The following is a 113,883-nucleotide window of genomic DNA, read 5'->3' as shown; positions in this document are numbered from 1 at the left end:
AGCGGATGAAGAGTTCAGCACTCATTCATCCGCTTTGCAAAAACAGACTATTTTAAGTCCACTTTTTCAGTGCCCTCGAAATTTCGAAGCCTTTTTTGTTATGAAGGTAAGAGTTGACAACTTTAATAGCATTTAGGTTAGAAAGTTGTCAACTCTTTTTGTTAGGATAGCTTTTAAGATTGTAAGAATTGAAAATGTTTATAGGTTGTCTGTGGTGGCTTCAATTGCATTCTGTATAGCTGTAGGTATATTTGATAGTACATCATAACCCGTTGCAGATTCTACTGCATTAACGGTAGTACGGTATGTTCTCCAGTTGGTATTTAAACCATTGGTATTAGGCATATTAACAGTAATTACACGGGTAGAAGAGGTAACGCGGCTTAAATCGTTATTTCCGTTAGATAATACTACAATTACTTTCCATGTACTGGCAGGTACGTTAATCCGGCCATTATCAATGGTGTAAGTGACGCCGCCATTACTTCCGGTGCCACCAGATCCATAAGAACCACAAATTACATAAACTTCATTGCCCGCTGTTACCAGAGAACGGGTATAATTTTCTAAATCAGCCCATGGCCCCTGGTTATTGTTAGGTGCCTGTGGCATCATATTACTCATTAAGAATGTAGATGAATTTGATGCAACTGATAAAGTTCTATCACCCGATGGGCAGTTATGGCCACGATCGAAACCTGAACCGGAATAACTGCTGCTTGATACCTGATACCAACCAGTGGGTAAAGTATTGTCTGCTCTGAAATTATCCTGACGAGATGTAGAACCTAGATCAGAAGATCCGATGTGCCAGCTTACCCAATTTGGTGTAGCCCTGGTTTTGCTATAAGAGCTGCAGTAATAGGTACCTTGCATCAGGTAATTTTCAGGATTAGAAGTGCTGGTCACTGCATTGCTGGGATTTCCCATTAAAAGATGGCTGTTATCACCAGGTGTTGTAGTTGGTGGAGTAGTGGTGCCGCCATCACCAGTTGAGATACTGAAATCATCAATATTAATACGGGCAGTACCTCCACTAATTTTACGGATCTGAAAACGTACATTTCCGGTAATCGCGGTGTTAAAAGTAACTGTTGATAATGTGGCTGCACTACTGGTCATGGTGTTGCCCAATTGTATCCAGCTAGAACCGCCGTTGGTAGAATACCACAACTGCCAGGTACTATTTGCATCTGTACCATATTTGGCATGGGCAATACTCACCACACTAGCTCCGTTTACATCGAAATTCATGCTTAACATACCGGTATTGCGAATGCGAACAGATTGACTACCATTTTTAGCATCTGCTGCTAAATTTCCAATCAGGGCATCATTAAGGCTCCAGCTGCCACTGGTCAAAGTTACATTTGCAGTAGTATAACTTCCTTTGGTACCAGATTCAAAATTTTCTGGAAAACCGGCTACAATTGCCTGTGCACTGGCTGTAGCAGCCTTGCTGTTTAATTTTTGTTCAAAAATGTCTGTTTGAGGTTCAATTTGGTTTTCTTTTTTACAGGCAGCGAGGCCAAGGCACAGAACGGCCATTAAGCTTAATTTTTTTAATGCTTTCATGTTTAATAGGGATTATTAGTGGATGATATGAATTTGCTAGGTTTCTACAGCAAAAGTCTCGAGCGCTAGACAGGTACCATCTGGCAAATAGCCAGTAATCAGCACAGGGATTCTGCTTGCACCTTCTACTCGTGTAATCTGAATGTTGGATAGGTTTTGCGCTAAAAAGGCATGAATTGCCTTTATCTTGCGTGCATTTTCAACCATTGGTACGTCTGCTGCATCAACCCTGGAAGTCAGGTGATTGAAAAAAGCAACATGATCTAATTGTTTTAAGTTTTCGGGCGCAGCATGATATTGTGTTGCTATCTTCTGCAATAATTCGGCAGGAGGAATTTTGCCCCAGTCGGCCGCTTCGAAAGGGCTTTCTGATTCGGTAAAATACAATACGCCCAATAATAGCTTGGTAATTGTAGCCAGGATGTTGTTATTCATGTAAATAGGGGTAGATGTTTACTTGGTTTAACGCCCCTAATCTATCAAAAAAGAATTTAACCAGTGCTATGCCAGGGTTAATGTTAAGTTAACATTTCTACATAGCGCATAAGCACTACCCTTGGCCTTGGTTTAGGCTTGTTTAAAGTGTTCCAGTAAAGTCATTATCTGTTTTTTGTTCAGCAATTCTGCCAGTTCTTTTTCGCTGGCTTCCTTAATCTTTTTAACCGATTTAAAATGCATCAGCAACTTATCGGCAGTTGTTTTGCCAATTCCTTCAATTTGTTCAAGCTCTGTTTTAAGTGTACCCTGATCTCTTTTCTTCCGGTGAAAGGTAATGCCAAACCTATGTGCTTCATCACGGAGTTGTTGAATAATTTTTAAGGTCTCTGATTTTTTATCCAGATAAAGCGGGTAGGAGTCTCCAGGATAGAATAACTCTTCCAATCTTTTTGCAATACCTATAACGGTAACTTTATTCTCAATCCCCAATGATTTTAAGCTCTTCATTGCTGATGAAAGCTGGCCTTTACCGCCATCAATAATAATCAGCTGAGGCAATGGCTGATCTTCCTCTAACATTCTTCTATAGCGACGGAAAACAGCCTCCTCCATAGTTGCAAAATCATTCGGGCCTTCTACAGTTTTCACGTTAAAATGTCTGTAATCTTTTTTAGATGGTTTGGCATCTTTAAATACCACAATCGCAGAAACCGGATACTTACCCTGGAAGTTGGAGTTATCAAAACACTCAATATGTTTTGGCAACTGCGTTAAACGGAGATCGTTTTGCATGGTTGTTAAAATCCTGTCTGTTCTCAAATCGGGATTTAACTTTTCATATTGGTTGAGCTTTTCCTTTTTAAAGAACAATACATTCTTTTGAGAAAGTTCAAGCAATTTCTTTTTCTCACCAAGCTTAGGCACGGTAAATTTTAAGCTTTCATCTTGCAGCGACAGTTCAAACGGAACAATAATCTCTTTAGAAGTACTGGTAAATTTCGTTCTGAATTCCAGCATCGCGGTAATTAATAATTCATCATCACTCTCATCCAGTTGCTTTTTAATTTCTATGGTTTGCGTCTGAATAATCGATCCATTCATTACTTTAAGGTAATTGATGAATGCATAACGCTCATCCGAAGCAATGCTCACCACATCTACGTTGGTAATGGCACTATTTACTACTGTAGATTTACTTTGATATTTCTCTAAAACCTGGAGTTTTCTGGAGTACTGATGCGCCAGTTCAAAGTTTAGATCTTCTGATGCTGATTTGATAATCCCTTTAACATCGCGAATAACATTGCCTATTTTTCCGTTTAGTATTTCCTTGATCTCCCCAATATTTTTATCATAATCACTTTCGGTTTGGTAAGCCTGGCATGGGCCTTTACAGTTTCCGATTTGATATTCCAAACAAACCTTAAATTTTCCTTGGGCAATATTTTGCTCGTTTAAGGGTAAGCTACAAGTCCGAAGGGTGTAAGTTTCCTTAATCAAATCCAGGATGGTGTGCATCATGCCAATCGATCCATAAGGGCCAAAATAGGTAGACCCGTCTTTAATTACTTTTCTGGTCCAGTAAATTCTTGGAAAGTGTTCGTTTTTAACAATGATCCAGGGATAGGTTTTATCATCTTTTAAGTTGATGTTAAACTTCGGCTGGTGTTTTTTAATTAAGCTGTTTTCAAGCAACCAGGCGTCAATTTCAGTATCTACAATGGTAAAGGTAATTTTCCTGATTTTGGAAACCAGTACCCGGGTTTTACCATTAAATTGTTGCTTATCGGTATTGAAATACGAACCCACCCGATTGCGTAAATCTTTCGCTTTACCAATATACATCAACTTTCCGTCTGCATCCCAATATTGGTATACACCTGGTTTATGCGGAATCGCTGTTAATGCTGTTTTATGGTCGAAACTGCTCATTATTGCAATAATAGGGTTAATTTGAGATAACAGCTGAAAAGGCTTAGGGTTTTTCTTTTAATTTGGGCGTGCCCTAAGCTGCGCAAAGGTCAGGCTATCCGTTACAAGTCCTCCTCCCGATAGAAAAATCGGTCATCCGGGCTTTTCACTACTATCCTTCACGCAAAACCTAAAGCCTAAAAACCTAATTTTTCATCAAGTTCCGGGTTGGTTTCTTCCTGTTGTTGCTGGTATTGGTTACAATCGTAAGTAATGGAAACACCAGATTTCGGTGCTTCAAAATCAGCATGACTAATCTTTAATGATGGATTCGCATAAACACGTTTTATAAAACCCGCAAAAATAGGCAAGGCAGTGTTCGCACCCTCACCCTGGCTGGTACTGATAAAATGGAATGCCCTGTCCTCACAACCTGTCCAAACTCCTGTTACTAACTGAGGTGTTATGGCCATAAACCAACCATCAGAGTTATTTTGTGTGGTACCCGTTTTTCCGCCGATTGGCGCATTAACTTTATACTTGTAGTTTAATCTCGAACCCGTTCCCCCCGAAACCACACCTTTAAGCATCCTGGTCATTACATACGCCACTTCTTCGCTCATAATCGGTTTTGGTATTTCTTTTTGCGAGAATAAGACTACCCCATTTTTATCTTCCACTCTAAGCAAATAAATCGGCTTGATATAGACGCCTTTGTTGGCAAAAGCGCCATAGGCACCAACCATATTGTAAATGGAAGAATCGAATGACCCTAAACAAATAGAAGGATATGCAGGCACATGTGGGATTCCCATTTTAGCCGCTAGATTTGCGACAGCAACTGGCCCAACCTGTTTCATTAAATAAGCCGTAACATAATTTTGGGAGTAAGCTAAAGCTTTTTGTAAGGTTATGTTTCCTGGCAATGGCTTTCCTGAAGAGCCAGGGATATAAGGCTTTCCATATCCCTCAATGGTTACAGGAACATTTGGTACAGTATAACAAGGAGAATATCCGTTTTCAATGGCTACTGCATAAGTAAAAGGTTTAGCCGTTGAGCCTACTTGTCTCGTTCCCATCTTCACCTGATCATATTTGAAATGTTCGTAATTAATTCCGCCAACCCAGGCTTTAACATGGCCGTTTGTTGGATCCATTGTCATCATGGCATTTCGAAGCAACATTTTATAATAGCGTACAGAATCGATCGGTTTCATTACCGTATCTACGTTGCCTTTCCAGGTAAAAATGGTCATCTCTGTTTTGGTATTAAAATCTTCCTTAATCTCATCGTCAGATTTACCTTCCAGTTTCAGCGATTTATAACGATCAGACCTTTTAATTCCCTGCTGAATTTGCAAATCTTTCCCTTTAAAAGGATTTCTACCTTTCCAGCTTGCCAAAAATTGCGCCTGCAGAACCTTCATATATTCCTTTTGCGCTTCTTCAGCATATTTTTGCATATCGTAATTAATCGTGGTATAAATCTTCAATCCATCACGGTCCAAATCATAAGCAGAACCATCAGGTTTGGTAATTCCTTGTTCCTGGAAAATATTTTTAATATCATTTTTTAAAACAGATCTGAAATAAGGTGCAATACCATCATTAACTGTTGCCGCATTAAATTTCAGACCTAAAGGTTTTTCCTGTTCTTCAGCAAACTCCTGCTGACTTAACAACTCTGATTTTACCATCATGGCCATTACAGTATTTCTACGGTCTCTTGATCTTTCCGGATGGCGGGTAGGCGAGTACATCGTAATACCTTTCTGCATCCCCACTAAAGTAGCCGCCTGCGTTAGCGTCAATTTGTCTGGAGTGGTGTTAAAGTAAACCCTTGCGGCAGATTTTATTCCATAGGCCTGGTTGCCAAAATCTACCGTGTTTAAATACATGGTAATAATTTCTTCTTTAGTATAATTTCTTTCCAGTTTAACGGCAACAATCCACTCTTTAAACTTGGTGAGCACCAGTGAAAAGAAATTGAGGTTAGATTCTCTTGGGAAAAGGTTTTTAGCCAATTGTTGTGTAATGGTACTGGCACCTTGTTTTTTTCCAATCAGGTTGTAACCAATAATCGTAAAAGTACGTTTAAAGTCGATTCCGGAATGTTCTTTAAAGCGGGTATCTTCTGTGGCAATTAAACCGTTGATTACATTCTCCGAAATATCTTTATAGGTAACATTCGATCGGTTTTGTACAAAATAGGTTCCTAGCGGGCGACCATCTTCAGCAATAATTTCTGATGCCTGGTTACTTTTTGGATGTTCAATATCACGAAAAGATGGTAAAGCACCGAAAAGGCCTAGGCCAATCATTGATATAAAAATAGCAAAAAGCGCTATTCCGGCAATAAGTACTTTCCAGATGACTAAACTATATTTTTTTGTTTCTTGTGCAGAAAGGGATTTATTCATTTTGTGTTGTAATTAGTTCAAAAGAGGATCGTTGCTGAGCCAATTTCAAGCTGCAAATTTATTAATTTTTAAAGAAAAGGAACATTTTGCTTTCTATCGAACGTCCTCTTCTATTTATAACTGTCTTTTAAAAACTCCAGATATTCATTTATACGTTGCCTATTGGTAAGCTTTTGGAAGTTTTCTTTGCTGATAATGAATCCTTTATAAAGGTTTGCAGGCACTTTCATAATATTCTTCAATTGGCCTGAAATGCCCGATTCATATAATTTCGCATCTTCCAAATCAATAAAGCTGGTTATGTAGATTAACTGGTCGTTATCCAACTCAATCAATTTATGCGCCAAATCATTATCCGGGTAATTGCCACGATTAAATTGACCGATTCCAAAACGCGAAGAACTCAATGTTAACGTAACATCTGCAATATCAATCACATAATAATATTCATCTGAAGTGGCTGCACTGAAAATACTTACTGGCTTAGTTGGGTCAACTGGTTTTACTTCAGCTGGTTTTTTTACTTCATCAATCTTTTCTGGCTTTTCTAGTTCAGTAACATCTGTATTTAAAGGCTTCGCCGGCACTGCAATTGGTTTCGCCTGGCTAACAAAACGTGGCTCCTTGGAATCAAAATCGATCAGTGCTACAGGCCTTTGTTTAAATTCTTCAATATTGGCTTCAATATATTTTAAGTGGTCACGAACCAGTGGCGTAATAATCATATCGTTGGCGTACTTCGTATTAATGGAATTGAACTCCGTTAATAAGGCATCCAACTTTGAGGTACGGCCAACAGCAATGGCTTTTAAATAAGCATATTGTGGTGCTAAACCATTATCCGGCGATGCCGAAATGTTAATATTTGCCTGGTTAATTACCGCTGGATAATCTTTTCTTGCATATGCATCAAACGTAACATTGTAATTGTTAATGGCAATGTTTTCAAGGTCACTTTGTTTTGCCGAATAGGATGGATCTACAATAATTTTAGCAAAATTGCTTTCCGGGTATTTTGTTAATACGAGCTGCCTGTATTCGTTAGATTTATTTTCATCAACCCCTTTAGCATTAAGGTACAAACTATAATAAATGGCAGCAAGGTGATTGTTTTCAGGAAATCTTCGCAAAAGCTCCTGGTAGATTTTATCTGCTTCGGCCTTATCATTTAATTCCTGCTGATAAAAACTGGCTATTTCAAAATAAGCATCAATTATTTTTTGGTTCGATGTGGTAAGTAATTCCGGAGTAATTGGTAAAGCATCCAGATATTGTTTCTCTAGTGAAGTTTGATCCTGAGTGTTTTGGGCAAGCCCTTCGTTGGCAGGTACAATTTCATTCGCTACTTTACCACCAGACATTACCTGGTTGTTCTCCTGGGCAGATGATCGGGTACTTTGCCGCCAGTTGTCTTCTAACGGTCTGTTGCCCCATCGTTTCTTAAAATCCGCAAAGCCAGTGCTGATCGCAGTATTATTATTAAAGTAAAAGGTGTTTCCAGCAATATTGCCACCCGGGTTTAATGCCTGATTAGGGAAGTCAGGATCATTTATCATCTGGTTGGGAGTGGAGGTTACAGGAGTCACCTCCACTTTAGGGGTTAAATATTGCTTTACCTTAGCCTCACGTTCCGCTGATGGAAGTTTTGCGAAAACCTGAGCAGTATCTTCCCTGGCAATTATGGTAAAACGATCTGTCAGATAAGTAAGGTTTTCCGCTTTTTTAGCAATGCTTGTATAGTCTGGAAAAGTCTTCGGTAAGATCATTACCGTACTGTCGTAATAAAGTTTAGCTTTAATATAATTGTTAAATTCTTTAAAGTTTAAATCTGCCACCCGCAGGTACGACAATGCTTTTTGAGTTTGATTTTTACTGCTTTTCTGTATCGATTTTAAGTAGTTTTCTTCTGCCTTTTCAAACTTTCCTTCGGTCGAAAACATTTCGCCAACCTGATAGTAAATCTGGTCAGTGTAATCAAAGTTTTTATCGTCTTTTAACAAGGCAAGAAGTGCTTTGTCTTCATCAACTTTATATCCGTTAATCAATCCCTTCAGCTTTATGCGCTGCAGGTTGGCATGAAAATACATTTCAAAAGGTGCATTGCTGTTTTCTACTTTAGTGAAATTGATGAAAGCATTCTGGAAATCTTTTTCCTTTTCCTGAAGCTGTGCCAGGATATACCTCCAGCGAATGCGTAATTGTTTATCACCAGCAAGGCGTACTGCATTTTCCAGCAACAAAATAGCCTCTTTATTCCTATTCTGATAAATACGCATTTGAGCCGTTGTTGCAAGCGGCTCAGCCAAATCTTTCTTCAATTGATCTTCCGCTCGCAGCATGGTATCAAGAATTTTGTCTGCAAATACCATATTGTTTAACTCCATCTGGCTACGTGCTTTCCAGTTCATGGCCATGATGAAAGTTTTCAGGTCACTGCTATAAGTTTTTGCTGTATAATCGAAATATTCTGAGGCGATAAAATAATTGCCTTTTAAGTAGTTTGCTTTCCCCAAAAGCATATAGGCATCGTCAATGTAATTGCTAAAACTTTTATCGTTTATAATCGTTTGACCTTTTGTAATGATCTCATCTAACTCCTTATTGGGAGCGCCGGGTGTTAAAACCAAATTGATCTGCGGCTCCGGATCAAGGTAAACAGGAAGTATTTTTTCGTAATTATCGATGTAACTTTGCAGCAAATTATCGCGATGCGCTGTTAATAGCACATTTGAATTGTATATGTAGTTGTACCTCGCCGTTAAGTTTTGAAATTTGCGGTCGATGTTGGTATCTTTATTGGCTACACAACCATAAATACATAATGAGCCGATAAGAGCGAAAAAGCAGTGTAAGCTTTTGATGATGCGTGGTTTCAAGTATGATAATTCTCTAAAGTATGATACAATATACACATGTTTGCAGAATTACATTATTCAGCTATCAAATTTTATATTCAAAGTTAATTTAATTATTGCATTAAAAATGGAAAATCCTAAAGAAGAAAACCCGGGGAAAAAGATAAATGCGGCGGCAAAATATTCTGCAATAGGCTTCCAGATGATTGCAACAATTGGCTTATTAACTTTTATAGGTTATAAAATAGATGAACACCGAAACAGTAAGAGCAAGATTATAACCGCCGCATTCGCACTTGCCGGCGTGGGCATTGCGCTCTACCAGGCCATCAGGCAGGCTACGCGTTAATTTTATAGTGTAAGTTCAGTGTCTGTAGTTTTAATCCGTTTTGCAAGCTATTCAGTTGTTTCTCTAATAATTTAGTTATTCTCTACCAGTGAGTTGTTTAAAAAACTTATCTTTGCCGAAGTTTTTATTTGCAAAGAATTTATTCCATTGACGCTAGCCAAATTTACAAGCATCTATTTCATTTTCGTAGGGATATTAATTGCGGTTATCGCAGTTTTGCCAGTCGCTTTTCCTGAGAAACAACTTTTTGTTAAAAATTTCTGGGTAGTTTTCGGTTTCATGGCTGGCATCACTTATATCGCCTATGTGCTTGTGGATATTGGAATAAAAAGAGATCCGGAAGTGGGGATAATGGCGATAATGGGATCAATTGCGGTGAAAATGATTTTTTGTATGGCTTTTGTGCTGGTTTACAGTATAAAAGCAAAGGGAAACGGGCTGCTTTTTGCACTAAATTTTTTTTCTGTGTATTTCTTGTTTACTGCCTTTGAAATATACTGTTTGTTACGTAACTTGCGCCACCAAAATTTAAAGTAAAAAACTGCCAATAAATGGATTGTAACCAAGTTTTTGTGATGAAAGTTAAGAAGGTAATGTTTGTTTTTACGCTTTTAATCGCGTTTTTATCTTTCAGAAATGATGCTTTCGCTCAAGTTGATAGCGCAATTGCGTCGCCTGATAGTGTTCTGGCTGAATCTGCTCATGCAGTTTCCGGAGAACCTGGTGCTACAGCGCATGGCGAAGAGAAATTTGAGCCTACGAAAGTAATCATGGAACACATTGCTGATTCACATGTCTGGCATTTATGGGGACATACTTCTATTCCGCTTCCGGTAATTTTATATACTTCCGGAGGTTTAGAAATTTTCTCTTCTGCAAATTTTCATAACGGAGAACACGATTACCAGGGTAAATACAATAAATATCGTTTGGTAACTGGTTTAAAGCAAAGTATGACTAAAGATATGTTCAATAAGAACATTAAGGTTGTTGGTGCTGATGGACAGCTAGATGAGACTGCATCTGATACGGTGATCGATTTCTCCATTACTAAAAACGTAGCGGCAATGTTTATCGCTATTGCGTTAATAGTTATTGTTTTCTCTGCAGTTGCAGCGGGTTACAGAAAAAGAGTTGGTAAGGCGCCTAAAGGCTTACAATCTTTCTTAGAGCCGGTAATTATATTCGTTAGGGATGATATCGCTAAACCAAACATTGGTCATAAATACGCGAAGTTCATGCCTTATTTATTAACGATCTTCTTCTTCATCTTATTTAATAACCTATTGGGTTTAGTGCCAATTTTTCCTGGTAGCGCAAACGTAACAGGTAACATTGCTTTAACATTTGTAATGGCTACAGCTACCATGTTGGTGGTAAACTTAAACGGTAATAAATATTATTGGAAACACATTTTAACGCCTGATGTACCTTGGTGGTTATATCCAATCATGATTCCTGTAGAGTTAATAGGTATTGTTTCCAAGCCATTCGCTTTGATGGTTCGTTTGTTCGCAAACATTACTGCAGGTCACATTATTGTATTGAGTTTAATCTCACTAATCTTTATTTTTAAAACTTTGGCTATCGCGCCGGTTTCAGTGGCATTTGTTTTATTTATGGATGTGTTGGAATTGTTGGTGGCATTTTTACAAGCTTTTATTTTTACATTATTATCTGCTCTATTTATCGGAATGGCGGTAGAAGAGCATCATTAACGGAAAACTATTTTTTACAAATTATATAATTAAATTAGTTATGGTAGGTTCAATCGCGGCAATTGGTGCCGGTTTAGCAGTAATTGGTGCAGGTATCGGTATCGGTCATGTAGGTGGTAAAGCAATGGAAGGTATTGCTCGTCAGCCAGAGGCTGCATCAAAAATTCAAACTGCAATGATTATCGCTGCTGCCCTTATTGAGGGTGCTGCTTTATTCGGTGTAGTAGTTGCTTTATTAGGCTTACAAGTTTAATAGCAAACTGGAATTTATAAACCGGGAATTCAACGATTGGTTGCTTTCCCGGTTTTAATAAGAAATTAAGTAAAAAAATATATAAAATGGAATTAGTAACCCCAAGCATTGGACTGGTTTTTTGGACGGCACTTGCATTTATCTGCTTATTAATATTACTTAGAAAGCTAGCATGGAAACCTATTTTAGGGGCTATCCACGAGCGTGAGCAAAGCATTGATGAGGCGTTGAATAAAGCTGAATTGGCTAAACAGGAAATGACTCGTTTAACTGCCCAGAATCAGGATTTAATGCAACAGGCACGTGCAGAACGTGATGAAATTTTGAAGGAAGCTAAAACGCTGAAAGATGGCATTTTAAATGAGGCTAAAAAACAAGCTCAGCTGGAAGGTGCTAAATTGATCGAAAAAGCTAAAATCGAAATCGAAAATCAAAAGAAAGTAGCTTTAGCAGAAGTTAAAGGTCAGGTTTCTACCTTATCCTTAGAAATTGCTGAGCGTGTTTTGCGTAATCAATTAGATGACAAAGCGAAACAAGAAGCATTAGTGGCTAATTTGTTAAAAGACGTTGAATTAAATTAAGTTAAAGTGTAAAGTTTAAGGTATAAAGTTGATTGCTAAGTCTTTTCAACTTTCAACTTTTAACTTTCAACTCAAATATATATGTCAGAAATTAAAGTTGCAGGCAGGTACGCTAAATCATTAATAGATCTATCCGTTGAAAATAACGTGTTAGCTGAATCTTATAATGATATGATTTTGTTTGAGAAAGTAGTAAACGATACCCCTGAACTGGAAGCGATACTTAAAAACCCGATTGTACCTCTTGATAAAAAAACAGGTATTTTAAGTGGTATTTTTGCTGGTAAAGTAAGCAAACTAACCCTTAGCTTTTTTACAATCGTGGTAAAAAAAGGCCGTTCATCAATACTATTTGCCACGGCGAAGCAGTTTGTAAAACAATACAATCAAATTAAGGGCATTGTTACTGCAGATGTTATCAGTGCTACGGCATTAGGTGCAGAAGCAAAAGCGGAAATTGTTGCAATAGTAAAAAGAGAACTTGGAGCTAAAGAAGTTATTTTTAACGAAAAAGTTGATGATAAATTAATTGGTGGTTTTATATTAAAGGTTGGCGATAAGCAATTTGATGCGAGTATCGCCAACAGTTTAAGTAAGCTGAAAAAAGAATTAGCGCATTAGCGCAAGGCATCTGCACAAGGCGTTAAGCGCTTTAGGCAAACTGCCAAAACCGGAAAAATAAAAACATTATGCACGAGGTAAAAGTATTAATTGCTTATTGCCAAGTCTACAATAAAAGGATGCGCTAAGCGTGTGGCATTGAACGCCAACCGCCATGCGCCGAGCACTAAACATTTACAAAAAGATATAAATAGATTATGGTAGAGGTAAGACCAGACGAAGTATCGGCAATTATCAGACAGCAATTGGCGGGCTTCAAATCAGAAACCGAACTGGAAGAAGTTGGTACCGTGTTGCAAGTGGGCGACGGTATTGCCCGTGTTTACGGTTTAACTAAAGTTCAATCGGGTGAGTTGGTTGAATTTGCAAACGGCCTGCAAGGCATTGTATTAAACCTTGAAGAAGATAACGTTGGTGTGGTACTTTTAGGTGCTTCTGACGAAATCAAAGAAGGTGATACAATTAAACGTACTAAAAAAATTGCCTCTATTAAAGTTGGTGAAGGTATGCTTGGCCGTGTAGTTAACACATTAGGAGAACCTTTAGATGGTAAAGGTCCAATCTTAGGTGAAACTTACGAAATGCCTTTAGAGCGTAAAGCACCAGGTGTAATTTATCGTCAGCCGGTAAATGAGCCCTTACAAACTGGTATTAAAGCAATTGATGCGATGATTCCAATTGGCCGTGGTCAGCGTGAGTTGGTTATTGGCGATCGCCAGATTGGTAAAACTGCTGTTTGTATTGATACCATCATTAACCAAAAAGAATTTTATGAAGCAGGCCAGCCGGTGTTCTGTATCTATGTTGCTATTGGTCAGAAAAATTCTACCGTTGCAAACATTGTACGTACACTAGAGGAAAATGGTGCTTTACCATATACAGTTGTAGTTGCTGCTTCGGCTGCTGATCCTGCTCCAATGCAGTTTTATGCTCCGTTTGCCGGTGCTGCAATTGGTGAATTTTTCCGTGATACAGGTAGACCGGCTTTAATTGTTTATGATGATTTATCTAAACAAGCTGTAGCTTACCGTGAAGTATCTTTACTACTTCGTCGTCCACCGGGCCGTGAGGCATATCCAGGTGACGTTTTCTACTTACACAGTCGTTTGTTAGAAAGAGCTGCAAAAATCAATGCTAACGATGATATCGCTAAAGCAATGAATGATTTACCAGAATCGATAAGACATATCGTTAAAGGTGGTGGTTCATTAACAGCTTTACCAATTATCGAAACACAAGCTGGTGATGTTTCTGCTTATATTCCAACTAACGTAATTTCAATTACTGATGGTCAGATTTTCTTAGAATCGAACTTATTTAACGCAGGTATTCGTCCGGCTATTAACGTAGGTATTTCGGTATCACGTGTAGGTGGTAATGCTCAGATTAAATCAATGAAAAAAGTTGCCGGTACGTTAAAATTAGACCAGGCTCAGTACCGTGAATTAGAGGCTTTCTCTAAATTCGGTTCTGACTTAGATGCGGCAACCAAATCAGTTTTAGATAAAGGTGCACGTAACGTACAAATGTTAAAGCAAGCACAGTTTACGCCGTTTACGGTAGAAAAACAAGTGGCTATCGTTTATGCAGGTACTAAAAACCTAATGCGTAATGTACCGGTTGATAAAGTAAAAGAATTTGAAACTGAATATTTAACGCAATTAGAAATGCGTCATCCGGAAACTTTAGCGGCCTTAAAAGCTGGTAAATTTGATGATACCATTACTGGCGTTTTAGATACAGTTGCAAAAGAGATTTCAAGTAAATACTAAATTTAGTCAACAGTCTTAAGTCTGTAGTCGCTTGCCGACTCTAGACTTGAGACTCTAGACTGAAGACTATTATAAAGAATGGCTAATTTAAAAGAAGTAAGAAACCGGATTGCATCGGTACAATCAACGCAACAGATTACCAAAGCTATGAAAATGGTTTCGGCTGCTAAGTTGAAGCGTGCCACCAATGCAATTATCGCTTTACGTCCTTATGCAACTAAACTGAAAGAGATTTTAGAAAATCTTTCGGCAAGTTTAGAGGGGTCTTCATCACCTTTTATTCAGGAACGTGAGCCCAATAAGGTTCTGATTGTTGCAGTATCATCAAACCGTGGTTTGGCTGGTGCTTTTAACATGAACGTAATTAAAGCGGCCAATAATTTAATTGCTGGGAAATATAGCGAACAGCTGAAAAACGGTAATGTGAGCATTATTTCTATTGGTAAGAAAACACAGGATTTTTACGAGAAACGTAACTATAACGTGATAGGGAATAATAATGAAGTGTATGCTGCTTTAACTTTCGAAAACGTAACTAAAATTACCGATGCTATTATGGCTGGTTTTATTAAAGGCGACTTTGATAAAGTAGAGGTAGTTTATAATCGTTTTAAAAATGCGGCAGTACAGTTTATCACTACTGAACAACTATTACCATTGCCAAAAGCCAAAGAGGCACCCAAAGTAAATACAAAGGCTTCTAACGTTGATTATATTCTTGAGCCTTCTCAAGAAGAGATCGTTGAACAATTGATTCCAAAATCTATTAAAATTCAGTTATACAAAGCAGTATTAGATTCTCACGCATCTGAGCATGGCGCCCGTATGACATCAATGGACAAAGCAACTGAAAATGCAGGTGAGTTATTAAAAGCCTTAAAACTTTCATACAACCAGGCTCGTCAGGCGGCTATTACAACTGAGTTAACAGAGATTGTAAGTGGTGCGGCAGCATTGAACGGATAGGATTAGTTTGGAGTCTTGAGTTGAAAGTCTTGAGTCTTTATAAAAATAATAAAACCCCCATTTCTTAGTTGAAAAGGGGGTTTTTGATAAGGCTTAAATTATATTTAATTTTAACCTTAAGTAACCATTTTCTACCTTTTTAGGTTTTTCATTTTCATCAAAGATGGTCGCACTAAATTTAGCTTCTAACATATAGCTGCCAGTTTTTAGTTTAGTCAACTTAATAACTTCAAATTTTGAATCTTTTTGAGCATCTTTTGTAATAGTAGTTGCTGATCCAAAATAATCTTGGCCACTAGTTTTAAAAAATTGCTTTTCATTACGAACAAAAATTGCAATCCCATTTTGTGTGTTCTCTTTGTAAAGGTCTACAGCATACGGATAATTACCGGTATAAAACATTTCTAGATAATTTTTAGGTGTGTTGGACCAAATACCATTATTACTGTTCATGTTTTTTTTGTTGAATTTCTTTGCGAAAACAACACTAATATCATTATGATAATCTACATCATGGATATCGTAACGCTGACCAAACATAATAGAGTCCTTATCTCCAGAAATGTAGTGTGTATACTTAACAATTGAATCTACTTTTGAATTCGGTTGTAAATTAAAACCGCCAAACGAATTTACCTTATTAACTGTAATTAACTTGCCATTAATAGTGTAGGAGGCAGAATCGCCCAATAGCGCTAATGGGTCGGGCTTATCAATAGGTGGTTCAATGATTGCATCATCCTTTTTGCAGGCAGCAAAGCACAGCAAGACCATGCCGAGGCTTAGTAAATTTTTGATTTTCATATTTTGATTTTATTTGTGTGTTTCCAAAGCTATAAAAATAGATGAATCAATAAAATGTTAATGTCTATAAATCTGGATTCTAACAAATTATTCAGATGTTTAGTTGTCAAATCCAAAATTATTATGTTTTTTTAGGATTGTAATCCAAAATTATTATGTTTTTTTTAGGATTGTAATCCAGAATTATTATGTTTGTCTTCTAGTTTATTTCTTATGATTGTTAGAAAACAGTTAGATTATGCCCTTGCAAGGTTATTTAAAGGGAAAGCTTTCATCATCTTTGGTCCGCGCCAAACCGGTAAAACTACTTTTGTAGAACAGTTACTGGCTAAAGTAAATAAGAAGACACTATACCTCAACGGCGATGATGCAGATGTGAGAGAAACGCTTGCGAAACCAAACGCAGCAAAGATTACGCAAATGTTAAGCACTTACGAAGTTCTTTTTATAGATGAGGCGCAACGTATAAATGATGTCGGGGTGCTCATTAAAATTATAGTAGATCGCTTTAAAGGCGTGCAGGTAATTGCCACCGGATCTTCGGCTTTTGAATTATCTGGCAAAATTAATGAACCGCTAACAGGTAGGAAATATGAAATGATGCTCCTGCCGTTTTCATATGCTGAACTGGTAAATGATACTGATTTCCTTGCTGAGGAAAGATCTCTGGAGCAAAGATTGATTTTTGGTTCTTACCCTGAAATTATTAATGATCCGCAAAATGCGGAGGAGCATTTAAAATTACTTGCTGATAGCTATTTATATAAAGACCTGTTTGCACTGGAAGATGTTAAAAAACCCTTATTATTCGAAAAAATTGTAAAGGCATTAGCTTTACAAATAGGAAGTGAAGTTAATTTTTCAGAATTGGCCCAATTGGTTAAGGCAGATCAAAAAACGGTAGATAAGTACGTGAGCTTGTTAGAAAAGTCTTTTGTTGTCTTTACTCTTCCGGCTTTTTCTGGTAATGTGCGTAATGAAATTAAGAAGAATAAAAAAATCTATTTTTATGATACCGGGATCGTAAATGCAATTACCCGGAATTTTAATTCGTTAAGTAATAGAAATGATGTTGGCGCCTTGTTTGAAAATTATATGATCGCCGAGCGGATGAAGTTTTTACACCAAAACCAAATAGAAGCTGACTGCTTTTTCTGGCGAACTACGCAGCAACAGGAAATCGACTATGTAGAAAAAACGAAATCAAAATTTCTGGCGGTTGAGTTTAAATGGAGTGAAAGAGGTAGAAATAAAATTCCTACTACTTTTACACAAGCCTATCCCGGTGCGGAAGCCTTGATTTTGTCGAAAGAGGATAGGGGTTCCTTTTTAAAACAGTAAAATATATTCTTAAAAACGAATGCTTATGCAATGATGTAAGTAATGTATGCTTTAAACATAATGGGCTGAGAACGAATTCATTTAAATCAGAATAAATTCATTGCGCTTAAAAAGGAGTTAATACCTTTGTTCTTCAATTGAAAAAATGAAAAAATACATATTTACATTACTCGCATTAATTCCGTTTTTTGCAAACGCACAATCGCCTGCTAGAGATTATACCAATGCGGTACTTTGGCAGCAAACCTCAGGCGAGTACAGGGCTTTATGTTTTCAGGCTTACAACTTCGCCCGCTTATCATTAAAAGAATCTTTATGGGCAGATACCAGTAAAAAGCCGAACTGTGTAGTTGTAGATATTGATGAAACGGTTTTGGATAATGCTGCATTTCAAGGTCATGAAATCAAAAAAGGCTTAAGCTATAATCCTGCTGATTGGACGGAATGGACCGGCCTTGCGAAAGCAGATACCATTCCCGGAGCGCTGGCTTTTCTAAAATTTGCGGCTTCTAAAAATATAGAAACCTTTTACATCAGTAACCGGGATGAAAAAGATTACGCGGCAACATTGAAGAATTTACAGGCTTTTGGTTTTCCATTTGCTGATGATGCACACCTAATTGTTTCCAAGGGTACTTCTAACAAAGAGCCACGCAGACAAAAGGTTGCCGAAACCCATAATATCTTGATGTTTTGTGGCGATAACTTAAGTGATTTCTCAAATGTCTTCTATCGTGAAAATAAGAATACAACAGCGCAGGTGAATAGAATTCAGGCACTTTTTGGAAGTAAGTATATCGTGTTGCCAAATCCTATGTATGGCGATTGGGAAAAACCCTTATATCAAGGTGAAAAACTAAACGATAAGGATAAAGCAAAACAGCGTTTAGAACGATTAAAAAGTTACTAAGTATTTGTAATTATTCAGCAATAAGTATTACTTTTGCAGCATCATAAAAATAAACATTATGGAGAACAACGGATTAAAGCACAATACAGAAAGTATGAAAACAGCTAACCAGGCTGGAATTTATAAATTAATAATTTTTGGTGTACTGGTTTGCATGGTTGGTACTTATTTACGTTTTGCCTTCGATTCATCTATGTTATCCTTAGTTTCATGGATTATTTTGTTTATCGGTGCATTTATCTGCATTAAAGGTGTATTTAAAATTTTAGACGCGTAGATATTTCTTTCTAAATAATGAAGCCGATTATGTACCGTCATAATCGGCTTTTTTGTTTCTAAGATTTTTTAAATGTGCCTCTTAAGCTAATTAGAAGTATAAAATATTCTGATTGGGTTACCTAAATCACTTTTAAGTATAAAGGAGAAACGCGGTTATCTAAATATAAAAATACCGCAACTTCACTGGCCAGGGAAGATAATATTACAATGATTAAAAGACAGAACCACAAAATCATGAAAAGAAATATTATTGCTATAGCCATAGTGCTGAGCATCTTCGGCTGCCAGAATGCTGAAAAAAAACAAGGCGATGTTGCTTCAACAGAAACATTGGAAAATGTACAATCGCCGGATAGCATAGCTGCCACAAAGATTATCAAAACAGCCGATATGCGGTTTCGCGTAAAGGATGTTCAGAATACCAAAGAAAAACTTAGTGAGACCATCAAAGCCCAGGGTGGTACCATTGCCGAATTTGCAATCGAAAGTGTCATCCAGGAAACGCAAAAAGTAAAGCAATCTGTAGACTCTCTTAAAGAAATTACGGCATACCGGACTGAGGGATATGTGGTAGCTAAAGTGCCATCAGAAAAACTGGATAACTTTACCAATACCATTGCTAAAATGGCGGTGTTTGTAGATAATCAATCTTTGAAAATGGATGACCAAAGTATTGTCTATTTATCAAACAAATTAAAGGCTGGAAATAGGGTAGAAGCTGTTGATAAAATTAATAAACTGGCCAGCAAGAAAAGTTCGAATGTAGAAACGTCAATGATCATTAAAGATGATTATGTGGATAAGAAAATCCAAAATCAGTTAATTGATAGCAAAGTAAAATACAGCACAATCACCCTTAATTTTTATCAGGATAATACCATTAAAACGATGATAATCGCTAATGATGATGTAAGTGACTATAAACCGAATTTTGGAAACCGTTTATGGATGGGGATAGTTAACGGATGGTCAATTTTTAAAGAGATTATCCTGATACTATCCAATCTGTGGTTGATCATTCTTGCAGGCATTGGCACTTTTCTGATAATCAGGTATTTTATCAGAAAAAATAAGCTGGAATTGGCAACGAAAAATATAAACCGGAATAATCCTGCTTAACTGATCAGGTCGCCATGGTGAAGCACAGGCAAATTCATCGCATTTCTTTGTGCTCCGCTATGACGATTAACCAATTATTTCTTAACCTTAACGGCCAAACCTTTAACTTTTGTTTTGTTATCGGTTACAAAAGATTCCCAACCCGAATATGTTTTAGATTTTCCTCCGGAAGTAATTTTTTGAAATGAATGACAAACGGCAACTGCCAGTCCATCCGTGGCATCTAAAAACTCCGGGGTTTCTTTAAAATTCAGCAAACGTTGCAACATCGCAGCCACCTGTTCTTTGGATGCATTTCCGCTGCCTGTAATTGATTGTTTTATTTTACGTGGAGAGTATTCTGTTACTGAAATGTTCCTGGAAAGGGCTGCTGCAATGGCTGTTCCCTGCGCCCGGCCAAGTTTCAGAAGTACCTGAATGTTTTTACCATAAAAAGGGGCCTCTATCGCCAGTACATCTGGTTTATACTGATCTATAAGTACCACTGTTTTTTCAAAAATGCGTTGAAGTTTAAGAAATGGATCGTCAAGGTGAGTCATTTTTACTACCCCCATGCTGATCAATTCCGTTTTACTTCCTTTTTCTAAGATAATGCCGTAACCCATCACCGCCGTGCCGGGGTCTATACCTAAAATTACCCGTTCCTTTTTTTCGTTCAACATTACAGCAATATTAAGCATATTTGCAAACTAAAAAGATAATCTTGACAGACAAGAATAAAAAAACATTATCCTTACTGATTAAAGCCGCCATTGTAGTATTTGCTTTTTGGTTTATTTACCATAAGCTGGTGGCGAATGAAAACCTGCGTAATTTTAAATTACTGTTAAGCAACATTCCTCAAATAGAGATTATTGTGGTGATTGGTTCTGTATTGGTACTCATGCTGGTAAATTGGTTTTTAGAAGCGGCCAAGTGGAAAAGGTTGATGACCCATATCGAACGCATTACTTTCTATCGTGCAATAGAATCGGTTTTTTGTGGTTTAACACTTGCTATTTTTACGCCTAATCGTCTGGGCGAATATGGTGGGCGGGTATTTTTCCTCTCCCCAAAAAGACGGATTGTGGGGATTGTAGCCATGACCGTTGGAAATATCGGACAGCTGGTACTTACCAATGTGTTTGGTGCCATTGCAGCATGCTTTTTTGTTTACCAGTTTATACCTATAGATAATTTGGTTTTTACTGCGCTTGTGATTTTAGCGTCTGTATTTTGTTTATTTTTTATTGTATTCTATTTTAATATCCAGTGGCTGAATGGAATTTTGTTATCCTTTAAGTTTACCAGGAGATATAAAAAATTTTATAGCATTTTAGGTGGATACAGAAAAGCTGAATTGTTCAAAATTATACTTTTTTGCCTGGCCCGCTATGTGGTTTTCAGCTCACAATACTTTATTCTTTTTGCATGGCTGATTCCTGGTTTAAATTATCTTGATATCGTAATGATGACTTGCTTATTGTTTTTCATTCAATCTGCTTTACCATCTTTAGATCTATTCGATGTGGGCATCAGAAGCATTACGGCAGTAGAATTATTTAAGCATATAACCGATCAACATGTTGCCGTAATTGCTTGTACAGCGAGCATCTGGCTGATAAATATTATTATTCCTGCTATATTAGGCACATATTTCGTTTTTAAACTCAATTTTTTTGGAATTTCTAAGTCTAACTAGTTTATTATCTGCTGCGCTAACCCTCGTTTATGGTTTTCTTGTGTTCACTTTTATAAGAGGTTGGCACAAACTTATCAATTTTTCTCCAAGCAAAAGTGTACCTGAAACCAGAGTTTCAATCATTGTAGCTGCCCGCGATGAAGAGTTAAATATCACCAGAACAATTGAAGATTTGGTGGCTCAAAACTATCCAAAACACTTGACAGAAATTATTTTTATTGATGACCATTCAACAGATCGGACAGCAGAAATTGTTTTAAGTTATGCAAATCAAGGGGTAAAATTAATTAGGTTGAACGAAGACCTGGCACTTAATTCTTATAAAAAGAAGGCCATCCAGACTGCAATAGGAACTTGTTCAGGGGATTTAATTATTACTACTGATGCTGATTGCAGAATGGGGAACCAATGGCTTTCCACTATTGTAAATTATTATGAAAAGGGGGATTATAAAATGATTTCTTCTCCGGTAGCTTATTTTGAAGAGAAGAGCTTTTTTGAACGGTTACAGTCGCTGGAGTTTCTTTATTTAATTGGCCTGGGCGCATCTACTATTGGCAATAGGCAACCCTCAACTTGTAATGGTGCAAATTTAGCGTACGAAAAAAAGACTTTTTATGAGGTTGGCGGTTTTCAGGGAATTGATGATCTGGCCTCTGGTGATGATGAGTTATTACTTCATAAAATTGCGGCAAAGTATCCGGACAAGATTGGGTTTCTTAAAAACGGTGCTGCTATAGTATACACGCACGCCAAAGAAAATCTCCAGTCTTTTTTACAACAACGAAAACGGTGGGCTTCTAAAAGTACCCGCTATAAAAATAAAGCCATTATCGTTTTAGGCGTTTTTGTTTGGGTTTTTAATGTCAGTATCCTGGCTAACTTTATTGCTGGCCTGTTTTTCCCAGGGTTTTTAATGGTTACATTTTATCAATTGTTAGTTAAAATGATTTTAGAAAGCTTATTTTTATGGGACGTTACCGGCTTTGCAAAACGACGAAGCTTACTCATATTAATCCCTGTTTTAACTGTTTTACACATTCTTTACATGGTATATATCGGCATTGCCGGAAATAGCGGCAAATACAACTGGAAAGGTAGAATGGTTAGGTAATGGATAACAGCCCGTCGAGAAAAGTTTGGTTAAAATTTAAGCGAAATAGATTGGCATTCGCTGGTCTCATTTTCATTTTGCTGTTAATGGCGATGGGAATTTTGGGATATACTATTGTTCCGGTTGATTCTCCAGATGCCAATACCCAAATGGTTCAGATTAGTAAGGAACCAATGGGATCGAGGTTTAAATTTGTGATTGTTCAAAGATACCCGAATGTAGAAAAGGTGAGTTTTTTAGAAAGAATGCTTTATGGACAAAAGCCAAGATTCAAAAGTATCCCCATTACATCTTACAAAATCAATGGCAATCAGGTTCTGGTTCATGAATATATCGGGAAAGAAGAAACCAGTAAAGAATCAATTTATAGTCTTAAAGCGCTTTGCCCTGATTGCGCTTTGCTAAAAAAATCAGAAACACCTGAACAGCGTTTTGAAAAATACAATACTTATGAGCAAACCTATTTACTTGGAACAGATATATACGGACGTGATTTGTTGAGCCGTTTAATTTTAGGTATTCGCGTTTCTTTATCAGTAGGATTAATGGCAGTGTTAATCTCCCTTTTTATCGGCGTAAGCTTAGGTGCCATTGCAGGTTATTTCGGAGGAAGAATTGATGCTTCAATCAGCTGGTTTATGAACGTGGTCTGGTCTTTACCTTCTTTGCTACTGGTGATTGCCATTTCCTTCGCCCTGGGTAAAGGCTTTTGGCAAATTTTTATTGCGGTAGGTTTGTCAACCTGGGTCGATGTTGCCAGACTGGTGCGTGGGCAGGTAATGGCCCTGAAAGAAGTAGAATTTGTTGAAGCTGCGAGGGCGCTGGGTTTTAGTACAACAAGAACGATTGTTAAACATATTTTGCCAAATATTGCCGGGCCGATTTTAGTGGTGGCTTCATCAAATTTTGCATCAGCAATTCTGTTAGAAACCGGTTTAAGTTTTTTAGGTTTCGGAGCCCAACCGCCAATGCCAAGCTGGGGGAGTATGATTAAGGAGCATTATGGTTATATCATTATGGATGCTGCATACCTAGCAATTTTGCCAGGATTAGCCATCATGCTTACGGTTTATGCTTTTAACGTTTTGGCAATTGGCCTTCGCGATGCATTTGATGTGAAAGGACAGAACATTAGCGTTTAATCTGTAAAAGCTAAAATTTTTCGAATCTAATTTCGTTTGACAATATTTAAGCATTAATAATTTAAATTTGCATCATGTTGTTAAATTGTTATCAGGAAGAATTTTTAGAGGCAGGTTGTGATGAAGCGGGGAGAGGTTGCTTAGCCGGGCCGGTATTTGCAGCAGCGGTAATTCTACCAAGAGGTTTTTATCTGGAGGGATTAAATGATTCCAAGCAATTGAATCACGGCCAACGCGATTTATTACGCCCGATTATTGAAAAGGAAGCTTTAGCCTGGGCCGTTGCTTCCTGCGATCATGAAGAAATTGATCAGATTAATATTTTAAATGCATCTTTTTTAGCGATGCATCGTGCCATAGAGAAGTTGCACACTCAACCCCAATATCTTGTGATCGATGGAAACCGATTTAAAGCCTATCCACAAATTCCGCATTGTTGTATTATAAAAGGTGATGGCAAATACCTGAATATTGCTGCAGCTTCGATTCTTGCTAAAACCCATCGCGATGAATTTATGGCTAATTTACATATCGACTATCCTCATTATAACTGGCAACAGAATAAGGGCTATCCTACAATTGCCCACCGGAGAGCGGTGATGGAAATAGGTCTTTCTCCTTTTCATAGAAAAACATTTAATGTTCGCGATCCACAGTTGGATTTGTTTTCAAAAACCGTTTAAAATTTAGTATTTTCACAGCATTGTGAAGATTCTATTAATAACTAAGCGGGTTCCCTTTCCGCCAAATAGTGGTTATCCCATTGTGGTTTATAATACCATGAAGGGTTTGCTTCAACTTGGTGCAGATATTACTTTATTTAGTTTAAATCCCTCCAAGGGAAAGATAGATATAGAGGAGATTTCTGATCCTGTGTTCGAAAAGATAAAATATCACAGTGTTGATTTAGACACCGATGTGAATGTCTGGTCTGCATTTTTCAATATCTTCACTAACCAGTCTTATAATATTTCGAGATTTTACAGTGATGAGGCTGCCAGTCAGTTGGAAAATATCCTTAGGGAAAATGTTTTTGATATCATCCAGTTTGAAGGACTTTTTGTAGTTCCTTATCTGGATGTTGTTAAGGCGAATAGCAATGCCAAGCTGATCTACCGGGCGCATAATATTGAGTTTACCATGTGGGAAAGGCTTTCTCATTCTGAAAGTTTTTTGCTTCGAAGGAAATATCTGGCGTTCCTGGCACAACGTTTAAAGGCCTATGAAACTGAACAGATCAATCGTTTTCATCAAATTTTTGCGATTAGTGAGCCCGACAGGCAAAGCATTCTCCGGTTTGGCTGTGAAGTACCGATGACGGTTTTTCCGGTAGCTATAGATTTAGAAAGATATCAGGTTGATAAAACAAAGACTAGTTTTCCTACCCTGTTTCATTTGGGCGCTATGGATTGGAGGCCAAATCGGGAAGGCTTAGAATGGTTTTTGGATGATATCTGGCCGGATATTGAAAAGCTGAATAAAGATCTTCGTTTTTACATTGCGGGCAAGAATATGCAGAAACATTTCTTTGAATATGATTCTGATAACCTGATTGTAGAGGGTGAAGTTTTCGATGCGGTAGATTTCATGAATTCTAAAGCGATTATGATCGTTCCGCTGATTTCAGGCACCGGTATGCGGGTAAAAATTATTGAGGGCATGGCCATGAAAAAATGTATCATCGCTACCACCACGGCGGCCGAAGGTATTAATTGCAAGCATGGTTATGATATCCTCATCGCAGATTCTGCTGATGAATTTTACCGTTCTATTCTACAATGTATTATCAACCCAAAACGTTGGATGGAGATTGGGGAGAATGCCCGTAAAACTGTCGAAACCGATCATGGCATTTATTTAATTTCTTCCAAAATGCTTAAAATTTACGAGCAATTGATTAGTGCTTAGAATCAAATTTACCTGTCAAAAAGAAATACTGATCTAGATATTTAGCAATCCGCGGAAAGCCCTGGCTGCATAATAAGATTGTGCACCATTATGATATACGAAAACAGTATCGTAGCGAAAATCAGCAAAAAGTGCACCGCCAAGCGCCTTGATGTTATCAGGTGTTTTGATCCAGCTGGATGTTTTCTCATCAAACTTACCCAGTTGTTGTAAATCCCGGTACTGTTCCTCCGTTAAGAGTTCGATTCCTATTTCCGCAGCCAGATCGATCACACTATTTACTGGTTTATTATCCTTTCTGGCATCCAGTGCCTCACGATCGTAACATAAACTTCTTCGGCCTTTCGGACTCTCTGCCGAGCAATCGATAAACTGATATTCGCCAGTTTCTTTGTTTAAGGAAACTACATCTGGCTCACCACCAGTTTCTTCCATTTCATTGAGCGACCATAATTTATGTTGATTCGCTCTTAATCTGGTTTCTACATCCGGCCATTTTAGCGCCTGATGTCGTTTCATGTTCTTATCAAAACGGCTTTTTAAAAGATTAATCAATTCTTCCGTTCTTTCAGCTGATAGTTCTCCGTTAATGCTCATAATTATAATTTAAGAAAGCATTTGTTTTAATTCAACTTCTAATTTGTCGAAGTTTTCTTCATTTTTATCTGTAACGAAGGGCCTTAGCTTATTGCATTCATTTTCAGTATCAAACAGCATTTTAAATACAATTTTAGTTTGATCTTTAGTAATGTTCTCAAATTTTACCACTACCTGGAATAGTGGTTTTGAATATCGCTTCCAGGCAATCAGTGTTGGTTCTTCGATTTTAATAAACTCACATTCATTGGGGTAATTCCCTTGATCAGGTCCATGCATCATAAATTTCCATTTACCGCCAACGCTAAAATCGAACTCATTAAAGGTATTGGTAAAACCTGCAGGTCCCCACCAGTTCCTTAAATGTTCAGGCCTGCTCCATGCGGAAAATGCGGTTTCAATTGGCGCATTAAAAATTCTGGAGGTTACAATTTCCGATTCAGGAGTTGTTGCGATAATTTTTGTTGTCATTTGGTTATCTTTCTATGGAACTAATTAAAAATCAGCTCCATTTATAAAGTAAAAATAACAAATTGATCTTAAACTATCCTGGTAATATTAAGATTTGAATTACTGTATCTAAACCTCACAGGTTTGAAACTTGCAAAGTTTGATCCGTCAAGCTAAATCCGGTAAAATTAGGCCATAAACATTGCTGTTTTCTTAGTACTTTTGCGGCAAATAAAGATTAGGTATGAACAATACGGCATTAACAGAAAAACACATCGCTTTAGGCGCTAAAATGGTTCCATTTGCAGGTTATAATATGCCTGTTACTTACGAAGGTATCAATGCAGAACATGCAACTGTTCGTAACGGAGTAGGTGTTTTTGATGTCAGCCACATGGGCGAGTTTATTCTGAAAGGTGAAAATGCGTTGGATTTAATTCAACGGGTTACCAGTAATGATGCGTCTAAGTTGTACAATGGCAAAGTTCAGTATTCTTGTCTGCCGAATAATGATGGTGGAATTGTAGATGATCTTTTGGTTTATCGCATTGATGAGCAGACCTATATGTTAGTGGTGAATGCATCTAATATTGAGAAAGACTGGAACTGGATTCAGCAGTTTAATACCAAAGATGTAGAAATGCACAATATTTCTGATAAAACATCTTTATTAGCCATCCAGGGTCCAAAAGCTGCAGATGCTTTGCAAACTTTAACCGATGTGGATTTAGCCTCTATGGAGTATTATACTTTTGTTAAAGGAATATTTGCTGGCGTAGATAACGTAGTAATCTCAGCAACTGGCTACACAGGTGCGGGTGGCTTTGAAATTTATTTTGAAAATGAACATGCTGATCAAATTTGGAATGCCATTTTTGAAGCTGGCAAAGCCCAGAACATTAAACCAATTGGTTTGGGTGCACGCGATACCTTACGTTTAGAGATGGGTTTCTGTTTATATGGAAATGATATTGATGATACCACTTCTCCAATTGAAGCGGGTTTAGGCTGGATTACGAAATTCTCTAAACCATTTACAAATTCTGAAGCTTTACAAGCTCAGAAGGAAGCGGGGATTCAAAAGAAATTAGTTGGGTTCGAAATGATTGATCGCGGTATTCCCCGTCATGATTACGAAATTGCAGATGCAGAAGGGAATATTATAGGTAAAGTAACTTCAGGAACACAGGCACCATCACTGCAAAAAGCAATTGGTATGGGTTATGTAACTAAAGATTTCTCGAAAGAAGGAACAGAAATTTTTATCAATATCCGCAATACGCCAATTAAAGCGAAAGTAGTTAAGTTTCCTTTTTATAAATAAGGTTTAGGGCTTAAGGTATGAGGCTAAGGGGTAAAATCCAAACCTTTTACCTTTAGCCTTACGCCTTTTATCTTTTTTATAGTGTCTAAAAAAATAGAAGTTTGTTTAACCCCTGCATTGATTGATTTATACGATATTGAAGAAAGTATCGTAGTGGTGATTGACATTTTAAGGGCAACAACATCGATTACTTACGGTATTGAAAATGGCGCCGAAGCAATTATTCCGGTAGCAAATGTTGAAGACTGTTTAAATTATGCAGACAAAGGTTATTTACTTGCCGCAGAACGAAACGGAGAGGTAGTGGCCGGTTATGATTTCGGAAATTCTCCGTTTTCTTATACCAAAGAGAAAGTTGGTGGTAAAACAGTTGTTTTAACGACTACTAACGGAACGAAAGCATTACATCTTGCTCAAAAAAGAGCACACCAGGTGGTTATCGGCTCATTTTTGAATCTTGATTCACTTTGCGCCTATTTAAAAAATCAGAATAAAAATGTGTTGTTGTTATGTGCTGGTTGGAAAGATCAGTTCAATTTAGAAGATACTTTGTTTGCAGGTGCCGTGGTTAATCAGCTTCGTCAGAAGTTCGAGCATTTTGATGATTCCAGTGTAGCTGCTGAAGATTTATACCTGCTTGCAAAAGATGACTTAAGAAAATATTTACATAAATCATCACATAGCCACCGCCTGGCACAATTAAATATAGAGGAAGACGTGGTTTTTTGTCTGCAATTAAATATTTGCGAAGCCATTCCGGTTTTAGTAGGTGAACGTTTAGTTAAGCTGGCGTAGCAGATCAAAGCTATTACATGCGTTAGATGAAAAATGCCCTTCAATTGCTTGTTAGTCAGTGTTATAGTGCTATATGAATGAAATTGAATATTATTTCGTAATTAGTTGAGAAATGGTCGGGCTGTTTTTAATGGTAATCAAAGCCTCTTCATGTGCCAGCCAGTAAATATCTTCAGCGCGTTTCATATCAAATGTGCTGATGGCACCTAAACCTTTTGGCTCAATGAGTACGTTGCAAAACTTCGCTTTCCTTTCCATATCATGGTTGATGGACATGATTCCTGCGCGGCCCATTAAATTAGTAATTCCAGTAATTTTATCTACCGGTTTAAGGTGATTACAGGAAGAACCAATAATAAAGTCACAATCTTCCATTAAGGGTTCTATCGGAAAGTTATTTAAAATTCCACCATCAACATACATTTGGCCATCTATCATAATGGGCTTAAAAATACCTGGAATACAGCTTGATGCTTGTATAGCTCTTATTAATGGTCCTTTAGTAAAATAAACCAACCGCCCTTCGCTAAAATTTACGGCAGCAATGGTAAGAGGAATTTTAAGTGTTTCAATGGTATTTTCGGGGAAATATTCCTTTAGAATTAAGGAGGTGTTTTCAATATTAATCAAGCCTAATGACCCAACAGCAGGACGAACAAATCGCCATAATTTCGTTTTTAAAAAAATATTTAATCCTTCTTCCGGATCAATTCCGGCGGCAAAGAAAGCACCGGCAATTGCGCCCGCACTTGTTCCGCTAATGTGGCTAAAAGTAATGCCTAAATTACTAAAGGCTTTTAAAACACCTAAATGTGCTATTCCCCGTATTCCTCCGCCTGATAAAACGATGCCAACTTTCATATATAGATTTCCGGTATTAATAATTGACAAGACGTGTTACAAATTGTCTGCCAGTACTACATGTAATCTTTATAAAGCTAACATTATTTTTGTTTTGGTTTATACTTCGATTGGCTCAGAATTTTTTGCGCATCATTTTCTGCCATGAGTTGTTGGAGCGTTATTTTTGGATTTTCATCCATGTATTTTCTCACAATCTGCCAGCCCGTCCATGTACCTAACTTTGGTGCCGAGTCCCTATTTTCACCCAAACCCGGGGTAAAAGGTCCTTCAGATAGAAATACCTGGATCTTTTGATAGTCAGTTTCATAAAGAAAATTATTTTCCAGGAAGTATGCCCAGATGTCAGCTTCAAAACGTTGGGCCCATTCGAGTTGTTCTTTACTGTAGCCAATTTTAGTAGAATCAGTGATGTTTTCTGGCAAAACCTGATCAAGGAAATAAAGAATTTTTCCCTGGAAAATCATTTTTGAAAGCAGCGTCCGGTTTTCATCGGGTTCCGGGAAAAGTTCTTCATGCGCATAGGTTTCTGCCACCCTTGGCACAATATATTCAGGGGTAAATCTTCGGGATAGATATAAAGGCACACTTTGAACAATCGCCTTATAAAATTTACTGTCTTTGCCTAAAAACATATCTAAACCGATCCCTAAATAATTATCGCCAACTGGCATTTGATAAGCAAAGCCTGATACAAACGAAACGAATTTTGGAATTTTTGCCTCTGGATAATAGTATTTGATGTATTTAAATGTTTCCGTTAACCCTTGTTCCTGGGCATTCAGATCAGGGAAAATGCTGTCTACCTCTTTAGTAAGGTCGGTATAAGCCTGATCTTTATATAATGTGTTCAAAACTTCATCATTATTATATTCCGGCGAACCGATCATTCTATGGATATAATCATCATAAAACACACCATACTTTTTTGCCAGCATCTGATCAACTTCGCCAACATTTTTCGCCTTGGCCACGTAAAGTGCTTTATCGAATCTATCGATTTGAATATCTAAATTTATATTGCTCACATCAGGCCGGTTATCGCGCTTGCAAGAAATAAATGCAAGGGCAAAGAGAAAAATTAGATAAATTTGTCTGTGTTTTACGTTATAAATCATGTTCAACAAATATAAACACATCAGTATGAAAAAAATATCGACTATTTTAATTTTATCATTTCTAAGTCTCAGTGCTTTTTCCCAAATTCCAACATTAACAAATTATGGTTTCAGGTTAGGTTTAACTGCCTCGCCAACTATTGGATGGGTAAAACCTGAACAAGGTAAAACCGACGGTGTAGCTTTGGGGTTCTCTTATGGATTAATAGGAGATTTTAACTTTGCACCTAATTATAGTTTTTCGACAGGTTTAACAATTACTACTATGAACGGGAAAAGTACGGAAGTAGACCCTACATATATTAAAAGTCTGGATCCAGGTGCCAATAAAAGCATCCCGGTTGCTTACGATTTAAAATATAAAGTTCAATATCTGGAACTGCCGTTAACCGTTAAACTTAAAACCGAAAAGGATAATGGCAGACGTTTCTATGGCCAGTTTGGTTTGTCGAACGCCATTTTATTAAGTGCTAAACAAGATGCGGTGAGCAGTACTGTGAAACTAAACGACGTAAAGATTGGTGATAACACTAAATTTTACCGTGCCGGGCTATTGATTGGAGGCGGCGGTGAATTTGATATTTCGGGGAATACCAGTATCGTAGCCGGATTAACATTCAATAATGGTTTTACGAATATCACTACGGAGAAAAACAGGGATGTGAGAAATCATTATATCGCGCTTAATTTCGGCGTATTCTTTTAAAAAAATTGTTCTGTAAATATGAAAATAGCATTAGCACAACTTAATTATCACATTGGAAATTTTGAAGCAAATACCAAAAAAATAATCGATCACATTGAACTGGCCAGAGATAAAGGTGCTGATTTAGTGGTATTCGCTGAGCTTGCCATTTGCGGTTACCCACCGAGGGATTTTCTGGAATTTGATGAGTTTATTTCTTTGTGTGAAGAAGCAGCCCAGGAGATTGCCCGACATTGCCGGGAGATTGCTTGTATCGTTGGTTTGCCCATCAAGAATGATATCCTTCAAGGTAAAGATTTGTATAATGCTGCGTATTTTATAGAAAACGGAAACGTGAAAGCGATTGCTAAAAAAGCTTTACTTCCGACTTATGATGTTTTTGATGAATACCGCTATTTTGAACCGGCAACTGAGTTCGGTTGCATCGAATTTAAGGGAAAGAAAATTGCTTTAACCATTTGTGAAGATCTCTGGAACATCAATGATAATCCATTATATGTCTCTAATCCGATGGATGAGTTGATTAAGGAGGAGCCAGATGTGATGATTAATATTGCAGCATCGCCATTTTCTTATACCCATGATGATGCACGGATTAAAGTGTTATCAGACAATGCTAAAAAATACCATTTACCGGTTTTCTATGTTAATCAGGTAGGTGCACAAACTGAAATTATCTTTGATGGTGGTTCTTTGGTTTTTGATGCCGATGGCGAGATGAAAGCGGAGATGAAATATTTTGAAGAAGATCTTCAGGTTTTTGATTTATCTGAAATTGAAAATGTTCGCAATAAATATCCCAAATCTGAGCGTTTAACCGATATTGAGCAAATTCATGATGCGTTGGTTTTGGGAATTAAGGATTATTTTAGAAAATCTGGATTTAGTAAAGCAGTTTTGGGCTTATCTGGCGGGATTGATTCTGCTGTGGTTTGTGCTTTAGCCTGTAGCGCTTTAGGAGCAGAAAATGTGATGGCGGTATTAATGCCTTCAAAATTTTCTTCTGATCACTCTGTACAGGATGCCATAGATTTGGTGAATAACTTTGGCTGTATGCAAGAAATTATTCCAATTAAAGAAGTAGCGCAGGCATTTGATGCGGTGCTGGCTCCTGCATTTAAGGGCTTGCCGTTCAATTTAACAGAAGAAAATATTCAAGCCAGAACACGGGGTACCATTGTGATGGCTATGAGTAACAAATTCGGCTATATTCTACTTAATACTTCCAATAAAAGCGAATGTGCCGTAGGTTATGGTACATTATATGGAGATATGTGTGGTGCCATTGGCGTAATTGGCGATGTTTACAAAACGCAGGTTTTTGAACTGGCAAAATACATTAATAAGGATCGCGAGTTAATCCCGGTTAATACCATTGTTAAACCTCCATCTGCAGAACTCAGACCAGATCAAAAAGATTCTGATTCGTTGCCGGATTACGAGGTTTTAGATAAAATTCTCTATCACCATATTGAAGAAAAGCAAGGTTCAAAATCTATCATCGCTAAAGGTTTTGATGAAGCTTTGGTGCAACGGGTATTAAAACTGGTAAATATTGCCGAGTTTAAACGCTATCAAACGCCACCAATTTTAAGGGTTTCTCCAAAAGCTTTTGGTATGGGAAGAAGAATGCCTATTGTAGGTAAATACCTGATTTAATTCGGGATGTTGCCGATGGATTAATGGTAATATAGGGGAAGGAAGTTAGAAGATCATGCATATTAAGGTTTACTTAATATGCATGATCTTTATGTTTAGGCTAATGTTGCGCTTACTGTAATGGACGTATTAAGCAATTTAGAAATCGGGCAGTTTTTTTCTGCATCAGCTACCAATTCATCGAATTTCTCCTGAGATAAACCGGGTACTGTTGCGGTTAAGGTTAAATGTGATTCTACAATTTCTCCTTTTGAAGGATCTAAATTGATCTCACATTTTGTTTCTAGCTTATCGGCTGTAAAACCCGCTTCTGTAAGATTTGCAGATAGTTTCATCGTAAAACAACCTGCGTGCGCTGCAGCAATTAATTCTTCTGGATTTGTACCAACACCTTCAGCAAATCTGGAATTAAATGAATATTGCGTATTGTTTAAAGTTGTACTTTGTGTGGTAATGTTGCCAGCACCTTCTTTGATAGAACCTTGCCAAACGGCTGTTGCATTTCTTTTCATGGTTTGAATTTTTGTTTAATTTACAATAAAGATAATTTAATGTTTTTTACAACGACTAAAATCCATATGATAATTAGATCATTTTATTGTTCAGTTTTATGCCGATTCTTCAATTTTATGTTCTGAGGAGCGTGCTTTATTATAGAACGACTGAATAAACAGCATTCCAATGCCAATCATGATAGAAATATCGGCAAAGTTAAATACACCGGTCTGAAAAATATACAAGTCCATATGCATAAAGTCGGTTACCGAACCATGCAGAATTCTATCATATAAATTGCCAACACCTCCACCAATTAAAAAGCACAGTGCAATTTGCATACTTAAGGCGAGGTCGGGTTTGCTGAAAAGATAATATAAGCCATAGCCTAGAAATAGTGCCGGTAGCGCATTTAAGATCAGCAGCCTGAAAATATAAGGCATTTGATCACCGAGGCTTAGAAAGGCACCGCTGTTTTCTACTTTAGTAAGTGTGAATCTATCTTTAATAATGCTGATGTGCTCATAATCGCTGATTTTACTGCGAACAATGTTTTTCGAGATCTGATCACAACCAAAGTTAAGTGTGAGCAAGAAAATCAATACAGACCAGCGAAGGTTTTTAATTTGTTGCATTCGGTTTGCGTTTATTGATCCACTTTTTGTAGGGTATAATCAAAGCCATTAAAATGGCTGATAAGCTCAACAGCTTTGCGATAATGTCGCCACTTTTCACATAAAATGTAATTTCATCATTGAGATTTATATCACCTTTAAGCGCTGTTCGGGTCCACCATTTGGTGCTTTGCGTTACATCTCCACGTTGATTAATGAAACAAGAAATACCTGTATTGGCCGATCTTGCAATATCCCTGCGGGTTTCTATTGCCCTCAGTTTGGCATACATCTGATGTTGATCCTTGCCAGATGTGTTGCCCCACCAGCCATCGTTGGTGATAATGGCAATAAATTGCGCACCCTCTTTAACCTGCTGGCCAACCCAATCTCCCCACAAACTTTCGTAACATACTACTGGCGCTACGCCAATTCCGCTTTGTGCATAAAGTACACTGGGCTTATCTTGCCAGCCCCAGCCACCAACAGTTCCGCCTAATTGCGCAAAAACACCATCCAGAAAGGAAAACACTTTAGGAAAAGGCATTTTTTCTACACCCGGTACCAATTTCGATTTATGGTAAAACTGAACATTCGGCGAGTTTTCTACCTGCATGGCAGAATTAAAATTATCATAGTAAAAGCCCTGTTGTTCATTATACTTGCTGGTGATGGTTTTTTTGTCTGCATACATCTTTACACTTTCTATCCCGGTAATTAAGGTGCCGTTTTTGTATTTGCTTAAGAAATTTTGAAGGGTAATGAAATCCGGACTATTGCGAATTTGTGCTTCATCAGCATAGTTTGGAATTGCTGTTTCGGGCCAAATAATATATTCTGTGTTGGGTTGCGCAATAGAATCTGATAAATGAGTCAGGATATTAATTTGCTGAGCTGGCGTAATCTCTGTTAACTTTAAATAAGGATTGATATTAGGTTGTACCACCACTACATTACTTGGCGTTCCTTTTTGAGTTGCAGTAAAATATTTTGTTAATGAAATTATAATCGGAATGATCACGACTAAAGCCCAGGTGCCTGCTGTTCTAAATTTTAAATATCCTGTTTGCGATTTGTATTTTTTATACGCTTCGAAAGCAAGAATGTTACTGACTAAGATCCAAAGTGAACCGCCGTAGATTCCGGTATAGTCATACCATTGCGCCAACTGGTGCATTCCTGCTAATCCATTTCCAAGCGTCATCCAGGGGAAAGCCAGGTCCCAGGTTTGTTGCAGGTATTCCAATGCAATGTAGAAAGAGAGGAGTCCGAGATAGGCCATCTTTTTGTTTACATATTTTCCCAGGCGATAATATAACCAAAAGGCAAAAGTCATTAATAAAGCACCTAAGCCAAATGGAATAAGGGAAACCGGGATGGCTACGATTGGGCCATTGTAAGCGCTAATGGCATTATATACCCAATAGATAGATGCCGAATTCCAGATTAGAAAAGTTAAACCAGCGGTTAGGAAAATCCGTTTGCCTTGCTTCTTAAGGTCGCTGTTAGAAATCTTCTCTAATGCTATAAATAGCGGAACCAGGGCAACAAGTAATAATGGGGTAGTGAAAGGGATGGGCGGCCAGGCCAGCCAAAGTAGAAACGCACTCGCTAAGGCGAGCAGGTAAGTTTGTTTATTGTTCATAGTATGGCCAGGTTCGGCATAATGTGATCCTGAGCTTGTTGAATGCCTTTATGTGGTAAATACGTTCGACAAGATCAAGATCACAGCGTGGAGACTTAGTTTATAAGCTATCTAAAATATTTGCTTTTTTAGCTTCGTACTCTTCCTGTGTAATCAGGTGTTTATCATACAAAGTTTTTAGTTTGCGCAATTTTAAAGTGGTTTCATCTTCTGGTTCTTCTATTACTTCGGCAATCTGAATAGGTTCTGGTTCCTTAATTTCAGGAGTTTCTACAGGCTCCATTTCGGCAAAAGATTGCGGTGCAACATAACTTGCTGCTGCGGCAGCTTTATTTTCTTCATCTTGCTTTTCTTTTAATAATGCTTTATGCGTTTCTAGTTGTTCATTTGCAGCCTGATAGAGTTTCCTGGCTTGTGTTTTTGGAATGAACTCAGTAACGATATTTTCCCCGGTTTGTGGAACGCAAATAAATTTAGAACCAAACAACTCCTCTTTAAATGAAACCTCTTTAATGTTCTTTAAGGAAATATCTTTAAAATTCATGGTTAAGCCTAAATTACCGGGCTCGCAATAAAAAATACGTTTATTGGTTACAGCAATACTATCCGGAAGTAAGTTTACTGCAGGTTTTTTCTGTACCGCCAGGTAAAGAATTTCTTCTCCAGTGGTTAAAAGGTCATTTAATTTACCAATTACCTTTTCTACTGCTTTTGGATCTTGTTCATCACTAAGAAATCTATCTATGCTAATCATAATGCTTTTAAAATTGATTGTTGTTAATTTAAATGTTAATCTTCATCACTGTATTTGTTTTTACTCTTTGTTGCCGGTTTTCCCGCTATGCAAATTACAAATTCTCCCTTTAAGGTATTGTTTTCAAAGTGTGATTTTATTTCCACCAATGTTCCGCGAACAGTTTCTTCGAACATCTTGGTTAACTCCCTGCTTACCGATGCTTGCCTGTCTTCGCCTAAATATTGTGCAAATTCTTCGAGCGTTTTTAATAAACGGTGCGGACTCTCATATAGGATGATGGTTCGTTCTTCTTCGGCCAGTTTTTTAAACTTTGTTTGGCGGCCTTTTTTTACCGGAAGAAAACCTTCAAAAGTAAAAGCATCGGCTGGTAAGCCAGAGTTCACCAGCGCAGGTACAAAAGCGGTTGCGCCAGGTAAACATTCTACGGCGATATCATTTTTAATTGCCTCTCTTACTAAGAAAAAACCGGGATCAGATATTGCAGGGGTTCCGGCATCAGATATTAAAGCAATTTTTTGCCCTTCATGTAAGAATTTAATAATCTCCGAAGTGGCCTTATGTTCATTGTGCTGGTGATGGGAAAAAACGCGTTTATCAATCCCGAAGTGCTTCAGCATGGGCGCACTGGTTCGGGTATCTTCCGCCAGAATCAAATCACATTCTTTTAAAATCCGAATGGCCCTAAAGGTCATGTCTTCTAAATTCCCGATCGGTGTGGGTACGAGGAAAAGTTTGCCGCTCATAGTCAAGTATCAAGTATCAAGTATCAAGATTGAAAACTACAAACTGAAAACTGAAAACTCTTTCTATCTTTGTGAAAAAATTAAATAATGCTGCAAGTTAACTATATCCGCGAAAATAGAGAGAAAGTTTTAGAACGTTTAAGTGTACGTAACTTTAAACAACCAGAGTTGGTAGATCAAATCATTAAAATTGATGAAGAGCGTCGTTCCACTCAAACTTCTTTAGATGCAATTTCGGCGGAGGCAAATGCAGCAGCCAAGCAAATTGGCGATTTGATGCGTACGGGCAGGAAAGAAGAAGCCGAGGCGATTAAGGCTCAAAGTGCCTCTCATAAAGAGAATATTAAAAACATGGGCGAGCAGTTAACTGAACTGGAAACCGCTCAGTTTAATTTACTGGTTCAGTTACCTAACTTACCGCATGATCAGGTTCCGGTTGGTGCCACACCAGAAGAAAACTTGACAGTTTATACGCATGGATCGCCTGCGGAGTTGATTCCTAATGCTTTACCACATTGGGAACTGGCTGCAAAATATGATATCATCGATTTCGAATTAGGTGTAAAGATAACCGGTGCAGGTTTTCCGGTTTATAAAGGAAAAGGTGCAAGGTTGCAAAGAGCTTTGATTAATTTCTTTCTGGATCAGGCGATTGAAGCCGGGTATAATGAGGTGCAAGTGCCGCATTTGGTGAATGCTGCATCCGGATTTGGAACAGGCCAGTTACCAGATAAAGAAGGACAGATGTACCACTCAACAGTAGATGATTTGTACCTGATTCCTACGGCTGAAGTTCCGGTTACCAATTTGTACCGCGATGTGATGCTTAAAGAAGAAGATTTGCCAATTAAAAATACGGCATATACCCCTTGTTTCCGTAGAGAAGCAGGTTCATATGGTGCGCACGTTCGTGGGTTAAATCGGTTACACCAATTTGATAAGGTAGAATTGGTACAAATCACACATCCTGATCAATCTTATCAAACACTTGAGGAGATGAGTGCTTATGTTCAATCTTTGTTGCAAAAGCTTGGGTTACATTACCGTGTGTTGTTATTATGTGGTGGCGACATGGGCTTTACTTCTGCCATGACTTATGATATGGAAGTTTGGAGTGGCGCACAGGGAAGATGGTTAGAGGTATCATCTGTATCTAATTTTGAAACGTATCAAGCCAATCGTTTAAAATTACGGTTTAAAGGTAAGGAAGGTAAGTCTCAATTTGCCCATTCCCTGAATGGAAGTGCTTTAGCTTTACCGCGGATTGTAGCTTCAATCTTAGAGAATTATCAAACAGAGAACGGAATTAAAATACCGGAAGCATTAGTGAAATATACTGGTTTTGATACCATTGATTAACCATTTGCGTTAGCAGGCCGAAGCGTTTAATGGCTTCGTATCCGCAATGCCGAAAAAAATATAGCGCATAAAAAAAGCTTTGCAGTGATGCAAAGCTTTTTGTTTTTATAGATAGATGTATTTTTTGATTTCGATTATAAAATCAAAATCAATAATAAGATGATGATGATAATTGCTCCAACTGAAAGATAAACACCACCAGAAACGGCACGTGCCTGACCTTTCAATTCTCTTAATTCGCTACGTAAAGCTTTGCGCTCTGTTCTAGTCAGATTAGATTTATCCATGTCTCTGATTTCTTCCACACGGGTTTTGATTTTCTCTAACTGAAGCGTCTGCTCAGTAGTTAATTCAGTAGGGTTTTTTGCCGGTTTATCAGCAGCTTGTACTGAATTGAAACTAATACCTAAAGAGAAAATAAGGGCTAAGGTGTAAATAAATTTTTTCATAATTTTAATTTTTTTAGTGTTCGATGTCTACCTAACAAAAAACCTACCAAAATGTTCTGGTAGGTTTAAAATGCTGTTATTAAAATTTAAAACCGGCTATTTAATTTCGAAAATCACATTGACAGTGAAGTTTAACTTAATTTTTTTGAAATCTATTTCTGGTGCAACATCTGCAGATTCTGACATTGCAGATTTCATCATAAGATTTCTATAAACAGGTTGTATAATATTGTCGCCACCATCCTGAATTTCTAATACGGAACTTAATTTTCCATTTAGCGCTTCTACCATGTAGTTTGCTTTTTCTTTTGCAGATAATAATGCCTTAATCTTTAAGTCTTTTTTTAAGCTTTCAATCTTTGAATAGTCATAGCTTTCGATATTGGTATTAGCAATACCTTTAGCATCCAAATCTTCCAGAATGGAATTGAATTTATTTAAATCACTTACTTTTAACCTATATTGCTTGCTCGCCAGGAAATCAGGATTTTTCTTTTTTGATGTCTGGTCGTTCCAGCTGCTTAAATTGCTGATGGTTAAATTCTCTTTTAAAATTCCTGCTTTCTGTACAGCTGCATAGAGTTGTTTTTCAAGTTCGGTAATCTCAACTTTTTTCTTGCCGTTTAAATACTCTTTAAGTGAAATGCCGATGTAGATAATGTCTGGAGTAACTTCCGTTTCTGCCGTACCACTAACACTAATTTTTCTACGTAAATCTGTTTGTTGAGCCATGGCTGTAGATAAGCCTAAAAATGCAACGAGTGCAACTGCAATTAACTTTTTCATATGCTGTTTTTCTTTGTGTGTGCTGTAATGATGTAAGTTCAAAGCAAATTCCACACCGCGATTAAGATATATTTTAAAAAACTGGGGCGATTATTACGCTTGCAGCATCAAACATCATTCGAAATGCTATGCTATTGAAATGCATTACTCTAGCTTACAAGCGTTTGGAAAGCCTTCAAAATACAAGGTTTAATAATAGAAGACTTTGAAAAAAATAGAGCAATATTATTTCCAAAAAGCAATTTGCAAAGAAATAAACTTCGTTTTAACAGATTATAAATCGAGATGCTTTACGAAAAGAAAAAATGCGCTAGGTTTTATGCTTAAATAGACGGAAATATAAATGTTTATAAAACCTGGCGCAGCAGAACTTTTCTGCAGATTTTTATGCTATTGCTGTTTTAGAGAACAGCAATTTAAGAGCTGAACAGCGATTAAACTTTTGATACTTTAACAGCCGTTGGACCTTTTTGACCCATTTCTACTTCGAAAGAAACTTTATCACCCTCTTTAATTTGAGTAACTAAGCCATTTGCGTGTACGAAAATACTGTCTTGAGTTTCGGTGTTTTTAATGAAACCGTAACCTTTACTCTCGTTAAAGAAAGTTACTGTTCCTTTTTTAACCGGGTTTTCATCAATAATGTCTTCTTGTCTTGTTATACCAATTTGTACATCCTCAATGTTGAATACTTTCTTCTTTTTAGGATCTGGTGGAGTAGACGAAATGTTACCATTCTCATCAACGTATGCAAACATTTCTTCAAGCGCTAAACCTTTTTTTGCATTAGATTGACGCTCTTCTTTTTTTTCTTGTTTGTCTTTTTGTTTTTTTAATCGTTTTTTTTCGTTCTCTTTTTTACTGTATGTTGCCTGAGATTTAGCCATATATATATAATTGTTTTTGTTTTTAGAAAGGTGAGTGGAATCGAGATTTATACAAATATAAGAATACTAAATCAGAAATACGATTTTATTCGGATAAGCTGTAAACAGATAACTATTTGCTATTCAATATTTGGTATTGGCAATTCATCCCCCACTTAGAAGACAAGTTACCAATTTTTCCAGGTATTTTTATCTATCTGGTAAACGAAGTTCCATTTTTCCGGTTCGCCGTAATAGGCAACTTCAATCTCTGCTATTTTTACTGCACCTAGTTTTTCTATTGCCCTTTGGGAGCGAAAATTTGTCGCACCAATGTGCAGAATTACTTGGTCTACAAACCGGAAGGCATAATCAACCATCAGTTTTTTCATTGTGCCATTAAAGCCCTTACCCCAAAATCGCCTGGCAATGAAAGTATAACCAATTGCAATTGAATTGGCTTCTTCATCCCATTCATAATATCTTGAACTCCCAACCACATCGCCTGTAGCCTGATCATAAACAATAAAAGCTCCTCCTGATGCTATCGCTCCCTGAAAAAAGGTTTGAAATACCTCCTGCTTATAACGGTCTGGATTTGGATGTTGTTCCCAAATTAAGGGATCAGAAGCTACGGCATAGAGGTTTTCAAAATCACTTTCCTTTAATGGAACAATTTTAATTAAATCGCTTTTAAACGAAGGTTGAAGGTCAAAACTCATCTAATGTGTTATTAAAAACGGCTGGTTTTAAGGCCAGCCGTTAATTTTGTTTATGCTATATTTTTTTTGTTGTTATTTCATCCGTTGTAACCACATTTCTCTGGTACAGGGTTGAAACAAAACAACAATAAAAAAGATGTTTAGTTTGCCAATCCTTCGATTTCAACTACTTCGTTCGTATCTTTTTGATAATCAACCTGATCAACTTCAAAGCCAAAAAGGCTTAAGAAATCTGCACGGTAACCTGGTAAGTCTCCAATAGCCGGTAAAGTTTCAGTTGTAGCCTCTTCCCAAAGTTTAGCTACTTTTGCCTGAACGTCTTCACGCATTTCCCAATCATCAATTCTGATTCTTCCTTTCTCATCAACAGGGATTTCGCCACCTGTATACAACCTATCCGCATACAAACGTTGAATTTGCTCAATCGTTCCTTCGTGAATGCCTTCTTCTTTCATAATTTTATACAGTAATGAAATGTAAAGCGGAATCACCGGAATTGCTGAACTGGCCTGGGTTACTAAAGCTTTATTTACAGAAACAAAAGCTCTTCCATTAATGTCTTTCAGCTTATCACCAATTTTGAACGCTGTAGCTTCCAGATCATCTTTAGCTCTTCCTATTGTTCCTTTACGGTAAACCGGTTCTGTTAAGGCAGGGCCTATGTAAGAATAAGCAACGGTTGTTGCGCCTTCAGCCAATAGGTTTTCTGCTTTTAAGGCATCAATCCACATGGTCCAGTCTTCGCCACCCATTACTGCAACGGTATTTTCGATATCTTCATCAGTTGCAGGCTCAATAGAAATATCGGTTACGTTTCCGGTATGGAAATCTACTGTTTTGTTGGTATACGTGCCGCCTATTGGTTTTAAAGTAGAACGATGCAAAACTTCAGTATCAGGATGTTTTCTTACCGGAGATGCCAGGCTATAGATCACTAAATCAACCTGACCTAAATCTGCTTTGATTAAATCTAGCGTAATTTGTTTAATTTCTTTTGAGAATGCATCACCATTAATACTCTTTGCATATAAGCCAGCTGCATGTGCTTCTTTTTCGAATGCTGCCGTATTGTACCAGCCTGGAGATGCTGTTTTGCCTGCAGAAGGTGCTTTTTCAAAGAACACACCAATAGTTGATGCGTCAGAACCAAAAGCGGCGGTAATGCGTGATGCCAGGCCAAAACCGGTAGATGCACCAATTACCAATACTTTTTTAGGGCCGTTAATTGCACCTTTAGATTTTACATATTCAATTTGATTCTTTACGTTTTGTGCGCATCCATCTGGATGTGCAGTTAAACAAATAAAGCCCCTCATTCTCGGTTCAATAATCATTTTGTTCTTATTTTACGTTTTGTAATGCTTAGCGTATGGACAAATTTCAGAAAATAATATAATTCTGAAGTCCAAATCTTCAACGAAGATAAATTTTTAATTGCGTAACGTTAAATGAAATTCAAATAAAGCAATATCATCAATCTTAATGCGGTTAAAAATTTGCTAAAATTAATTTAATGTAAACTACTTAGCTTTACACAATTTATCCAGTTTAATCGTTACGTAGGTAGAAACACACATTTGATAGCTTTATGAAAAACATTTTCTTAACTTTTCTTTTGCTTTCCTTTTTGCCGGGGAAGCTATATGCACAAACACAACACCAAAATTCTGGTTGGTTTATGTTTTTAAATAATACAAAATTTAACGCGAAGTGGGGATTGCAATTCGATTTGCAGGTGCGTTCTGCTGATGATTGGGGCCATGTAAGAAATACATTGGTTCGCCCGGCGCTTCAATATTTTATAAATAATAAAAGCAATGTTGCCCTGGGGTATTTGTGGCAAACTACACAAAATCAGCTGGTAGATGCGCCTGATACGTTTTTACATGAACACCGTATTTTTGAGCAATATATCTTCAATCATAAACTGAAATCGATTTTTGTCAGTCATCGGGTTAGGGTAGAACAGCGTTTTATCGGAAGAGCGAATGAAGATGTATTTGCCCAGCGGTTTCGCTATTTTTTTAGGTTGATTCAGCCTTTAAAGAAAATAGAATCATCTTTTACAAAGGGTACTTTCGTGGCTTTACAAAATGAAGTATTTTTGAATTTCCAAAACAAAGACCAGTTAAATAATAGCGTTTTTGATCAAAACAGACTTTATGTGGCTGCCGGATATCGCTTTTCTAAAAAAGTGGATATTGAGGCAGGTTATATGAATCAGGCGATAAAAAATGTTAGCAATCATACCAATAATAATATCGTACAACTGGCACTTTACACTCGTTTTTAATCAGGTTTTAATGTCTTAAAGTCATTTTTCAGTTAGTGGGTTGGTTGATCATCCGAAATTATTGTATTTCACAATGGTTTTCACTCAATTTGCGGCGTGAAGAAATACTTAATATTGGTTTTGTCCCTCTTATTTGCGAAGCGGATGCAGGCACAAGAGCATCAAAACTCAACAAATTCAAATACTCCTACTTCAAAAAGCATTTTTAATCCTGAACATAAAAGAAATTTTTCCCGTAAGGGCGATTTCTACTTTCATTGGGGATATAACCATTCCTGGTATGGAAAGAGCGACATCAGGTTTACCGGGCCTAATTATGATTTTAAGTTACACGATGTGGTGGCTCACGACAGGCAATCGAAATTAAGCTGGGATTATTTAAATCCAGGTTTAATTACCGTTCCGCAATACAATATTCGTGTAGGTTATTTTATAAAAGATAATTATAGCATTTCCATTGGCTGGGATCATATGAAATATGTGATGGATATTCCGCAAACGGTAGCCATTACAGGTACAATTGGCGCCAATATTACGCCAGAAAATGCGCCCACAGGTTCTTTAGCCGGAACTTATAACGGCGAAAGTATTAATGTGAAAGAAAGTATGTTAACGTTTGAACATACAGATGGCTTTAATTATGCCAATGTTGAATTGGAACGTTACGACGATATTTGGGTGGCACCAGGAGGAAATACATCCCTTACTTTAGAAACCGGATTAGGTGGAGGGCTGGTTGTTCCCCGTTCTGATGTTCGTTTATTTGGCCTTGGCAGAAACAACCATTGGAATGTTGCAGGCTATGGCGTATCTGCTAAAGTGGGCTTGAAATTTTATGTCTGGAAAAATGTTTATCTTCAAAATACAACGAAAGTTGGTACAACAAATTTGAAAACCATTCATACCACCGGCTGGGATGAATATGATAAAGCCAGTCAGAAAATTAATTACATTGAAAACCTGACGGTTGTTGGTGTTCAGTTTTAAAAATATATAAAATGAGGCTTAAGCCTCATTTTTTGTTTTAGGGGTAATTGGTTCTTCTTTCTTTTCCTGAATTACCGCTGCAATTTCTTTGATTTGTTTTAAAGGAATATCGGTAATGAGGTTTTGGATACTTTGTTGTGTTTCGTGTTTTCTAAGTTTCGTTATGGGTTGTGATGCCGGAAGGTTTTCATTTTGATCTGGCTGCCAGGTAAAAAGATCGCTGGGCTCGCAGATGAGTAGCTTGCATAGGCTTTCGATATGATCTAATCTGATGGAGCGGGTTTTGCCATGTAAAATATAATGCGCTGAATGTGCACTGAAGCCTGATTTAATAAGATAGGTGGAGGGCCTTTCAATACCCCTGGCATTAAAAATAAATTGTACGTTTAGAAATAACATATTGTTAACCGTTTAAGTGATAAAAAAGGATGTTCAATTATCAGGGATGATTTGACAATATGTATTGTGGGTTATAAAACCGCAATGCAGGATTGGATATGATAAATATATCTTAAAAGAAGTACAATAGCAAAAGGAAAAACTATAAATACTTTTTAAATTAGTACAAACACTCTTATTAAAATATAAACTGCAGTTTGAAGAATATTAAACTAACTGCCAATAAGTATAAATTAACTCGCTAAAAGGTAAAACAGGGTAGTTAAAAGTTCAAAGTATTTTTAAATAAATACAAATAAAGCAGCTAAAAAATAAAAGAGTGCTGATAAAAATAAGGGAGGGGTAAAGATTATTGAAGTGGGGGATATTGTTGTGAAGATTTTTGGTTTATCCGTCCTGCTGAACTTGATTCAGCATCTTCAAAATGGGCCCTGAAATAAATTCAGGGTGACGCTAAACTCAGGACGACCCCTTAAATTAGCGTTGTCAACTTTCATATTAATAGGCTATCAAAGTTGACAACGCTGCATCTGTAGTACAAATTGCTAATGCTCCGTGCTTCGAATCATAGCCTTATGCATGATCTAACAATCTTCGGTGGTAATTAATCTGACCTAAATGGTAAGCAAGATGCGTGGTCAGGTGAATGAGAAAAAACGCTGTTGAAGTTTTTTCTGCTAAAACCAATACTGGATATTCGGCTTCAATTTCTTCCTGCGTTATGCTGCTTAATGTTTCGTTAACCACAGTTATTGTCTCTTCAATTTGTTTAATAAGCTCTTTTTGCGGAATATTTTTTAAAGAAAATTCAAGTTCGCGGTTTCTGACATAATTGGTGCGGCCTAATGTTGCGCCGATATACGTATTGAGGTTTCCGATTAAGTGAAGGCAAAGGTTACCTGCAGCATTCGAAATGTTTGGCTCAACCAGCCAAATTTTAGATTCATCCTTATAGGTTTCAATTTCGGTTTTAAGTTTGTTAAGGTCTCGGCTGAAAAGTGATTTTAGTATTTCTGTGAGCATATCGTTAAGCTTTTAGGGTAAGTATAAATCTAATTTAGTGGCGTTGAACTCATCTTGATAATTTAATGCAAAAAATTGGTCGATTATCGTAAAACGAGCCTTTTGATTGGCACTTTTACTGATTTATTTGCCCACTATGCATCGATTTATCAAAACAAGAATTTTTTATGCCATATTCAGAAAACCTCATTCCTGGGATTTCATTTAATATAGTTGTCCAATGATTAAGCTTTTATTTTTTAAGTATGATTAGGTGCTATAGTACGTAAAAAGGTCAGTATTTGATAAACTCGAAAAGCCTGACTGACGTAATTGAGTTACCAGTTGCCCCCGATGGTATGTAGAATGATTAATCATATGTGGAAATGTTTTTCTAAATACCATTTTGCTCATTTCTCCATTTGGTTTCTTTACATTTATCTCATTTGCATAATTCTCTAAAGGATAATTTTCGATGAAAGATCTGAGCTCAGCAGAAATTGTCTTCCAAATGTCTATCAGATCTTCTCTGGTCCCCTTAAATTCTGACGAAAGGTATGCGGGATCCTGAACATCTGTCCAGAAGTCTATCCATATTTTTTTTGCGCTGACAATATGTACAGCGGTGTCCCTGATGCTTCCAAAACTGCTGATAGAAGCTTGGGTCCATTGTTCATCAGTGATTTGAGTAAGCCAGTCAATAGCACGATTGTCTGCCCAGTTGGTAAAATCGGCTAATTCTACAAAATAGCCTTTAAGGCCCTCATTACTGTTTTCTGTGCGTGTTAATAATGTTGTCATGTTCTTTTGAATTTAACTCAAAGTTAGGAGTTACGAAAGGCCACACGGGAGGGCTTAACGTTCAAAAAGTTTAGCTAAACGTTCAACTTATTAAGTTGATATTGCTTGGGGGTCGTTCCGTAAATCTGCTTAAATGATTGAATGAAACTAGACAAATTTTCATAACCAAGTTCCAGGTATATCTCGCTTGAATGGAGGTCACTTTTTCTAAGCATTTGGGCTGCTTTTTGCATTCGTTTCTCTAAAAACCATTTTTTTGGTGATGTACCATAAAGTTCAGCAAAGTTCCGTTTAAATGTCGACAGCGTCATGGAACATAGAAATGCCAACTCTTCCACAGTCATAACATTATAAATATTGGCTGTAATCACCTGGCGGATTAAAAAAACCTTATCAGAACTATAATTATAGTCATTAAACCCTCTAAGAAGTTCTGGATAGCAACCGGAAATATAAATAAGCAATTCTTCAAGTTTCACACTTTCCAGTTCTTTAGATAATGATTGACCAGAGGCCAATATTAGGCCTAAAGAGTCTACAAAGTTGGTAAGAAAGGCGTCTTTCTCAAACACAACGAAAGGCTCCTCTTTAGGTTTGCTCTTCAGTGGGTTGGTTTGCACAGGATGACGCATAAAAAAGTCTGTCAATAATTCATTGTCGAAAAAAAATAAAAGACTTCTGTATTGGCCGCCGGGGGTAGCGATTTTTTCACTCATTAAGCAATTGCCAGCAGAAAGAAGGAAAAATTGATTGGTGTTTATCGTTACCTTTGTTCCTGCATATTGTACACTCTTATTGCCCTCGAGTAAAAAACTAAATAAGTTTTGCGCTAATTTAATTTTAGAATTACTCGTGGCTACGTCCGAATTATACCGGATGATATTTACCTTACTTTTCGTGTTTTGCAATGAGAGGGTTTGTCTATCTTTAGGTGGCATAAACTTCTGGATCAAGTATCTTAATGGAGTTAAAGATCAATAATCAAATTTAACTTTTTAAGATTAGTGAGTCGATAAAGGGCGAATTTACACTTCACATATTAATTACCAAACCCTCTCAATTACTGAGAATTTAAATCGACACCATCACGAAGTTCTGGATTAGAGTGATATAAGCTCCCAAGATTAATTCACTGTATTTTGCTCATTATCATAAACCTATTCCATTAATCAAAAATGATTTTTGAGTTTTTGATAATGAATTTTAGATTATTCAATTTAATGAAGTGACACATTACGGATGCATTACTATGATCATGACCAACAAAAATACCCGCAATTTCCTGCAGGTGTCTTTATTTTCAAAAAAAAAGATTTTAATGTGTGTGAAGACACACCTTTATGGCTTTAAATTAGATTTTTCTCACTCTTCCTGAACCGATGATGGTTTTATCAACGGTTGCGTTACCAGAATAGTTAACGCTTCCGGAACCGCTAATTACAGCTTTAATAGATTGATCCGTTTTAATGTTAACCGTTCCTGATCCACTGATCGTAGTGGATAAGGTATTTGAAGAGAAACTTTTTCCTTCGAAAGAGCCGGAACTGCTGACTACAATTTTTGCTCTGTCTGTACTTCCGGTGATGTTTAATGATCCGGAACCACTAATTACACCACTATAATTATCTACATCGGCATTTGCTTTAATACTGCCTGAGCCGCTTAAAGTTGTAGTTAAATCACCGGTGCTGATCTTACCATTTACAGTCATATTTCCAGATCCACTCATGGTTAAACTGGCAAGCTCATGAGCAGAAACATAGGCTGTAATTTGTTTTCCTTCGTATTTTTTAGACCAGCTTGTGATACTATTTTTAGGACGTATAATAAGAATATTTCCTTTTACTTCTGTAACGATAGATGCAATGGCTTCTGCATCTCCTTCTAAACGACAACTTTCTTTATTTCCCAGGGTCACCACAACATTGATCGGGCCAGCGGCGGCAATGCCATTAAAGTTGCTTACGTCTCTGTCATCGTTATATTTTGATGATGTAATGTTTATCTGATCTTTTGCAATGGCATTAATGCTTGTTGTTAGCGTAAGCGTTGCAAATAAAACGGCGAATAATTTTTTCATAGTATGAATTTTTAGTTTGTTAATGCTTTGCCCGGGAATGATTTGAATGAGCTTTTGTTATAAGACGATTAAAATATTAAAAAGTTGCACAAGTAATCAGATTTCTTCATTCAACAAAAAAACCATTGCAATAGCGGTGCAATGGGTTTCTTTACTATTTTAGTTCTAAAAGATGATCATCCGGCAATTATTCTTTTTTGGTTTTGATATAAAATTGAGGGTCATTTTTAAAATTATCTGCTGTTACGCTCTGATCAATTTTTATTGTTTTCCACTCATTTTTAGGTTGGATTAAGGTGTAACCGCCAGCTTTTAAGGTTACCCTAACTGGCATGTCAAAGTTTTTTACATCTGTGATCCAACGGTAAGATAAAACGCCATTATTGATTTTGTAGGCCAAAACGGGGATGCTGGCATGGCGGAGATATTGATCAAAAACCTTATCAAGTTTTAAGCCGCTTTGTTTGGAGATATAGTTTTCAATTTCTGCCGTAGTAACTGTTTTATGGTAAAAAGTTTTGTTAAGTCCCCTAAGAATTTGCCTGAACTTTTCGTCATTATTGATTAACTGGCGGATGGTGTGGATCAGGTTTGCTCCTTTCGGATACATATCTCCGCTGCCTTCTTTATTTACGCCATACGGTCCGATAATCGGGATATCGTTCTCTATTCCTTGTCTGATTCCGATCACATATTCGCTTCCTGATTGCTTACTATCGGTACATTCTGTAAATAAGGTTTCAGAATAATTGGTAAATCCTTCGTGAATCCACATGTCTGCAATATCTTTCGAGGTAATGTTGTTGCCAAACCATTCATGCCCGCTTTCATGGATGGTGATAAAATCCCATTTCAGGCCGTGGCCGGTTCCACTTAGGTCTCTGCCCAGATAGCCTTTCATAAATTTATTGCCATAAGCTACTGCACTTTGATGCTCCATGCCCAAATGCGGCGCCTGAACCAGCTTATAGCCATCTTTGTACCATGGATAGGGGCCAAACCAGTATTCAAAACATTTTAACATGGGTTTAACATCAGCATTCCAATGTGGTCGTGCTTTTGCGCTATCTACCTGTAAGGCCCAATAATCGATACTTAAATTTCCATTCTCGCCGGCGTAGCTGTCTTGCCAATGTGCATATTTTCCAATATAAAAAGTTACATCATAGTTATTAATGGGGTTACTTACAAACCAGTTGTATTGTTTGTATCCATTTGGTTTGGTAACGGTATTTCTGAGTCTGCCGTTTGAAATTTCCTGCAAAGTTTCAGGTACGCTAATGCTGATTAACATACTGTCTACCTCATCGCTTTGATGGTCTTTATTGGGCCACCAAACACTGGCACCAAGCCCCTGGCAGGCTACAGAAACGAAAGGGTTCCCGGCAGAATCTTTCTTGAATATAAAACCTCCGTCCCATGGTGCATTCTTCGCTACCACCGGATTGCCAGCATAAAAAACAGTGAACTTATCTTTGCTTCCTTTTTTTATTGCTTTTGGAAAGGTCACGAAAACAGCATTGTATTCTCTTGTAAATGGCAGGTTTTGGCCCTGGTACACTACCTTTTCTATTTTTAGGTTATCAAATAAATCGAACTGAAGTTTAGTGAAATCTTGTATAGCGGTAAAGGCAAATTCATTACTGCCTGCAACTGATTGCTGATCTAAATCTATTTTAACATCTAAATGGTAATAATTAATGTCGTAGCAGGTACGTAAAGGGGTAAGGGTGCCTCTTAAACTATCGGCACTGGCATTTATTTGATTTTTTCCAAGCATTTGGGCATTTGCAGTGGAGATGCCAAGCGCGAGGGCAAAAAGAATAATTATTTTTTTCATTTTGTTGTGGTTAACCACCCCCTTCCCCCTCCTAAATTAGGAGGGGAGCTGGACAGTGTTTTAAATTTACTATTTCTTTATGAACGGTTCCGTTTTATCTTTTCCTTTTAGGGCTTTAGAACGATGCTCCCCTCGTTATCTTCAGGGAAGGGAGGCGTTACTTTTTATGATCATTTATTTTTCCAGTGGTTTTCCTCCTAAATTGGAAGGGAACTGGATAGTGCTATTAAATTTATTGTTCTATATGAACGGGTTTTTAAGGCTTTGGAACGGCGCTCCCCTCCTTATTTTCAAGGAGGGGGTGGGGGTGGTTCTGTTACTTATAATAACTGAAGTTCTTATTTAGGTTTCTGATTTACAGTTCTCGCTAATTATAGTTTACATCGCTTTGTACAAATGCAGTTACTTTAAAACGGAGATGGTTAAATATGAACTGTTCTTAACGTCGTGATAAATTTTGTGGGTTGCTTTTTGAAAATCAGCAGGTTCTGCCTGATAAATATCCATGAACTTTTGCGGGTTACGATCGGCCAGTGGAAACCATGAATTTTGAATTTGAATCATCATTTTATGTCCTTTTTTAAAGGTATGTGCCACATCCGGCAGGGGATAATTCACTTTGGTAATGGTACCAGGCGTAAATGCTTCTGGTTTTTCAAAACTGTTGCGGTATTTGCCACGCATAATTTCACCACGAACTAACATTTGATAGCCGCCCATGATCAGGTTTTTAGGATTTGGTGTTGGATTTGGTGCATCCTCGGGATAAACATCGATCAGTTTAACTACATAATCTGCATCTGTACCAGTAGTTGAAACCACAAGATTGGCCAGCACAGGGCCGGTAAGGGTAATATCTTCTGTTAAAACATCAGTTTGATAAACTTTAACATCTGGCCTGCGGGAAGCAAAACGCTGATCATCGATCATGTATTCTCTGGTCCGTTTCGCCTGGATTCCGTCCTGATAAGGGACAGGGTTATCGGGATCACTTACATATTCGTCCCAGCTATCTGTTCTGCCCACTTTTTCGAAGCTAAGTTTTCCGTTAGGCTGCAAATAAAGATTTTTAGTTTCCACATCTTTTGGCGGCCAGCTCTGGAATTTTTTCCATTCGTTTGAACCCGTTACAAAGATGTTGGCTTCGGCAGCATTAAAATCACCCTCGCCTTTTAAATAGTGTTTAAAGAATGGCAATTCATATTGTTGCTGGTAGTCGATGCTGGTTTTTTTTCCGAATGGAATATCCCCGAATGAAGAGCCGTCACTACGTACCCAGCCCCCGTGAAACCATGGACCTGCGACTAAAATATTGTTTGCGCCCGGATTTTGTTTTTCAATTGCTTTATAGGTATCAAATGTGCCGTAGGCATCTTCCGCATCGAAAAAGCCGCCAACCACCATTACGGCAGGTTTTATATTTTTTAAGTGAGGCGTAATTAATCTGGCTTTCCAGAAAGTATCCAGATTTGGATGCTTGGAAAGATCATTCCAGAATTTAATACTGTCTGTGAAATATTTATCCTTCAGGTTTTTTACTGAGCCTGCTTCAAGGTAAAAACGGTAGTTATCTTCGATTGGAAATTTAAATCCTTTCGGACCCTGATCAGGCGTGATGGGTTTTGGGCGTGGCACACCAAAGCTACCCATAAAAGAAAATGCATCCATTAAAAATAAGACGCCACGATGGTGAAAATCATCACCCATATACCAATCGGTAACTGGCGCCTGCGGCGAAACAGCCTTTAGTGCCGGGTGTGCATTTGGTAAGGAGGCGGTAGAATAAAAGCCTGGATATGAAATGCCAGATATTCCGACGTTTCCATTGTTGCCTTTCACATTTTTTACCAGCCAATCAATAGTATCATAAGTGTCGGTGCTTTCATCAATATCCTTTTTGCCCTTTTTGGTGGTTTGCGGGCGGATGTCTTCGAAAGTCCCTTCGCTCATCCATTTTCCGCGAACATCCTGATAAACAAAAATAAAGCCTTCGCGCATCAGGGCTGGGAAACTCCCCAGGCTTAATTTATATTTATCCTCTCCGTAAGGCGCCACGGTATAAGGAGTTCTGTTGAGTAAAAAAGGGAATTTTTTAGTTTGGTTTTTGGGAATGTAGATGGAAGTAAAAAGTTTGATTCCATCGCGCATCGGAATCTGGCGCTCTATTTTAGTGTAATTTTGCCTCACGTAAGCAGAATCGCTTTCCTGAGCCAATACGCTATTCGTGATAAACAGACAAAATAGGAGGCTGAAAAATCTTAAAAAGTTCATTTGAAGTTAGTTTTTGGAATAAAATTTAAAGATAAGCGAATGAGCGATCATTTTGATAAACATATGGTAAAAGGTTTGTTAGTGATTGCGTTATAAATAGTCATTATTATATCAAAATTTAGTTAAATCTTTCTGACCGACAATCTTTTAAAGCTTTTTATCGTCATATGGTTAACTAAAAACACACAAAATGAAAAGGTTATTCAATAAGGGTCTGGTTCTCTTTGCTGCAACAGCATTGATAGCTACTTTAAATGTAGAAATTGTTTCTGCTCAAAGACCCGGCAGAGGTGGTAGTTATTCCGGGGGCGGTGGCAGATCGGGTTCAGTTGCCTCAAGGGGTGGCTCAAGTTATCGTTCGCCTTCAAACAACAGGGTTTTTCAATCGCCGAACCGGGGCGGATATTCACAAGGGATAGTCCGGTCAGGGATCAGATCGGAGCGACCTGGATATCATTACAACCGTCAGGGTTATAGGGGCGGAAGTTATTATAGATCTGGTTTTGGCTACCGTTCAGGCTTCGGACGTCCATATTATAGCTATCATAATTTCTACAGGCCATTTCTGGGGATTAGAATAGGGGTTTTGCCTTATGGGTATTATCCGTTTTATTATGGCGCAAATCAATTTTATTACTCTGGAGGCTTATTTTATCAACAAAATAATAATCAATATGAAGTAGTTGTTCCGCCGGTTGGTGCAGAGGTGCCAAGTATTCCGCAGGAGGCAAATTTAGTGACTATTAACGGGGTAGATTATTATGAATACAAAGGCGTTTATTATACTCAGGGACAAAATAAAAACGGTGAAACTGTTTATTTAGTGGCTGGAAAAGATGGGGTATTAAATACAGCAGACGGACCGGTAAATGCACACCAGATTGGCGAAATTGTGACTCAATTACCTGAAGGTTGCCGGGAAGTAACCATTAAAGATGAAAAATATTTCGTTTCGCCTGATGATGTTTACTATGAAGAAGTAGTAGATGGGACTACTATATCTTATCGCGTAATTGGTAAGTTGTTTTAGACCTTATTTAAGTGATCAGGGCATGAAGAATGAGTGATCAGCTTCATGCCTTGATGCTTCAGCAGGTGTTCGGTTAATTTTCTAAAATCTCATTCAATTTGATTACTTACAGACATCATATCTCTATGCATATTTTTGACTATTGTCATTGCAATTTCTATACTTTTGTGTCATAAAATATCCGGTTTGAAAAAAGTATCATCCAAAGTAATTCTTTCCTGTTTTTCGTTTATTATTCTTTTTTCTTCTTGCATTGCAACCAAAAATGTTGCCGTCCAGTCGAAGGAAACTACCATATCATCAATTAAGTTTTTGAGCGAATACATTATGCCGTTAAATGACACCTTCCAGAATACATTGGTAGGTGGTTTATCGGGAATAGATTATGATGCTGGAAATGATCAATATTATCTGATCAGTGATGATCCTTCGCAGTTTAGTCCGGCGAGAATTTATACTGCTAAAATAGTGGTTAAAGAAAATAAGATAGATACGATCAACCTGAAGGATGTTATCTTCATTTCGCAAGAAGATGGCAGGCAATATCCAAAATATCAGTACGGTAAAAATTCAAAAGCCGATGGTGAATCGGTTCGTTATAATCCAGCTGGAAAAACGTTAGTGTGGAGTAACGAAGGTGAGCGTTTATATCGCCCAACTGATACAACTATCGTTCAGCCAGCATTAACGTTGATTTCTTTAGCCGGGAAATATATTGATACTGTACCACTCCCGGCAGGTTTTCATATTACAAAGCAAGAATATGGGATAAGAAAAAATGCTTTTTTTGAAGGTTTAGCGTATGCTGATCAATACAAAACGTTATATGCAAGTTTAGAAGAGCCACTTTATCAGGATGGAGCGCCAGCAGCATTCCAGTTCGACCAGGCGCTTACCCGAATTTTGAAATTCGATGTGGATGCAAAAAGGAATACCGCACAATATGCTTACCGTCTTGATGCTTTGCCGATTAAACCTACCGTAGAAAGTGACTGGAATTTAAACGGGGTTTCTGAAATATTGGCCGTTAATAGTCACATACTTTTGGTCATGGAAAGGGCCTGGGCGAGGGGACGGGATGATCATTCTTTTGTTAAGCTCTATCTGGTTGATTTACAAGGTGCTGAAAATGTTATTGATAATCCTTCTTTTATCAAAAACCCTCCAAAGCCACTTCAAAAGAAATTGCTTTTTGATTTTGATAGTTTGAACATGCACATTGATAACATCGAAGGCATTACCTTTGGTCCAAAACTGCCAAATGGAAACCATACACTTGTGTGCTGTGTGGATAATAATTTTGGAAAAACCCAGGTGCAGCAGTTCTTTTTATTCGAGGTGATGCCGTGAAGGAAGTCTTGAGTCTTGAGTCCGGAGTCTTTAGTCTGGACTTAATACTTCTATAATAAAAAATATAATGAGTAAAATAAAAGCGTTATTATTTGATTTGGATGGAACATTAATTGATTCTGAGAAGTTTCATTTTGATTGCTGGAATGAGTTTTTACATGAATTCGGCGTTAAATTGGACTTTAAAGACTGGATAGCCAATTATGCCGGAATCCCTTTACCCCAAAATGCCAAAACCATTACTGATAAATATAAAATTAATGCAGATTTAGATAATTTTATTATCAGAAGGGAGCAATTAACACGCTACGGATTTGAGCATAATGACATTGAATTAATGCCCCATGCTTTAGATTTTGTTCGCTATTTTTATGAAAAAGGACTTACACTGGCAGTGGTAACCGCTAGTCCGAGGGCAGATGTAGAAGCAGTATTCAACAGAAATGGTTTAGCCAAATACTTTACTTTATTCGTGACCAGAACAGATGTAAGTAAAAGTAAGCCAGATCCGGAAAGTTATAATATTTGTGTAGAAAAACTGGGTTTTAGAAAGGAGGAATGTCTTGTTTTCGAAGATACGATTAATGGTGTAAAATCTGCTATGGCTGCGGGTATTACCTGTTATGCCATTCAAAGTAATGTAAGGGCGCATCTGAAATTAAAGATCGCAGATGAATTGTTTCTGAGTTTTGCAAATGCCAAAGAATTTATGTTGAACAAACAATTGATCTGAGTTTAATCATTTCCATTATTATTCGTTTTTCAAATTTTGTTTTGTGATTTTTTTACAATCGCCATTAATCTCGCTATCGAAAAATATTATCTCCGTATAGGGCCGTACAAAACCAATTTTCTACTTAAAAACAAGGATAAAAAAATCGCTTTTATTGGGGATTGTGAATCAAAACCTCCGTTCGTTTATTTGTGATTCAATATTTCTGTGCTTGTAAATCTAAAATGATGGCAAGGCAGGCAAGATGAAACAACTTTAAAAAACGATTATACCCATGGAAAACAGAAGGATTAAAACAACATTACTATCTTTTTTTGCTTTACTATTATTTACTGGTTTAATGTCTTGTAAAAAAGATGAAGACGTAGACAGTCCACCTAACAAAACCTCGCATAAAGTGGTTTTCAAACTTGAAGCATCTGCTGGCAGTAACCTTAGTGTAGTTGCTTATGGTTATGATGGCCAGGTAACCACTGCCTCTTCACTTAGCGGCACAGCATGGACAAGCCCTGAGGTTATCGTTCCTGCAGGTACGGTTGTTGCAACTATGTCTGGTAGTGCAACAGGTGCAAATGGAACATCATCACTGAAGGCACAGATTTATGTAGATGGTCAACTAAAAAAAGAAGGTACTTCTACGGGACAAGCTTTAATCGCGAATACCTCGTATAGCTTTTAATATTAACAAATTATTGCCTCAGCTATTTGGTGAAAATCAAATGTTTAAAACAGGTTTCGGTATTGCCGAAGCCTGTTTTGTTTTTTAAAGATCAGCTGGAGCTTTTTAATTGGCTGGTTGTATTAGAAACGAATTAGAAATAAGTAATTACAATCCATTTTCAGTGTAAAATTGTCATTTTACCTCGTGTCTTTAAGCTTTTGAGGCTTCACCTTTCCGCCTTTTTTCGTTACATTTGAACAATCAAATTTTAAAGAAATTATGCAATACGATGTCATTGTTATCGGTTCAGGGCCGGGCGGTTATGTAGGCGCAATCCGTTGTGCACAGTTAGGTCTAAAAACTGCAGTTGTTGAAAAATATAAAACCTTTGGAGGCACTTGCTTGAACGTGGGTTGTATTCCATCAAAAGCGCTATTAGATTCGTCTGAGCATTACCACAATGCTGCTCAGTCATTTCCCATTCATGGTATCAATTTAAAAGATTTATCAGTTGATATGAACCAAATGATCGCCCGTAAAGACGACGTTGTGGCTCAAAATACTGCCGGTATCACATATTTGTTTAAGAAAAATAAAATCGATTCTTATGAAGGTGTTGGCTCGTTTGTAGACAAAAACACAATTTTGGTTACTAAGGCTGATGGTTCTACAGAAACATTATCTGCTAAAAATGTGATCATTGCTACGGGTTCAAAACCGACCACATTGCCATTTTTACCAATCGATAAAAAACGGATCATTACCTCAACTGAAGCTTTAAATATTAAAGAAGTTCCAAAATCGATGGTGGTTATTGGTGGTGGCGTAATCGGTTTAGAGTTAGGTTCAGTGTATGCACGTTTAGGTACGAAAGTTTCTGTTGTAGAATTTTTACCATCAATCATTGCAACAATGGATGCTAGTTTAGGTAAAGAACTTCAACGTGTTTTAAAGAAACACCTGAACATGGAATTTTACATGGGCCATAAAGTTACTGGCGCAACCAATAACGGTGAAACGGTAACGGTTACTGCTCAAACGCCAAAAGGTGAAACCATTTCTTTAGATGCTGATTATTGCATCGTTGCAGTAGGTCGTACGGCTTACAGCGAAGGTTTAGGTTTAGATAAAATCGGGATTACGGTAGAAGAAAGAGGTAAAAAGATTCCTGTAAATGAACATTTAGAAACTTCGGTTGAAGGTGTTTATGCCATCGGCGATGTAATTACCGGTGCAATGTTAGCACACAAGGCGGAAGATGAAGGAACCTATGTTGCCGAAGTTATCGCCGGACAAAAACCGCATATCAATTATAACCTGATTCCGGGCGTAGTTTATACCTGGCCGGAAGTTGCCTCTGTTGGTTATACAGAAGAGCAATTGAAAGAAAAAGGAACAAAATATAAGGCTGGTTCATTCCCTTTTAAAGCGAGTGGCCGTGCTAAAGCCAGTATGGATACTGATGGTTTCATTAAGGTATTAGCTGATGCCGCAACTGATGAAGTTTTAGGCGTGCATATGATTGGTCCACGTGTGGCTGATGTAATTGCAGAAGCCGTAATCGCAATGGAGTTCCGTGCATCAGCAGAAGATATTGCACGTACTTGTCATGCTCACCCAACGTATACTGAAGCATTAAAAGAAGCTGCGTTGGCTGCAACGGATAACAGGGCAATCCACATTTAAAATTAGTAAGCTGAATTTGTTTTAGCAGATATACACAAAACAGCTGGTAAGAAATTACTGGCTGTTTTTGTTTATTTCACCCTCCAAACCTCGTAGGTTTCATTAACCCTATAGGCTTTACATATAGCACATCTGCTTTCTTTTTCTAATAGATAAGGAGCAGTTTTTCGTTTTAGTGATTTCTAAATGATAATAATGCTTTATTTTTTCAATTGATTTAAGGAACTTTGCAAAGTATTACCCGTTCATAAAAGAAACAATAATTTGGAAGAGACAAAGGCAGCCCAGGAAAATTCAGTTCAAGCAGATAAAAAACCTGTATTAGCACAAAGCTCTCCAAATAGAATTCGATTAGCTGTTTCGCTTTTTTACTTCGGTCAGGGAATTGCTTTTGCATCCTGGGCAAGCCGTATCCCTGATATTAAACATACTTTGGATTTATCAGATGGTGCATTGGGAAGTATTTTGCTGGCATTACCTCTTGGCCAATTAATTACGATGCCAATATCAGGCAGATTAGTAACTAAATACGGAAGCAAAAAGATATTAACCATTACTGCGCCGCTCTATGTTTTAGCATTGGGAAACTTAGGTCTGGCTACTGCGCCGTGGCATTTGGCTGCATTTCTGTTCCTTTTTGGTGTAGTAGGTAACATGTGTAATATTGCGGTGAATACGCAAGGTTCTGAAGCAGAAAAACTTTTTGGCAGACCCATTATGACCTCTTTCCATGGTGCCTGGAGCATTGCCGGATTTACCGGAGCATTAGTGGGCCTGCTGATGGTCAATCTCCATATCATTCCATACTATCACTTCTGGATCATTAGCGGATTAATTTTTGTAAATGTATTCTTTAATTATAAACATCTTGTTCCGGGTAAGGGTACCACAACCGAACGCAAACCTAAATTGTTCACTATGCCCGAAGGGGCGCTGATGCAACTTGGAATTATTGGCTTTTGCAGCATGGCCACAGAAGGCGCGATGTTTGATTGGAGTGGAGTTTATTTTAAAGATATTGTCAAGGCACCTACATCTCTGGTAATTTTGGGCTATGCTTCATTCATGATCATGATGGCTACCGGTCGTTTCGTTGGCGATAGAATCATTTCCAGATTAGGCCGTAAAAAGACCATTCAAATCAGTGGATTAATTATGTCTACGGGCATGTTTTTGTCTGTGTTTTTCCCTTATATGATCACGGCCACAATTGGGTTTATGCTTGTTGGGGTTGGTGTTTCGAGTATTGTACCAACGCTTTATAGCGTTGCCGGGAAAAACGGAAAAGTATCTCCGGGAATTGCAATTGCGGTAGTTTCGAGTGTAAGTTATTTAGGTTTCCTAATGGGTCCACCACTAATCGGTTACATTTCTGCACTATCCAGCCTACAATATTCTTATGGGGTGATTGGCGTTTTTGGCTTATTGGTAAGCTTTCTGGTTGGTAAAATCAAAGCAATTGAGTAGCGTTTCACTCTTTTTTTATTAGTCCGTGCTCCTTAAGTGCAGCTATAGCAATTTCAATCAGCCGGAGGTTTTCTTCCTGATGACCATGTTGTACTTCTACATTGATATACGGAATATGATTGATCATTGCGTAAACTGATAAGGAACCATCATTCTCTGCAAATTTAGATTGCAGGATAACATTTACATTGGCCTTCTTTAAGCTGGTGAACAAACGAGGCTCTGTAACGTAAAGTAAATCGTCTCCATCCATTTCAAAATTAATGTAAACCGAATCTGCTGTGCTTGATAAATCGTAACCCGGTAGGTACGATGAAATTCCAAAACCGCCGTCCCCGTTATTATGTAGGGTAAGAAAGTATCCGATAGATTTCGGATCGTAGAAATTAACGATTTGTTTACCGGCATCAAGAATAGATTTCTCTATCTCGCCAGAACTGTATGCCTCTTTTTTTAACCGGGTTTTAACGCCGGTTTCGGTATAAATCGCATTCGGATCAATTCGATAGGGATCGTCCATGTGTGTGAAGGTGTAATCTCTCACGCCACCATATTGACTATCAATTAATTCGCCGCCACTCCACCGGATATAATCGAATCCAGCCTTTACGCCAGTATCTTCATTATCGTGAACGACTAAAAAACGGACGCCGTTAGGTTTGTAACTGTATTTAACCAGGGTAATATCTAAATCAGCAACCTTAATAAAGGATGAGTCGCTGGTCATTGCTGCGAAAACTGGTGGGTGTTGTGCTCGAACTAAAAGGGAAGCGCTGATTAAAATCAGGGATAATACAACTTTAAACATATCACTAATATACAATGTTGAATATTATTTTGTTTGATGACTAATCATTTATCCTGATCCAGTATGTGGATTGACTTAATTGATGTTGATAATCAGTTGCTTACTGGTGTTTTTTATTGCTGTAGGCCCTCGACAGCCAGAAACAAAAAAGGCTGCCTTTGGGAAGGCAGCCTGATTGATTGTTATTTTGGATGTATTTATCTTAATGTTTAGTATCTAAATCGTATTCTAATACTTCTTTATGGTCATATGGTTCAACCATTAATTCCTCAATAGTTTTTCCTTTTTTGTTGAAACCAAGTTTATCTAACATAATATCAAAAATAAGATACACTACTGGTACTACAATCAAGGTTAAAAATAACGAACTGGTTAATCCACCAACAATAACCCAGGCCAAACCATTTTTCCATTCTGCACCCGCTCCACTTGCCAATGCAATTGGAAGCATACCAAAAATCATGGCAATGGTGGTCATTAAGATTGGGCGTAAACGTGCATGATTAGCAAGAACAAGGGCTTCGATTGTCGATTTTCCTTCGGCTTTCATCTGGTTGGTAAAATCGACCAGGATAATCGCATTCTTCGCTACCAGACCCATCAACATAATAAAACCTAAAATGGTGAAGATACCAATTGAGTTGTTCGTTAACGCCAGCGCTAAAAATGCCCCAATTAAAGCCAATGGAAGCGAGAACATCACCACGAATGGATAAACAAAACTATCATATAAAGCAACCATGATCAGGTAAACTAAAATGATGGAAGCAAGCAAGGCGATACCTAAAGTACCAAAACCTTCAGCCTGGTTCTCTTCATCACCACCCCAGGTATAACTTACGCCTACAGGAGCTTTCAATTTGCCATTCTTTTGCATCTCCAGTAGTTTTTTCTTATAATCAGCTACGATAGTCCCGGTTGGCCTACCAATAGATTGCGCTTGTACGGATACTGATGTTGATTTGTTAAAACGCTCTAACTGGCTTGGGCCCGAACCTTCTGTAATGTTTGCAAACTGTGATAATTTAATCTGGGCACCCTGATCGTTTACAAAGATCAGATTCCTTACATCATCAATATTTCTTCTGTTGAAATCCTGATATTGAATGTTAATATCGTATTCATATTCTCCTTTTCTATATTTACCATCCGTATTACCCGCAAAGGCAGTTTGCATGGTAGAACCAACTGTTGATAAGGTTAAGCCAACAGCCGACATTTTATCACGATCTACCTGAACGTTAATCTCTGGTGTACCTTTTTCAACTGATAACTTAATCTCTGTTGCTCCAGGAATGGTTTTAAGAACTTTTTGAGCACCTTCCGCATATTTTAAGGCACTATCCAGGTTGGAGCCCATTACCACTAAACTAATTGGCGCATTCTCTGCAATACCTAAAATACTAATAGGCACTGTTTTTACTTTTGCGCCTACCAATTCTTTGGCCAGGGCACGGCTCATTTTCGTTGCGAAAACGTCAGATGACATTCCTTCACGTTTATCACGCTCAACTAGCTTAACATTGATTTCAGATTTATATGCTGTTGCCTGCGTTCCGCCCATATCGCCACTGGCCTGACCAACAGTTGTAATTAACTGGGTAATTTCTGGCTGTTTGCTTAAGAATGCTTCTGCCCTCTGCGTGAAGAAATTGGTTTGTTCTAATGGTGCATCTTTCGGTAATTCGATCTGCACTAAAAACTCTCCTTTATCCGATTTCGGGAAAAACTCTGATCCGATAAAACCTGCTACAGCCAACCACATTGCCGCGATAAATAATACTACAACGGCAGCAATGGTACGTCTTTTATGGTTTAGCGACCAGTTTAGTACACCGGTAATCCAGATGGTGAATTTTTTTAATTGTTTCTCGAACCATAAAATGAACCGGCCGAAGATATTTTTACCTTCAATGTGCTCTAACTTTCCATAACGGGAGAAAAGTAAAGGTACAATGGTAAATGATGCCACTAATGAAAGTAAGGTTGCAATGATTACCACCACACAGAACTGGCGTAGAATGTTAGATACCAGGCCGGAACTTACCGCAATAGGGAAGAATACCACCACAATTACCATCGTAATGGATACTACGGTAAAACCAATTTCTCTGGTTGCATCAGATGCTGCACGGACTTTATTTTTACCCATTTCCATGTGGCGCTGGATGTTTTCCAAAACCACAATTGCATCATCCACCAGAATACCCACCACCAGGGATAGCCCTAATAAAGACATCAGGTTTAGCGTGTAGCCTAATAAACTGATCCCAATAAAGGTTGCAATTAATGATGCCGGGATAGATACCATTACAATTAACGCATTACGTAAACTGTGCAGGAAGAAAAGCATTACGAAAGCCACCAGAATAACGGCTAAAATTAAATCATGGATAACGGCATCGGCAGATTCTAAGGTAAAGATTGAACTATCGTTTACAATCTTAATATCCAGCTTGTTTGCTGCGTATTCAGTTTTAAGTTTTGCAATAATGGCGTGTACGCCTTCACTTACTTCTACCGCATTTGCATCACTTTGTTTAATGATTTGAATTGCAATAGATGCCTTGCGGTTAATACGTGCTAATTTTTCGGTTTCCTTTTGCGAATCCTGTACATCGGCTACATCACCTAAGCGGATTTGTGAACCATCTTTTGAAGTGGATAACACCAGGTTTCTCAGTTCTTCGATGCTTCTGTATTTACCAGATAAACGAATTAAAACATCCTGATTTTCTGTTTTAACACTTCCGGTAGGGAAATCTAAGTTAGAACTTAAAATCATCTGCTGAACCTGAGGAACAGAAAGGTTGTAACCCTGCAATTTGTTTGCATCTAAAGAGACCTGAATTTCACGTTCAGAACCACCCACAAGGTTAACCTGTGCAATACCTTTTACCCTCGAAATTACGGGCGAAATTCGCTGATCAATTAAATCATAGAAACTCACATCATCCATATTTGCAGAAGCAGTCATGGTAATAACGGGTAAATCATCTAACGAGAATTTACTCAGTGAAGGCGTTTTTACATCATCAGGTAAATCAGATAGAATTGCATTTATCTTCCGTTGCGCATCATTTAAAGAGAGATCTACATTGGCCGCATCCGTTAGGGTAATGGTTACCGTAGATAAACTTTCGAATGATACCGCGTTGATTTTTTTAATGTTCTCCATGGAGGATACCGCATCTTCAATTTTCTTGGTTACGGTATTTTCTACCTCCGCAGGTGATGCTCCGGGGTAGATTGTTGAAATGGATACTACGTTGTTTGAGAATTTTGGTAATAATTCATACCCCAGCGAAAAGTAACTCAATAGCCCTAAGAGGGTAAGTGCGGTGAAAACCACAATTACCAGCGAAGGCCTTTTTATCGAAATGTCTGTTATTTTCATTTTAATTTTTTATGCCAATGGTTTGCACCACTGCGTGATCTGACTAATGACTTTAAACGCCTGACTTATTTAACAATACTAACGGCAGTGCCTTCAGCTAAGTTAATCTGGCCACTGGTAATTACAGATTCACCTTCATTTAAGCCTCCAAGTATTTCTACATTATCACCTAAAATACGGCCCGGAACAACTTTGCGCAGCTTAGAAGTATTGTTAGATTTATCATAAACAAAAACCTGATTGCTACTTACACTTCCAACAAATGAAGTACGGGGAATTAAAATACTTGGTGCCTGTTTAGGGAAGCTAAATACTGCCGTTCCATACATTCCTGCTCTTAAGCTGTTTTTAGAGTTGTTGGTTACCTCAACCTCAATCGGGAAGTTTAATGTTGCATCAGCTTTAGGCGCAATAAAAGTGATTTTTCCAGAGAATTTCTCCGTTGGGAAAATGGTTGATTTGATGCTGATCTGATCGCCAACTTTCAGGCTCGCAACCTGAGATTCGTTTACATTAACTTTCAATTTCAATTTAGAAACATCAACCAATTCGAACAACTGAGTACCTTGAGCAGTAACGAAAGCACCAACTTCAATGTATCTTTTGTTTACAATTCCGTTAATAGGAGATTTGATATTCGCATCACTTAATTTTCTTTGTGAAGCCTGTAAACGCAGTTTTGCATTTTTGGTTGTCAATTTAGCCTGATCCAACTGTTGTTTCGTTACGCCACCAGTTTGAAAAGAACTCTGATATCTTGCTTCATCTCTTACCGCATTCTGGTAGGTCGCTTCAGCAGTTGCTCTGTCTGTATTGATAATTTCGGCATCAAGGCGTGCTAACGCCTGTCCTTTAGTTACTTTATCACCTTCATCAACGTAAATTTTAGTCACGCGACCAGCATTTTCCGATAGAAAGTTTAACTCTTGTTTCGGTGCAAAATTTCCGTTTGCTACAAAATCTAAATCAACTACCTTTTTTTCTACAGAAGCGATACGAACGGCAACAGCACCACCACCCTCAGCGATGAAAGCAGTTTTAGCCTCATTTTTCTTCTTGTTGTTTGTTAAAACATAAGCTATTGCACCAAGGGCAACAACAATAACGACAATTACGATAATTATTCTTTTCATTTCTATTGTACTAGCGATTTAATATTTCCGTTTGATTTTATTAATTGTATTTCAGCTACTTTATAATTTAACAAAGCCTGTGTATAGCTGTTCTGTGCTTCAGTTAAAGCATTTTCTGTATCTAGTAAATCAGTTAAACTAGCCAGTCCGTTGTTATAGTTGTTTTGTGTACTCTTATATATTTCCTGAGCCAAATCAGCATTTTTTCTTTGTGAATTGATGGTGTTCAGGTTATTTCTTAACTGAATTTTAGCATTCTCGTAAGCAAGATTCAAAGAGTTTGTTGATTCTCTTCTATCTACCTGTGCTTTTTTGATATTTACATCTGCCTGGCGGATTTTTGAACGGGTTAAGAAACCATTAAATATCGGCACTTTTAAAGTTAAGCCGATGGCTGATGAGCCGAAACCGATTGCCGAGGCGTTCGAGTTTAAAAAGTCGAAGCCATTACTTTGACTGGAATAGGTGTAATTTCCGGATAGCGATAAACTGGGGTAGTATTCTGCTACATAAGCTTTTCTTTGCAGCGATAATAACTTGTCTTGATTATCCAATAACTTTACCTCTGTTCTGTTAGCCAGATCAACAGAATCTGTAAATACCGGGAGTTGACTAACGGCTGTTAATTCTGTGAAAGGCAATTCGATTTCAGTTGATACCGGCATCCCCATTGAGAATTTTAATTGGTTTTCCAATTGCGTAATGCCATTAATCACTTGCTCACGTTGGGTAGTTAAATTGGTTAAGTTCACGTTAATACGATCTACATCAATCTTTCTGGCCAATCCGTTTTTGTATTGATTAGACACGATTTTCTCTACAACATTAACATTTTTAATGTTGGTATCAATCACATTTAATTGCTGTCTGTTTACCAAAACCTGATAATAATTGTTAGCTACCAACTCGATAATCTGCTCTTCTGTTAACTGAGAAGTGAGGTTATAATATTCCTCACTGGATCTTGCAGCTTGTAAACCCGTAAAAACCTGTTGATTGAAGATTTGTTGCGAAAGTTGAACCCCCGCAGTGGAATTCCACTTCTGGCCGAACTTTAATGTTTGAAGCTGGCCACCGAAATCTACAACTTGTTGTGCGATAATTGGATTGTACGTTAATCCGGCAGTACCGCTAATGGTTGGTAAAGCCTGAGCCCTTACTTCTTGTACCTTATATCTTCCGCCTTCAATATCCAATCTCGATTTACGAACGTTGGCATTGTTCTGCAGTGCAAAGGTGAGTGCATCTTTCAGGGTAAGCTGTTGTTGGGCAGCAACCAATTGTGGTAAAGCTATGCCGAAGATTAAGGCGAGCATTAATTTTACCATTTTTACTCTAAGCATAATATATTGTTTTTTATTTTTTGGGTACTATCTGATTATTTTTAACTACTTCGAGGCTTAAAGCCTATAATTCAACTTATCTGGGGACCTGTGTCAATAAATGCTTAACAGGTTAGCCCTTTTGTAAAGATGGTAGACAAGTCTTTCTGCTTCTGCGTCATCCTGTTCACTGTTTTCTTATCAGGTAAAAGGTCTTTTCCAAGTTCCATAATACACATGTTAGTTAAGCCCATTAAACTTTCCAGATATAGCTCAGCAACATGCGCCATGTTTTCATGTTTGATTTCTCCTTTTTCCTGAGCCCTTTCAAAGATTTGAGCAAAAAACACTTTTTCTGAATCTTTCAATGCTGTTAGTTTCTTTTTCATCGCATCATCATTAAAAATATCAGGAAGCCCTTCCGAGATTCTTAACATAAAATACTTCATAAAAAAAGTATTGCGAATGTCGATCGTTTGAAAGAGAATGTTTTCTATCGCATCATCCGGATTATATTTTTTCTTTAATAAGTCGAAATAATCTGTAAATACTTTCTCAATTACACCTACGATAAGACTTTTCTTATCCGGGAAATAATAATAAAGAGATGGTTTCGAAACAGATAGATCTTCAGCAATGTCGTTCATTGTTGTTTTACCAATTCCAAAATGGCTAAAACGCTTAATGGCACCTTCTATAATTTGTTCTCGCTTTTTATCAGCTACAATCATTTTACTTTTCTACTTTCTGACTTTTTTAATATTTTAGTCAAAGTTAGATTTAAATTTTCATTTCTTAATTAGTTGATTAACAATCGATCAACAACTGACACGAAAATGACAATTTATTTCAGTTTAAAATGGTTTGTATATATTTACGGTAACAAATAAGATGATGCATGTGATTATCAGTATCCTAATCGTATTAAGCACAATTGTTGTGATGGAATGCCTCTCCTGGTGTATTCACAAATATTTATTTCATGGACCATTGTGGTTTATGCATAAAAGTCATCATGAGAAATCGCACGCTTTTTTTGAATGGAATGATTTATTTGCCCTACTTTTTGCAGCCTTATCGCTCTATCTGATGTACGTTGATCGAAAGTATTTTGGCTATCGCTTTTTTATTGGCTTCGGCATTACCATGTACGGTGTAATTTATTTTGTGGTTCATGATTGGTTTGTACACAGAAGATTCAAAACATTTAAGAGCAATAATACTTATCTGAAAGCGGTTAGAAAGGCGCATAAAATTCACCACAAAAATCAGGGGAAAGATAAGGGGGAGGCTTTTGGTCTGTTGTTTATTAATAAAAAGGTGCTTAAAAATTAAACCGATGAAGAAACGCTATCAATTTTTGTTCCTTACACTTACCATAATAGGATTATCTTCCTGTGCCAGAAAAACCGATCAGGATCGGGCTATAGATCTGGTGAAATTGAAATATGAAAACTCAGATCAAAAACTAAATTTTAAAAATTCGAGTCTTGATAGCCTTTATAACATCGAGCCTAAAGCATATGCAGATAGCATCAGGAAGGGTAATGAGCTGGATTCTGTCCTTGCTGTATTAGAATCTGAGATAGAACATTTGAGTCAAAAAGAATCAGATAGCGTTGGAATGATCAGCGCAAGGCTTACAAAGGATCGATATCGATTGTTGGAAACTGCTAAAGTGAAGCCGCAATTTATAGGTTGGAAATTAACTGGAGTTAAACCGGCGGATACAAAATCGAACGAGTTAAGTTTTAAATTTGATAAGGGTATTACGGTAATCGTGCCGTAACTATTTTTATTTTACTTTTGCAGCATAATCTTAAATCTGCCATGCTTCAAATTTTAGAAAACATTTCTTTAAAGCCATACAACTCTTTTGCTATCGATGTAAATGCGCATTATTTTGCGGAAATTAAAACAGCAGATGACCTGAATGACTTATTTCAAACCGGCCTTTTAAAAACCCAAAAGTTATTAATTGTTGGTGGAGGAAGCAATATATTGTTCACTCAGGATTTTGCTGGCCTGGTAATAAAGGTTAGTATTAAAGGGCTTAACGCTGCAATAAACGGCGATAATGTATTGGTTACATCGGGTGCAGGGGAAGTATGGAACGATTTTGTTAACTATTGTGTAGCGAATAATTTTGCAGGCGTTGAAAACTTAAGCCTGATCCCCGGTACGGTAGGGGCATCGCCCGTTCAGAATATTGGTGCATATGGTGTAGAACTTAAAGATGTATTCGAAAGTTGTACAGCCTTCGAAATTAAAACCGGCCAGATTGAAACATTCACTTTCGAAGATTGCCATTTTGGTTATCGTGAAAGCATTTTTAAAGGCGATTTTAAAGGGAAGTATATTATCACCGAAGTTACGTTTCGTTTATCATCGCAACCGAAAATAAATACATCTTATGGAGCAATTGAGGCAGAGCTGCGCCAAAGGGGAATCGAAAATCCGAATATTGCAGATGTATCGGCAGCAGTTTCGCACATTCGGGTAAGTAAGTTGCCAGATCCGTCAACTATAGGCAATGCGGGGAGTTTTTTCAAAAACCCGGTGATAGAAAAATATGAGTTTGCAGATGTTGTGGCTAAATTTCCAGATGTGGTACATTACCCTACTCCGGATGGGAAGATTAAGCTTGCCGCCGGCTGGCTAATTGAGCAATGCGGCTGGAAAGGCAGGAAAGTTGGCGAAACCGGTACCTGGAAAAATCAGGCGCTGGTTTTGGTTAATCATGGGAATGCAACTGGCACGGAAGTTTTTCAGTTTTCTGAACAAATTATAGACAGTGTAAAGTCCACTTTTGGAGTCACTCTGGATCGTGAAGTAAATATTCTGTGACGAAAACACGTTTTGGGCCACTTTAATGAATAGCAAAGTGTGCCAGGTTTTTTTGGTATTAAGTTTGATTAGACTAATGCAAATGAACATCAATTCATTTGTTTTTATTGTACCTAAAGCTAAATATCATGACAAAATTTGAATTCAACCACCTGGTTAACCATCACTCAGTTTCACTTAGATCTTATGCTTTAAACTTTACAAAAGATGCAGAAGACGCTAATGATCTTGTACAGGATACGATGCTGAAAGCCATTACTTATTACAATAAGTTTAAAGAGGGTACGAATTTAAAAGGTTGGTTGTTTACCATCATGAAAAACACCTTCATTAATAACTATCGTCGTTTGGTTAAAACAAATACATTAATTACACAGAGTGAAGATATTTCATCTGCAAATCTTTCTTACAGCGCGACTAAAAATCAGGCAGAAAGTAAGTTTGTGTTGGGCGATATCGATAAAGCACTTGCTCAATTGCCAGAAGAATATTACGTTCCGTTTATTCGCTATTTCGAAGGATATAAATACCATGAAATTGCTGATATGTTACAAATTCCAATCGGAACTGTAAAAACCCGTATTCATGTAGCCCGCGGAATATTGAAAAAATACTTAAAAACATATTCTAAAGATATTGCCATTGCTGAAATGGCTTAAGATACATCTATTGAAAAACTAAGGTCTCGAGTTAAATCGGGACTTTTTTTTTGCTTAAATTTTTGAGAACAGGCGATGGTGGTTTTTATAATGCATCCTTTTGCCGTTAAAAATATATCCATGAGTTTTTAGTTGTTGCCACTAACTCATAAGGAGTAACTTAATTTTAAGTTATAAATGAAACCGAAATCAATTACCAAATCAGGATATAATGATGATGAATCGGGTGGGATCGAAAAATGTTAGGGAGCTAATTACAGAAATATGTTAAAAAGCAAAAGGCCCGGAAAAACCAGGCCTTATTTGCTTATCATATATTTGGTTAGTTGATTCTTATGTTTACTTTCAACAATTCGCCTTCTCTTTCGTTTCGAAACAAATGCAAACCTTGAACAATATTGTGTTTAAAAGGCTATTTGCAGTGTTTTTGTTTTGTGGATATAAAGATAAGGGAAATTTTAAATTTGTCAAGCTTTTTTTAACTTTTTTATTATTTCTTTTGCGACCACTTGTCCGGATATGATCGCAGGGGGCACTCCAGGGCCTGGAATCGTTAACTGACCCGTATATAACATATTCGTTACGTTGCTTTTCATCTTCGGTTTTAAAAAAGCGGTCTGTTTCAAAGTGTTTGCTAAGCCATATGCATTTCCTTTAAAGGCATTGTAATCACTTACGAAATCGTTCATAGCATAACTTCTCTTAAATAGGATAGCGTTGCTGATGTCATTGCCTGTTAATTTTTTGAATCTATCTACCAGAAGATCAAAGTATTCCGCGCGTTTTAGTTCGCTGTCTTCCAAACCTGGCGCAACTGGAATTAAAAAGAAAAGGTTTTCACAGCCTTCGGGTGCAACGCTCTGATCTGTTACAGAAGGGCAGCAAGCGTAGAATAATGGCTTGGAAGGCCACTTTGGATCAGTGTATATTTCTTCTGCATGTTCATCAAAATTCTGATCGAAAAATAAATTATGATGAAGAACATTTTTAAGTTTTTTGTTCAAAGCGATGTAAAAAAGCAGGCTTGAAGGTGCCATAGTGCGGCTTTCCCAATAATTTTCGTCGTATTTTCGATTGTTTTTTTCTAACAAATGCTGCTCCACATGGTGATAATCAGCATTTGCAATAACGTAATCTGCACTGAAATTCCCTTTATTAGTTTTGATTGTTTTCGCTATCTTATCTTTTATTTCTATTTTGATTACATTGGTATCAAATAGAAACTTCACTCCTTGCTGTTCTGCAATTTGCTGCATGGCTAATACGATTTCGTGCATGCCCCCGATAGGATACCAGGTGCCCATAATTAAATCGGCATAATTCATCAGGCTGTAAAGCGCAGGTGTATTTTGAGGGGTAGCACCCAGAAATAATACCGGAAATTCTAAAAGCTTCCGTAGTTTTTCGTTTTTAAACAATTTATGAACGTGTTTTCGCATGTTGCCCAAAAGCTGGAGCTTAATCCCGCTAATTGCTAATCTGGGATCGAAGTACTCCATTACGCTATGAGAAGGTTTGAATACATATTCGTTCATGCCCACATCGTATTTGTATTTGGCCTGTTGAAGAAAGACATCAAGGTTTTTACGGCTTCCAGGTTCTAATTCTTCAAACAGCTGATACAGCTTCTCTTCTGTTGCCGGTACATTAATGGTATCGTTTTCACCGAAATAAATCCGGTATGACGGGTCTAATCTTTTTAATTCGTAAAAATCAGCTGTTGTTTTGTTAAATAGTTTATAGAAGTTTTCGAACACATCGGGCATCCAGTACCAGCTAGGCCCCATATCGAAAGTAAAGCCATCTTTTTTCCAGATTCTGGCCCTGCCGCCCGCCATTTCATTCTTTTCGATTACGGTCACATCGCAGCCATGTTTCGCCAGTAAAGCTGCGGCAGAAAGCCCTGCGAAACCAGCGCCGACAACTATAATCTGTGGTTTTTTATCCATAGTGTAAATAAAAGGATTTTCCGGGATTTTGTTTGAATAATAATCAAATGAGAACTATTCTTTGGCAGATTGTCATGCCTGTTATTCAGCGTGTAGCGAAAATCCCTGGCCTGCAAGGCGCCGTTTTTTTAATTAACCTTCCGCCTTTTGGTTCTTTGTTTATTAACGGTTTGTTTTCCATCACTTGCAGAAGCTTCGCTGGCACGCTGAACGACAAACTCTTTATGTCAGTCGTAGAAATGACATCCTGCATTTCTTCACTTGTATTCCAGTTACAATGCATGTTGATCAGCTAATGGATTTGCTTTCCTTTTATTACATTTGCAATTAACCATGTTTAAAATCAGATTTTTATTTTTTTTACTAACGCTTAGTGTTAATTTATGTTACGCGCAGTTATCAACTAAAGAAATAACCGTGCTTAAAAGCGATTTGGTAAAAGCGGTAGAAAATAGTAAGCTGACTGAATCATTATTGGTTAAGCTGAATAAACTTCCTAATAAGACTGCGCTAACCACCGCGTATATTGGTACATTAGAAGCGCTTAAAGCTAAACATGCCTGGAATCCGTATAGTAAGATAAAATATGTAAAGGTTTCTATGCAAACCATGCAGAGTGCCATAAACATGGATAAAGAAAATATGGAAATACGTTTCATGCGGTTTTCAATTCAGCATTATACCCCATCTTTTTTAGGCTTTAGTAAAGATTTAACAGCGGATAGAAAGGAAATTGTTAAGCACTATCAAAATGGAAACTTTGGGGTTGCTGATCAGACGCTGGTGAAAAATGTAGCCAGGTTTATGGTCGATAGTAATCGTTGTACACCTGAGGAAGTAAAAATTTTAAAAAAATACATTTAATGCACTACATCTATTTATTAATCAACATTGCAGTAATTTTCTTTCCGCTGGTATTGTCGTTCGACAAGAAAGTGCATTTTTTTAGTAAATGGAAATACATTGTGCCTGCTATCTTAATTACCGGAGTAGTGTTTCTGATTTGGGATTTACTTTTCGTAAAGCTGGATGTATGGTCTTTTAATCCGGATTATCTTATTGGAGTTTATTTATGGGGACTTCCGCTGGAGGAAATGTTATTTTTCTTAACCGTTCCTTATGCCTGTGTTTTTATTTATGAATGCCTAAATGCTTATTTCCCCAAAAACGAACTTCAAAAATATAGCCTTGCGCTGAGCAATCTGTTTTTAGGCTTGTGTATTGCCATTCTTTTCTTCGGCTTTCACCATTGGTATACTTTAATTAATTTTGGATTTCTTTTCATTGTACTTGCCTATGTAGAATACGTTAACGTGAAACTTCGTTTCATGTACAAATTTTACAGGGCGTATTTAGTGGCATTAATTCCATTTTATATTGTAAATGGCTTTTTAACGGCAATCCCGGTGGTGATTTACAATAACAAAGAAAACTTAAATTTCAGGGTAGGAACGATTCCATTTGAAGACCATTTTTATTTAATGAGTCTGCTGCTGATGAATGTCTATCTTTATGAGTGGTTTAAAAGCAGGGCGAAGAACTAATGGATTTGCCTGTCTATACCAAACAGCAGTTAGCGCTTAGAAACGGGCAGGATAAGCCTCAGATTTGGGTGGCGTACAAAGGTCTAATTTACGACATGACTAATAGCCGGTTGTGGCGCAATGGAAAACATTATGAGCATTGGGCTGGTCAGGATTTAACAGATGAATTACCTGATGCGCCACATACTGATGCTGTTTTTGAAAAGTTTACGCCAATAGCAATGCTGGCTACTCCAGATCATACATAAATCAGTAGCATTGAGGTATTTTTTGCTCGTGCTAATGTGAGTAAAAGGTTACCTAATGGAATATAAAAAAGCGTGCAGATTTCTGATGTTTATCTGAAATCTGCACGCTGGTCGTATTTGTTTTTGCTAAGTATCAGAAACGACAATGGTCTTCTTGGAAGCGAAATGAAAATTATTATGCTTCGATCGTAAACGAGCTTAAGTTTACAAACTCCTGAATTCTACCAGATACTTCAGCCTCGGTAAGGTTTAATAACTTTTCAGTTCCAAATTTCTCCACGCAGAAAGACGCCAGCGCAGAACCGTAGATAATTGCATTTTTCATGTTATTAAAGTTGATGGTGCCTACTTTAGCCAGGTAACCAATGAAACCACCAGCGAAGGTGTCGCCAGCGCCTGTAGGATCAAAAACTTCTGCTAAAGGCAATGCCGGAGCAGAGAAAATCTGATCTTCGTGGAATAACAATGCGCCATGCTCGCCTTTTTTAATGATTAAGTATTTTGGTCCCATAGCCAGGATTTTCTTCGCGGCCTTAACCAATGAATATTCTCCTGAAAGTTGGCGTGCTTCTGCGTCGTTAATGGTTAAAACATCTACCATTTTAATGGTTTCCAGTAAATCATCCATCATGATGTCCATCCAAAAGTTCATGGTGTCCATTACAATTAATTTAGGGCGCTTTTTAAGGCGTTTAATCACTGTTTGCTGTACTTGAGGCGTTAAGTTTCCTAACATTAAAAATTCACAGTCCTGGTAGCTTTCCGGGATAACCGGATCGAAGGTTTCCAATACATTTAATTCTGTAATTAACGTATCGCGACTATTCATGTCGTTATGGTATTTACCCGACCAGAAAAATGATTTTTCGCCGGCTTTAATCTGTAATCCTTCGGTGTCGATTCCGTGTTCGGTAAAGATATCTATATCTGCTTTTGGGAAATCATCACCCACAACGGCCACAATTTTTGCTTTAGTATAGAAGTAAGAAGCAGCTAAACTTGCGTAAGTTGCAGCACCACCAACAATTTTATCTGTTTTTCCGAAGGGAGTTTCAATAGCATCGAACGCCACAGTACCTATGATTATCAGGCTCATATATTTTTATTTGAATTTTTTTTAAAATTTTTCACTGCAAATATTGCATAAATAATTTAAAAGCCCTAATATTGCATTCCCAAAACGAACAAGGGTTTGCAAGCTGAAAAGCATCAAGAACTTCGATTTGGGAAAAACCAGCACTCCTTCTTAGCTCAGCTGGTTAGAGCATCTGACTGTTAATCAGAGGGTCGCTGGTTCGAGCCCAGCAGAGGGAGCAAAAATCCTCACAGTAATGTGGGGATTTTTTATGATAAACTTGCTAAATGATTTTAGCAAAAATTACAGATTAACCAGAATAAATTCCTTCTTAGCTCAGCTGGTTAGAGCATCTGACTGTTAATCAGAGGGTCGCTGGTTCGAGCCCAGCAGAGGGAGCCACAATGGGCAAGCACGTAAAACGGTCGCTTGCCCATTTTTTTTTGACTAATTCGTTGTTAATCAAGAATATAAAAGAGTATAATTCACCCACCTGAGCGGTTCGGTTTTGCATTTCTTCAAAAGTGAATTTTTCGGGTAACCAGTTGTTGTGGAAACAGGCTGTTAGCAGATCATCAGCCATTTTATCAAGAAATGATTACTCTCGGGAATAGCAGCGTTTAAGAATAAAGGCTGTTTAAAAAAAAATGATTAACAGCCTTATTACGTGTTTTATTTTACATCAATAGCGAACTCATCTAAAGGCAATCGCACTTTTTTTAGATTAGCGAAATAATCATTCACAGCATCACGATATCCTAACGATAAAAGAACTACTGGCCTGAGTCCTTTTTCTTTCAGCTGGAGTAAAGAATCAAATTTTTCAATGTCGAATCCTTCCATCGGTGTTGAATCTATTTTTAATTCAGCTGCGGCTATTAAAGCTGTTCCTAATCCGATGTAGGCCTGCCTTGCTGCCCAATGGAAATTTTCTTCATCAGTTCTGGAAAGAAGGCCACCAACTAGTGCTGCTTTAAAATCTGCCAGAGTATCTTCCAAAATACCACGTTCGCTTGCAATATGCGAAATGTAGGTCTCAATCTGCTCAAGGGTAACCTTATCATACGCGGCAAATACCAACAGATGCGAAGATTGTGATATTTGTGAGTTAAAAGAACCTTCACCGAGTTCTTTACGAAGCTGCTCATTTTCCATAACCAATACACGGTAGGGCTGCAGACCAGTTGATGAAGCGGATAGATTGGTAGCTTGCAGAATTTCGTTTAAATCTTCAGTGGATACTTTTTGGTCACTGAACTTTTTAGTAGCATAACGCCATTCAAGATTTTCTATAATATTCATAATATTTTTTTGTTCCGCAAACTTCGTTATTATATGTTTACTTTTGTCGTCAAGTGACAAAAAGTAATAGTGACATTTAGGTAACCATGTTTAAAGTAACAGCAACACCATCACACGAGTGCAAGAAAGCTATTATGGGCGTACATGATGCAATGTATGTTTTGGGAGGGAAATGGAAAATATATATTATAACCGCCCTACTATTTGGCTCCAAACGGTACTCAGAACTTTTACGTGATGTACAGGGTATTTCTGGGAAAGTGCTCAGTCGGGAACTGAAGGAAATGGAAACAAATCGCTTAGTCAAGCGAACGGTAAGCGTTACACAGCCTGTTACAGTAACTTATGAGCTGACCGAATACGGCAAATCAGCAAAATCAATCATTGGGGTTCTATCAGAATGGGGAGAAACTCATCGGAACCTGATCGTCATCGATGAGCCTTTATAAAAATTCCGGCAACAGTTTTTCTTTGATAGCAAAAGCTTAACCTTACAAGTTTATCAACTGTGGTTCTGTGGAGATACAGGGCGTTGATTCTATGAAGCAGATTGTTCCAGGGAACAATCATAGAATCCTGATATTTTGTTGTTGGGCTAACATTAAAAGTGATAATAGTACTCCTTTTTTATTGCCCGATTTTCAAGGGAACTTTTTTTGCCCTCCAATAACTTCCGCTTTTTAAATCAATACTTGTTAAATATAGACGCAAAAAGCTAAAGATGCATGGAGGGAGTGGAAAGGAATTTACATCAAGCTATTTATAATTAATCTTAATAAACTATATTTGCAAATGTATAGCGTTAAAGATGGACTTAAAAAAGTTTTTTCCTGGTAAGACAGTTCAGATCGACAAACAGTCGTTCGAAAAAGCTTATAACATTTATTGGGAGAAAGTATTTGCCGTTTGTTATAATAATATTGGAGATGTTGAACCAGCAAAGGGAATGGTTCAGGATATTTTCAGATCACTCTGGGAACGGCGGGACGATCTTCAGCTCGTAGAAATAGAGCATTATCTGATGAGATCTGCAAAATTCAAAGCTTTTGAATATATTAGAAACAAGGTTAACCGGAAGCGTATTCATGAATCTCAACTAATAGGCTATCCCGCTACATCTAATTGTACAGAAGAACAGGTTTTATATAATGATCTTAAAGATAAAATAGAAAATCTGGTAGATACCTTGCCTACACAATGCAAAAAAGTATATAAACTTAGTCGCAAACAGGGCCTTCATAACAAGGAGATTGCAGCTATACTCAACATATCAGAAAGAGCAGTAGAGTATCATATTACACGGGCCATGAGTTCCCTTAAACTTGGTCTGGCTGGTTATTGATAAATATTTATAGTAAGCACCTACGGAAACGGGGTTGTTGCGCTACTTACAATTAAATTCATAACTTTATCTAATTTTCCTTATCACACCGCAACTGTCCATTTATGAGAATTAGCAAGGAGGCTTTAGAACATTATCACCAGGGTGCCTGCACTCCCGCAGAGCGGAAGGCTGTGGAGGAATGGTTATTAAGCACAAGCGCTGATGATCTGTTGCTACCGCCTGGCGAAGATAAATATGTCCACAAAGCGGAAATGTGGAACAACATCCGTTCAGTAACAGATGAAACCGAAACGACTAAGTCTAAGAGCAGTAGTTATTATGTGTGGAAAGGTGCCATTGCAGCATCCATGGTCATTTGTATGCTGGCTGCAGCAGCTTACTTTCTTCTTCAACAGAAGGTGGAATTATTATCGCTGAACAACAATTCGGCCTATGCCGTAAAACAGGTCAATTCAATAGGATACGACGTTTCTGTAGGTCCAAATACGATTGCCAGTATCAATGATGGACGGGGCATCATTTACCTTAACGGCAGTGTGTTAATATTGGCCAACAAAGACGTACAGTTGGTTTTAGAAGGTACAAAAACCAAGATATCTTTAAAAAAAGGACAGAGTTATATCATCTTTAAAAATAAAACCGGATCGGAAAGTATCATTGTGGTGAATAAGCAGGACGTGTTCGATCTTCCACCTTTGATGCAGAGACAAATAACCAAGCATTTTGATATTTAAACACCTACTTATTTTGAAGCACTCTTCCTGGTATAAGGCAATTGTTGGGGGAAAGCTTTTTATTTTAATCGCTGTGGCCGTTTTAAGTGCGTGCTCAACCGGAAATAAAGATGCCAGTGATGCAAAATTCAGCTTATATATCCTCGGAAAGAATAATAAAACCTATGTAGTGCATACTTCAAATCTGGATAGTGGTTCCATTAAACCGGAAGTTTACGGAACAGAAATTACCCAGAACTATAAAGGGCGTGACCTCATCGTTAGAAATGCTAACTATTATCGTTTAAACGCTAAAACACACTTGTTCTCAAAATTTAAAGTGTTGCCCGGCGAAGTCGAGGTCGAATCATCTTTTTTGCTAAAAAATTTTTCTATAGAGTGTTTTAAATGGATTAAAGGTGATACGCTCCTGCTAACGGGCCTAAACGCGCCGGCCTATAATACACCTAAATTTGTGTTGCTCAATGCCGCAACCATGAAAGTCATATCGCATGGAAACCTGGACATACCCAGGCCATCAGGCGAATTTACAACGCTTTCTATCGGTTTGCTTGAACAAAGATCAGGTAATAGTCTGCTATTGGGATATACGTATCACGTATCGCAGGATATTAATAATTTTAAAACCAGCGATACGATGTATGTTTCAGAACTGAACTATCCCAGCATGAAACTGGTCAAAACCCATAAAGATATCCGTTCAACTTATCCTGGAGGGCAAAATGTTATACAGCCTTATTCCTTTAAGGATGAAAAGCAAGACCTTTATTTCATGTCATGCCCTGGTATTGCTTTAGGAAACAGGCCAGAACTTCCAACAGCTATATTTCGAATAAAAGCTACCCAGGCTGAAACAGACAAAAGCTATTTTTTTAACATCTCTGGCTCTTCCATTAAAAACCATGCTTATGGAATGTGGTATCTGGGCCAACGTCAAGTCATCATTCGTTCGGAAAGAGCAGATCTGTTCAAAGGTCTAAACGACCACTATCGTACCCCTCACTTTGAATTTCATGTACTGAATCTGGATACGAAGGAAATAAAAAAGTTAGACCTGCCATTGGACAAGGGCACTAGAAAAGAATGCGTTATCGTGCAGGGTAACATCGCATACATTGCAATCAACTCACCTAAGAAGGGTTGTTATATCTGGGAATATAACATTAAAACCGGGTCGTTAAAACGTGGACTACAGCTATCAGGAGAGACAGATTTTATCTTGAGGATCGATAAATTGTACGATCAGAAAAAATAAAACTATTTTTTTTCAGAACCACCTTCGGAAAGTACTGGGTTGTGCTACTACCCTTCAAATGCACCATAATAAATCACCATTTACTCATTTTCCAATTCGTTTAACCTCGCAAACAAGGTTTTGGTTTATGGAATTCAATAAGCTTTTGCTAACGGGGGCATTTTGTTTGCTTTCGCTCTGCGCCCGCTCACAGGCCAATCCACCTGGAACTTTAAAGGGGAATATAACAGATGATCATCAAATCCCTGTGCAAGATGCAACAATCAGGCTGTTGCCTATTAAAATTGCCCAGGCTACTGATCGTGAAGGTGGTTACTTTTTTGAAAATCTTAAGCCGGGTAAATACAATTTAGAAATTATTGTGGTAGGCTATCGAAAGCAGAACAAAGAAATCATCATTAAAGCTGGTGATACCCATATTTATAATCTTGTACTGGATAAAACCACAGAAAAACTAGAAGAAGTTTCCATCCTTGGCATCACTAAATCAAAAGAGATCGGTAAGCAGGCTTACAACGTCACTTCGATAGATGCAAAACCATTACATAATACCACAATGGATCTTGGCCAAGTAATAAACAGGGTTTCTGGAGCGAGGATTAGGGAATCTGGTGGAATAGGATCAGACCTGCGTTTTAGTCTCAATGGTTTTACAGGCCGCCAGGTACGGTTTTTTCTGGATGGCGTACCTATGGATAATTTCGGATCGTCTTTCCAGCTGAACAATATTCCCGTAAATTTTGCCGACAGGATTGAGGTTTATAAAGGAGTTGTACCGGTTTGGTTGGGGGGCGATGCATTGGGCGGGGCGGTAAATATTATCTCCAATTCCAAACCACGCACTTATTTAGACGCTTCCTATTCATATGGATCGTTCAATACCCATAAGTCGGCTGTTAATGCTGGTTATACTGCCAAATCCGGCTTCACCGTTCAGCTAAATGCGTTCCAAAATTATTCAGACAATAATTATTGGGTAGATGTTGATGTAGTAGACCAGGTAACCGGTCTCAATAATCCAAGCCGGGTAAAACGTTTTCATGATCATTACCATAATGAAACTCTGGTAGCCAACATTGGTGTTACCGGTAAAAAATATGCCGACCAACTGCTTTTTGGTTTAACACTAGGTAAAAACCGCGCCGATATTCAAACCGGTAACCGCATGTACGATGTATACGGCGCACGCTGGCGATCAGGCAATATTGTACAGCCTTCCTTTAAGTATTCCAAGAAAAATCTGTTGCTAAGCGGTTTGGACCTCAACGTAAGTGGTAATTTCAATTTTGGCGAAGAACGTACAGTTGACACTGCAAATAAAAGATATACCTGGGACGGATCTTTTGTTTATAAGAACAAGGTTAATCCTTCAGCACCCGGGGGTGAAGTTTCCCTGAGAGACTATAAGTTTAAGAATAATAATGGGATTGCCAGTGTGGGATTAAATTACCAGATCAATGAAAAACATTCGGTTTCGCTAAATGAACTTTACACCACCTTTAATCGTGAGGGTCAAAACAGTTTCGATCCGGAAAATATATACGACAAACAGCCAAGGGTAACACGCAAAAACATGCTCGGACTGGGTTATAAATATGATATCAGCGAGAAATTCAATACCACAGCTTTTGTAAAACAATACAACCAAAATATCATCAGTAACTTGGTTACGGCCACTTACGATGCTATAGCCGCAACGTATAATTACAGCATTGCAGACCGAACTTCCAACCTCTCTAAAACCGGTTATGGGTTAGCAGCCACGTATTTTTTAGCAGCAGATCTTCAAATAAAAACATCCTATGAACGTGCATACCGGTTGCCGGATAATAATGAGTTGTTTGGCGATGAAATCAATGAGACCAGTAATATAGCACTCAAGCCCGAAAACAGCCATAACCTAAATTTAGGGGCCACCTACAGCTTTAACCTTAACAAGGTGCATTATTTGGATATTTCTGCAAACTACATCTTCCGAAATGCCAATGATTATATCCGTGGCATCCTGGTTCCTGGCGGTACAAGCAATAGTAACGGCGAATATATCCAGATGAACGTGAACGAGGCCAAGGTAACAAACAGGGGAATAGATGTGGAAATCCAATATGCCTATAAAAAAAGGTTTTCTATAACCGCCAATGCCACCTATCAGAATCTTCGCAATGGCACGCAGTTCGAAACGTTGGCTAACGGGACAAGGTCGGCCGTTCAAAGTGTTGTATACCGTGACCGCATACCGAATACACCCTATCTATTCGGGAATGCTAACGGCACCTTGTATATGAATCATATTTTTAAACCCAAAGACCGCTTTTCCATCAGCTACAATGCAGGTTACGTTAACCAGTTCTACCTATTTTGGCCCAGCCAGGGGGCTAAGGATGGCAAACTGATCATTCCGACTCAATGGATACATGATGCCAGCTTGCTATATACAGTTGCCAATGGAAAATATAACATCGCCTTTGAGTGTCTTGACCTAACTGATGCCAGGTTATTTGACAACTATATGCTACAGAAACCTAGCCGGGCTTTCAACATCAAACTCAGGTATTTTATTTCTAAACAAACGCAGTAAATCGTCAATAAACATCTCACACATATCAATATCATACAAAAAATGAAAACAACTTTTAACTTATTAATGTCAGGTGCATTGCTTTCCATAGCACTGCTTAGTGGATGCAGCAAAAACGATAACGAACCCGATACAGGCGGCATAACAGATCCAAATAACCTAACGAAGTCTAAATACGTATTTGTTTATAGCGGCAATGCATCCGGTACCACAGGAACCTATATTATTACGGCAGATGACGTAACAAAGGGCACTGTTTCTTCTGCCAATAATGGGGTAGAAACTGATGCCTATTCATTTATTGTTCAGAACAATAAAGTATTTGCGCAGGCCTATACCGATCAGGGACCAGTTACCCCTTTCGGATTAAATACAGATGGAAAAATGGGCTCTTCTGGCCGTGTAGTAACAACTTTCCGCACAGGTGTTTACGGTACCATGAATACTAACGCCTGGGTAGGCGGAGGCGATCCACGCTCCAGCGGTGTGGGCGAACTCTTTCGCTTCGATGCGGAAAACCTTTTGGTGGCAAATAGAAGCACTACCGATTTAAAAGCTATTACCCAAACAGGTGCAAACGCCGTTTGGACAGGTTTGTTCCAGGTTGATAATAAGATCTACATGCCTTACTATAAATTTTTTCCTCCTGCTGCGGGCGCTCCGTTTAGCCAAGGCAAATATGGCAGTTTAGACAGTACCTGGGTTGCCGTATTTAGCTATCCGGAACTCAAATATGAGAAAACCATTTCAGATGATCGTACAGGCTACGTAGGCAACTGGTTCAGTATGCAGGGTCTAAAGCAAATTGAGAACGGTGATGTTTATACCTGGTCTACTGCGCCAGAGATCAATGGGATTAAATCTACCAAACCATCAGGTATTGTTCGGATTAAAAAAGGGACTGAAGTTTTTGACAAATCTTATTTCTTTAATATGGAAGAGGTTGCCAAGGCTAAAATTGCCCGAGGTGCCTATATTGCTAACGGTAAATTTTTGATGGCCCTTTATGCGGGTGTTACTACCGGTGATATTTCTGGCGGTAGGGTTAAAATGGCTATTGTAGATGTGAACACCAAAACAGTGAATTATGTGACCGGTGTTCCTGAACATGCCCAACCTCTATTCAAATTGAATACTTATTATGAGGGCGATGGTAAAACAATCGATTATGTGTTTAAAGATGATGCAGGCCAGTTCTACGTATATCTAATAAACGCCGAAACCGCTACAGCCATCAAAGGGTTACACCTAGAAGGCGCAACAGACGTAACCTCAATCTCTAAATTAAAATACTAATTGCATTTTATGGGCGTCCCTAAAGGGATGCCCTATTGGTTACCTATGCTTAAAAAAATAATTACCTGGTTACATTTATGGTTAGGGCTGGCATCTGGGGCAATAGTTGTGATCTTAAGCCTTACAGGATGCATACTGGTATTTGAGCAAGAGATTAAAAATCTGCTAGGTACTGAGGTCAGGATTGCGGTACAGGACAGATCCAAATTGCTCCCACCCTCTGTGCTATATCGAGAAATCTCACGGGCAATCCCGGGCCGGCAAATTAATACAGTATGGTATTATGGGTTGAGCAAGCCTTCGGTCGTAGCGCTTCAGGATTCGTCTGTTTATATAAATCCATACACAGCCAAGATCATCTCATTTAAACGCCAGGAAGATATTTTTCATTTCATAGAGGAAGGACACCGGCATTTGTGGATGGGTAAAAAGGTCGGTAAAATGGTAGTTGGCTGCGCAACGCTGGTATTTGTTGTTCTTTTATTAACGGGCCTGGTTTTATGGTGGCCAAAAAAATGGAATAAAAAAGCAACCCAGCAAAACTTTAAAATAAAGTGGGGTGCACGCATTAAGCGTTTCAACTACGATTTACATAATGTGTTGGGATTTTACTCCCTTACCATCGCATTGCTTTTAGCAATCACTGGCTTGGTCATCAGTTTTACCTGGTTCTCCAATAGTATTTATTGGTTAACTGGTGGTCGCCCTCAGACTCAACGTCCGGTCAAAGAACTATTTAGGGATTCGCCAAATCCTATGTTGCAGAATGTGGATCAGGTATGGTACGAGGTACGTAATCATATTGCTGTTGATCATATAGACGACATCATCGTTTCTTTTCCAGACGAACCAAATGAAGCAATTTATGCCTGTACAGATATGAAAGACGGTATTTGGCGGGACCTTTTTTTTAATCCGGTAGATCTTTCTTTAACAAAGGAATCAGGCAAACAGTTCAAAGACCTTATTTTTTCGGACAAAGTCCGTAAATTGAATTATGCTATGCATGTTGGGGCAATTGGCGGTCTGACAACAAAAATTATTTTCTTTCTGGTGAGTTTAATCTGCGCCAGTTTACCGATTACCGGATTTTACATTTGGTGGTTCAAGAGAAAAAAAGGATGAGGTTTTTTCAGCAAACTCAAATTAGTTCCAATTGTTTTCTAAAGAACTCTAATAAAATTCTTGGATGATTAAAGATTAGCAAGTTGGAGGATAATGAAGAGGCAAAGCAAACTCCCGATTAAAGGAGACGTTGTTCATTTGCGGCATGTATTCTTTAGTTTCCTTTAAAATTTATCGAACGCTGTTCCATCTTCTATGATATCATAGGTTGCTCAAGTTAAATTTCGGAATTTGATTCTTAAACTAACTCCATCCCCTTCTCTTATAGTATTTCTACACCGCCTTCACCGACATCACAATGCGATCAAATTCATCTCCGGAAACTAATGCCCGGGCCTTAATTCGCATTTTATATACATAGATCGTATTCGCAGAATATTCCAGAATGGCAGCTATGGCTTTTACATCGTGAATCCCCAGCCTCATAAGTGCAAATATCCGCAAATCTGTATTTAAAAAATCGGGATGCTTCGGCCAGATTTGGTCTTCCTTGTTTAGAAGGGAATTGAATACTTCTATAAAATTAGGGAAAATGCTGATGAATACACTGTCGAAGGTATTGAACAGCACTTCCCGTTCGTTTTTGATGTTGATTTCTTGTAGCGATGGAAGAATCTCTCCATATCTTTTGGCGAGAATTTTTCGTTCTACATTTTTCTTCAGCCTGTCAAGTTTGAGGATATAACCAGAAATTACATCGAAAAAATATCCAATGTATTTTTCGTTTACTGTAGCATATTCCCGCAACTTATCATTGATGAATAACAACTGGTTGTTGATTTGTTCCAGTTCTTCATTTTTTTCTTCAATAATCTGCTCCTTTAACCTGAGCCGTTTTAGCCGTACAAAAATCATAAAACATGCCAGTAAAATTACGATGGTGATGAGGGAAACAATAACCGAATAAATCATGAACTTGTTTTTATCTTGCTGGCTTTCCAAATTTACACGCGAAGCAATATCCGGTAAGATCGATTCGATTTTAAGTTTCCGGAGGCGGTTTCCATAAAAGCCAGCATCATCTCTTGATTGCAGAATAAAAAGATAAGCGTCGTCCAGGTAACCTTGTTTAAACAAATCTTCTGCAAGAAGGAGCGAGGCCAGCGTCTCCCTTGTCGAAGAACGGATGTCATATATAGCAGATTCCGCCAATAAGCAGATTCTTTTGTCGTTTTCAGTTTCGCTTTGATAGAAAGCAGCAAGTGCAGTTAGCAGTCTGGCACGATCATGTGCCGTTAATTTGTAGTGCTTTAATAATTTAAGAAAATAGTTCGGCTGTTTATTGATATCACCAGAAACTACTTGTCGGTTACCGAGTGTAAAAAGCAAATCCAGTGAATTTGGCTGACAAAGTGCAATGGCAGAATCGAGGTATTCAATCGCTTTTTCATTATAGGGGCGGGTGAAATTCGGGTCGTTATTGTAAATTGCCAGATTTGAATAGGCTCCCGACTTCAGGCAGTAATAATCATATCTAAACTTTCTGTTAAGCTTTGATTCATCAATCTCTGCTAAATAATCAAATGTTTCTTTAAACATGCCGGCATGCAATAAGAGAGAAGCAATCTTAACTTTGCTTTGCGCTAACTTTACGCTGTCTTTCGCTCGGGTACTAATTTCAAGTAATCTTTTTCCATATAAATAAGCAGAATCAAATTTAAAATATTCGTATTCGTCAAATAGCTTAGTCACCTGGTCATATGAGTTCCCTTTGTTTAGCAACAATTCCAATTGTATGGCCTTAATCCTTGATAATTTTTGCCTGTCATAAGTAGCTTTTCTGGCAATTTCAATTTTAAGCTGATTTAATAAGCTGTCTTTTTTAACGGATGAGAAACAAAAAAAATTGAATTGCAGAAAGAGGAGGATAACGCTCAAACGTTTCATTTATAAGAGATAGGTTGATCCAAAAATAGTCAATTTGTATATCTGTAAAACGTTTAATTAAAAATAATTCATAGGCAACGAGTCACCGGTTGCTTTGCAAAATCTGCAACTATTTTAATTAAGCTAAAAGATCTCGAATGCTTTTATTCTAAAAGAGCGTCAATAAAAGCCTATTGCTACATACACCTTACGGCTAGGAATGGCGCAAAAACAAAGTATAATGCCTTATTATAACGACTTCCAATAGTGACCAAATGATAGTAATTATGGCTAATATTTGATTCTTTATCAATTTTAGCGCTTAAATAATTTATATTTTTCTTGATGCTTTTTATTGTAAATGGTTGATTATTAATGCTTTGATTTTATACAAAGCTCTTTTTTCTTATATGTTTTTAACTGGGGCCTTATCTACCTCTATTTCCTCGCTTATGGTCTATAAATTAGATGTTCGATTTGCCAGGCCTGGTCAGCAACCGAAAAAATAATTTAACCAAATACATCTCTGCAGATTTCGAATTGTCGAAAACGAGTAACAGTAAATCCTTTTAGTCACTTTAGATCTCTGCCGGATTAACTTACAAATTATGAGAAAAAACAAACCTCCTTAGTTTAAATCACCATCATACTGAAATATGATTTCAAAATTTGCTAATCGCTTCGCTGCTTCTTTTGGATTTGCAAATCCAATATTTTCAGTTGTACCAAGAAACAGCATTAACTAACCAAAAAATAACTCGTCCATTCTATGTACAAGAAACTTCTACTTTTACTGAGCATTTGCTCAATTCTTTGTATACTTTCATCACCTGCAAATGCGCAAAGCAGAGTCATTACCGGAACAATCACCGATGTGGCAGATGGAACAGCGCTCCCTGGTGTTACTGTGGCAGACAATGCTAAATCTGTAACTACATCAACCAATACCCAAGGTAAATATGCCATCACCGTTCCGGCAGGCGCTAAAAGTTTAACGTTTAGCTATATCGGGTATCAGGCAAAAACAGTAACAATCGCATCAGCTGATGTGATTAATGTAGCTTTAAATTCGGCTTCCAATACGCTCGAAGAAGTAGTGGTAGTAAGCGTAGGTTATGGAACGCTTGATAAGCGGGAAGTATCCAGTGCCATTACGCATGTTTCTGGCAAAGATCTGCTTACGGTATCATCCAATAACCCTTTAATGTCGCTTCAGGGCAAAGTTCCGGGCTTAAGTATTACCAATACTTCAGGTAGTGATCCCAATTCAAGTCCGAGCATTCAGCTAAGGGGTGTATCATCCCGTAATGCTGGCTTAGGTCCGCTTTACGTCATCAATGGTATCCCTGGTGGAAACATTGATAACATTAACCAAAATGATATCGAAAGTATCGATGTGTTAAAAGGTGGTGCAGCATCTGCAATTTACGGTACCCGTGGCAGTAATGGTGTAATTATCATCACTACCAAAAAAGGTGGTGCCCAGTCTCAGATGTTTTATGATGGCTTTATGAGTTTTGATTACCTGACCAATGAGCTGGAAAATTTATCAGCTGATGAGTTTATTTCCAATCGGGTAGCTAACAAACAGGGACAGGATTATAAAGCAAAAACCAACTGGCTAAAAGAGGTCACTAATGCACCGGCATTTGCCCAAAAACACACGGCTCAATTTTCAGGTGGTACAGCTAAAACGAACTTCTTTGCCTCTGGCGACTATCGCGATGCCGATGGAATCGACTTGCGGGCGCATAAAAGAGAATATGGTGCCAGGTTAAACATGAACCACACCACAGACAATAACATGTTTGTAGCCACCTTAACGGCAGCACCGAGGTATATGAAGACTAATAATTCAGACCTTGGAAACTTCAACAACGCGCTCACACTGAATCCAACTTATCCAATTTTTAACAATGCCGGTAAGTATAATTATATCAATACGGGCTTCTTCTCTAACAACCCTGTTGAAAATGCCAATGAGATTAAAGCAGAAGCAGAAATTAAGGAGCTTGATTTGAACGGATCTCTCCGGATGAATATCCTTAAAAACCTGAGTACAACAGTGATGATTTCACAAATCAGCCGATCGGCAAAAAGTTTTAACTTCAGGCCATCTACACTTTCATCAGTGGTGCAGGCAAATAAGATTACGCAAACAAATTTTGCTTCACAAGAACAACTGGAAAATGATCAGAAGAATATCGAGTGGACCGGGAATTATGCTGAGGATTTTGGAAAACACCATTTCAAGCTTCTGGGTGGTTATTCTTATGCAATTTACAATTACAAGAGATTGTATGCTCAAAACTATGACTTCCCATTTGATACTTATTTATGGAATAATTTGGGCTCAGGGCTTTACAACGGCGGTGCCGCAGGGCAAGGTCAATCTGCAGTAGCTTCCACGCAAAACGGTTCTACATTGATTTCGTTCTTTGGTCGTTTAAACTACGATTTCGATAATAAATATATCCTAACGGCGAGTTTAAGGCGAGAAGGTTCTTCAAAATTTGGTGCCAACAATAAATGGGGAAATTTCCCGGCGGTATCTGCTGCCTGGAGAATCTCCGAAGAAAAATTCCTGAAAGCATCTCTTCCCTGGGTAAATGAGTTAAAGCTGCGGGCAGATTTTGGTGTGACAGGTAACCAGGATTTCGACAATTACCGCTCGTTGTTGCTATATGGTGGCGCAGGTTACTTCCCGTTTAACGGCCAATATTACCAGGTTTATGGACCTACCTCAAATGTAAACCCGGATTTAAGCTGGGAGAAATCAGAAAACTTTAACGTTGGTTTAGATTTCTCGGTGCTAAATAGCCGAATTACGGGTTCACTAGACTATTATATCCGTACCAACAAAGATTTATTGGGTGATTATACGGTGCCGGTTCCGCCTAATACACAGCAAACCACTTTTACCAATGTTGGAACCATGAAAAACTCCGGTATCGAGCTGGCATTAAGTGGTGAAGTAGTGAAAAGTGATGATTTTAGCTATAACGTTAACGTTGCATTTGCTTATAACCGCAATAAATTCATTTCTTTTTCTAATGAGATTTATAAAGGAGGAACCTTTCAGGATGTAGCCGGATTGCCCGCTCCCGGATCTCCTGGAAATATTCAGCGCATTCAGGAAGGCCATAGCATTGGAGAGTTTTACATGCTCCGGTCAGCAGGTGTTAATGATGCCGGTGCACTACTGGTTTATAAAAATGATGGCGCTATTGTTCAGGCGAATCTGGCTTCTAATGATGATAAACAATTTGTTGGCAATGGTTTGCCAAAATACATCACCTCGTTAGGAAATACATTTACCTACAAACGTTTTGACCTTGGCATATTCTTCAGGGGAACATTTGGTTACAAGATCTTCAATTCTTATGCTTTCTATCTTGGAACACCTTCCAGCCAGAGTGATGCAAATGTATTAAAGTCGGCTTATGACAGCGGAAGCAAATATTCATTACTTAAAAATAGCGCTACAACCGCTATTGCTTCTGATTATTTCCTTGAGAACGGATCATTTGTTAAAATTGATAACGTTTCGCTGGGCTATAGGCAACCGTTGAATAACAAATATTTAAAATCGATCCGCTTATATGCTGCCGGAAGAAACCTCCACACTTTTACCAAGTACACAGGCGGAGATCCGGAACAGGTGCGGGTAAACGGACTTACGCCAGGCGTAAATGATGACTTAAATTATTATCCGTCTACCATGCAGTTCATCTTTGGTTTACAAGCTACTTTTTAACACTGGAAAAAATGAAAAATTATAAATTACTATTTAGTACTGTTTTCGCCACACTATTAATGGCTTCTGGATGTACAAAATTAGATGAAAAGGTATATGACCAGGTTGATGCAGCTAATTTCTTAACCCGCAGAGACGATGTGATCCGTGATTTCTTACGTCCATTTGAACACGCCTACTGGAGTATTCAGGGTAATGACGTATATGCTGTGGGCGAAAATTCTACGGATGAAATCGGAACTTATAACCGTCAGGGCGACTGGCAGGATGGAGGATATTATCAGCGCATGCACTACCACACCTGGACGGCACAAGATGGTTTTACAACCGGTGCCTGGAGAAATTTCTATCAGGGAATTGTACTGGCAACCAACTCGCTTCAAGATATGGAAAGCATTACTGATCCGGCAAAATTGAGTGTTACCAATGAAGAATTAAATGATTTTAAAGCGGAACTGAGAACGCTGAGGGCATGGTTTTACCTCCGTGCCTTTGACTTTTATCGCAATGTCGAAATTGTGACGGATGTTAAAAACTCCACACAAGGTGGTTCGCAAGCCACGCCACAGGAGACTTTTGATTACATCGAATCAGAACTTAAAGCGGCTATTCCTTTTCTTCCCATGCGGGAACAACTGGGTGCCAATGGAATAGGCAGGTGGACCAAAGCTGCGGCCGCTACTTTGCTTGCCCGCCTTTATCTGAATGCAAAAGTTTATATCGGAACCGATAAATATGTAGAATGTGAGGCGGTGTGCCGTGACATCATTGCCGGTAAATATGGTAATTATACCCTGGATACCAGATGGGATGCCCCTTTTGATTACACGAACAAATCTTTAAACTCTGAAGTGATTTATGGCTTCCCCGGAACCTTAACCAGAACGCACTGGCAATATGATGGAGGGATGTTTTTCTGGGGAATGACGTATGATGCCGCGCCACTTTATTGTGGGTTTACCGACCTTGGCCAGTCGAATCCAAGATTTGCCTTACAACCCGGCCGCGATGTAGACAGCGTGGAGTATACCCATGCGATGGGGAAACCGTTTATTAAATTTCAAAAATATCCGGATGATGTACGTTTAAAAAAATATAAAAACCTTGGCGACAGCAAACGCGAAGGGATGTTTTTATATGGGTATTTGCCATACACCACTACCGTTAACGGAACAAGTAAAGTTGACACCGTGAGGGGAAATAAAGGTCCTTATGCGCTTTTTATCAGAGACCAGGTGGGTTACTTTCTGGGCGCTAAGCCAGGTACAAAAATTGCAGATAAAGAATCTAATATGAATCATGCAGATCATAATTCAGGAATTTTCCTGGTTAAATATCCAATTTATCCAACGCCTGATCCTAACCGGATTACCTCTGCCTATGCAGAGATCCGCCTTTCAGAAGTTTATTATACGCTTGCTGAGTGCAGGTACCGTGCGGGCGATAAAGCAGGTGCAGCTACTTACCTTAACCAGGTGAGGCAAAGGAATTATCCGGTAGGCTCACCTAGTTTATATGCCGCTGGTGGTGGTCAGCTTACCGATCAGGAAATGTTAGATGAATGGGGGAGAGAATTTATTGGCGAAAATAGACGGAGGACGGATTTAATTCGTTGGGGCGTATTTAATAAAGGCACCTGGTGGGATAAAAAACCAGATGCTGATGGCCATACTGAAATCTTTCCAATAGGACGGGATATTTTAAACGCAAACCCTAAGCTTAAGCAAAACCCGGGTTATTAATTTTGAAATTTAGTTTATTAGTGTTTGCCAAATAATAATAACGGGGTAGATAGGCCTCGTTATTTAAAACATTTAGTTAGTTAGATTTGGATTAGTGGAGTGTCTCTGTTTATCGGAGGCACTTTTTTGTTTTTTTGCCGGCCACATTATTCGAAGAATTAACACCAGCATTTGGCCTCTTTTATGATGCGCTTGAAAGGGAAATAGAATTAAATGATTGCCGAATACGTCCTTAACTTCTTAATCATAGATTGCTGATCTTGGTTAAAGACCCATTAATAAATATAATACCAAAAAATACAACAGCTCTTGCCAAAATACCGCAAAGCTGTTACCTTATCTGCTCTTAGCTAGTGAAAGATTTAGGTTGTTCGCTGTCAGATGCATTAGAAAAAAGCTGATATTGCAGCTTTAAATGCAAATAATGAAATCTGCTTTTTAATAGCTGCGTTTTTCCCTTTCAAATAAAGCTTCAATATCTTTTGCCAATAATGGCTGTCCGTATACTTTAACCTGATCCATCTTACCGTGAAATATTCTTTCTGAAGGAAATTCTTCATTACGGCCAATTTGCCATTGGCTGGTGTTGGAAAGATTGGCTATGCCATCAACTTTTGCACTTCCGGCTAGTTTTCCATCCAGGTAAATGGTAAGTACATCGCCCTCACAAACACCAGCAATATGATGCCATTTCCTTTCCCAATCTGCAGGTAGTTTTATGGTGCAATCTCCTCGTCCCCAGCCACCGGCAAAGAATGTTAATGTTTTGTTATCTGTAGTTTGAATAACGTGGCTATCACCTTTTGTGAGTATATCCGTCAAACCTTTTCCCTCTCCGGCAGGATAAACCCATGCCATTATAGTGAGGTTATTTTCCATTTGATCCAGGCTTGGAGCATTTGGAATTTCCAGATAAGTACTGTCACCTAAATCAATAAAATGCTTTTTAGTATCCTTTGATTCACTAATCAGCAATGCGTTATTGTTAAAACCGGAAGCATCCGGAACTTGATTGCCGTGTAATTTATTAAAGTTTAAGTCTAAAAGTAAAGCGGTTAAAGGTGTTTCGTAAACTTTAAATATCGATTGCCTGTTTCCTGTCCTGATTGTTTGCAAGCCAGTTCGATTTACGCTAAATCTATGATTTATGATTTTTTGCTGCCCTGGTAAGAGGTATACCCGATCAGTATAAAGCAGTGTTTCTTTGTTGCTTGAATCATTAAGGATAACCTGGGGTTTAAAGGTTTGCACTTTCCCCGTAACGTTTTTAATGCGATAGCTGATTTCTTGTTCGGTGTTTAATTTTATAATTGGTTTTGCTGTCAGTTCAACAATCTGAAAAGGTTGAGCAACTGGTTTCTTTGGTGCAATAACTTTAATCGTTGTGTTAGCTAATGGATTTATGCTGATTTTTATGGTGCCTAAGGCATACAGGTGACCGCTGATGGAGTCTGTAAGGGTGGTGCCAGGGGCTACTAATGATGATTTAGACAACCATGGTTTCCCGTTCGCGTAAATAATAACCTTTTTGGTTCCGAGGCTTCCTTCATTTTTTAGGGTGAAATGTACCTGAAAGGGTTCATTAGGGTTAACTTGTTTTTTACTGATGCTATATTTTAAAATTTTAATATTAGCGTCTTTTTTAGTAAAAGAAAGGGATACCGGATTTCTGTTTGTTGGCCACGTTTGTGTAGCAATAGAACTCATAACAAAGTCCAGCCGACCACCTTTAACCAATAACTCATGTGGAATGTCTAATTGATTATAAATTTGTTTGTTAAAAGCTAACGACTGGACATATTTGTTTGTTGAAGATTGTTGCTGTGCATAGATCTTCAGCTTTTTTTTATTGGCCAGGTGCAGGGTTACAGATTCAAATAATGGGGCGCCAATGGCATAATTTGGGTTTCCGGGACTAATGGGAAAGAAGCCCAGGGCATTAAAAATGTAGGCGCTCGACATAGAACCGAGGTCGTCATTACCAGGCAGGCCGCCGGGAGTTGCAGAGAATCGATTGAGCATAATGTTTCTGAGCCATTGCTGCGTGAGTGCCGGGTGACCAGCTGCGTTAAATAAGTAAGGCAAATGCAGTACGGTTTCGTTATCGTACAGGATTACGTTATGGGTCATTGCAGAATCCAAACGGTTTGAAAATGCTTCAGCACCACCAAGCAAATTGATCAGGTCTTTGGCATTATGAGGAATAAAATAGGTGTATGTCCATTTGTTACCTTCTTTATAACCCGTCATGCCGGGGTTTAATTTATATGCATGGCCTTGTCTTGGCAGCATAAACAGATCTGAAGGATGGAAAAGGTTTCTGTAATTTAAGCCGCGTTTTTCCAGCAATTGCTGATCTGGCTGGTCTTTCATTACCAGTTTTGCAAATTGCGACAGCGCCCAGTCATCATATGCATATTCTACCGTTCTGGTTACCGATTCAGATCTGGAAAACGGTACGTACCCTAGCTGGTGATACACTTCCATGTCGTTTTTAGCAAACGGACCTTCCAAAATGCTTTTCCGCATTGCGGTATAAGCGAGGTTGCGGTTATAACCGGTAATCCCTTTAAGATAAGCATCTACAATGATAGGCACTGCATGGTTTCCAGTCATGGTTTCTGTTGGCAAATATCCCGTTTGCTCATATACATCAAGCATCGATAGAATGACATCATTTTGTTTTTCAGGATATAACAAAGTCAGGAGGGGATGTAAAGAACGAAAAGTATCCCATGGTGAAAAACCGCTATATTGATTTTTTCCTTTCGTATGGTAAATCTTACCGTCAGCTCCTTTATATTTTCCATCTGCATCAGAAAATACCCAGGGGATGAGCAGCGAATGGTAAAGTGCCGTATAAAAAACCTTTTTATTCTCAACTGAAGGATTTTTGATCTCGACTGTAGCGAGTTGCGTATCCCATTCTTTAGCTGTTCTTTCCCGGAAAGTCTCAAAGTCTAGTTGGCCAATTTCTTGATCGATGTTCTGTTGTGCACCTTTGAAACTTACTGAAGATGAACTGATTTTGAGTGTGATGATTTGCGCTGCCGTATCTGATTTTTCAAAGCTTAATAAATACCCGCCTTTAACGATGTCAGATTCGATAATGTTGGATGACAGGTTAATGGTGGTATTTCCTGAAGATCCATAAATTAAACGTTTGCTCTTCAGGGTAAGATCTCCGGCCTCCCCAATGTAGATCTGTGGTGTTATCTTTGCAGGAAAGGTGAATTTTAAAATCCCTGTTCGGGTACTTGCTGCGGCTTCGGCAATGGTGTAATTATCGGTAAATACCACTTTATAATAACCTGGTGTTGCTAGTTCCTGTGTATGACTAAAAGGTCGGTTATATTTTCCTGGTTCAAAGTTTTTTCCTTTCTCTACCGGGAGAATGAACACTTGTCCTGAAGATCCTTCCGGGAAACCGCTGAAGTGCTTAAAACAGCTGAAAAAGAAAATATTTTGATCGTTGTAATCATATCCTTTTGCCCCCGTTACCCGCGTTTCTGGCGTGAGCTGAATATTGCCTGATGGAGCGACTGCACCCGGATAAGTGCCTCCATTGCCTCCCCAGCTGGTTAGTACATTGCTTTTTGTTGTGCCAATAAATGGATCAACATAAAGTGTTTCCTTTTGATTGCTCCTGCTGCTGTTGGCTGTGAACTGACAGGGATAAAGAAAGTAATAACAGTATAACGCAGTGTGAACGGGATATTTTAGCGAACATGCGGGATTAGATTTTAATATAAATTTTTCTTTTATCCATCAGATAACCTACAAACCAGCAGAGCATCATAAAGCTTACTGCGAATACAAGGGTGCCAAATGCGCCGGGGAAAATTACCTGGTAAAAAACATTGTTAATCCAATTGAAGAAACTCACACCTTGTTGTACATGCACGAATTGCAAAATAACGAGCAGTAATTCTGATAAAAGATAGATAGCCAAAGAGTTCCTTCCAAAAATCAGGAAGAAGTTTGTTCCCCATTTGATGTTCTTAAGTTCGATGGCGTAAATCAAGATCCCAAGGATCACCAGATCTAAACCGATGGTAAGCAATACAAAAGAGCTGGTCCACAATTTTTTAGCAATAGGGAAAAATTGTCCCCAGAATAAGGCTATACCAATCAGTAATGCGCCCATCATTAATAGTTTAGCTACACATTCAAAGTTTTTTCCTTTACGCTGGATATAAGCACCAGCCAGGTAGCCGCCAATTACGTTAACAATCCCTGTGATGGTACTTAGTAATCCTTCAGGGTCAAAGGCTATTGGGCCGCCATGATCGTGGTATAAATGGGCATCACCTAAAATTAAGATATCTAATTTAGTACCTGCATTACCTAACATGCTGTATTCTTCTCCTACTGCACCGAATAGGAGTAAAAATGCCCAATAGAGTAACAGAAGTAATATAGAAATAATAATAGCCGTTTTTTTTGAACAATAATGCACGATAAGCGAACCAAAAAAATAGCATAGGGCTATTCGTTGCAAAACGCCCATAATACGGGTGTGGCTTAAAGAATTAAATACCCAGTTATCATGATCCTGATGCATAAAGGGAAACCAGTACATCAGGTAGCCCAGCAAAAAGATGATGACTGTTCGCTTAAATATTTTTGCTAAAAAAGCAGAATTGGTTTCAAGTTTTTTCTTAGAAAAACTTAGGGCATTTCCTACCGCAAACAGAAAGGATGGAAAAACGAGATCGGTGGGTGTAAAGCCAAACCAGGCCGCATGATCCAGCGGTGACCATACCACTGCGCCAGACCCGGGAGAGTTTACAATAATCATGAAACAGATGGTCATTCCTCTGAAGATATCGAGCGTGGTAAATCTATTGTTTGCTAATTCCATAGGTTCTATTAATATATGTGCTGGCGTTCTGCAATCATTTAAGCTATTGCGCCTTTAACTGATAACTGATTTTGCTTGCTGCGCTTTCCAAGGTTATTTTTACTTGACTTGGATTTTTACCATCTTCATCGTAAATCAGAATCTCGTTCTGTCCCTCTTTTAGCCAGGGTTCTGGAATATATAGGCCAATATCGCCGATCTTTTCCGGATAACGCCCCAGGTTATGGCCGTTAACCCAAACTGAACCGTGCCCCATGCCATAAGGGTGAACACGCCATACTAGATACCTGTTGGCTGATTTTTGCTGATTAAACGTGGATCGGTAAAATTGCGGGCCATTAAGGGAATCAACGCCTGCAAGAATTTCCCAATTTACGGAAGTATCTTCGGGATCTACACCGTTTTTCATCTTCCATCCGGTTAAAACGGTTCCTGTTCCCATTAAATTTATCTTTACAGGCTGATCAATGCCGCCCTCGTTACTTATGTTTTCTATAAAAACAGAGAGTTCAATCGGCTTAGCCAGGATAGCTGGCTCGGTGATTTTATACTCAAAAGGAATATTCCAGCCTTCGTGTCTTAATACTTTTTTACCGTTAATAAACAGGGTTGCATTTTCATCTGTACTTTTAAAGCTAATGATTAGGATGGAAAGACCCGGTTGGGCTTTAACAACGGTTTGAAACCAGCCATAGCCCTCTTTAAGTTTGAATACATCTGCTCCGATTTTATATTTTGTGGTTTTGAGTGTGTCGAGTAGAGGTGGGCCATTCTTAATAGCTATTGAATCTGACGCAGCGGTGAAATACCAGTTATCAAGGGTAGCGATAAATGGTCCGCCTTTTTTAATTCGGGTAATGCCAGAAAGTCCTTTTTTATCAATATCTGTAATAGGACCGAGGTAGGCAGCCAGTTTATCACGGCCATCGTGGGCAGTAAAAAAGCCCAGGTCATGCGTGCCTTTTTTTAGGTCTAGGGTTAACTCACCACTTCTGATCTTCCAGTGGGTTACCAGTTTTCCATCTACAAATACCGTTGCACGGTCGCCCCCGTCAGACTGTAATGTGTATTTTCCGGTAGAAGGTGCGTTAAATTTTGTTCGGTACCAGGCCGAATTGGTCAGGTTTCCATTTTTGCCCATTTGTAAAGGATTTTCACTAGCGATCCACTTTCCGTTATTTGTAGCAGATGCGGCAAAAATCGAAGCATCTTTATTTTCCCATAGCGTTAAACTCAGTAGCGTATCTATTTTAATATCCTGAACAGGGGCAACAATCAGATTTTTGATCCCATTTTCGAGATAAAGCATGGCGTGGGTGTCTTTTGCGGCAGCTAACGGATAGGTTGCTACACCTTCAAAGCCTGTGCTACTTAGTTTCGTTTCACCAAGATAAGAAACACCGGTAACAATCGCCTCACTTCCTGTTTCGGCTGTGATCCATGTTTTATTGGTTGCCGCCTTGTCCATTACCAGGATCCGAACCAGTTGATTGCCTGTTTTAAAAAGATAAAGAGTTGGTTGGTCAGCGGGTTTAAATACCGTGTTTAAGGTGATACTGTTGCCGGTTACTTTCAAATCATCGACGTGAATAGTGGATTTAATAACAGCTTTTCCAGCAGTAATAAAGTTTAGATACAGCGGGTCTCCGGCATTTGCTTCTACCAAGAGGGTAGTTGTATTCTGCTGTTTTATAACACTGTATATTCTGGATAATCCCCAATTCAATTCTACCTGATTATTCAGTTTAAACTGGTGTACAATTGGATGGATCTCGCCTGGTAATAAGTTGATCGTAAAAGGAGGTAAACCTTTAAGTGTAATGGTTTTTGTAAGCTGTTTTTCAGTAGAATTGTCGAGGAAGATTAAAGTTCCTGCTTCGCTCATCCTTGCACTTATTTTGAGTGTAGTATCTGGTGTTAGGTATTGATAAGCTGCGGATGCGTCGGTACTATTTTCCAATATTTCCTGGAAACTGCGTGCAAAATATCCGGCACGTTTAAAAGTATAGTAAATCGGGCGTAAATCTCCGGCCTGGCCAACTGCGGCGCCATAATCGTAAGAGGCTGCGTCTTCATCATTATTGGTGTAGCCAAAATTAGATCCGCCATGCGCCATGTAAAAGTTATAGCCATTGCCGCCATGAGCAATGATTTTCCAGGTACGGCGGTCGTAAGTGGCTGCATCTGTCGGTTTAGCTCCATATTGTGAATACCAAACGCTCCAGAATTCTGTAGAAAACCACGGATTAGGTCTTTTCGGATCATCGAGTATTCCTTTTCCGGCAGGATCAGTTGCATGATGTACACCGCTAAAAAAGTAGGGTACCTCCATCCCCATGGCTAAAGATTTACTTTGCAGGTGTTTAAAGTAATCGTTAGGTATATCCGTTCCCCAGCCTTTAGGATGTTCATTTTCGAGTTGTACTAAAATTACGGAGCCACCTTTATTAATCTGGTGTTTCATTACAATAGGCAGCAAGCGGTCAAAGAAGCGGTTTACATATTTTTCAAATTCTGCATTCGGTTCCCTCACCCGTACACCAGATTTAAAGCGTAACCAGATGGGATAACCACCCTGATCCCATTCTGCACAATAGTAAGGGCCAACACGAACAATTGAATATAGTCCCGTTTCTTTCACAAGAGCAAGAAACTGATCGAGGTTCTGGTCGCCATCAAACTCAAATTTCCCTTCCGTAGGTTCATGGAAGTTCCAGATGGTATAAACCTCAACACAGTTAAAGCCTCCCCGTTTAAGTTGCAGCAGGCGTTCCCGCCAAAGTTCATGGGGCACCCTGGCATATTCCATCCCGGCAGAGACAATAAAGGTTCTTTTTTGATTGATCAGAAAGCCTTTACTGTCGAAATCGCTAAAATTCTTTGCTGCAGGCAATGCATGGAACATGTGGTCATTTACAACTTCCTGTGCATTGGCAACTGTAGAAATAGAAAGGGCCAGCAGCAAAGAATATAAAAGTCTCCCGTATTTCATCAGCTGAGAATATTATGTGGCTTTAAGCTCATTTTATTTAGCATGAGCGGCTTTTATCGTATCATTATATTTAGCATAAAGTTTTGCCACCACTTCAAAAGAATTACCTTTTATTTTATCAGAATAGGCATTGTTATGGAGATTAACCCATTGCCATTCCCAGTTTTTTACATTTTTATCAAAAGCTTTCAAGTCTACTGTTGTACCGGTTTTCAGCGACTGATCAATTGTTTTAAAGAACATTTCCCATCTTGGTTTATAATATCCTTTAATTAATCCCGCCCATTGGCGGTTCGAGTATTCTCTTAAACTGCTTTCTTTATTACCCCATAAGGTTACAAGGTCTCGCGCATTAAATTCGTATAAATTCTTCTCTTTTTCTGTAATGCCGTTTGCTCTTGCTTCATTGATCCATTTGCCCAGCAGGAAATCTTTGCGGGTGGCTAACAACAGGTCCATATCATCTAATAGCTCCAGGAATTCTTTGCTGTATTTTTTAAAGGCAGCATGGTCTTTAGCTTGGTAAGCAGCTGCCATTTTCTGTTGAAGTGGGCTCGCATAATTGGCTAATACCTGCCTGGTAACATCTACCAGGTCATATTCAAAACCATCACTGGTTTTTAGTTCATCTGCACTGGCAGTAAATAGTCCCCAGGCTTTTACCAATTGAAGTGGGTCGTAAGATACTCCCGTCAGTACCCTGTCGATTTTTTTCTCGAAGGTGGGGCGGGCTACAATGATAGACTCATTTCCACCTTCAGTCAAACCGCCGCTATAAACGGTGTTCAGTAAGATATTCCAGGCCTCATCCAGCTGCGGCACTTTTTTACCATACCTGCGCTTTGCATAATCTTTCAGCCATGCTTCCGCATCAATTGGCGTATCTCTCCATACATTTTCCAGCATTAAGCCAAATAATGCAGGGTTTTGTTCAATTCCTTCGGGAGCCAGCCCAATACCCACCATCTTTTTAGATTCAGGATCATGCAATGCAATCGAAGGATCTGCTGCCACATGGCGCATTCTACCAAACAAACTAATGTTGCCACCAAAGTTCTGCAGCATATTCCAGATCCATGGTTTACCATAATAGGCATCTGTACGGTTCCATACCGGGTGTGCATCGCTGTATAAATCCAGCACAATCATCTGGTCGTCTGGTACCGCATTTAGTAAAGCTTTCACCTGCTGCGGTTGCCAGAATTTATTGTTATAATGGAACATCCATCCCTGCATCACCCAAATTGCTTTAGGATCAGCGGCTGTCATGGAATGGAGCACCTTTTTACTCATGTCGCTCAGATAAGTTGAGTCGTTAGTAGGTGGGATGTTCTCGTTAAAGGTATCAGAGGAATACAAGTGATCTGTTCCAAATTCTTTAGTCTGTGTTTCAATGTATTGTTTTCCGATTTTTTCGAACAAGGTATCTTCAGGATCGAGGATAAATACATCCGGAAAACCAGCATCCCAGTTTGTTCTTTTTACTTTTGCCTTTGGGAACTTATCTTTAAATGTAGGTGGCACGTGACCAGTAAAAGCAGATAAAACAGGCTTCATCCCAAATGATCTCTCTCGTTCGAGGATTTTTTTCTGCAGTTCTTTATGGGAATCCATCCAGTGCTGTGGCAGCGGACCGCCCCAGGCATCAATGTTGCCCATCCACAACCAGGAAAAGTAAGCCGGACCGCTAAAAAAACCTTCGAGTTCTTTTTCGGTGAACCCCATAGAGCGGTATACATCTCTCCAGATGGCTTCTTCGCCGGTAATGGCTAGCGGCATATTAATTCCATTTAAAGCCATCCAGTCGATCTCTTTCTGCCAACGCTCCCAATCCCACCAGGCCATGGTGTAATTAAAGGTGCAATAGTTTAAGTAGTAACGGTAATTGTAAGGGGTATTTTTATGAATTTTTGCTGATACTACTGGCAAAACAGCAGGAATGTTCAGGTTGGTGCCATTCCAGCCAATATCGCTCTGGCAGTAGTTTTTCAGGTAATAGTTTAAGGCTGAGGCAACAGATAAGCCGTTGTTGCCGCGTAGTACAATTTTATTGTTTCTGGATTCCACTTCAAACACATCTTTTTCATTTTTCCTGGGGATTTCTTCTACAATGAAATCTCCCGCCCGGCTAGCTACGATACGTTTTAAAAAGGCAGCGGTGTTTTGCTGGTCTACTTGCGCATGGGTGGTTAAACCCATGGTTACGACTGCCAGAAACAATAAAATGATGTACTTATGCATAGTATTTTTAAAAATTAGGGTTTTGTACCAATACACCACCAGCTTTGTCTATTTCTACTTGTGGGATTGGATAATAATAGTGTTTAGGTCGAATAAAAGTAACCGTTTTTCCCTGGTCTACCGGTGCTTTTGATACTGCACGGTTATAGATGGTTGCGATATTAACTATTCCGGTTTTATCCCAGCGCATTAAATCCTGGTGTCTTTCTCCTTCGCCGGCTAATTCTACGCGTCGCTCGTGAATCAATTGGGTCATGCCTGCACCAGCAACAGGAGGTAATAAGGTAGATGCTCTGCGGCGGACCTGGTTAATGAGGGCATCGCCGGCTCCTGCACCTTGTGTACGGATTCTGGCTTCGGCTACTAACAGGTAAATATCTGCAGAACGCATTAATGGAACTGCATAATTATGATCAACACCATTTCCTTCTGCCGATCCAAATGGGTAGAAGACTGCATATTTGCGGAAAGCAAAACCTGTAGATGAAAGGCTGCTGGTAAAGGTTTGGTCATCTACACCGTCGCCAATATTGATTTTATCGCCAACACTCAAAAGAGTGGCCGCTTTACGGGAATCATTCGCTTCGAATTCGTCTGCTAAACCTTGTAATGGCTGACTAAATCCATATCCTCCCCAGGCTCTCGGGATGTAGTAAATGGTATAATCGTTTTGTACTATGTTTTGTAAACCTTGAACAGAGAAGAGGATTTCTGTGCTGGTTTCGTTGGCGCGGGTAAAGTTCTCTTTGTAAGTAGCCGCTAAATTATATTTTGGGTTATCAATTAAACGCTGTCCGGTAGTAATGGCTTGCGGTAATTTTTCCCAATACATATATAATTTTGTGAGCAAACCCAAAGCTGTTCCCTTGCTTACGCGACCTCTATCTGTAGTACCGTAAGACTCTGGAAGTAAATCTACGGCCTTTAATAAATCGGCTTCAATTTGTTTTCTAACTTCTTCAACGCTCGATTTCGGTTTATTAAAGGTTTTATTTGTGAAATCTGATTCTGAAATAATAGGTACATCGCCATAAATCAACATCAGGCGCCAATAGCCAAAAGCACGCATAAAGTACGCTTCGCCCATGCTTCTGCTTCGCACAGCCTCATTCATTGTTGGTATTTTAGGGATATTGATAATCGCATTTGTAGAACGGTTAACCGTTTCATATTTATACGTCCAGCTATACCGCACTTGTGCATTAGAAGCATCGTAAGTCAGGTTTTCTATTGCTTCATCTTCAGAATGATCGCCCGAACGCCAGTAATCATCCGAGGCTACATCAAACGTAGTTTCTGCATGGCTGATATAGTCTTCCTGTTCAAGCAGGTTATAGATTCCGGTAACTGCATTTACCCCATCTGTTTCGTTTTTGAAATAATTGTCTGTATTATAAACACCTTTCTGGTCTAGATCCAGATTCTTTTTACAAGCCGCACTTAAAAGTACAATCGCTGTTAGTACAAGAATATTTATTTTCGTTTTCATAGGATTACAATTTAAGGGTTAAACCAAACGTAAATGAACGTACAGAAGGGTACTGCGCTACGTCAACACCTCTTTGTCTGTTGCCATCTGTATAACCTAATTCTGGTGTGTAACCAGTGTATTTGGTAAGCATAAATACATTCTGACCGGTTACGTATAATCTAAGGCTGCTAAATGTTGCTTTTTTAACCAATGCTGATGGGAAGGTATAACCCAGGGTGATATTTTTTAAACTAAAGTAACTACCGTTTTCAATAAACAGATCTGATGTTCTGTAGTTATCATTAGAGCGATCCAGCGACATTCTAGGGATCGTATTGCTCGTTCCCGGGCCAGTCCACCTTCCAATTGTTTCTCCATACAAATTAAAAGAATACGTAGGATCGATCCCCTGCATCCTGTCTGCATTGTACAAATCAATACCCAATACACCAGTGAAATTAGCAGATAGATCGAAATTTTTATAAGATACACTTCCTTGCAGGCCCAGGGTTGCATCAGGATTCGGATTACCAATATAGGTACGGTCTTTTCCGTCAATTAAGCCATCACCGTTGATGTCTAAGAAACGCACATCACCTGGTTTAATAGCACCCTTACGAGAATCATTTGCCAGTGCAGCATCATTATTAATTTCTGCCTGTGTTTGATATAACCCATTTGTTTTCCAGCCGTAAAAAGAAGAGATAGACTGTCCTTCATACGTTCTGGAGATTTCCTGGCTGGAACGACCATAAACTTTTGAAGAAATATAAGCGCTTTCTCCATAAAGTTTAGTGATTTTGTTTTTGATAAACGAACCATTTATCCCCACAGAATACTTCACCTCATTGCCTGCATTGTAATTGATTTCAGCCTCAACACCCCGGTTGCTCATCTCCCCTGCATTTACATCTGATGCAATGGTTGTACCGGCAGTTCCTACCTGCACGGCAGGGATTAGCATATCTTTCGTATTCTTATCAAAATAAGTTAGCGTAGTGCTCAATTTGTTTTTCAAAAATCCGGCTTCCACACTAACATTCGTCATGGCCGAACGTTCCCAGGTGATATTCGGATTGGCTGTTTTAGTGATCGCCGCCCCATTATAACCTGCTCCGCCGAAAGTATAACCATTTGTTCCATAGGTGTTTCCGACGAGGATCGAACTTACATACTGGAAAGGCGTTACGTTTTGGTTACCCAGCTCGCCCCATCCACCTGTTATCTTTAAATTGCTGATCCAGTTTACCTCTTTCATAAATTTTTCATTAGATATTCTCCATCCCACAGAAAATGCAGGGAAATATCCCCATTGTTTGCCCGGCGCAAACCGCGAAGAACCGTCAGCCCTGAAGGTTACAGTAGCCAGGAACCTGCCATCATAATCATAAAAACCCCGAGCAAATACAGACTCTAATGCGGTAGGGTCATCGGTAGTTCCGGCAGCCGTAAGTAAGGTATTGCCTTGACTTAGCACGCGTTGATCAAAGGCAGTATTGTCATAGCCAATTCTTGCTGCACTGAAATTACTACCTTGAAAATCCTGTTTAGAATAACCGGCAGTAATTGTTAAGTGGCTCTTGTTAATCGTTTTATCATAAGTAAGAAACAAATCCAGTAGATTAGAATGCGATTCCAATTCTGATTGGGTAAGGCTCGAATTAGTCGTTTGTCTTGCCTGATTTACATCCAGCACACTGAAATTATAGCCCCTGGTAATGGTACCATCAAAACCGTAATTCGCACGGAATTTCAGGTCTTTCATAATGTTCACTTCTGCAAATACATTTGCAATCACCCTGTATTTTCGGGTGTAAGCATCGGTCTGCTGAATGGTTGAATAAGGGTTATTAATATCGCCCAGCTGGTTGGCAAATGCTTTGGAAGTACCAAAAGTGCCGTCATCATTTACCGTAGGAATTGCAGGGTTAAAGCGTAAAGCAGAGAACAGCAAACCAGTTTGAGAATCATTATTATTGAATGAATTGCTTTCTGTATAAGTTCCCTGTACATTTTCTCCGACTTTGAGCCAAGGTTTAATTTTATGTTCAGAATTTATACGTGTACCAAAACGTTTAAATCTTGCTTTATCAATAATACCTTTTTCATCGTACATGGAGGTGGCAAAATAATAGGTGGAAGTTTCGTTACCACCCTGGATATTTACGTCACCACTGGTTACTTTACCCGTTCCCAGGATCGCCTTTTGCCAGTCTGTGCGTTGTGTAGCGTAATAAGGATCATCCCAAGGCGCCTCTATTGTAGCACCATCATTTGTGTAACGCTCTCTTTTAAGCGTGTATAAATTTGGAGCCGTTAACAGGTCCAGGTAACGCGTGGTGTTAGAAAAACCGGTGTATGCATTTACCGAAGTGGATAATTTCTGACTGAAATTCCCTTTTTTGGTGGTTACCAAAACTACGCCATTTGCAGCACGTGTACCGTAGATTGCGCTGGAAGACGCGTCTTTTAAAATCTCCACCGAGGCTATATCGTTAGGATTTACATCACTTAACGCATCCGGGTTGCTGGAAGGAACCCCGTCGATAACGACCAAAGGATTGGCATCGTTAATGGTTCCTGTACCACGGACTCTGATACTCGGTGCAGCACCTGGCGAACCATCGTTACGTACAATGTTAACCCCAGCAGCACGACCATCTAAAGCCTGCGTAACTGAAGCTACCGGCAAGTTTTGTAGATCTGAGCCTTTAATACTCGAAATAGACCCGGTTACGTCCACTTTTTTAGTGGTACCGTAGCCAACTACCACTACCTCATTCAGGTTTTGATTGTTTTCTGATAAGATTGCGGTAACTACCGATTTACCACCAATAGGTAATGTAGCTTTCACGTAGCCGATATAAGTAAATTCGAGGATGCCATCTAAAGGCGCATTAAGAGAAAATTCCCCGTCATTGTTGGTGGTGGTTCCGTTTGAAGAACCTTGTAGCTTAACGCTAACTCCAGGGAGTACGCCACCTTTTGCATCTGTAACTTTACCTTTAACAACTGACTGTGCGAAGGCAGTTTGCAGTTGTGAAGAGAGCAAAATGAGGAGCATGATGGCTAACTTAAATAGCGTATTGTACTTAAACGAGCGGCGTGCATGTAGAAATGGGAAAATCGTTTGTAAATTTTTCATCAAATAATTTGGTTTAGTGCTGCATAACATTACGGAACCTTTTAAAATGGTCCGGACATAGAACGGTTAGCACAAATGAAAATATGTTTGTTTTATTTTTAGAAAGTACAATGTCTTTCTACCGTTTCTGAAAACAGTTAGGAATCTGGGGTGTAAGTTTTCTTCATGGTTTGGTTTTAAGTTTGTTATTGGTGCTTGTGTATTTATAGCTAAATGACTAATGGTCGGGTAGTCGTGAGCAACGCTTTAAATTTAAATACGCGTATGGTTCTGTGTAGGTAAATAGTTGTTATTTTAAAGTTATGTAAAAAAGTTACATTTAATCAAGTAATTTGTAATATTTTTTATAAAACACGTTATAATTAATCGTATTTTTATAAAAACCATGCAACTTATATAAAATTTTTATATAAGTTGCATGGTTTACGCTTTATAGTTCTATTTAAATACGCGATCAATATGGAAATAACACTTCGGCCTGATTACTTTTCTATGGATGAGAAAAAACTCGGTGAGTTGAGTAATCTGGAGAGAAAAAAATACCTGCAGAAAATAAAAATTCTTAAATATATATACGAGAATGAGGCCACTACGGTTAGTGAAATTTTCACAGCAGTAGGCATTAGTTCTCCAACTTGCCTGATACTGCTGAATGAATTAATTGCTGATAATATTTTAGAAAAAAAAGGCAAAGGTGAATCTATGGGTGGTAGAAAACCAGATTTCTACGTATTGAAAGATGCTACTTTTTACATGGTGAGCATAGAGATGGAAAAATTCAGAACGCGGGCAGCAATCCTTGATAACAACAATAACTATATTACCACAATACATACTTTATTTAAAGGAATCAGCAAGGATCAGTCGGCTATAGCAGATTTGCTCATTTTCATTGATACATTGGTCGCCTCTGCTAAAATCGATAAAACTAAACTGGTGGGTATAGGGATAGCTACGCCTGGCCTGGTTGATGCTGAAGCGGGTATAAATTATACTTATCTTAGATCAGAAGATAAAGAAAAAACATTACAAGAGGTACTGGAAACTAAATTCGGCTACCCGGTGTTTCTGCAAAACGATGTTAAATGTGCTGCCATTGCAGAAAGCAAACATGGATTAGCAAAAGGCATTAGCGATGCATTGGTTGTGTTAATGGACTGGGGCGTTGGATTAGGGATCATCATGGATGGCAAAATGCGTAAGGGTAGCAGGGGTTTTTCCGGAGAAATTGGACATATTCCGCTGATTGATGAAGGTGCATTGTGTTATTGCGGTAAAAAAGGGTGCCTGGAAACAGTTGCTTCTGGTATTGCACTCGCAAGACTGGCCAAGGAAGGTATAAAATCTGGTCAGCATTCCCTTCTTAATGAATTATCCGATCATGAAATTGATAAAATAGAACCCTATCTCGTAATTGATGCAGCCAATAGGGGCGATCAATATGCAATTAGCATTCTATCTATTGTAGGGAGTAACTTAGGCAAAGGGATCGCAACATTAGTGCAGCTATTTAATCCTGAGGTGATTATTCTCGGTGGTAAAATGGCTGAAGCAAAGCAATACATTACCATTCCCATTATCCAGGCAATTAATACTTACAGCATGACTGAAATTAGGGAGAACACGCAGATAGTAACTTCTGAACTTGGTCAGGATTCTTGTATTTTAGGCATTGCCAGTATGGTAATCAATAACATTTTTGAAAGACAAATCAGATTTGCTGAGGTTTAGACCATAATTGATTTTGCGTATTTCTTAAAGTATTGAAAATAATATTTGAGATCAGTTGAATAGCTGTATGCTGAAATACTGGAACAGTTGGGAGAACACAAAACCGGCGTGGGTTGCTTATACATCAATAACTGGCAGATGTAGATTTAGATGTATTGAAGTACATTATCAGAACTTCGCTATCCAAATTGGTTTAATCTATCATTTACCGAAGCCAATAAACCCATTGTTTCGGCAATTCTACAGGCTTCCAATGCATTACTGACGTTCAGTTTTTGAAATATATTTTGCCTGTGGCGATTAACCGTATTAATGCTTAATGCCAGTTGATCCGCAATTTCTTTACTTCTTTTCCCGTGTTTAATTAGTCGCAGAATCTCTTTCTCTCTTGTAGAAAGAAGATCCATAAAGCGCTCGTCGTCTTGCTCAATAATCTTTCCGGTTCGCTTATTCGTGATGGCTCCTTGCGGAATCGAAAATTCAGGATGACTATAAATCATATTATACAAGCACAGCGCTAACCAGATACTCCCATCTTCCGAGCTTGCGATGTACAATAATCGATGTTTCACCAAAACATATTTTCCAGCGTTATTTCTAATTCTGAGCTTGGTAATCACCTCATAATCCATCCTTTCTTCAGTGATGATCGTATTTAAAAGCTGAAAGAACTGAAATTCCAGACGATATTTTTTATGCAAATCTTCGGTATGGATTTTTTGCAGCAACTGATCCTCCCAAATGGAATTAATTTCATTCTCTTGTTTTGAAAGGCCTAGGTTTTCGGCAAATGCTCCATAATAGAGATAGCTTTTTCTGGCTTTCAAATCACTTAACACACTAATGCCATTTTCAAGTTTGCTGTACATTTCGGCAATAAGCCGGGCATTATGCAGCTGCTGATCCGTATTTAAGGTGGTTTCGAAGGATTGAGAAAAGAGTTTAATATTGAGCAGGTCTCGCATGGCGCAAAATTAATGGTTATTTATTACCATTGAATTTGGTTTTAAGCTTAGATAACTTTGCGAAGTTACAAATTTGGAAGGTTATTCGGGGATGAAAAATTACATTCAATTATGTACATCCGGAATCACTATCAAAAACTTTTAATCAAGCAATAAAATGAAAAAGATCTTACTCGCACTGGTTATATTATTTAGCCTGAATGAACTCAATGCACAAAGCCTCGATAAAATGCAATGGTTTAACGAACCAGAAAAATGGGAAGTTAAGAACAATAGCTTAACCATGCAGGTTACGCCAGGAAGCGATTACTGGCGGATTTCCCATTATGGTTTTACTGTTGATGATGCACCCTTTTATTATGCTACTTATGGCGGCGAGTTCGAAGCCAAGGTGAAACTTATCGGTGCTTATAAAGCTCGTTTCGACCAAATGGGATTGATGATGCGCATTGATCATAAAAATTATATTAAAACGGGTGTTGAATTTGTAGATGGAAAATTTAATTTGAGTACGGTTGTTACAAAGGATAAAAGTGATTGGAGTGTGATGCCTTTAACAGAAGTACCGCCATTTATATGGATCAAAGTAGTGCGTAGGCTCGATGCGGTAGAGATATTTTATTCTCTGGATGATAAAAATTACATCATGACCCGCAACGCACCCTTGCCGGACAATACACCTGTTATGGTAGGTTTGATGGCTGCAAGTCCGGATGGGAAGGGTTTTGAAGCTAAATTCGAAAATTTTAAAGTGAAACATTTACCAGATCAACGTAGATTGGAGTGGTTAAAGGCACATCAATAGAAACATAGCCATATCATTGAAAACATGTCTGCTTCCGGTCTAGCGCATTGATGTTGTTATCCCTAAATGTTCTTCTTTGGTGGAAGATTTAAATGATTAATTTGCCAATAAACGGTAGAAAAAACTTCATATTTGCAGTTTTAATTGTAAAGAATGAAATTTACTCTACAACTTTTCGATTTCTCGAAAAGAATCGATTATAAAACAGAGATATTAGCCGGCTTAACGGTAGCCATGACGATGATTCCCGAATCATTATCGTTTGCTATTCTTGCTGGTTTTCCTCCCTTAATGGGTTTGTACGCGGCTTTTATAATGGGGTTGGTTACCGCCATTCTGGGCGGCCGGCCGGGGCTGGTATCTGGTGGGGCTGGCGCAACGGTAATTGTACTGATTGCTTTAATGAAGAGTAACGGCATAGAGTATGTATTTGCTGCGGTGGCGCTTGCAGGCGTGATTCAAATTATAGTGGGCCTTTTTAAACTGGGCAAATTTGTTCGGCTGGTGCCGCAACCGGTAATGTTCGGCTTCGTAAATGGCCTTGCAGTAATCATTTTTATGTCGCAGTTAGAACAGTTTAAAACGGTAGTTAACGGTCAGGCTGCCTGGTTAAGCGGTACAGCATTGTATATTATGCTGGCTTTGGTAGCCTTAACTATTGCTATTGTTATTTTGCTTCCAAAGTTTACCAAAGCCATTCCTGCTTCTTTAGTGGCAATTATTGTTGTTTTTCTAGTGGTTTTCTGCTTCGGAATCGATACTAAACTGGTTAGAAATATTGCCTCAGTAAGTGGTGGTTTCCCGCCTTTTCATGTTCCACGAATTCCCTTTAATCTGGAAACCCTTAAAATCATCTTTCCTTATGGCTTAATTATGGCTGGCGTAGGTTTAACAGAAGGCTTACTAACCCTAAATCTGGTAGATGAAATTACAGATTCTAAAGGTAACGGAAACCGAGAAAGTATTGCGCAAGGCATCGCCAATATGCTTAATGGGTTTTTTACAGGGATGGGCGGCTGCCCGATGATTGCACAAACACTGGTTAATCTATCTGCAGGAGCAAGGGCAAGACTTTCAGGAATCATCGCAGCCTTAACTATTTTACTGATCATTCTGGTAGGTGCACCTATTATTGAAAGGGTGCCGATGGCAGCTTTAGTTGGTGTGATGATGATGGTTGCCATTGGTACATTTGAATGGATGAGCTTTAAAGTGATTAATAAAATGCCTAAACAAGATATTTTTATTGGGATTTCTGTCGCTGTAATTACAGTTTGGTTACACAATCTTGCTTTAGCGGTACTCATTGGCGTAATCATTTCTGCTTTAGTATTTTCCTGGGAAAGTGCCAAAAGAATCAGGGCTAATAAATATGTTGGCGAAGATGGCGTAAAATATTATGAAATTTACGGACCATTGTTTTTCGCATCTGTGGCCAACTTTAATGAAAAATTTGATGTATCAGGTGATCCGGAAAATGTAATCATCGACTTTAAAGATAGCCGCGTTTATGACATGTCTGGAATTGATGCCTTAAATAAACTCACAGAAAGATATAAGGCAGTAAACAAGAAGCTTCACTTGAGGCACCTGAGCGATGATTGCAAAAGATTATTGCGCAATGCAGATGGCGTGATCGAAGTGAACGTAATGGAAGATCCCGTTTACCAGGTTGCTAATAATTAGAAGTTGAATTCCAGCTGGTTGCTGCCAGGATTTTCCACAATAATATCCTCGTAAAAACGGGATAAAGTAATACCAAGCAAGCGGACTTTTGCTGTTCCCAGATTGGCTTCTTCGAGCAGTTTTATCGCTTCCTGAAACATAATCCCGGCCTGGTTTATGGCAACCGGGAATGACCGGCTTCTGGTGATCAGTTTAAAGTCTTCAAATTTTATCTTCAGCGTAACCGTTTTACCTTTTAACTGGTGTTTCTCCAGTCTCAAAGCCACCGTCTCACTAATTTGTTTTAATAATTCATGCATGGTGGCAAGGTCGTTCGTGTCTTCTGATAGGGTATCTTCCGCACCAACCGACTTCGTTTCGCGGTGAGGTTGTACGGGTCTGTTATCTATGCCCCTCACAATTTTATAATAGAATTTTCCTGATTTTCCGAACTGTGCTATCAGCTGCGATTCGCTAAGGTTTTTTAAATCAGCACCGGTATTGATTTGCATGGCTTTCATTTTTGCTGCCGTAACTTTGCCTACGCCAAAGAACTTTTCTACCGGCAACTTCTCCATAAAGGCCTTAATTTTTGAAGGACCGATGAATGTCAAGCCATCAGGCTTGTTCATATCCGAAGCCACTTTAGCAACAAATTTATTAACTGAAACGCCGGCAGAAGCGGTAAGGTTTAATTCATTTTTGATGGCATCTTTAATAGATTTTGCAATATCAATAGCAGAACCTATGCCCAGCTTATCATCAGTAACATCCAGGTAGGCCTCATCCAAAGAAAGCGGTTCAATTAAATCGGTGTAGCGGCTAAATATCTCCCTGATCGCCTTTGATACCGCAGCATAAGCATCAAATCTGGGGTAAACAAATATGGCGGTGGGGCAGAGTTGGTAAGCTTTGCTACAAGACATTGCAGAACGAATGCCGTATTGCCTGGCCTCGTAACTTGCCGTGGCAACTACCCCGCGACTATCTGGTTTACCACCAACCACCAATGGTTTTCCCCTATACTCAGGAAAATCGCGTTGCTCTACAGACGCGTAAAATGCATCCATATCAATATGGATGATCTTTCTTATGGCGTTTTCGGGCTGATCTGACATGATACTATAGAGGAGTAACTTCGGTTATCTGGCTTTATCATGCATCCGAAGGTGAGACGTTAAATTTCGGAAATTTATCAGGATATGGGAAGATAAATCTCTTTCTTTACAAAAGATGGAAAATCAACTATGATAATTAACCAGGAAACAATATTGATTATTATATGAAATAACTAACCTAAGCCAAGGTAGAAAATGGCTCCGGCACCTTGATTAGCTTCTTTGGCTACAATTTTAATGTTAGGTTATCAAGGTTAATCAGGGGCAACAGGGAGCGAACTAATTTAAGAGCAGATCAACTTTGTTTAACAAAGAATCCATTTCGAAGGGTTTTTCCATAAAGTCATTTGCGCCGGCATCCATGGCAGATTGCCGGATATCCCTGCTGGCTGAAATCATTAAAATGGGAATTTCTTTATATTCAGGATTGTTCTTTAGTAACTTACAAATGTCTCTGCCATCATGTCCGCTCATCCAAATATCGAGCATAATTAAATCCTGACGGTTTTTTACGGCATCAAGTACGGTACCGCCATCATAAGTAAATTCGACATCATAACCCATCACTTCCAATATCATCGTTACTGCATCCACAATTCCC

Annotated in this window: 96 protein-coding genes and 2 tRNA genes (1 of these 98 running past the window's edge); 52 read left to right on the top strand and 46 right to left on the bottom strand. The window is 38.4% G+C overall.

Going from position 1 to position 113,883, the window contains the following annotated elements:
- Positions 1-198 precede the first annotated feature (198 nt).
- The 5 genes from GJU39_RS03290 to porW form a co-directional block, all read right to left on the bottom strand.
- Positions 199-1,575, bottom strand: a complete 1,377-nt coding sequence (locus tag GJU39_RS03290; protein WP_154279259.1) for a DNA/RNA non-specific endonuclease — start codon at positions 1,573-1,575, stop codon at positions 199-201.
- Positions 1,576-1,611: 36 nt separating this feature from the next.
- Positions 1,612-2,010 (bottom strand): nuclease A inhibitor family protein, encoded by a 399-nt coding sequence (locus GJU39_RS03285; RefSeq protein WP_154279258.1) that lies wholly within the window; start codon positions 2,008-2,010, stop codon positions 1,612-1,614.
- 132 nt (positions 2,011-2,142) lie between these two features.
- A complete protein-coding gene (gene uvrC, locus GJU39_RS03280) occupies positions 2,143-3,945 on the bottom strand; it encodes an excinuclease ABC subunit UvrC (protein ID WP_154279257.1) in 1,803 nt (600 codons plus the stop codon).
- 176 nt (positions 3,946-4,121) lie between these two features.
- Positions 4,122-6,344, bottom strand: a complete 2,223-nt coding sequence (locus tag GJU39_RS03275; protein ID WP_154279256.1) for a transglycosylase domain-containing protein — start codon at positions 6,342-6,344, stop codon at positions 4,122-4,124.
- Between the two features lie 110 nt (positions 6,345-6,454).
- The gene (gene porW, locus GJU39_RS03270) at positions 6,455-9,220 is read right to left on the bottom strand and encodes a type IX secretion system periplasmic lipoprotein PorW/SprE (RefSeq protein ID WP_154279255.1); all 2,766 of its coding nucleotides are present in this window, start codon (positions 9,218-9,220) and stop codon (positions 6,455-6,457) included.
- A 106-nt stretch (positions 9,221-9,326) separates the two neighbouring features.
- Between porW and GJU39_RS03265 the strand changes: the two genes are divergently transcribed.
- From GJU39_RS03265 to atpG, 8 genes are all read left to right on the top strand, one after another.
- Positions 9,327-9,548: an AtpZ/AtpI family protein gene (locus GJU39_RS03265; protein WP_154279254.1), complete on the top strand. Its 222-nt coding sequence runs from the start codon at positions 9,327-9,329 to the stop codon at positions 9,546-9,548.
- A gap of 93 nt (positions 9,549-9,641) precedes the next feature.
- Positions 9,642-10,085: a hypothetical protein gene (locus GJU39_RS03260; RefSeq protein ID WP_245227670.1), complete on the top strand. Its 444-nt coding sequence runs from the start codon at positions 9,642-9,644 to the stop codon at positions 10,083-10,085.
- 14 nt (positions 10,086-10,099) lie between these two features.
- A complete protein-coding gene (atpB, locus tag GJU39_RS03255) occupies positions 10,100-11,266 on the top strand; it encodes a F0F1 ATP synthase subunit A (RefSeq protein WP_154279253.1) in 1,167 nt (388 codons plus the stop codon).
- A gap of 40 nt (positions 11,267-11,306) precedes the next feature.
- Entirely contained in the window at positions 11,307-11,519 is a 213-nt protein-coding gene (gene atpE, locus GJU39_RS03250; protein WP_088299481.1) for an ATP synthase F0 subunit C, read from the top strand.
- Positions 11,520-11,605: 86 nt separating this feature from the next.
- Positions 11,606-12,100 carry a F0F1 ATP synthase subunit B gene (gene atpF, locus GJU39_RS03245; protein ID WP_154279252.1) on the top strand — a complete coding sequence of 165 codons (495 nt, stop codon included), beginning with the start codon at positions 11,606-11,608 and terminating at the stop codon, positions 12,098-12,100.
- Positions 12,101-12,181: 81 nt separating this feature from the next.
- Positions 12,182-12,721 carry an ATP synthase F1 subunit delta gene (gene atpH, locus GJU39_RS03240; RefSeq protein ID WP_154279251.1) on the top strand — a complete coding sequence of 180 codons (540 nt, stop codon included), beginning with the start codon at positions 12,182-12,184 and terminating at the stop codon, positions 12,719-12,721.
- A gap of 197 nt (positions 12,722-12,918) precedes the next feature.
- A complete protein-coding gene (gene atpA / locus GJU39_RS03235) occupies positions 12,919-14,493 on the top strand; it encodes a F0F1 ATP synthase subunit alpha (RefSeq protein ID WP_154279250.1) in 1,575 nt (524 codons plus the stop codon).
- Positions 14,494-14,571: 78 nt separating this feature from the next.
- Complete coding sequence (gene atpG / locus GJU39_RS03230) at positions 14,572-15,459, top strand: ATP synthase F1 subunit gamma (RefSeq protein WP_154279249.1); 888 nt, start codon at positions 14,572-14,574, stop codon at positions 15,457-15,459.
- Positions 15,460-15,552: 93 nt separating this feature from the next.
- On the opposite strand, the gene GJU39_RS03225 is transcribed toward atpG, so the two are convergent.
- Positions 15,553-16,263: a hypothetical protein gene (locus tag GJU39_RS03225; RefSeq protein WP_154279248.1), complete on the bottom strand. Its 711-nt coding sequence runs from the start codon at positions 16,261-16,263 to the stop codon at positions 15,553-15,555.
- 213 nt (positions 16,264-16,476) lie between these two features.
- Here GJU39_RS03225 and GJU39_RS03220 point away from each other — a divergent pair, with 213 nt between their 5' ends.
- The 4 genes from GJU39_RS03220 (at position 16,477) to GJU39_RS03205 (ending at position 19,912) form a co-directional block, all read left to right on the top strand.
- On the top strand, positions 16,477-17,604 hold the full coding sequence (locus GJU39_RS03220; RefSeq protein WP_154279247.1) for an ATP-binding protein: 1,128 nt from the start codon (positions 16,477-16,479) through the stop codon (positions 17,602-17,604).
- A 145-nt stretch (positions 17,605-17,749) separates the two neighbouring features.
- Positions 17,750-18,514, top strand: a complete 765-nt coding sequence (locus tag GJU39_RS03215) for a 5'-nucleotidase, lipoprotein e(P4) family (RefSeq protein WP_154279246.1) — start codon at positions 17,750-17,752, stop codon at positions 18,512-18,514.
- 58 nt (positions 18,515-18,572) lie between these two features.
- On the top strand, positions 18,573-18,791 hold the full coding sequence (locus tag GJU39_RS03210; protein WP_154279245.1) for a hypothetical protein: 219 nt from the start codon (positions 18,573-18,575) through the stop codon (positions 18,789-18,791).
- Positions 18,792-19,027: 236 nt separating this feature from the next.
- The gene (locus GJU39_RS03205) at positions 19,028-19,912 is read left to right on the top strand and encodes a DUF4349 domain-containing protein (protein ID WP_154279244.1); all 885 of its coding nucleotides are present in this window, start codon (positions 19,028-19,030) and stop codon (positions 19,910-19,912) included.
- A 74-nt stretch (positions 19,913-19,986) separates the two neighbouring features.
- Here GJU39_RS03205 and ruvC read toward each other — a convergent pair whose 3' ends face one another.
- Positions 19,987-20,574 carry a crossover junction endodeoxyribonuclease RuvC gene (gene ruvC, locus GJU39_RS03200; RefSeq protein WP_154279243.1) on the bottom strand — a complete coding sequence of 196 codons (588 nt, stop codon included), beginning with the start codon at positions 20,572-20,574 and terminating at the stop codon, positions 19,987-19,989.
- 41 nt (positions 20,575-20,615) lie between these two features.
- Between ruvC and GJU39_RS03195 the strand changes: the two genes are divergently transcribed.
- From GJU39_RS03195 to GJU39_RS24165, 5 genes are all read left to right on the top strand, one after another.
- Positions 20,616-21,593: a lysylphosphatidylglycerol synthase domain-containing protein gene (locus tag GJU39_RS03195; RefSeq protein WP_154279242.1), complete on the top strand. Its 978-nt coding sequence runs from the start codon at positions 20,616-20,618 to the stop codon at positions 21,591-21,593.
- Complete coding sequence (locus GJU39_RS03190) at positions 21,571-22,707, top strand: glycosyltransferase family 2 protein (RefSeq protein ID WP_154279241.1); 1,137 nt, start codon at positions 21,571-21,573, stop codon at positions 22,705-22,707. The genes GJU39_RS03195 and GJU39_RS03190 overlap by 23 nt, the downstream gene beginning before the upstream one ends.
- Positions 22,707-23,849 carry an ABC transporter permease gene (locus tag GJU39_RS03185; protein WP_154279240.1) on the top strand — a complete coding sequence of 381 codons (1,143 nt, stop codon included), beginning with the start codon at positions 22,707-22,709 and terminating at the stop codon, positions 23,847-23,849. Before GJU39_RS03190 ends, GJU39_RS03185 begins: the two co-directional genes overlap by 1 nt.
- Before the next feature lie 74 nt (positions 23,850-23,923).
- Positions 23,924-24,532: a ribonuclease HII gene (locus GJU39_RS03180; protein ID WP_154279239.1), complete on the top strand. Its 609-nt coding sequence runs from the start codon at positions 23,924-23,926 to the stop codon at positions 24,530-24,532.
- Between the two features lie 22 nt (positions 24,533-24,554).
- A complete protein-coding gene (locus GJU39_RS24165; RefSeq protein WP_342448168.1) occupies positions 24,555-25,757 on the top strand; it encodes a glycosyltransferase family 4 protein in 1,203 nt (400 codons plus the stop codon).
- A 33-nt stretch (positions 25,758-25,790) separates the two neighbouring features.
- Here the strand turns inward: GJU39_RS24165 and GJU39_RS03170 are convergent, their stop codons facing one another.
- Together GJU39_RS03170 and GJU39_RS03165 are read right to left on the bottom strand one after the other, a co-directional pair.
- The gene (locus GJU39_RS03170; protein ID WP_154279238.1) at positions 25,791-26,354 is read right to left on the bottom strand and encodes a DUF4256 domain-containing protein; all 564 of its coding nucleotides are present in this window, start codon (positions 26,352-26,354) and stop codon (positions 25,791-25,793) included.
- Positions 26,355-26,363: 9 nt separating this feature from the next.
- The gene (locus tag GJU39_RS03165; RefSeq protein WP_154279237.1) at positions 26,364-26,825 is read right to left on the bottom strand and encodes an SRPBCC family protein; all 462 of its coding nucleotides are present in this window, start codon (positions 26,823-26,825) and stop codon (positions 26,364-26,366) included.
- 223 nt (positions 26,826-27,048) lie between these two features.
- On the opposite strand from GJU39_RS03165, the gene gcvT reads away from it, so the two are divergent.
- Positions 27,049-28,128, top strand: a complete 1,080-nt coding sequence (gene gcvT / locus GJU39_RS03160; RefSeq protein WP_154279236.1) for a glycine cleavage system aminomethyltransferase GcvT — start codon at positions 27,049-27,051, stop codon at positions 28,126-28,128.
- Positions 28,129-28,209: 81 nt separating this feature from the next.
- A complete protein-coding gene (locus GJU39_RS03155) occupies positions 28,210-28,923 on the top strand; it encodes a 2-phosphosulfolactate phosphatase (protein ID WP_342448167.1) in 714 nt (237 codons plus the stop codon).
- 90 nt (positions 28,924-29,013) lie between these two features.
- Here GJU39_RS03155 and GJU39_RS03150 read toward each other — a convergent pair whose 3' ends face one another.
- Together GJU39_RS03150 and gldB are read right to left on the bottom strand one after the other, a co-directional pair.
- A complete protein-coding gene (locus GJU39_RS03150; protein ID WP_154279235.1) occupies positions 29,014-29,784 on the bottom strand; it encodes a patatin-like phospholipase family protein in 771 nt (256 codons plus the stop codon).
- A gap of 83 nt (positions 29,785-29,867) precedes the next feature.
- Positions 29,868-30,902: a gliding motility lipoprotein GldB gene (gldB, locus tag GJU39_RS03145; protein WP_154279234.1), complete on the bottom strand. Its 1,035-nt coding sequence runs from the start codon at positions 30,900-30,902 to the stop codon at positions 29,868-29,870.
- Between the two features lie 25 nt (positions 30,903-30,927).
- Between gldB and GJU39_RS03140 the strand changes: the two genes are divergently transcribed.
- Both GJU39_RS03140 and GJU39_RS03135 read left to right on the top strand, forming a co-directional pair.
- A complete protein-coding gene (locus GJU39_RS03140) occupies positions 30,928-31,608 on the top strand; it encodes a porin family protein (RefSeq protein WP_154279233.1) in 681 nt (226 codons plus the stop codon).
- Positions 31,609-31,626: 18 nt separating this feature from the next.
- A complete protein-coding gene (locus GJU39_RS03135; RefSeq protein WP_154279232.1) occupies positions 31,627-33,267 on the top strand; it encodes an NAD+ synthase in 1,641 nt (546 codons plus the stop codon).
- Between the two features lie 95 nt (positions 33,268-33,362).
- On the opposite strand, the gene GJU39_RS03130 is transcribed toward GJU39_RS03135, so the two are convergent.
- The 5 genes from GJU39_RS03130 to rsmI all read right to left on the bottom strand — a co-directional run bounded on the left by GJU39_RS03130 (position 33,363) and on the right by rsmI (position 37,521).
- Positions 33,363-33,779, bottom strand: coding sequence for an OsmC family protein (locus tag GJU39_RS03130; protein WP_154279231.1), 417 nt, complete (start codon positions 33,777-33,779; stop codon positions 33,363-33,365).
- A 96-nt stretch (positions 33,780-33,875) separates the two neighbouring features.
- Positions 33,876-34,397 carry a signal peptidase II gene (gene lspA, locus GJU39_RS03125; RefSeq protein WP_154279230.1) on the bottom strand — a complete coding sequence of 174 codons (522 nt, stop codon included), beginning with the start codon at positions 34,395-34,397 and terminating at the stop codon, positions 33,876-33,878.
- Complete coding sequence (gene lnt, locus GJU39_RS03120; protein WP_154279229.1) at positions 34,384-36,021, bottom strand: apolipoprotein N-acyltransferase; 1,638 nt, start codon at positions 36,019-36,021, stop codon at positions 34,384-34,386. The genes lspA and lnt overlap by 14 nt, the downstream gene beginning before the upstream one ends.
- Before the next feature lie 100 nt (positions 36,022-36,121).
- Positions 36,122-36,775, bottom strand: a complete 654-nt coding sequence (locus tag GJU39_RS03115) for a PH domain-containing protein (RefSeq protein ID WP_154279228.1) — start codon at positions 36,773-36,775, stop codon at positions 36,122-36,124.
- Positions 36,776-36,810: 35 nt separating this feature from the next.
- Positions 36,811-37,521: a 16S rRNA (cytidine(1402)-2'-O)-methyltransferase gene (rsmI, locus tag GJU39_RS03110; protein WP_209437582.1), complete on the bottom strand. Its 711-nt coding sequence runs from the start codon at positions 37,519-37,521 to the stop codon at positions 36,811-36,813.
- 87 nt (positions 37,522-37,608) lie between these two features.
- On the opposite strand from rsmI, the gene serS reads away from it, so the two are divergent.
- Positions 37,609-38,880 carry a serine--tRNA ligase gene (gene serS, locus GJU39_RS03105; RefSeq protein ID WP_154279226.1) on the top strand — a complete coding sequence of 424 codons (1,272 nt, stop codon included), beginning with the start codon at positions 37,609-37,611 and terminating at the stop codon, positions 38,878-38,880.
- Positions 38,881-39,014: 134 nt separating this feature from the next.
- Here serS and GJU39_RS03100 read toward each other — a convergent pair whose 3' ends face one another.
- The 5 genes from GJU39_RS03100 to fabV form a co-directional block, all read right to left on the bottom strand.
- Positions 39,015-39,329, bottom strand: a complete 315-nt coding sequence (locus GJU39_RS03100) for a hypothetical protein (RefSeq protein WP_154279225.1) — start codon at positions 39,327-39,329, stop codon at positions 39,015-39,017.
- Between the two features lie 96 nt (positions 39,330-39,425).
- A complete protein-coding gene (locus GJU39_RS03095; RefSeq protein WP_154279224.1) occupies positions 39,426-40,115 on the bottom strand; it encodes an SIMPL domain-containing protein in 690 nt (229 codons plus the stop codon).
- A 434-nt stretch (positions 40,116-40,549) separates the two neighbouring features.
- Positions 40,550-41,002 carry a cold-shock protein gene (locus GJU39_RS03090; RefSeq protein ID WP_154279223.1) on the bottom strand — a complete coding sequence of 151 codons (453 nt, stop codon included), beginning with the start codon at positions 41,000-41,002 and terminating at the stop codon, positions 40,550-40,552.
- 167 nt (positions 41,003-41,169) lie between these two features.
- Positions 41,170-41,703 (bottom strand): GNAT family N-acetyltransferase, encoded by a 534-nt coding sequence (locus GJU39_RS03085; RefSeq protein WP_154279222.1) that lies wholly within the window; start codon positions 41,701-41,703, stop codon positions 41,170-41,172.
- A gap of 140 nt (positions 41,704-41,843) precedes the next feature.
- Positions 41,844-43,037: an enoyl-ACP reductase FabV gene (fabV, locus tag GJU39_RS03080; RefSeq protein ID WP_154279221.1), complete on the bottom strand. Its 1,194-nt coding sequence runs from the start codon at positions 43,035-43,037 to the stop codon at positions 41,844-41,846.
- A gap of 254 nt (positions 43,038-43,291) precedes the next feature.
- Here fabV and GJU39_RS03075 point away from each other — a divergent pair, with 254 nt between their 5' ends.
- Both GJU39_RS03075 and GJU39_RS03070 read left to right on the top strand, forming a co-directional pair.
- On the top strand, positions 43,292-43,996 hold the full coding sequence (locus GJU39_RS03075; RefSeq protein ID WP_154279220.1) for a DUF2490 domain-containing protein: 705 nt from the start codon (positions 43,292-43,294) through the stop codon (positions 43,994-43,996).
- Positions 43,997-44,116: 120 nt separating this feature from the next.
- Positions 44,117-44,983, top strand: coding sequence for a hypothetical protein (locus tag GJU39_RS03070; protein ID WP_245227668.1), 867 nt, complete (start codon positions 44,117-44,119; stop codon positions 44,981-44,983).
- Positions 44,984-45,001: 18 nt separating this feature from the next.
- Here the strand turns inward: GJU39_RS03070 and GJU39_RS03065 are convergent, their stop codons facing one another.
- The 7 genes from GJU39_RS03065 to GJU39_RS03035 all read right to left on the bottom strand — a co-directional run bounded on the left by GJU39_RS03065 (position 45,002) and on the right by GJU39_RS03035 (position 53,376).
- Positions 45,002-45,382 (bottom strand): helix-turn-helix domain-containing protein, encoded by a 381-nt coding sequence (locus GJU39_RS03065; RefSeq protein ID WP_154279219.1) that lies wholly within the window; start codon positions 45,380-45,382, stop codon positions 45,002-45,004.
- Between the two features lie 573 nt (positions 45,383-45,955).
- Entirely contained in the window at positions 45,956-46,405 is a 450-nt protein-coding gene (locus tag GJU39_RS03060) for a DUF1572 family protein (protein ID WP_154279218.1), read from the bottom strand.
- 249 nt (positions 46,406-46,654) lie between these two features.
- On the bottom strand, positions 46,655-47,185 hold the full coding sequence (locus tag GJU39_RS03055; protein WP_154279217.1) for a DinB family protein: 531 nt from the start codon (positions 47,183-47,185) through the stop codon (positions 46,655-46,657).
- Positions 47,186-47,259: 74 nt separating this feature from the next.
- On the bottom strand, positions 47,260-48,123 hold the full coding sequence (locus GJU39_RS03050) for an AraC family transcriptional regulator (RefSeq protein WP_154279216.1): 864 nt from the start codon (positions 48,121-48,123) through the stop codon (positions 47,260-47,262).
- Between the two features lie 413 nt (positions 48,124-48,536).
- The gene (locus GJU39_RS03045; protein ID WP_154279215.1) at positions 48,537-49,265 is read right to left on the bottom strand and encodes a head GIN domain-containing protein; all 729 of its coding nucleotides are present in this window, start codon (positions 49,263-49,265) and stop codon (positions 48,537-48,539) included.
- Positions 49,266-49,452: 187 nt separating this feature from the next.
- Positions 49,453-51,105, bottom strand: coding sequence for a M1 family metallopeptidase (locus GJU39_RS03040; RefSeq protein ID WP_154279214.1), 1,653 nt, complete (start codon positions 51,103-51,105; stop codon positions 49,453-49,455).
- Between the two features lie 402 nt (positions 51,106-51,507).
- Entirely contained in the window at positions 51,508-53,376 is a 1,869-nt protein-coding gene (locus GJU39_RS03035; protein ID WP_154279213.1) for a CocE/NonD family hydrolase, read from the bottom strand.
- Between the two features lie 190 nt (positions 53,377-53,566).
- Here GJU39_RS03035 and GJU39_RS03030 point away from each other — a divergent pair, with 190 nt between their 5' ends.
- The 6 genes from GJU39_RS03030 (at position 53,567) to GJU39_RS03005 (ending at position 60,303) form a co-directional block, all read left to right on the top strand.
- A complete protein-coding gene (locus GJU39_RS03030; RefSeq protein WP_154279212.1) occupies positions 53,567-54,406 on the top strand; it encodes a DUF6515 family protein in 840 nt (279 codons plus the stop codon).
- A gap of 186 nt (positions 54,407-54,592) precedes the next feature.
- Positions 54,593-55,756 carry an esterase-like activity of phytase family protein gene (locus GJU39_RS03025; RefSeq protein ID WP_154279211.1) on the top strand — a complete coding sequence of 388 codons (1,164 nt, stop codon included), beginning with the start codon at positions 54,593-54,595 and terminating at the stop codon, positions 55,754-55,756.
- Between the two features lie 67 nt (positions 55,757-55,823).
- Positions 55,824-56,489 (top strand): HAD family hydrolase, encoded by a 666-nt coding sequence (locus GJU39_RS03020; RefSeq protein WP_154279210.1) that lies wholly within the window; start codon positions 55,824-55,826, stop codon positions 56,487-56,489.
- A 274-nt stretch (positions 56,490-56,763) separates the two neighbouring features.
- Positions 56,764-57,168, top strand: coding sequence for a hypothetical protein (locus GJU39_RS03015; protein WP_154279209.1), 405 nt, complete (start codon positions 56,764-56,766; stop codon positions 57,166-57,168).
- Positions 57,169-57,429: 261 nt separating this feature from the next.
- Positions 57,430-58,836, top strand: a complete 1,407-nt coding sequence (gene lpdA, locus GJU39_RS03010) for a dihydrolipoyl dehydrogenase (protein WP_154279208.1) — start codon at positions 57,430-57,432, stop codon at positions 58,834-58,836.
- 264 nt (positions 58,837-59,100) lie between these two features.
- Positions 59,101-60,303, top strand: a complete 1,203-nt coding sequence (locus GJU39_RS03005; protein ID WP_154279207.1) for an MFS transporter — start codon at positions 59,101-59,103, stop codon at positions 60,301-60,303.
- Between the two features lie 4 nt (positions 60,304-60,307).
- Here the strand turns inward: GJU39_RS03005 and GJU39_RS03000 are convergent, their stop codons facing one another.
- The 5 genes from GJU39_RS03000 to GJU39_RS02980 all read right to left on the bottom strand — a co-directional run bounded on the left by GJU39_RS03000 (position 60,308) and on the right by GJU39_RS02980 (position 67,694).
- Positions 60,308-61,111 (bottom strand): hypothetical protein, encoded by an 804-nt coding sequence (locus GJU39_RS03000; RefSeq protein ID WP_154279206.1) that lies wholly within the window; start codon positions 61,109-61,111, stop codon positions 60,308-60,310.
- Positions 61,112-61,313: 202 nt separating this feature from the next.
- Positions 61,314-64,508: an efflux RND transporter permease subunit gene (locus GJU39_RS02995; RefSeq protein WP_154279205.1), complete on the bottom strand. Its 3,195-nt coding sequence runs from the start codon at positions 64,506-64,508 to the stop codon at positions 61,314-61,316.
- A 65-nt stretch (positions 64,509-64,573) separates the two neighbouring features.
- Positions 64,574-65,641 (bottom strand): efflux RND transporter periplasmic adaptor subunit, encoded by a 1,068-nt coding sequence (locus tag GJU39_RS02990; RefSeq protein ID WP_154279204.1) that lies wholly within the window; start codon positions 65,639-65,641, stop codon positions 64,574-64,576.
- Positions 65,642-65,643: 2 nt separating this feature from the next.
- On the bottom strand, positions 65,644-66,984 hold the full coding sequence (locus GJU39_RS02985; RefSeq protein WP_154279203.1) for a TolC family protein: 1,341 nt from the start codon (positions 66,982-66,984) through the stop codon (positions 65,644-65,646).
- A gap of 104 nt (positions 66,985-67,088) precedes the next feature.
- Entirely contained in the window at positions 67,089-67,694 is a 606-nt protein-coding gene (locus GJU39_RS02980) for a TetR/AcrR family transcriptional regulator (protein ID WP_154279202.1), read from the bottom strand.
- Between the two features lie 133 nt (positions 67,695-67,827).
- On the opposite strand from GJU39_RS02980, the gene GJU39_RS02975 reads away from it, so the two are divergent.
- The 4 genes from GJU39_RS02975 (at position 67,828) to GJU39_RS02960 (ending at position 70,469) form a co-directional block, all read left to right on the top strand.
- Positions 67,828-68,298, top strand: a complete 471-nt coding sequence (locus GJU39_RS02975; protein ID WP_245227667.1) for a sterol desaturase family protein — start codon at positions 67,828-67,830, stop codon at positions 68,296-68,298.
- Between the two features lie 4 nt (positions 68,299-68,302).
- Positions 68,303-68,752 carry a hypothetical protein gene (locus tag GJU39_RS02970; protein WP_154279201.1) on the top strand — a complete coding sequence of 150 codons (450 nt, stop codon included), beginning with the start codon at positions 68,303-68,305 and terminating at the stop codon, positions 68,750-68,752.
- 41 nt (positions 68,753-68,793) lie between these two features.
- Positions 68,794-69,810 (top strand): UDP-N-acetylmuramate dehydrogenase, encoded by a 1,017-nt coding sequence (gene murB, locus GJU39_RS02965; RefSeq protein WP_154279200.1) that lies wholly within the window; start codon positions 68,794-68,796, stop codon positions 69,808-69,810.
- 128 nt (positions 69,811-69,938) lie between these two features.
- Positions 69,939-70,469, top strand: a complete 531-nt coding sequence (locus GJU39_RS02960; RefSeq protein WP_154279199.1) for an RNA polymerase sigma factor — start codon at positions 69,939-69,941, stop codon at positions 70,467-70,469.
- Positions 70,470-70,936: 467 nt separating this feature from the next.
- Here the strand turns inward: GJU39_RS02960 and GJU39_RS02955 are convergent, their stop codons facing one another.
- Complete coding sequence (locus tag GJU39_RS02955; protein ID WP_154279198.1) at positions 70,937-72,418, bottom strand: phytoene desaturase family protein; 1,482 nt, start codon at positions 72,416-72,418, stop codon at positions 70,937-70,939.
- A gap of 47 nt (positions 72,419-72,465) precedes the next feature.
- Here GJU39_RS02955 and GJU39_RS02950 point away from each other — a divergent pair, with 47 nt between their 5' ends.
- The 4 genes from GJU39_RS02950 to GJU39_RS02935 are packed head-to-tail and all read left to right on the top strand — an operon-like array spanning position 72,466 to position 74,210.
- Positions 72,466-72,714 carry a hypothetical protein gene (locus GJU39_RS02950; protein WP_154279197.1) on the top strand — a complete coding sequence of 83 codons (249 nt, stop codon included), beginning with the start codon at positions 72,466-72,468 and terminating at the stop codon, positions 72,712-72,714.
- 37 nt (positions 72,715-72,751) lie between these two features.
- Entirely contained in the window at positions 72,752-73,282 is a 531-nt protein-coding gene (locus tag GJU39_RS02945; RefSeq protein ID WP_167515634.1) for a hypothetical protein, read from the top strand.
- Positions 73,282-73,962: a lycopene cyclase domain-containing protein gene (locus GJU39_RS02940; RefSeq protein ID WP_154279195.1), complete on the top strand. Its 681-nt coding sequence runs from the start codon at positions 73,282-73,284 to the stop codon at positions 73,960-73,962. Before GJU39_RS02945 ends, GJU39_RS02940 begins: the two co-directional genes overlap by 1 nt.
- Positions 73,962-74,210, top strand: coding sequence for a cytochrome b5 domain-containing protein (locus GJU39_RS02935; RefSeq protein ID WP_154279194.1), 249 nt, complete (start codon positions 73,962-73,964; stop codon positions 74,208-74,210). The genes GJU39_RS02940 and GJU39_RS02935 overlap by 1 nt, the downstream gene beginning before the upstream one ends.
- 175 nt (positions 74,211-74,385) lie before the next feature.
- Here the strand turns inward: GJU39_RS02935 and GJU39_RS02930 are convergent, their stop codons facing one another.
- On the bottom strand, positions 74,386-75,306 hold the full coding sequence (locus tag GJU39_RS02930; RefSeq protein WP_154279193.1) for a PfkB family carbohydrate kinase: 921 nt from the start codon (positions 75,304-75,306) through the stop codon (positions 74,386-74,388).
- Positions 75,307-75,450: 144 nt separating this feature from the next.
- On the opposite strand from GJU39_RS02930, the gene GJU39_RS02925 reads away from it, so the two are divergent.
- Positions 75,451-75,524: transfer RNA gene (locus tag GJU39_RS02925), tRNA-Asn, on the top strand.
- Positions 75,525-75,610: 86 nt separating this feature from the next.
- A tRNA-Asn gene (locus tag GJU39_RS02920) sits at positions 75,611-75,687 on the top strand.
- 270 nt (positions 75,688-75,957) lie between these two features.
- On the opposite strand, the gene GJU39_RS02915 is transcribed toward GJU39_RS02920, so the two are convergent.
- On the bottom strand, positions 75,958-76,587 hold the full coding sequence (locus GJU39_RS02915; protein ID WP_154279192.1) for an NAD(P)H-dependent oxidoreductase: 630 nt from the start codon (positions 76,585-76,587) through the stop codon (positions 75,958-75,960).
- 86 nt (positions 76,588-76,673) lie between these two features.
- On the opposite strand from GJU39_RS02915, the gene GJU39_RS02910 reads away from it, so the two are divergent.
- The 7 genes from GJU39_RS02910 to GJU39_RS02880 all read left to right on the top strand — a co-directional run bounded on the left by GJU39_RS02910 (position 76,674) and on the right by GJU39_RS02880 (position 84,920).
- Positions 76,674-77,036: a winged helix-turn-helix transcriptional regulator gene (locus GJU39_RS02910; protein ID WP_245227658.1), complete on the top strand. Its 363-nt coding sequence runs from the start codon at positions 76,674-76,676 to the stop codon at positions 77,034-77,036.
- A 359-nt stretch (positions 77,037-77,395) separates the two neighbouring features.
- Positions 77,396-77,929 carry an RNA polymerase sigma-70 factor gene (locus GJU39_RS02905; protein ID WP_154279191.1) on the top strand — a complete coding sequence of 178 codons (534 nt, stop codon included), beginning with the start codon at positions 77,396-77,398 and terminating at the stop codon, positions 77,927-77,929.
- A gap of 104 nt (positions 77,930-78,033) precedes the next feature.
- Positions 78,034-78,666, top strand: coding sequence for a hypothetical protein (locus tag GJU39_RS02900; protein WP_154279190.1), 633 nt, complete (start codon positions 78,034-78,036; stop codon positions 78,664-78,666).
- Positions 78,667-78,679: 13 nt separating this feature from the next.
- The gene (locus tag GJU39_RS02895; RefSeq protein WP_154279189.1) at positions 78,680-79,921 is read left to right on the top strand and encodes a hypothetical protein; all 1,242 of its coding nucleotides are present in this window, start codon (positions 78,680-78,682) and stop codon (positions 79,919-79,921) included.
- A 127-nt stretch (positions 79,922-80,048) separates the two neighbouring features.
- Positions 80,049-82,499, top strand: a complete 2,451-nt coding sequence (locus tag GJU39_RS02890; protein ID WP_154279188.1) for a TonB-dependent receptor domain-containing protein — start codon at positions 80,049-80,051, stop codon at positions 82,497-82,499.
- Positions 82,500-82,541: 42 nt separating this feature from the next.
- Positions 82,542-83,795 carry a DUF4374 domain-containing protein gene (locus GJU39_RS02885; RefSeq protein ID WP_154279187.1) on the top strand — a complete coding sequence of 418 codons (1,254 nt, stop codon included), beginning with the start codon at positions 82,542-82,544 and terminating at the stop codon, positions 83,793-83,795.
- 45 nt (positions 83,796-83,840) lie between these two features.
- On the top strand, positions 83,841-84,920 hold the full coding sequence (locus GJU39_RS02880; protein WP_209437581.1) for a PepSY-associated TM helix domain-containing protein: 1,080 nt from the start codon (positions 83,841-83,843) through the stop codon (positions 84,918-84,920).
- Positions 84,921-85,193: 273 nt separating this feature from the next.
- On the opposite strand, the gene GJU39_RS02875 is transcribed toward GJU39_RS02880, so the two are convergent.
- Entirely contained in the window at positions 85,194-86,798 is a 1,605-nt protein-coding gene (locus GJU39_RS02875) for a DUF6377 domain-containing protein (RefSeq protein ID WP_154279185.1), read from the bottom strand.
- A gap of 757 nt (positions 86,799-87,555) precedes the next feature.
- Here GJU39_RS02875 and GJU39_RS02870 point away from each other — a divergent pair.
- Together GJU39_RS02870 and GJU39_RS02865 are read left to right on the top strand one after the other, a co-directional pair.
- Entirely contained in the window at positions 87,556-90,543 is a 2,988-nt protein-coding gene (locus GJU39_RS02870) for a SusC/RagA family TonB-linked outer membrane protein (protein WP_154279184.1), read from the top strand.
- An 11-nt stretch (positions 90,544-90,554) separates the two neighbouring features.
- A complete protein-coding gene (locus GJU39_RS02865; RefSeq protein WP_154279183.1) occupies positions 90,555-92,285 on the top strand; it encodes a RagB/SusD family nutrient uptake outer membrane protein in 1,731 nt (576 codons plus the stop codon).
- 438 nt (positions 92,286-92,723) lie between these two features.
- On the opposite strand, the gene GJU39_RS24160 is transcribed toward GJU39_RS02865, so the two are convergent.
- Genes GJU39_RS24160 through GJU39_RS02835 form a run of 6 tightly spaced genes read right to left on the bottom strand, consistent with a single transcriptional unit; the run spans position 92,724 to position 106,998 of the window.
- The gene (locus GJU39_RS24160) at positions 92,724-96,035 is read right to left on the bottom strand and encodes a GH92 family glycosyl hydrolase (RefSeq protein WP_342448171.1); all 3,312 of its coding nucleotides are present in this window, start codon (positions 96,033-96,035) and stop codon (positions 92,724-92,726) included.
- Positions 96,022-97,149, bottom strand: a complete 1,128-nt coding sequence (locus GJU39_RS02855; RefSeq protein ID WP_154279181.1) for an acyltransferase family protein — start codon at positions 97,147-97,149, stop codon at positions 96,022-96,024. The genes GJU39_RS24160 and GJU39_RS02855 overlap by 14 nt, the downstream gene beginning before the upstream one ends.
- A 43-nt stretch (positions 97,150-97,192) precedes the next feature.
- A complete protein-coding gene (locus GJU39_RS02850) occupies positions 97,193-100,141 on the bottom strand; it encodes a beta-galactosidase (RefSeq protein WP_154279180.1) in 2,949 nt (982 codons plus the stop codon).
- A 33-nt stretch (positions 100,142-100,174) separates the two neighbouring features.
- Entirely contained in the window at positions 100,175-102,382 is a 2,208-nt protein-coding gene (locus GJU39_RS02845) for an alpha-N-acetylglucosaminidase (protein WP_154279179.1), read from the bottom strand.
- Between the two features lie 7 nt (positions 102,383-102,389).
- The gene (locus GJU39_RS02840; RefSeq protein WP_154279178.1) at positions 102,390-103,871 is read right to left on the bottom strand and encodes a RagB/SusD family nutrient uptake outer membrane protein; all 1,482 of its coding nucleotides are present in this window, start codon (positions 103,869-103,871) and stop codon (positions 102,390-102,392) included.
- A gap of 4 nt (positions 103,872-103,875) precedes the next feature.
- A complete protein-coding gene (locus tag GJU39_RS02835; protein ID WP_154279177.1) occupies positions 103,876-106,998 on the bottom strand; it encodes a SusC/RagA family TonB-linked outer membrane protein in 3,123 nt (1,040 codons plus the stop codon).
- 459 nt (positions 106,999-107,457) lie between these two features.
- Here GJU39_RS02835 and GJU39_RS02830 point away from each other — a divergent pair, with 459 nt between their 5' ends.
- Positions 107,458-108,729 carry an ROK family transcriptional regulator gene (locus GJU39_RS02830; RefSeq protein WP_154279176.1) on the top strand — a complete coding sequence of 424 codons (1,272 nt, stop codon included), beginning with the start codon at positions 107,458-107,460 and terminating at the stop codon, positions 108,727-108,729.
- Between the two features lie 179 nt (positions 108,730-108,908).
- Here the strand turns inward: GJU39_RS02830 and GJU39_RS02825 are convergent, their stop codons facing one another.
- Positions 108,909-109,694: a response regulator transcription factor gene (locus tag GJU39_RS02825; RefSeq protein WP_154279175.1), complete on the bottom strand. Its 786-nt coding sequence runs from the start codon at positions 109,692-109,694 to the stop codon at positions 108,909-108,911.
- Positions 109,695-109,851: 157 nt separating this feature from the next.
- Between GJU39_RS02825 and GJU39_RS02820 the strand changes: the two genes are divergently transcribed.
- Positions 109,852-110,499 (top strand): DUF1349 domain-containing protein, encoded by a 648-nt coding sequence (locus GJU39_RS02820; protein ID WP_154279174.1) that lies wholly within the window; start codon positions 109,852-109,854, stop codon positions 110,497-110,499.
- Between the two features lie 153 nt (positions 110,500-110,652).
- Entirely contained in the window at positions 110,653-112,185 is a 1,533-nt protein-coding gene (locus GJU39_RS02815) for a SulP family inorganic anion transporter (protein ID WP_154279173.1), read from the top strand.
- Here the strand turns inward: GJU39_RS02815 and dinB are convergent.
- Positions 112,182-113,282: a DNA polymerase IV gene (gene dinB / locus GJU39_RS02810; protein WP_154279172.1), complete on the bottom strand. Its 1,101-nt coding sequence runs from the start codon at positions 113,280-113,282 to the stop codon at positions 112,182-112,184. The two genes, GJU39_RS02815 and dinB, sit on opposite strands and share 4 nt — an antisense overlap.
- Positions 113,283-113,561: 279 nt before the next feature.
- Positions 113,562-113,883 carry the 3' portion of a response regulator gene (locus tag GJU39_RS02805; RefSeq protein WP_154279171.1) on the bottom strand. 38 nt of this gene lie beyond the right edge of the window, so 322 of the gene's 360 nt are visible here — the last part of the coding sequence; its start codon lies beyond the right edge, outside the window; the stop codon is at positions 113,562-113,564.

Source organism: Pedobacter petrophilus (assembly GCF_009674725.1).
GTDB lineage: Bacteria > Bacteroidota > Bacteroidia > Sphingobacteriales > Sphingobacteriaceae > Pedobacter > Pedobacter petrophilus.
The sequence above is the reverse complement of the archived record's forward strand: the minus strand, read 5'-3'. Positions and strand labels throughout refer to the sequence as shown.

Bases quoted from the DNA above. Each gene is read 5' to 3' on its own strand.
- GJU39_RS03290 (WP_154279259.1), bottom strand. From the start codon at position 1,575: ATGAAAGCATTAAAAAAATTAAGCTTAATGGCCGTTCTGTGCCTTGGC.
- GJU39_RS03285 (WP_154279258.1), bottom strand. From the start codon at position 2,010: ATGAATAACAACATCCTGGCTACAATTACCAAGCTATTATTGGGCGTA.
- uvrC (WP_154279257.1), bottom strand. From the start codon at position 3,945: ATGAGCAGTTTCGACCATAAAACAGCATTAACAGCGATTCCGCATAAA.
- GJU39_RS03275 (WP_154279256.1), bottom strand. From the start codon at position 6,344: ATGAATAAATCCCTTTCTGCACAAGAAACAAAAAAATATAGTTTAGTC.
- GJU39_RS03265 (WP_154279254.1), top strand. From the start codon at position 9,327: ATGGAAAATCCTAAAGAAGAAAACCCGGGGAAAAAGATAAATGCGGCG.
- atpB (WP_154279253.1), top strand. From the start codon at position 10,100: ATGGATTGTAACCAAGTTTTTGTGATGAAAGTTAAGAAGGTAATGTTT.
- atpE (WP_088299481.1), top strand. From the start codon at position 11,307: ATGGTAGGTTCAATCGCGGCAATTGGTGCCGGTTTAGCAGTAATTGGT.
- atpF (WP_154279252.1), top strand. From the start codon at position 11,606: ATGGAATTAGTAACCCCAAGCATTGGACTGGTTTTTTGGACGGCACTT.
- atpH (WP_154279251.1), top strand. From the start codon at position 12,182: ATGTCAGAAATTAAAGTTGCAGGCAGGTACGCTAAATCATTAATAGAT.
- atpA (WP_154279250.1), top strand. From the start codon at position 12,919: ATGGTAGAGGTAAGACCAGACGAAGTATCGGCAATTATCAGACAGCAA.
- atpG (WP_154279249.1), top strand. From the start codon at position 14,572: ATGGCTAATTTAAAAGAAGTAAGAAACCGGATTGCATCGGTACAATCA.
- GJU39_RS03225 (WP_154279248.1), bottom strand. From the start codon at position 16,263: ATGAAAATCAAAAATTTACTAAGCCTCGGCATGGTCTTGCTGTGCTTT.
- GJU39_RS03220 (WP_154279247.1), top strand. From the start codon at position 16,477: ATGATTGTTAGAAAACAGTTAGATTATGCCCTTGCAAGGTTATTTAAA.
- GJU39_RS03215 (WP_154279246.1), top strand. From the start codon at position 17,750: ATGAAAAAATACATATTTACATTACTCGCATTAATTCCGTTTTTTGCA.
- GJU39_RS03210 (WP_154279245.1), top strand. From the start codon at position 18,573: ATGGAGAACAACGGATTAAAGCACAATACAGAAAGTATGAAAACAGCT.
- GJU39_RS03205 (WP_154279244.1), top strand. From the start codon at position 19,028: ATGAAAAGAAATATTATTGCTATAGCCATAGTGCTGAGCATCTTCGGC.
- ruvC (WP_154279243.1), bottom strand. From the start codon at position 20,574: ATGTTGAACGAAAAAAAGGAACGGGTAATTTTAGGTATAGACCCCGGC.
- GJU39_RS03185 (WP_154279240.1), top strand. From the start codon at position 22,707: ATGGATAACAGCCCGTCGAGAAAAGTTTGGTTAAAATTTAAGCGAAAT.
- GJU39_RS03180 (WP_154279239.1), top strand. From the start codon at position 23,924: ATGTTGTTAAATTGTTATCAGGAAGAATTTTTAGAGGCAGGTTGTGAT.
- GJU39_RS03170 (WP_154279238.1), bottom strand. From the start codon at position 26,354: ATGAGCATTAACGGAGAACTATCAGCTGAAAGAACGGAAGAATTGATT.
- GJU39_RS03165 (WP_154279237.1), bottom strand. From the start codon at position 26,825: ATGACAACAAAAATTATCGCAACAACTCCTGAATCGGAAATTGTAACC.
- gcvT (WP_154279236.1), top strand. From the start codon at position 27,049: ATGAACAATACGGCATTAACAGAAAAACACATCGCTTTAGGCGCTAAA.
- GJU39_RS03150 (WP_154279235.1), bottom strand. From the start codon at position 29,784: ATGAAAGTTGGCATCGTTTTATCAGGCGGAGGAATACGGGGAATAGCA.
- gldB (WP_154279234.1), bottom strand. From the start codon at position 30,902: ATGATTTATAACGTAAAACACAGACAAATTTATCTAATTTTTCTCTTT.
- GJU39_RS03140 (WP_154279233.1), top strand. From the start codon at position 30,928: ATGAAAAAAATATCGACTATTTTAATTTTATCATTTCTAAGTCTCAGT.
- GJU39_RS03135 (WP_154279232.1), top strand. From the start codon at position 31,627: ATGAAAATAGCATTAGCACAACTTAATTATCACATTGGAAATTTTGAA.
- GJU39_RS03130 (WP_154279231.1), bottom strand. From the start codon at position 33,779: ATGAAAAGAAATGCAACAGCCGTTTGGCAAGGTTCTATCAAAGAAGGT.
- lspA (WP_154279230.1), bottom strand. From the start codon at position 34,397: ATGCAACAAATTAAAAACCTTCGCTGGTCTGTATTGATTTTCTTGCTC.
- lnt (WP_154279229.1), bottom strand. From the start codon at position 36,021: ATGAACAATAAACAAACTTACCTGCTCGCCTTAGCGAGTGCGTTTCTA.
- GJU39_RS03115 (WP_154279228.1), bottom strand. From the start codon at position 36,775: ATGATTAGCATAGATAGATTTCTTAGTGATGAACAAGATCCAAAAGCA.
- rsmI (WP_209437582.1), bottom strand. From the start codon at position 37,521: ATGAGCGGCAAACTTTTCCTCGTACCCACACCGATCGGGAATTTAGAA.
- serS (WP_154279226.1), top strand. From the start codon at position 37,609: ATGCTGCAAGTTAACTATATCCGCGAAAATAGAGAGAAAGTTTTAGAA.
- GJU39_RS03100 (WP_154279225.1), bottom strand. From the start codon at position 39,329: ATGAAAAAATTTATTTACACCTTAGCCCTTATTTTCTCTTTAGGTATT.
- GJU39_RS03095 (WP_154279224.1), bottom strand. From the start codon at position 40,115: ATGAAAAAGTTAATTGCAGTTGCACTCGTTGCATTTTTAGGCTTATCT.
- GJU39_RS03090 (WP_154279223.1), bottom strand. From the start codon at position 41,002: ATGGCTAAATCTCAGGCAACATACAGTAAAAAAGAGAACGAAAAAAAA.
- GJU39_RS03085 (WP_154279222.1), bottom strand. From the start codon at position 41,703: ATGAGTTTTGACCTTCAACCTTCGTTTAAAAGCGATTTAATTAAAATT.
- fabV (WP_154279221.1), bottom strand. From the start codon at position 43,037: ATGATTATTGAACCGAGAATGAGGGGCTTTATTTGTTTAACTGCACAT.
- GJU39_RS03075 (WP_154279220.1), top strand. From the start codon at position 43,292: ATGAAAAACATTTTCTTAACTTTTCTTTTGCTTTCCTTTTTGCCGGGG.
- GJU39_RS03065 (WP_154279219.1), bottom strand. From the start codon at position 45,382: ATGTTATTTCTAAACGTACAATTTATTTTTAATGCCAGGGGTATTGAA.
- GJU39_RS03060 (WP_154279218.1), bottom strand. From the start codon at position 46,405: ATGCTCACAGAAATACTAAAATCACTTTTCAGCCGAGACCTTAACAAA.
- GJU39_RS03055 (WP_154279217.1), bottom strand. From the start codon at position 47,185: ATGACAACATTATTAACACGCACAGAAAACAGTAATGAGGGCCTTAAA.
- GJU39_RS03050 (WP_154279216.1), bottom strand. From the start codon at position 48,123: ATGCCACCTAAAGATAGACAAACCCTCTCATTGCAAAACACGAAAAGT.
- GJU39_RS03045 (WP_154279215.1), bottom strand. From the start codon at position 49,265: ATGAAAAAATTATTCGCCGTTTTATTTGCAACGCTTACGCTAACAACA.
- GJU39_RS03040 (WP_154279214.1), bottom strand. From the start codon at position 51,105: ATGAAAAAAATAATTATTCTTTTTGCCCTCGCGCTTGGCATCTCCACT.
- GJU39_RS03035 (WP_154279213.1), bottom strand. From the start codon at position 53,376: ATGAACTTTTTAAGATTTTTCAGCCTCCTATTTTGTCTGTTTATCACG.
- GJU39_RS03030 (WP_154279212.1), top strand. From the start codon at position 53,567: ATGAAAAGGTTATTCAATAAGGGTCTGGTTCTCTTTGCTGCAACAGCA.
- GJU39_RS03020 (WP_154279210.1), top strand. From the start codon at position 55,824: ATGAGTAAAATAAAAGCGTTATTATTTGATTTGGATGGAACATTAATT.
- GJU39_RS03015 (WP_154279209.1), top strand. From the start codon at position 56,764: ATGGAAAACAGAAGGATTAAAACAACATTACTATCTTTTTTTGCTTTA.
- lpdA (WP_154279208.1), top strand. From the start codon at position 57,430: ATGCAATACGATGTCATTGTTATCGGTTCAGGGCCGGGCGGTTATGTA.
- GJU39_RS03000 (WP_154279206.1), bottom strand. From the start codon at position 61,111: ATGTTTAAAGTTGTATTATCCCTGATTTTAATCAGCGCTTCCCTTTTA.
- GJU39_RS02995 (WP_154279205.1), bottom strand. From the start codon at position 64,508: ATGAAAATAACAGACATTTCGATAAAAAGGCCTTCGCTGGTAATTGTG.
- GJU39_RS02990 (WP_154279204.1), bottom strand. From the start codon at position 65,641: ATGAAAAGAATAATTATCGTAATTGTCGTTATTGTTGTTGCCCTTGGT.
- GJU39_RS02985 (WP_154279203.1), bottom strand. From the start codon at position 66,984: ATGCTTAGAGTAAAAATGGTAAAATTAATGCTCGCCTTAATCTTCGGC.
- GJU39_RS02980 (WP_154279202.1), bottom strand. From the start codon at position 67,694: ATGATTGTAGCTGATAAAAAGCGAGAACAAATTATAGAAGGTGCCATT.
- GJU39_RS02970 (WP_154279201.1), top strand. From the start codon at position 68,303: ATGAAGAAACGCTATCAATTTTTGTTCCTTACACTTACCATAATAGGA.
- murB (WP_154279200.1), top strand. From the start codon at position 68,794: ATGCTTCAAATTTTAGAAAACATTTCTTTAAAGCCATACAACTCTTTT.
- GJU39_RS02960 (WP_154279199.1), top strand. From the start codon at position 69,939: ATGACAAAATTTGAATTCAACCACCTGGTTAACCATCACTCAGTTTCA.
- GJU39_RS02955 (WP_154279198.1), bottom strand. From the start codon at position 72,418: ATGGATAAAAAACCACAGATTATAGTTGTCGGCGCTGGTTTCGCAGGG.
- GJU39_RS02950 (WP_154279197.1), top strand. From the start codon at position 72,466: ATGAGAACTATTCTTTGGCAGATTGTCATGCCTGTTATTCAGCGTGTA.
- GJU39_RS02945 (WP_167515634.1), top strand. From the start codon at position 72,752: ATGTTTAAAATCAGATTTTTATTTTTTTTACTAACGCTTAGTGTTAAT.
- GJU39_RS02940 (WP_154279195.1), top strand. From the start codon at position 73,282: ATGCACTACATCTATTTATTAATCAACATTGCAGTAATTTTCTTTCCG.
- GJU39_RS02935 (WP_154279194.1), top strand. From the start codon at position 73,962: ATGGATTTGCCTGTCTATACCAAACAGCAGTTAGCGCTTAGAAACGGG.
- GJU39_RS02930 (WP_154279193.1), bottom strand. From the start codon at position 75,306: ATGAGCCTGATAATCATAGGTACTGTGGCGTTCGATGCTATTGAAACT.
- GJU39_RS02915 (WP_154279192.1), bottom strand. From the start codon at position 76,587: ATGAATATTATAGAAAATCTTGAATGGCGTTATGCTACTAAAAAGTTC.
- GJU39_RS02910 (WP_245227658.1), top strand. From the start codon at position 76,674: ATGTTTAAAGTAACAGCAACACCATCACACGAGTGCAAGAAAGCTATT.
- GJU39_RS02905 (WP_154279191.1), top strand. From the start codon at position 77,396: ATGGACTTAAAAAAGTTTTTTCCTGGTAAGACAGTTCAGATCGACAAA.
- GJU39_RS02900 (WP_154279190.1), top strand. From the start codon at position 78,034: ATGAGAATTAGCAAGGAGGCTTTAGAACATTATCACCAGGGTGCCTGC.
- GJU39_RS02890 (WP_154279188.1), top strand. From the start codon at position 80,049: ATGGAATTCAATAAGCTTTTGCTAACGGGGGCATTTTGTTTGCTTTCG.
- GJU39_RS02885 (WP_154279187.1), top strand. From the start codon at position 82,542: ATGAAAACAACTTTTAACTTATTAATGTCAGGTGCATTGCTTTCCATA.
- GJU39_RS02880 (WP_209437581.1), top strand. From the start codon at position 83,841: ATGCTTAAAAAAATAATTACCTGGTTACATTTATGGTTAGGGCTGGCA.
- GJU39_RS02870 (WP_154279184.1), top strand. From the start codon at position 87,556: ATGTACAAGAAACTTCTACTTTTACTGAGCATTTGCTCAATTCTTTGT.
- GJU39_RS02865 (WP_154279183.1), top strand. From the start codon at position 90,555: ATGAAAAATTATAAATTACTATTTAGTACTGTTTTCGCCACACTATTA.
- GJU39_RS02855 (WP_154279181.1), bottom strand. From the start codon at position 97,149: ATGGAATTAGCAAACAATAGATTTACCACGCTCGATATCTTCAGAGGA.
- GJU39_RS02850 (WP_154279180.1), bottom strand. From the start codon at position 100,141: ATGAAATACGGGAGACTTTTATATTCTTTGCTGCTGGCCCTTTCTATT.
- GJU39_RS02845 (WP_154279179.1), bottom strand. From the start codon at position 102,382: ATGCATAAGTACATCATTTTATTGTTTCTGGCAGTCGTAACCATGGGT.
- GJU39_RS02840 (WP_154279178.1), bottom strand. From the start codon at position 103,871: ATGAAAACGAAAATAAATATTCTTGTACTAACAGCGATTGTACTTTTA.
- GJU39_RS02835 (WP_154279177.1), bottom strand. From the start codon at position 106,998: ATGAAAAATTTACAAACGATTTTCCCATTTCTACATGCACGCCGCTCG.
- GJU39_RS02830 (WP_154279176.1), top strand. From the start codon at position 107,458: ATGGAAATAACACTTCGGCCTGATTACTTTTCTATGGATGAGAAAAAA.
- GJU39_RS02825 (WP_154279175.1), bottom strand. From the start codon at position 109,694: ATGCGAGACCTGCTCAATATTAAACTCTTTTCTCAATCCTTCGAAACC.
- GJU39_RS02820 (WP_154279174.1), top strand. From the start codon at position 109,852: ATGAAAAAGATCTTACTCGCACTGGTTATATTATTTAGCCTGAATGAA.
- GJU39_RS02815 (WP_154279173.1), top strand. From the start codon at position 110,653: ATGAAATTTACTCTACAACTTTTCGATTTCTCGAAAAGAATCGATTAT.
- dinB (WP_154279172.1), bottom strand. From the start codon at position 113,282: ATGTCAGATCAGCCCGAAAACGCCATAAGAAAGATCATCCATATTGAT.